This window comes from Methylomonas rapida, assembly GCF_024360925.2.
Taxonomy (GTDB): domain Bacteria; phylum Pseudomonadota; class Gammaproteobacteria; order Methylococcales; family Methylomonadaceae; genus Methylomonas; species Methylomonas rapida.
Window position 1 is genome coordinate 2,125,824 of the sequence record NZ_CP113517.1, and the last position, 115,343, is coordinate 2,241,166.

The following is a 115,343-nucleotide window of genomic DNA, read 5'->3' on the forward strand; positions in this document are numbered from 1 at the left end:
CTTGAGCTTATCCCTTTAAATGTCCGTATTTAATCACGACCCGCCCCAATCCAAATTCGTCGTGAAATCATTCAGTCATTCTTTTTCGTTCGATCCCGGCTACGGCTATAGTCTCCAGCGTTTATTGAGCATTGAGCCGCCCGAGGCGCCACCGGATTTCGCCGATTTCTGGCAACGGCGTTATCGCCAGGCGCTGTCATGCACGGCCAGTTTCACCCTGGGTCAATCCGCAACGCATGCAGGGTTCAAGATATTCGACATTGAGTACCAATCGACCGACGGCTTTACTATCGGCGGTTGGTTGTTGGAACCTGAAAACCAGGTCGTCGAACAGTGCATTCTGGTTGGGCACGGCTATGGCGGCAGAAGCCAGCCGGATTTCCACTTCGATATTCCTAAAACCGCGTATTTGTTTCCATGTTTTCGCGGTTTGTCGCGAAGCTGCTGTCACGGTGTCTCCGATCAGCCGAACGAACATGTCTTGCATGGGATAGACAATCCCGACCGCTATATTTTGGGCGGTTGCGTGGACGATCTGTGGGTAGGCGTGACCGTCATGCAGGCACTTTATCCGTACGCCGCCGATCACATCGCTTACATGGGCATCAGTTTTGGCGGCGGCATTGGCGCGATGGCCGTGCCGTGGGATGCCAGGATAAAACGCGTGCATTTGAATGTGCCGACTTTCGGCCATCAGCCGTTACGATTGAGATTGCCGACCCTAGGCAGTGGGGCGGCTGTCACGAACTATTTTCAGCATCATCCTGGCATTTCCCGCACATTGGCCTATTATGATGCGGCAATAGCGGCCGGCTTCGCGGCGCAACCCCTGCATATGGCCGCGGCCTTGTTCGATCCCATGGTGGCGCCGCCCGGACAGTTTGCGGTTTACAATGTCTGGCCGGCGCCAAAAACCTTGTTTGTATTGGATGCGGGGCATTTCGAATATCCGGCGCAAGCGGAACAAGAACAACAATTATTGCAGGATCTTCGTTTGTTTTTTGGAATCGGTGCAAATACCGCATGAACAGGGAATATCATCATTGGTATAGCGCCGGCCTGGGACGAGACATGGAGTTTTTGGTATTCGGTAATGCGGGGGCCAAGGTCCTTATATTTCCGACTCGTGATGGCCGATTTTATGAATATGAAAACCTCGGCATCGTCGATGTGCTGAAGCCCAAGATCGATGCCGGCCATCTACAGCTGTTTTGTGTCGATAGCATCGATCATGAAAGCTTTTATTGTTTTTGGCGAAAACCGAAAGACCGCATCAATCGGCATATGCTGTTCGAAGACTATGTGCTCAAGGAAGTCATGCCCTTCATGCAGGCCAAAAATCCCCATCCTTGCACCATCGCCCACGGCTGTAGTTTGGGCGCCTATCACGCCGTCAATATTGCGTTGCGGCATCCAGGGCGATTTCAAAAACTGGTGGCATTCTCCGGGCGCTATGATTTGACCTTGGAAGTGGAATATTTCAAGGACTTATTCGACGGCTATTACGATGACGACATTTATTTTCATACGCCCAGTCATTTTTTAGCGAATTTGACCGACAGCGCTCAACTGGCCTTGCTACGTAAAATGGACATCACCTTGGTGATAGGCAGGGATGATCCCTTTTTGCAGAATAATCGCGAGTTCAGCGATTTACTAAGCCGTAAAGGCATCAAACACAAGTTTTATGAATGGGATGAACGGGCACACCAGGGCCAATACTGGCGACAAATGGCCCGTTTATACCTCTGAGGTGTTTGTCGGAGGGTATCATCACGGATTGCGGCACCCTATCAACGCATAACTGTAATGACTCGCCGATAATTCCCTCGTATTTCGTGTTTTTCGTGGACTGCTGATGTTTTTAAGCGGAAGGGAGCCGCCGGTTTCCATGCATGGTTATGCTTTTCGCGGTTCGAATTTAGGCGCTGCCTGGTTTTGATCCGCGAACGGCAATGCTAAATTTTCCAATCTTCGTTGACGCAGATGATCAAGCGCATATTTATTGTCTTATCCTTAACTTTGCTGATTTTGGGGGCCTTGTTCGGATTGAGGTTTTATCAAATCGGTCAAGCCATCAGCCAGATGAAACCTCCGCCGCCAGCCGTCGTGGCGGCTGCTGCAGTGACTTCGGAGCATTGGGGAGGCGCCTTGACGGCGGTGGGCAGCCTGACGGCCGTTGCCGGGGTCGATGTCAGCAATGAAGCGGCGGGAAAGGTCAAGGCCTTGCATTTTGAATCCGGGCAATCGGTCAAAAAAGGGCAGCTACTGATCGAACTGGACGCCGATACCGATGTTGCGGAATTGCAGGGTTTGGAAGCCGAACTCGAATTTGCCCAAGTGCGTTTCGAGCGTAGCGCAAAAATGATCGAGAAAAAATACGTGTCACGCTCCGACTACGACCAGCACAAAGCCATGCTCGATCAGGCCAGCGCCGCCGTTCAGGCGAAAAAGACCCTGATAGCCAAGAAAAGCATACGCGCGCCGTTCAGTGGCGAACTGGGCATACGCCAGGTCGATTTGGGCCAATATCTGGCTGAAGGCAGCGGCATCGTCCGTCTGCAAGCCTTGGAGCCCGTTTATCTGGATTTCAGCTTGCCCGAACGTTACATCGCGCAACTGGCCAGTCAGCAAAATGTCATCGCTACCGTGCAGGCCTATCCCGACAAACGCTTCGTGGGCCAGATAACGGCGATCAGTCCGGCCGTCGAACGCGATACGCGCTCGCTGAAAATCAGGGCAGAAGTGCCAAACCGTGACAGATTGCTGCGGCCTGGGATGTTTGCCCAAGTGCAAATCGAGTCCGGCGTGACGCAGCCGGTGTTGACCTTGCCCGATACGGCGATCAGTTACAATCCGTATGGCGATTCGGTATTTTTGATCGAGCAAACCGGTGACGGCTTGACCGTGCAAAACCGGCAAGTCGTCACCGGCCAGCGTCGCCAGGGTCGGGTCGAAATCGTCAGCGGCCTGCGGGAAGGCGATAAAGTCGTCAGCGCGGGCCAGATCAAGCTGCGTAATGGCATGCAGGTTTCCATCGATAGTCAGCCGGCACCTGGCGAACGGGAGGCGAGCCGGTGAAATTCACGGATCTGTTCATTCATCGGCCGGTACTCGCCAGCGTCGTCAGTCTGTTGATCCTGGTGCTCGGTCTCAGGGCGATTTCGGTGCTGGAACTGCGCCAATATCCAAAAACCGAGAATACCGTGGTGACCATCGCCACCAGTTATCCGGGCGCTAGCAGCGATCTGATCAAGGGCTTCATTACCAATCCGTTGCAACAAGCCATCGCCGAAGCCGACGGCATCGACTACCTGTCGTCCAGCAGTCGGCAAGGCAGTTCCACGATAGAAGCGCACATGCGTTTGAATTACGACCCGAATGCCGCCGTCGCCGAAATTCAGGCCAAGGTCGCCAGCCAACGCAACGTGTTGCCCGCCGAAGCCGAAGATCCCGTGATCACCGCGCAAACGGGCGATGACACCGCGTTGATGTATATCGCCTTGTACAGCGACACGCTGGAGGCGGCCAAACTCAGCGATTACATGCTGCGCGTGGTACAGCCCAAACTGCAGGCCGTGCCGGGCGTGGGCAAGGCGAAAATGCTGGGAAACAAGACATTCGCGATGCGGATCTGGCTGGACCCGCGGCGCATGGCGGCATTGGGCGTGACAGCAAGCGATGTCTACGACGTCTTGCAAGCGAACAATTATCTGTCCGGCGTGGGCGGGACCAAGGGCGATTACGTCAAAATCGATCTGCGCGCGACCACCGATGCCGTCAGCGAGCAGGAGTTTCGCCAGTTGGTAGTCGCCAATCGCAACGGCACGCTGGTGCGCTTGCAGGACATCGCCGATACGCAATTGGGCAGCGAGGACTACGATGTCGTCGATTGGTATAACGGCAAAATGGCCATTTTCATGGGCATAGAACAAGCCCCCGGCGCGAATCCGCTGACGGTGGCCAAGGCGGTAAAAACCTTATTGAAGGACATCGAGCGCGACCTGCCCGACGCGATGCGGATGTTGCTGCCGTATGATGCCAGTGAGTTCATCGAAGATTCGATAGACGAAGTGTTTGACACGCTGATCGAAGCCGTCATCATCGTGTTGATCGTCATTTTTTTATCGATAGGCTCGTTTCGCGCCGCGTTGGTTCCGGCGGTGACGGTGCCGTTATCCCTGATCGGCGGCGCGTTTTTGATGCTGGCCATGGGATTTTCGATCAATCTGTTGACCATGCTGGCCTTGGTGCTGGCGATTGGCCTGGTCGTCGATGATGCCATCGTCATGGTGGAAAACATCCATCGCCATATCGAAGAGGGGCAGCCGCGTTTGCAAGCAGCGTTGCGGGGCGCGCGGGAATTGGGCCTGCCGGTCATCGCGATGACGACCACCCTGGTGGCGGTCTATGCGCCTATCGGTTTCATGGGCGGTCTGGTCGGTACGCTGTTTACCGAGTTTGCCTTTACGCTGGCCGGCGCGGTTTTGATATCGGGCGTCGTGGCGCTGACGTTGTCACCGATGATGAGTTCCAAGGTGTTGAAGGAAGCGGGGCAGCCTGGCCGTTTCGAACGCGCGATAGAGCATTTTTTTCATGGCTTGGCCGCCTATTATCAGCGCCTGCTGCATAAAACCTTGGAGTATCCGTCGAGTATTCTGTTGTTTGCGGGCTTGGTGCTGGCCAGCATTTATTTCATGTTCATGCTGTCGGCCAAGGAACTGGCGCCGATGGAGGATCAAAGCATACTGTTCAGCATCTCCACCGGCCCGCAAACCGCGACGTTGCCCTATAACGAAACCTATGCGCGGGAATTGATCAAGCAATTCGAAACCATCCCGGAATACAGGGAAAGCTTTTTGATCATGGGTTTTGGTGGCGATACCAGCACGGTATTCAGCGGTTTTAAATTGCCTTCCACCTTCGAACGCCAGCGTTCGCAAGCACAAGTACAACAGGAATTACAGGCTAAGGTCGGACAAATCGCCGGCTTTCAGACCGCGGTGATTTCGCCTCCCAGCCTGCCGGGTTCCGGCGGTGGTTTGCCGATGCAGTTCGTGATGGTCACGGACGCCGATTATTCGGCGCTGGATCAAGTGGCCGATCAATTGATCGATACGGCCATGCAAAGCGGCAAGTTTGCCTTCATGAGCAAGGATGTCAGCTTCGACCGGCCGCAAACGACGCTGGTGATCGACAGGGACCGGGCGGCCGATTTGGGTATCGACATGCAGGATATTGGCCGGAATCTGGCGACTTTGCTAGGCGGGCAATATGTCAACCGCTTTAGCCTGCAAGGGCGCAGTTACAAAGTGATTCCGCAGGTCGATGATTTGGCGCGGCTGGATATTGGCAAACTGGATCATTACTATTTGCGCACGGCCTCCGGCGGCCAGGTTCCCTTGTCGTCCCTGCTGAGGCTGGAGCATACGGTAGAGCCCGGCAAACGCACGCAATTCCAGCAGCTCAATAGTTTGACCCTTAGCGGCTTGATGATTCCCGGTGTCGGCTTGGGCGATGCGATGGCGTATCTGGAGCAAACGGCGCGGGAAATTTTTCCGCGCGGCTTTAGCTGGGATTACACCGGGGAATCCAGACAATATCAACAGCAAGGCAACGTGTTGATTCTGACTTTTTTCATGGCCTTGCTGATCATTTATCTGGTGCTGGCGGCCCAATTCGAAAGCTGGCGCGATCCCTTGATCATCCTGATTTCAGTGCCGCTATCCATCGCCAGCGCGCTGGCTTTCATCATGCTGGGTTTCGCCACGATCAACATTTATACCCAAGTCGGCTTGATTACGTTGATAGGCTTGATCGCCAAGAACGGTATCTTGATCGTCGAGTTTGCCAATCAATTGCAAAGCCAAGAAGGCATCGGTAAGTTCAGGGCGGTCGAGCAGGCCGCCACGATACGCCTGCGGCCTATCCTGATGACCACGGTGTCGATGATAGTGGCGATGATACCGTTGTTGCTGGCCACGGGACCAGGCGCCACGAGTCGTTTTGATATTGGTCTGGTGATCGCCAGCGGCCTCGGCATAGGAACCTTGTTTACCTTGTTTGTCGTGCCGGCTTTTTATGTGTTGTTGGCGCGCGAACATAAGCGCGTTGAAGCCTGACGAGCAAGCAGAGGAGCAGCAAACGGCGAGTGGTTTGCGGTAAATATTGATGGGATTTTGAAGCAGGGTAAAACAGGCCGCCGAGATCGCGCGAAGCGGTCAACTGATTGAAATTTTTGCCGATTCCAGAAATCTACGGCCACAAAAACGAAAATCGTCCACGTTGTTAATTGTGCCGGCTTGAAAGTCGGTGTAAAAAGCATTATCAAATCCGGTGTAAATGTGTCGTGATAGACGCCGCGAGTCGACCCGAGCAGGCCGGATGTGTCGTTTCGATGAATGATACGGCGTGCATACCGAAATAATGACAAAGCCTAATGAACTTGTAGGTTCCTTAAGCCTGGTTTTTTCTTACAGAAATTGAAGGTTGTTTTATGAAAAATCAACAAACACTCACCATTGATGGTAACCAGGCCGCGGCAGCTGTCGCGCATAAATTGAACGAAGTCATCGCGATTTATCCCATCACCCCTTCGTCGCCGATGGGCGAGTGGGCGGACGAATGGTCGTCACGCGGGCAGACCAATCTATGGGGCACCGTGCCCCAGGTCATCGAGATGCAGAGCGAGGCCGGCGCCGCCGGCGCGATACATGGCGCGTTGCAGGCCGGCACCATGGCCACCACGTTTACCGCGTCGCAGGGCCTGTTGTTGATGATACCGAATATGTACAAGATCGCCGGCGAATTGAGCCCGACGGTGTTTCATATCGCCGCCCGCTCGCTGGCCGCGCAGGGCTTGTCCATCTTCGGCGACCACAGCGACGTAATGTCGGCGCGTATGACCGGCTTTGCGATGCTGTGCTCCAACTCGCCGCAGGAGGTGCAGGATTTGGCTTTGGTTTCGCATTCCGCCAGTCTGGAAGGGCGCGTGCCGTTCATGCATTTCTTCGACGGTTTCAGAACCTCGCACGAAGTCGCCAAACTGGCGACGATAGACGATGAAATCTTGCATGGCATGATCAAACAAGAATGGGTCAGCGCCTTCCGCGGTCGCGCGTTGACGCCTGACAATCCGGTGTTGCGCGGCACCGCGCAGAATCCCGATGTGTATTTCCAGGCACGTGAAACCGTCAATCCGTTTTATGACGCCTTGCCCGGCATCGTGCAAGGGGCGATGGACAAATTCGCCGCATTGACCGGACGGCAATACCGTTTGTTTGACTATGTCGGGCCGGCGGACGCCGAGCGGGTCATCGTGCTGATGGGCTCCGGCGCCGAAGCCGTGCATGAAACCGTGGATTATCTGAATCGCCAGGGCGAGTCGGTTGGCCTGCTCAAGGTACGTTTGTTCCGGCCGTTTTCGCCGGCGCATCTCTTGGCAGCCTTGCCGGCCCGTTGCCGTAAAATCGCGGTCCTGGATCGCACCAAGGAGCCGGGCGCCGATGGCGAACCGCTGTACAAGGACGTGCTCAGCGCGATTGCCCAGGACCTGCTTGGCGGTAATAGCAAGTTCGCCTCGATGCCGAAAGTGGTCGGTGGCCGTTATGGCTTGTCGTCCAAGGAATTTACCCCCGGCATGATCAAGGCGATCTTCGACGAACTGAAAAACGAACAGCCGAAAAACCAGTTTACGATAGGCATATACGACGACGTCACGAACACCAGTCTGCCTTGGGACGCCAATTTCAGAACCGATGCCCATGCCGGCGCTTTTCAGGCCATGTTTTATGGCTTGGGCAGCGACGGCACGGTCGGCGCCAACAAGAACACCATCAAGATCATCGGCGAGGAAACCGAAGCCTATGCGCAAGGTTATTTCGTCTATGACTCCAAAAAATCCGGCGCGATTACCGTTTCGCATCTGCGTTTTGGCCCCAAACCGATCAAATCGACCTATCTGATCGCCGAGAACGACGCCAATTTCATCGGCTGCCATCAAAGCATCTTCCTGGATCGCTACGACATGCTGGCCAATGCCGCCGCCGACGCGGTGTTTCTGCTCAATACCTCCGCGCCACCCGACCAGGTTTGGGACTGTCTGCCCAAATCCATGCAGCAGCAGATGCTGGCCAAAAACATACGCTTTTACGTGATCGACGGTTATGCCGTCGCCGAGAAATGCGGCATGGGCAAGCGCATCAACACCATCATGCAGACCTGCTTTTTCGCGATTTCCGGCGTGTTGCCGCAAGAGCAGGCCATCGAGGCCATCAAACATGCGGTCGAAAAAACCTACGGCAAGAAAGGCCGGCGCATCGTCGAATTGAACTTCAAGGCCATCGACGACACCCTGGCTGGCTTGCATCAGGTGCCGTTGCCGATCCAAGTCAGCAGCCGTTTCGAGCGCGTCGAACATATTCCAGACGATGCGCCGGACTTCGTCAAACGCGTGACCGCCGAAATCATCGCCGGCCGCGGCGACTTGCTGCCGGTCAGCGCGATGCCGGTGGACGGTACCTTTCCGACTGGCACGACGGCTTACGAAAAACGCAATCTGGCCCTGGAGATCCCGGTCTGGGAAACCGATTTGTGCACGCAGTGCGGCAAATGTCCGATGGTGTGTCCGCATGCGGCGATACGCAGCAAGATCTATCAAACCGAAGTCGCCGATGCGGCGCCCGAAACCTTCAAACACATGGCCATGCTCGGCAAGGATTTTCCAGCCGGGTTGTCGATCACCTATCAAGTCGCACCGGAAGATTGCACCGGCTGCGGCTTGTGCGTGGACATCTGCCCGATACGCGACAAATCCAACGCCAGCCGCAAGGCCCTGAACATGGCACCGCAAGCGCCCTTGCGGGAACCGGAAAGCCAAAACTGGGACTTCTTCCTGTCCTTGCCGGAATACGACCGCAAACTGCTGAAGACCAACACCATCAAGGGGGCGATGGTTCTGCAACCTCTGTTTGAGTTTTCCGGTGCTTGCGTTGGCTGCGGCGAAACACCTTATGTAAAGCTGGCTTCGCAATTGTTCGGTGATCGCATGGTCGTCGCCAATGCCACCGGCTGTTCGTCGATTTATGGCGGTAATCTGCCGACCACGCCGTGGACCAAAAACGCCGAGGGAAGGGGACCGGCCTGGAACAACTCCCTGTTCGAGGACAACGCCGAATTCGGCTTGGGTATGCGGGTGTCGATCGACAAACAGACCGAATTTGCCGCCGAGCTATTGGTCAGCTTGCGCGAGCAATTGGGCGGCGAATGGGTCGATACGATCCTGAACGCCGACCAATCCGACGAGCCGGGCATTTACGAGCAACGCCAGCGCGTCGCCGAATTGAAACAGCGTTTGCAAACGATGACGGAACCCGCCGCAAAAACGCTGCTGGAACTGGCCGATTACTTGTGCAAAAAAAGCGTCTGGATCATCGGCGGCGATGGTTGGGCTTACGACATTGGCTATGGCGGCTTGGATCATGTATTGGCCAGCGGGCGCAATGTGAATATCCTGGTGCTGGATACCGAGGTTTATTCCAATACCGGCGGCCAGACTTCCAAATCCACGCCATTGGGCGCGGTCGCCAAATTCTCGGCCGGCGGCAAGGCCACCGCCAAAAAGGATCTGGGCTTGCTGGCGATGGATTACGGCAACGTCTATGTCGCTCATGTAGCTTATGCCGGCAAGGACATTCAGACCCTGAATGCCTTTCTGGAAGCCGAGGCCCACAACGGCCCATCCATCATCATCGCCTATGCGCCCTGTATCGCTCACGGCGTGGATATGTCCAACAACCACAGGCAGCAAAACCTGGCGGTCAAAAGCGGACACTGGCCGCTGTTCCGTTTCAATCCGAACCGTATCAAGCAAGGCAAGAATCCGATGCAGCTGGATTCGCCGGAACCTTCCGTGCCGTACCGCGACTTCGTCATGAGCGAGACCCGTTTCAGCATGCTATGGCAATCACATCCTGAGTCCGCTGAAGCCTTTTTGAAACAGGCACAGCAGGATGTGAAAAACCGCTACCGCTATTACAAACAACTGTCTGAATTGGAATGGACCGAAGCGACCAGCGTGCCGGTCGCCAAAGCCCAGATCCTCACCGAGACTACCAAGGAGACCCAAAATGGTTGATTTAACGACACACTATTTAGGCCTGGAACTGGCGCATCCCTTGGTGCCTTCGTCATCGCCGCTGACCAAGAATCTGGATAATGCCAAGCAACTGGAAGATGCCGGCGCCTCGGCGATCGTGATGCCGTCCTTGTTCGAGGAAAAAATCGAGGCCGAGCAGCAGAACATGGAGCGGTTTTTTTACGGCCAAGCGATTGGCTATGGCGAAGCCGATTCGTTTCATCCTGTACCGCACGAGATTTTGACCTATCAAGAACAATATCTGGAGCATTTGCATCAGCTGAAACAAAGCCTGAAGATTCCTGTCATCGCCAGTTTGAATGGTACCTCGGTCGGCGGCTGGATGGAATACGGCCGTGCTTTGGAACAGGCCGGCGCCGATGCGCTGGAACTGAACATCTACCATCTGGCGGCCAATTCCGAGGAATCCAGCGCCAGTGTCGAACGCCTGTATCTGGACATCTTGCAGGAACTGAAGTCTCAGGTCGGTATCCCGTTGACCTTGAAACTGTCGCCGCAATTCAGTTCGCCGGTCAATTTTGCCCAACGCCTGCAAGCGGCCGGCGCCGACGGCGTCGTGTTGTTCAACCGCTTCTATCAGCCTGATATCGATCTGGAAACCTTGCAGGTCGTGCCGAAATTGGAACTGTCGACGCCAGCCGAAGCCTTGCTGCGGATACGCTGGACCGCGTTGATGTACGGGCGGGTCAATATGTCCCTGGGTGTGACCGGCGGCTTTCATGAAACCCCGGACGTCATCAAGGCCCTGCTGGCCGGCGCCGATGTCGTGCACTTATGCAGCGTGTTGTTGAAGGATGGAGTAGGGCGCCTGAGCGCAATCCTGTCGGAGATGCAGCAATGGCTGGAGGAGCACGAGTACGAATCGATTGTTCAATTGAAAGGCAGCGTCAGCCAACAACACGCTATCGATCCGAGCGCTTACGAACGTGCCAACTACGTGCAGGTATTGGACAGCTATACTGCGCCCAGCGGAGTGTTGCGTTAGCGTTTTTCAGCATTGCGAAATCTGGCTTGCTGAATGAGTAGTTCGGATTTGAATGATTTGACTCCCGCTCTTGCGGGAGTCCTCGTTTTTATGATTTGACATGTTTTTATTCGAAATAGACAACCCGTCGTGGCGGTGCCGTTAGTGGGTGCAGAAGGTTTTACAGACGCGCAATTCGATGTCGTCATCATCGGCGCCGGCGCCTCGGGCTTGATGTGCGCGATCGAGGCCGCCAAACGCGGGCGCAAGGTGCGCATCATCGACCATGCCAACAAGCCCGGCAAGAAAATCCTGATGTCCGGCGGCGGCCGCTGTAATTTCACCAATTATTCGGTCGAAGCCGACAATTACCTCTCGCATAACCCGCACTTCTGCAAATCGGCCTTGAAGCGTTTCACGCAATGGGATTTTCTGTCGCTGGTGCAGCGCTACAAAATTGCCTATCACGAACGCCTGCACGGCCAGTTGTTTTGCGATGACAGCGCTAGGGATATATTGGACATGTTGCTGGCGGAATGCCGCCGGTACGGCGCAAGCATCAGCCTGCAATGCGCGGTTCAACGTATCGCCCAAGATGCCGGCGGCGGTTTCCAAGTCCATACCAATCAAGGCAAGTTACACTGCCAATCGCTGGTAGTCGCGACCGGCGGCTTGTCGATTCCAAAAATGGGCGCGACGCCGTTGGGCTATCGGATTGCCGAGCAGTTCAATATCAAAGTGTGGCCGACGCGGGCTGGTCTCGTGCCGTTGACGCTGCAACCGCATGACAAAGAGGTGTTTTCGGCGTTGACCGGCATCGCCGTGCCGTGCGAAGTTTCCACTCAGAACCGGTCTTTTCGGGAAAATCTGCTGTTTACCCATCGCGGCCTGAGCGGGCCTGCGATCCTGCAAATCTCGTCTTACTGGCAGCCTGGAGAAGCCCTCGTGATCAATTGCCTGCCGGACCGTGATCTACTGGCCGAATTGAAGCAATTGCGCAAGCAGGGCAGCAAATTCAAGGTTAAAACCTGGCTGGGGGAATTATTGCCCAAGCGCCTGTTGCCGGCCTTGCTGTCTGAAGCGATGCTGGAATGTGCGCTGGTCGATTGCTCCGACAAACAATTTCGGCAAATCAGCGATCATATCCAGGCCTGGCATATCAGGCCGAACGGCTCTGAAGGCTACCGCACGGCTGAAGTCACGATAGGGGGTGTCGACTGCGATGCGCTCTCGTCCAAAACCATGGAATCTTTGAAAGTGAAGAGGCTTTATTTTGTCGGCGAGGTAGTGGATGTCACGGGTTGGCTTGGCGGCTACAATTTTCAATGGGCCTGGTCGTCGGGCTGGTGTGCCGGACAGTATGTATGAGTTTGCTGGCTTTCGCGGCGATATAGACGGAGCCGTTGAGGCGGAAGAACTCGGGGATTCAGCAGAACTGAAAATCCCGTCATAATGCTGGCCTTGCGAAACAATTCGGGCCAACAGGGAAGAAGCCTCGTTAGTCACGTTTAGCGAAGAGCTGTCGGAATTGATCACCCGCTTGGAGAAACAAGCATGGGACAGCCGAAGATGCCGTTGGTGCCATCTTCGGCTTGGTATTGTCCAGTCCTTTTAGCCTTTGCCGGGCAGCATGCCGACGGTGCCGGGCTTGATGCGGCGGCAAGTCACTACCACGTCTTCCTGATGGCATTGCTGTTTGCCGGCTTGGTCGCCGCAAGGCTCGCAAACGGTTTTGCCCGAGGTTTTTACTTCATCCACATGCCAGCCATAGCCTTGGGTCTGGCAGAAACGTTTGACAAAACGGTCTACCGTGTATTTTTTGGATGCACCTTCCTTTGCCTTCGCTTCCACATCGCAATGGGCGGGCAGTGTGTTGGCCATTAAATCCCGATAAATGTATTCAGTCGCTCCCGCCGAGCCGCTCAGGAAAAGAGTCAATAAAAAACCGCTGATAAAATGTTTTTTCATGATGTTCTTAGCCTCGCTCATCGATAACACGAATGTTCATTTGTTTATTTTCTTCTTCTAATTGTTGTTTGATAGGCTCATATTTTTCATTTTCGCTGAGCTTGACCGCCAGGATCACGCCGACCAACGCCACCGTTGCTATCACCATGTACAGCACGAAATTATCTTTTTCTGTTTTTTCACTCATCGTCGAAACCTCTCTCTTTGTTTTTATTATGCTTTTAAATCGGCTATTGCCGCGCCGAAATTGATATGAAATACTTGACCACCCAAGGTAAGCGCTGGGACCGAATTGACGCCAGCCGATTCCGCTTCGCCAATGCGATCTGGCTGCTCGCCAAGATGAACGATTTCCAGGGGGTATTTATCCTGGTTGATTGCGCTGATCAACATCTGCTCGGCACCCAGGCACACTGGGCAGCCGGCATGATAGAAAATAGCTTTTGACATTTGGACTCCTCTATTTTTATTTAATAGCGAGTCGAAACATTAAGGCAAAGATTTGGATTTGTCAAACAAATATCGTGTCGATATTTATGGTGGAACCCGAGTGTTAGGTTTGGCTCGATAAATATTGATTTTTCAAGCGGATATAGTGCTGGTAGGAGTATTCCAAAAAGCTTTTTTCCGAGTCATTCAATGCTCGAACAGGCTTGGCCGGTGCGCCAACATAGAGGTAGCCACTCTCTAACCTTTTACCGGGCGGAACCAAGGCGCCCGCCCCAAGCATGACATAATCTTCCAGCACGGCGCCGTCCATGACGATGGCTCCAATACCGAGCAAGCAGTAATTGCCGATGCTGCAACCATGCACGACCGCGCGATGACCAATCGTCACGCCCAGGCCTATGCTCAATTGATGTCCGGTCGGCGAATAGTCGCCGGCATGCGACACATGCAAGACAGAACCATCCTGCACATTGCTGCCCGCGCCTATGCTGATCGCTTCGACATCCCCCCGGACGACACAAGTCGGCCAGATCGATACGTCGTCGCCTAGCGTGACATCTCCTATGACCACCGCGGTCGGGTCGATATACACTTGATTGCCGATGGATGGCTGTTTGCCGTTAAATGTTCTTACTGCCACAAGGACCCCCGATTTTTGCCATAATTAGCCGAGGATATTACGCAATTGCGTTCGGGTTCACCAGACATTATTGAGGTTACACATGGCATTTATCGATGGCATCAAGCGGCAATTACGTTCGGTTATCGAATGGCAAAATCCTGACCCTGATGCATTGTTGGAGCAATGGACCGAAAACGGCGACGAGATCAAAAACGCCTCCAAACTGATCGTCGGGCCGGGGCAAGGTTGCATTTTTGTCTACCAAGGTCAGGTCAAGGCGATTATCGAGGAACAATGCCTGGTCAACCTGGAAACCGACAATATCCCGTTCTGGACCACGATCAAAAAATTCATGCAGTTTTTCGAGAGCGAACATAAGGTCGGGATTTATTTTTTTCGCAAGACCAAGATACTCGATCAAAAATGGGGCACCACGTCGGTCATAAAATATCAGGACCCGAAATACCATTTCCCCATCGGTTTGAAGGCCTACGGCAACTACAGTTATCAGATCGCCGATGCCAATGCGTTTTTCGTCACCATTGTCGGTAGCCATAATCGCGTCGGCATCGAGGCGTTTCGCAAGATCATCTCGGCGCGGATCATCGAACCCATCAGCGATTATTTGGCCGAGTGTGGCTACAGCTATGCCGACATCGACGCCAATCGCGACGAAATCTCGCGCGGCATTGCCATCAAGCTGGCGATTGCCTTCCGTAAACTCGGCTTCAGTATCAGTGATTTCCGCATCGAAGGTACCGATTTCGACGAGGACACCACGCGTAGAATCAACCGTATCGCCGACCTGACCGCGGAAGCCCAGGCGGCGCAAGCGGTCGGTTTGGATTATGCCAAGGTGCAACAGCTCGACGCGATGCGCGACGCGGCGCGGAATGAAAGCGGCGCGGCCGGTGCCGGCATGGGCCTGGGCGCCGGCGTGGCCTTGGGGCAAAACATGGCGCAAGGTTTGACGGCGCAGGTACAAACCGCAAATACCGGCCTTGAAGATATTACGGCGAAATTGACGCAGTTAAAGCAGTTATATGAAGCGGAACTGATCTCCGAAACCGAATACGCGGCCAAAAAGCAAGAACTACTGGCCAAATTTTAACCATGGCGCGTTGTCATAGCTGTTCGGCGCCGCTACCGGCCAATACCCAATATTGCCGTTATTGCGGCACGCGTAATGATGTCGATCTGCGGGGCAAACACGATTACCACATCATTACCCGCCAATCATCTCGTATCTGCCCTGAATGCAATAAAAATCTGCAAACGATTGCGTTGGATATGCAACCACCACTGCAAATCGAGCGTTGCGAGTCTTGTTTCGGCTTGTTTTTCGATCCGGGCGAAGTGGAAGCGTTACTGGAAAACGTGGTATCGCCGGTATTCGTCATCAATCGGGAACTGATCGGCAACATCAACCAGGATCGGTATCAAAAGAACAAGCCGGTCAAATATCTGGAATGTCCGGTCTGCCTGAACATGATGAACCGGGTTGCGTTTGGCCATCGCAGCGGCGTGGTGGTCGATCAATGCAAGGCACATGGCGTATGGCTGGATGGCGGTGAAATCACCCATTTGCTGGAATGGAAAAAAGCCGGCGGCCAAATCCTGCATCAACAAAAACAAACCGAGCGTCAACGCAAACCACGTGGCCCCGCCGAGATCGAGGCATTGCTGAAAAGCAATGCTCAGCCGGAGAGCGACAGTCATTTGCTGGAAACTGTCGCCGGCCTGATTTTTAGGCTATTCGAATAGCTGATCTTGCAACATCGTCGGCAGAAAAAACTCGCTGACCAACAAGGGTTGCTGGTGTATTGCGTATAATGTGCGCCGGCCCCAAGTGCAGGAAGGCAACTGAAACTGGTTTTGCACTGGCAATGACCAGATTTGCGGGTCGGCTTGGCTGAAATAACGTTGACGTAACTCGAGATCCGGATAAGCAAAAATCACCTCGCCCAAGGGGCGCGTGCCCAAATGCGACAAATTGCGATGCGCGATGCGGATGGTTGCCTCGGGCAGAACCGTGCGTGCCAGCACCAAGGGCGTGTCGCCCATATGCAACAGCACCTCGCGAATCAACTGGTAGCGGTGATGCGGTATATTCAGAACCTTGCATTCCTCGGCAAAGGCCGGTTTCCAGTGATGGAACAGCAGACTGACGGCCAGGCGATTGCCATAAACTCTGCGTAAACGCTTGGTCAATGAGCCAGTCTCGGCCAGCCAGGGTTTTAACACGATAGGCGGTTGCGCATCGGGGCCGCGTAGCTGGGTTTTCCAGAGCGGTGGACGGCTGAATAGATAGCTGTTGTTGGACAAAGGTGGTCGTCGTTTTTGCGTGGATCAAGCCGTCATTGTACCGAACAATGCCGGATTAATTCAGCGGCTGCGCTTGCCGTTGCCGCTGATTGGCCTTCAGGCGTTTGGTCTGCCGTGGTTTGTCTCGTAAAAAGTCGGGCAGGCCTTTTTCCCCATTCAGGGAATAATCAAGCGCCAAAGCCCGACTGGCCGTGTCTTGCGGCACATCCAGCGTTTCGGTCATGGCTTGGTAAACCAATTCAAACAAGCGCTTCAGCGCGATTTTCCAAGTGCTGCCGTCTATCGCAAATAAGGCATCGCTGAGGCTCATAAACCGTGCAAAAGGTTGTTCAGCCAGAATGATGGGTAGCGTGTTATGGAAGCGGCTCGAATTGCCGATCAAATCCCAAAAACGGGCGAAGCGGTTGATGCGCTGCAGGTCGTCAAAGCTCATGTCCCTGCTCTTGATGATCGCATAAGGAGGATTCGGATCGTAGCGCAGTTGGTAGCTTTCGTTATGACGATTGATGGGCGCGCCGCGCAGGCGCTTCAATATGCCGACCTGGATTTCCTGCGGCTTTAACGCGACCAACTCGTCGAAACTGCGGCCAAAGCCATGCAGTGTGTCGCCGGGAAGGCCGGCGATCAGGTCTGCGTGGATATGAGCATGCGAATGTTGTCTGAGCCAGGACAGATTGGCCTTGGTCTTGGCGTTGTCCTGACGGCGGCTGATGCGCTGCTGGATTTCAGGGTCGAAGCTTTGCACGCCGATCTCGAATTGCAAACAGCCGGGCGGAAACTTGGCGATGGCTTGCTGCAATTTGTCCGGGAGGTTGTCCGGGATCACCTCGAAATGCAGGTATAAATCCTCCGGTATTTTGCTCAGGAAAAACTCCAGAATCGCCACGCTGGTGTCGGTTTTCAAGTTGAAGGTGCGGTCTATGAACTTGAAATTACGCGCGCCGCGTTGATAAAGCTGCTCCATGTCGTCCAGGAAGCGTTGCAACGGAAAAGGCTTGGCGGTGACGTCCAGTGACGACAAACAAAACTCGCATTTGAACGGGCAGCCGCGCGAGGCTTCGACATAAACGATGCGTTGGCGTATATCGTTATCGCTGTAAAAAGGGTAGGGCGATGCCAGTTCCGTCAGCGCCGCCGTTTTACCGGGGATGATGTTTTCGGTTGGCGTTTGGCCGGCCAGGATTTGCCGGCATAATTCGGGGAAACTGATTTCGCCATGGCCGGTGACGATAAAATCGGCCAAGTCCGCCACGGCCGGCAAATCAGGCGGATGGCTGACTTCCGGCCCACCCAGCACGATGACGGTTTCCGGCGCGACCAGCTTCAAGATACCGACCAACGCCGTGATCTCGGCGACGTTCCAGATATAGACCCCCAAACCTATGATGCGCGGCTGTTGTTGCAACAATTGCTCGGCCATATCGACAGGCCGCTGCTGAATGCCGAATTCGAGCAGCATTGTTTCCGCTTGCAATTCGCCCATATTGGCGTACAGGTAACGTAGGCCAAAGGCCGTGTGGATGTAACGGGCGTTGAGGGTACAGAGGACGATGCGGGACATGCTGATGGATTAAAAAAGCCGCCAGCATAGCACCGTTGGCCTTTTACAGGCTATGTTAGCGCGGCGGAATACGCGAAGAGGCTCGAATCTCATTCTGCCTAGCAGCGAAAAGCAGGCTGGGCGTCACATGCAACGCCTTGTTGATGTTCCAATCACCACACATAAAAACTTGATTCTTTGTTCATGATGTTGATCCGGAACTGTTCGGAGCTAGGGCCTTGTGCCACGCCGTAACAAACGTGCAGCGGCAGCAGATGCTCTTCTCGCGGATGACAAAAGCGTGCGCCAGGCGCCTCGTCCCAGTGAAGCAACATCTCGGTCCTTTCTGTTTCCCGATATTCACGGCTGGCACATGTTTTCAGCAACCACTCCTCAAATGAATGATTAAGTCGCCTGGATTCTTCATCTTCAGGCGCAAAAAATGCCTTCATGTTATGGAACGAAAAGCCGGAGCCGATGACCAGGACGTTCTGTTGACTCAGCTCTTCGAGGGCACGGCCAATTGCTATATGCCGGGCGGGATCGAGCGTGTTGATCAATGACAACTGCACACACGGGATATTTGCCTCTGGATACATGATCTTCAGCGGCACAAAAACACCGTGATCAAATCCTCTTGATTCATCCAGTCTGGCCTCAATCCCGGAATCGGCCAGCAGCCTTTGTATTTCTGCCGCCAAGAATGGATTACCGATGCATGGATACTGAATTTGGTAGGATTCAGCCGGGAAGCCATAGTAGTCGTAGATCAACGAAGGACGCTGGCCGGAGGTGATTGTGGGAATTTTTTCTTCCCAGTGCGCGCTAACCACCACGAGCGCGTCGGGTTTTGGCATACTCGCAGCCATACTTGCCAGGCATGAAACCATTTCCCGATGTGCTGGATCTCCCAGCAAGGGCAAGGGGCCTCCACCATGGGAAATAAACAAAGCTTTAGCCGTTTTTTTCATTGATTTTCCTTGATGAAGGTGTCGATGTTCGGCGCAACTGGACTCGTTAAAGGGGGCAGATCGACGCTAAATTTAGGCTAAGCCAAGCGGGGCTTTCAGGACTTGCAGGTCGCATTGGCAATAGCGTACGAGAAGGTAAACATTCAGTGCAATCCGTTGGTGATTACACTCTACAGGCTGCGAGGTCTACCTTCCGTCCGCACTGCACAGATGGAAGCTGGCTGTCTGGACGATGCTGGTGAGCGGTCCATCGAGTGCTACGGGGCGCTCAGTGCCCGGCTCGCTGCGTTCGGCGCTCAGAGCACCGAGCTTCTCGCCGGCATTGAACGTCAGGATGACAGGGTCATTGTCATCGCCATAACGGTTCTTGCCGCCATGCTTGATCCACGCCCATATCTGGATGCCGTCATAGTTCATGCCGCCGATGGCTGTGAAGCTTACCGCAATCGGCAGCGAGGCGCGCTGTCCGGCAGCTGTGTCGAGGTGGACGCCCGCCTTGTCCACGATGATGCGCGGCTGCTTCGTGCAATCGCCACCAGGCGCATATCTACCGTAAACCTCGGGGGGAAGCTGCGGGTCGGCAGCATGCGTTGCCGAAGAAACGGAGACCGCGAGAAGGGCTATCGACAATACATTTGCTTGGTATTTACTGTGATTCATGGCATTACCTTTCTTGATACGCTTGCTCCACCTAACATGCAGGCGGCCTGACGTTGAAATTCAGCGGGCCTCAAAAGCGCGGCTTTTGAGGCCCGCTGGAATGATGGGTTGTGAAGGCATATTCGCCTCATCATCTTATGGCTGGTAAGTATGTTTACGTTATTTGCGTTGAACTATGGTCTGGAAAAATCTGAAAAATCTCCGGATAATCGTAAACAGCAGGCAAGAGGCGATAAGTGCGATTAGCCACACCGGTACCATTGATAACCCTATCATCCAAAGTAGTGACCAGATTGCCGGGGAAATCCAATATGCCGTGAGTCCGGCCGCCGCCGCGAACAGCAAGTTCTGCGTCCCCAGAAGGTTCGCGACATTGCCGATATTCTTGATCCCCGCGACAACGAGACCACCCCCTCCAATCAGCGTCATAAATCCACCTATCAGGGAAGCAATGATTCCCATCATAGCTGGTCCTTCCTGGAAGTTTTCGACTAAATAAACTCCGAAGTAAAACAGGGCTATACCTGTAACAAGCATGGCAGCCGAGGTCTTTGCGCCGAAGTCAATACTGCCTCCCCCGACCGGTAAACTGTTACGCTTTTGAGCATCAATAAACGATTGGGCTGCCGACTCCGCAGCATTTTTTGGGGGGCCAAGTGAGTCGCCATAGGTCATACGGCGGTTGAAATCATCCAGTGGGTTGCTCATGGATCTACTCCTTTCTTCAGGGGCACAAGGGGCATAGGGTCAGGTCTTGCAATGTTGCAATTTGTGCCTGGGGTTGATGACTCGGCTAACGGTAGAATAATGGATGCCGAATGCGTTGGCAATTTGCTGCATCGTGTAATCACCGGTTTTGTAAGCTTCTATAATTCCTGCTTTTGCATTGGCGTAATTTTCGACGTAGTGATTTATAGGTTTGGCTATGGGGCGCCGCTGACTTTTGGGTATTTCTTGATCGTCGACAGTCGTGGACGAAATTTGCGTCTGCATAGTGCGGACAAAATTAGCGTCGCCCAAATAGATTTGATTTTGCAGGTCTTTCCAAACAGAAGCGAGTCCCACGCCGGCTCTGACAAAGTCGATATAACGTAGCGTGGCTTTGCATCGATCAGAACCGAATTGCCGTAACAGTCCATTAACCTGCAGCCATTCGGGAGGCACCGTTTTTCCTATTGTTGCCAGATAGTTGCTCCAATACCAATCGGCGGCGTCGTTGACCATTCCGGCTCTGACGGGATTTAAAACCACATATCGGGATAATTCGAGTAAATAGCTGTCTTTGTCGACCAAAATCGCCTTATATCGCCCTTGAAAAACATGGCCCACTCGGTCATGCCGACGATTGAATCGTTGCGTATAAACGCCGTTGAGTTGTCGCATCCCGTGAGACAAATTACCCTCGACTGTTTCGATGACGATATGGTAATGGTTTGTCATCAGGCAATAGGCGTGACAAATCCAGTTAAATCGGACGCAAGTTTCGCCCAATAAATCAAGCCAGTTTTGCCTGTCTTCATCATCGAGGTAAATATCCTGCCTGCCGTTACCCCGCGAGGTCACGTGATACAAACCGCCAGCTAATTCGAGTCGTAAAGGTCTTGCCATGGGTTGAGTCTAGAGGAGCTGTGCGTTATTGCAAGACCTGACCCCGTTGTCTTTATGACCCCGTTGTCTTTAACGTTGTCTGTGACCCCGTTGTCCTCAGGTCTTCCCAAACAGAGGTGGATGCTGAAACCGCATGACCGGTGGTGTGGCAGAGGTGACGGGCAAAAACCCGTCACCCCGAGCCGATCGACCGCGGTGTTTTAGCGCATCTTACCGCGTTATCTTTACGGGATGGTAATCGAGAACGAAGCTGTTCCGCCTTGTGGTATTGTCCCAGTCCGATATGTTGTGCCATTGCTAAATGTCAGCCCGTCGGCGAGTGAAATTTCATAGGTACCAACATTATCCGGCGCGATTACGGCGGTTACCGCTAAAGTCGCGGAGCCGGGACGTAAGTTGCCGACCGCACAGGTATTGGAGGCACCAATTGCAGTTTTGCAGACTATTAAGCTATTTATGGCGACAGTAAACGCATCGTCCGCCAACGAGCCATTGTCGTTTACCGTAACGCTGCCCGTTACGTTTTCGTCGATACAGGGTTCAGGATCAACTTTAGACTTCTTGTCATAAATTTTGCCATTGGGCGCATATTCCACATGGAGATGAGGTCCGCTGGAACCGCCTGAGTTATCAGATAATCCAACAGTGTCGCCTTGTGTAATTGTGTCATTAACCTTTTTTTGCACACTGTTTTTTTGCAGATGTGCGTAGAGGGAACGAGAACCGTCCGAATGTTTTACTACTACATATCGCCCCCATCCTTTTACCATTTTGCCTGACCGGGGATCCGGTACTTGCAATGGTCGTTCATCAAAACCTATTTTTTCAATGACGCCGTCGGCCATTGAGCGTACCGAGGTACCATCCGCTGCGCGGTAATCTGTGCCGTAATGGTTTTTTCCGTTATAAGGTGACGTGACCTCGCCATTTTCAATTGGTGAGCTTAGGCTACTGCCTTGGCAGGCTGTAGCAGCAGCCTTGGATAGACGTGTGAGGGCTCTGATACTAGGTGGTTCGATAATAGCATCTGGCGGTAATGGCTGCGGCTCTTCAACAGCGATGGTCAAAGTTCGATTTTGAAGGAAGTTTATTGGTGCGATAGTTGGTTTTGTCGGAGTAGTGGCAAGCAGAATAATGGCCTCGTAAGTCTGATTTGTATTGCGCCGGTTAGTAAAAGCTTCGGGTGGCAAAGTTACGGTGACAGTATTATTAACGCTAGAATAGGTTGAATCGAATAGTTCAAACTGATCCAACACTTCATCACCACCATCCTGGAAAATTTGTGCGAAGACTTGGATTTCCGATCCAACAGGCACTTGGGCAAGAAAGTCTGCAGGAACATTAATCACTGCTTCAAAGTCAGTTTGTGGCCTAACCGTACCTGAATTGAGCCGAAGTTCGTAACTCGTGCGCACACTCGCATCAAACATTACCTTACTAACTTCGAAATCACTAGCTGTTTCTGGAGATCTCGTGACAGAAAGCTCCACCAGTTGAGTCGTGGAAAAGCTTCCTTTCGGGAAGATGATTGACGCGTAGTTCGATAGCGAGACCTCGCCGCCATCTGATGAGATGAGGGTGCTGGCTCTGGGCACGGAGTTTTCCGATAGCAAATTAAACGATGGAGTGAATCTAAGATTGCCAGGGTTTCGGAACTTGATGCCGAAATTTTTAATCGCTTGACCTGGGGCAAGACCCGACGCGGTGACAGGTAAACTTAACATCGGTTTGCCTTCAGGTGAAAAATTGGTTGCGTTATATACCGAAACACTGTTCGGTAAACCAGAGACCACAAGAAACACAGATGGCTGAAGGGTAGAGCTACCAACATTTCGAACGGTAACCAACCCATCAAAGGTTTGCGTAGTACGATTATAAACAAGTGGGGCACTAACAATTGAAACTTGTGCAGTCACATCTGTGGGGTTTGCTTGGGTAGTCGTTGAAGCTAACCCTAGAAAAGCTAATAACGCTATTAAGAGCCTCATTTGGCGCGTGACGTAATAGCCGATAGTGCCGATAATGAGCAGCAATAATGTATTCGGTTCTGGAACTGAGTTAGGCGATGTCAGCGAGATAGTGAAACCTGATGGAGCGTATACTTCTTTGGTATTCGCACTGAGGACTAATAATGAATCCGCGCCTCTAGGATCAGCTGTCGTGAAGAGTGGCGTGCCGTTAAGGTTAAGAATACTCAGGGTGAGTGCGTCTGGAAAGCCTTGGATACCTGGATCTACAAGGGAAGAGTCAATGATGAAATTAAACCCAGCGTATACGTCAGTCAAATCGAAGAATAATGATGATATGACTTGATTGTCGGTAAACAAATATTCTCCTTGGTTAACCTGGGTCACAGAGCCATCGATGATGGATGGTAGGACGGATAATTCTCGTATAACCACCGAACTCCCAGAAACACCATCGCCATCAATAAAATCCATGACTGCGATTCCCGCCGTTGGTGTACTGGATGTCGTGGCGCTCAAATCTATTTTGATTGGTGCAGCGGATGCATTGGTGATCGAAACCAGACTCAAAAGTCCAAATATGACTCGCATTAAAATGCGCATAATTTACCTCCACATTGTTTTTGTTGACAAAAATCTAACTATTGAGGGGCTTGCAAAATTATGAAATTTTCTGCAAAAACCACTATATCTAGCGGTTTTTTTAAATAAGTCGACTACTAATAGCGGTATTTTGGGCTTCCAACTTTAGCCGGGACAGTGGTGGCGTAAACGTTCGCTGAGCGGTGAAGCCGAAGCGAATGGCTGACTTCGACGTCGTTCAGCCTGCTGACGATACTTTGTCCCGCTTTAATTGATAGCCGTATTTTGCAAGTGCCTCTATAACTTGATATTGGTTGACAATTCAGGCAAAGTGGCCTGCACATTTATAGTCAATATATCTAAGTCGCTATAAAATGATGGCTCAATAATTCTAAATAAACAACGGGTTAAAAACTATTCTGATGGAGCTCTGATCGTTCTGGTGCTCTGTTTATATTGTCGATTAATGCAATGGACTATAAATTGCCACTGACTTTATCAGGTAGTTATTTTATGTCAAGCGCAAAATCGCCAAGCTTGCTGGAGGATGTGCGTCGCATCATGCGGCTCAAACATTATTCCTTGCACACCGAGCGCAGTTACTGCGACTGGATCAAGCAGTTCATCAAGTTTCATCGAATGCAAGATAGACAGACTCTGTTCGAAGAAAGCGAGGGCAAAATCGAGGCTTTTTTGAGTCATCTGGCTATCGAGCGCAAGGTTGCGGCTTCCACTCAGAATCAGGCGATGAATGCGCTGATATTTTTGTATAAACAGGTATTGAGCCAGCCGCTGGAAAAACGCATCGATGCTATCCGCTCCAATACGCACCGGCATATTCCGGTGGTGTTGTCCGTGGAAGAAGTCAAACAGATATTGCCGCGATTGGAGGGCGCGGCGCAATTGGTGGTTAAGTTGTTGTATGGCAGCGGATTGCGGATCAGCGAGGCCGTTCGGCTTCGGGTGCAGGACGTCGATTTTGGCTATAAGCAAATTACCGTGCGGTCCGGCAAGGGCGACAAGGATAGAGTGACGACGTTTGCGGCAACCATGGTCCCGTTGCTACAAAATCATCTGGACACGGTCAAGGCTGTTCACCAGCAGGATTTGGCCGCCGGCTTCGGCGCCGTGTATTTACCGTTCGCATTGGCAAAAAAGTACCCCAATGCCGAATGGGAATGGGGGTGGCAGTATGTGTTTCCGGCTCGTTCACTGTCGGTGGACCCATTGTCCGGCGCGACCCGTCGCCATCATCTCGATCAATCGGTGATCAATAAGGCGATACGGGCGGCGGTGCGGCAGGCCGGCATTAGCAAACGGGTGTCCGCCCATACCTTTCGCCATAGTTTCGCCACGCATTTGCTACAACGTGGCACCGACATTCGCACCATCCTGGCTTTGTTGGGACATAGCGACTTGGAAACCACTATGATTTACACCCACGTACTGAATCAGGGTGGACAGGGCGTGGTCAGTCCGTTGGACGATCTGGCGCTATAGCATCCAGGCAGACGATCGGGTGCAACAGACTTTCGCCGTATTGCACCCAGTCTTTCAAACAGCCTTATTCCGCAACCGTTCCACCGGCAATCACCGCCGCGGGCCGCTGTTCGCCCTTGCCGATTTCCAGCAAGTCCCAGAACAACAGGCCACCGCCAACCGCGGTCATCAAGCCGAACACCATGCGCCAGACCATGGCTTGCATGAACCACGGGTGGTTTTGCGCGGCGAAGTAACCGGCCCAGGTCGAGCCTTCGACGGCGCGTTCGATAAACGATTGCTCGTAACCGGCGATCAATAGCGCCACGGTCATACCCAACACGCCCAGATTTAGCAAAATCGCCGCCGCCTTCCAGCGCCAGCCGTTGATCAAGTCGCCGCCCATCCAGACGTTGCCTCGCGCTTGCTGGGCCGCCAGGTAGAAGAAGGCGATGTTGATGGTCGCATAGGCGCCGAAGAAGGCCAGGTGGCCGTGCGAGGCCGACCATTGCGTGCCGTGGGTGTACAGGTTGATTTGCGGCAGCGTGTGCATGAATCCCCAAACACCGGCACCCAGGAAGTTGCCGAAGGTATGGGCGATGATCCAGGCCAGGGCGGGGTGATTGCTGTTTTTGAATTTATGCACGCCGGAATCGTAAATGGAATGCACGACCATTGCTACCAGCGGAATCGGTTCCAGCGCCGAGAAGAAGCCGCCGATGCTGAACCAGTATTCCGGCGTGCCGATCCAGAAATAGTGATGACCCAGGCCAAGAATGCCGGAGCCGAACATCAGCGCTACCTCGATATACAGCCAGGTCTGCACGACCTGGCGGCGCACGCCCAGCAGCTTCATCAGGCTCCAGGCCATGATGCAGCCAACCAGCACTTCCCAGGTCGCTTCGACCCATAGATGGATCACCCACCACCACCAGTATTGATCGACCGAAATATTGGTGACGTAGAACATGCCGGCCAGATACAGGCCGGCCAGGGCCACCAGATCCAGGGTCAACACGCCGGCAATGCCGGACCATTTGCCTTTGGCGAAGGTGGCGGCGACGTTATAAAAGAAGGTCAATACCACGGCGACGATGCCGATGTCGGCCCAGCGCGGGGCTTCGATGTATTCGCGGCCCTCGTTGATCAGCCACAGCGAGGTGTCGTTGCCGGCGCCGATCTGGATGAACAAATACACCAGCACGACCAGCGCGACCGCACCGGTCAGCACCCAAAACGCCAGTTGCCCCCATTTCAGGCCGACGATCTCGACGCCGCTCTCGTCTTCCAGAAACCAGTATACCGAGCCTAAAAAGCCGTACAGCATCCACACCACCATGGCATTGATGTGCACCATGCGGTTGACGTTGAAATCCAGGATTTCGTATAAAAAACTCGGGAAGATGAATTGCAGGCCGGCCAGCAGGCCGAACAGCAGTTGCGCCATGAACAGCACCATGGCGACGGTGAAGTAATGCACCGCCAGCTTTTGGCCGCCGGTCAAATGCGGATTGGCCATGAAGTCGGCGTGGCGTTGCTTGCAACCTGCCCAGCAGACAGCGGCTTTTTCTTGATAGGCTTGTAGCGTCATTTATTTGTCCTCTTCGCCCAGCGCGATGAAATTATGCGGAAAACCGTTGGTGTCGATGGATGCCATCCATTTCAAAAAGGCGACGATGCCCTCGGCCTCCTGTTGCGTGATGTCCAGATTCGGCATCTTGCGGTTGGAACCGAAGGTGCGGGCGTTTTTCTCGGGATCGAGCAGGAAATTGACCATCATTTGTTCGCGCGACTCCTTGGCGATCCAGCCCTGGTCCAGCCAGGCCTTGGTCAAGTCGGGCGCATAATAAGCGCCATTGCCGAGCAGGGTATGGCAGTTCATGCAGTTCTTGGCCTGCACGGTTTTCTTGCCCAGGTCGACCAGTTTTTCCGCTTCTTCTTCGCTCAGGGTTTTGCCGAACAGCGGCGCTTCGTCGCCGATTACCGGCTGATAGCGTTGTTTTTCCTTGTCGAATCGGTAACTGACGTCTTTGTTGATGACGCTGAAGGCCGGCACCCTGGGGCCGCCAGCGGAAATCTTCGCCAGCGAGTCGAAGGTCAAGATCACCAGCAACACGAACGATCCGCCGGTGACCCAGATCGCGGTTTTTTTCCAGAATGTTTCCGACGCCCAGCGCGGGACTTGCTCAGTCATGACGACCTCCAGGTTGATGTGAATGTTCGGTTTCGTCGCCATGGGTGGCAACGCACAAATGCCAGATCACGTGCGGCATGAAGGCATAGCCGACCGCCATCGTGAAGGACAGCAGCAGCCAGTGACCGCTGAAATGGTTGACGACGCTGAATATGCCAACGCACCCCAGCAAGGTCGCATAGGCAAGCCAGGCACCGATATAAGCCGGGCGCCGTTTGCTGAATTTGGCCCAGGCGAACAGAGCCGCATACAAGGCCGCGGTAAAAATAATCATCGCCGCGCTGAAAAAACTCAGAAAAAAGTCGGATAATGCGACAGGCTCGATCAACATAAGAATTTACCGATTAAGTAATAAGGATTTCGTCAGAAATAACTTCCTCTAATGGTTCCCATGCTCCGCGTGGGAACCTGTTCAAGAACGCTCTAGCGTCTCGAACCGCAGAGCGGTTCAGGCTGCATTCCCACGCGGAGCATGGGAGCGTACGGGAAATTATTTTCAACCAAATCCTAAGCAGCTTTAAAAATTCAAAATGGCCGCTGTCGCTAAGGCGCAAGCCGTTTGAAATCCATAGACTTGAGGTTGGCATGTACAACATAAGGTCAGTTTTTCAAGGAATTCTAATAGGTTAAAAACATGACTCTGATATGCAACTTTTGGCAAAGTGTAGAGCCTAATCAAACTTATTTCAAATACAACTTTTTTATCAAGGAATCATGCAACTGACTGCTCATACGGATTACGCATTGCGCGTGTTGATGTATTTAACCGTTCACTCCCAGCAACTGGTCACCATCAATGAGTTGGCCGAGTTTTTCCATGTCTCTAAAAATCATCTGGTCAAAGTGGTCCATCATCTGGGAACCAAGGGCTTCGTCCGCACGGTGCGCGGCAAGGGCGGCGGGATTTGTCTGGCCAGACCGGCCCAACAGATCAATGTCGGCCATGTGGTAAGAGAAATCGAAGGTCATTTTCAGATTGCCGAATGTTTCAACCCGAAAAAACAAGGTTTATGCGCGATTCATGCGCAATGTGGCTTGGCGGGACTGTTCAATGATGCGGTTGAGCATTTCCTGCAGGTGTTGGATGGGGCGGTATTGGCGGATTTGCTGCCGGCGGGCAGGCTTGCCGAAAACAGTGTGTCGAACGCCAACACGCCGCCACGAAGCGCAAAACTCAAGGAAACAAGGCAAAAGCCCGTTAGTTTTGATTGAGAGGTTGGCGCTGGAGACGGTCGAGCAGGGTATGTAAGGCCAAAGCGGAAATGATGAAACCGGCACCTGCTGCAATTTTCAATGTCAGGGGTTCTTGGTTGACGCTGTAACCCAACACCAGCGAGAACACCGGCGTAATCAATGTAATCAAGGCGACCGTCGTCGCGGCCAGATTGGCCAGCACGAAGTAATACAGCGCAAAGCCTATCGGTGTCGCAATCAATCCCAGATACAGTATCGACCACTGTGTTTGTACGGACAGGGTTTCAGGCAATGCGCCATGATCCAGCCAATACCAGGTCGCCAAATACGCCGGTAACGAGATCAGCATGCCGCCACTGATTTGGGTCAAAGCCGGTAAGCCGGCGCGTATTTGTTTGACCCAAACCGCGCTGGCGGCATGCAGGAAGGTGGCAAGCAACATGGCTATTACGCCTTGCAGCGCTTGTTGGCTAATCTCCAAAGCCGAATCGAACATCACCAGCAAACCGCCTAGGCCCAAGGTATAGGACAGTAATTTACCCCAACCCAGACTGCGTTCGCGCAAAAACACGGCCGCCAGCAAGGCCGTCATGAAGGGACACAAACCGAATATGATCGACACCCAGCCGGATGGGATGAAGCGCGCCCCCCAATAGGTGGCCAGCATGCTGAGATAAAGCTGCAAGGCCACCGCAAGATAGGTCAGAAGCGCTTTTCGATGCAGGCGCAAAGGCTGGCGCATGGCCAGCATCATTAGCAGCAAGCAGACGGCACCCAGCGACATGCGGGCGGTGACGCCGAACACATAGCTGACATCGACCGAACTCCATTTGATTGCCAGCGGTGTCGTGGACCAAAGCGCAACGACGGCAAGATAAGCCAGAAAAATGCGCACGCGCTTATTGTCTGGCGCGTTGGCTCAACAAATCATCGACGACGGCAGGATCGGCCAGCGTCGAGGTATCGCCCAGGTCGTGCACCTCATTGGCGGCGATCTTGCGCAGGATGCGGCGCATGATTTTGCCTGAGCGGGTCTTGGGCAGGCCGGGGGCCCATTGGATGAAGTCGGGCAGCGCGATTGCGCTGATTTCTTCCTTGACCAGCGCCAGGAGTTCCTTTCTCAGGGGTTCCGTCGGCTCGACGCCGACGTTCAGCGTCACATAAGCATAGATGCCCTGGCCCTTGATGGGATGCGGGTAACCGACCACGGCGGCTTCGGCCACGTCGTGATGCAATACCAATGCGCTTTCGATTTCCGCCGTGCCGAGGCGGTGGCCTGAAACGTTGATGACGTCGTCGACCCGGCCGGTGATCCAGTAATAGCCGTCTGCATCGCGGCGGGCGCCGTCGCCGGCAAAATAATAGCCCGGAAATTTCTTGAAATAAGTGTCGATGAAACGCTCATGGTCGCCATAAACCGTGCGAGCCTGACCGGGCCAACAATGGGTCAGCACCAGGATGCCTTCGGCTTCACCTTCCAGCAGATGGCCGTCGTTGTCGACGATCGCCGGCTGCACGCCGAAGAACGGCAAGGTGGCCGATCCGGGTTTCAAGTCGATGGCGCCCGGCAAGGGCGTGATCATGATGCCGCCGGTTTCGGTTTGCCACCAGGTATCGACGATGGGGCAACGGCTATCGCCGACCACGTGGTAATACCATTCCCAGGCTTCAGGATTGATAGGTTCGCCGACGCTGCCGAGTATGCGCAAGGAACTGCGGTCGGTGCGTTTGACAAATTCGTCGCCTTGCGCCATCAGCGCGCGAATCGCGGTCGGCGCGGTGTAAAAGATGTTGACCTGGTGTTTGTCGACCACCTGCCAAAACCGGTCGGCGGCGGGGTAGGTCGGCACGCCCTCGAACATCAAGGTCGTGGCGCCGTTGCACAACGGCCCATACAGCACGTAGGAGTGCCCCGTGATCCAGCCGATGTCGGCGGTACACCAATAAATGTCGCCGTCGTGGTAATCGAAGATGTATTTATGCGTCATCGCCGCATACAGTAAATAACCGCCGGTCGTGTGCATTACGCCCTTGGGTTTGCCGGTGGAGCCGGAGGTATACAGGATGAACAACGGGTCCTCGGCGTCCATCCAGACCGGTGGGCAATCTTCCGTCGCCAATTGCATAGCGGTTTGATAACAGACGTCGCGGCCTTCTGTCCATGGCACTGCATTGGCGAGATGGCGGATGACGATGACGGTATGCAAATTGGGGCATTGCGCGGCGGCCTTGTCGACGTTGACCTTGGTCGGCACGATTTTGCCACCGCGATAACTCTGGTCCACGCAGATCAAAAAATGGCAGTCGGCATCGAGAATGCGGTCGCGCAAGGCATCGGCGGAAAAACCGCCGAACACGATGGAGTGAATCGCGCCAATCCGGGCGCAGGCCAAAATCGCCACCGCGGCTTCCAGAATCATGGGTAGATAGATGCAAACCCGGTCGCCTTTTTTGACGCCTTGCGATATCAGCACATTGGCAAACTTGCAGACTTGGCGGTGCAATTCGCGGTAGGTAATCGTACGGTCGTAGGTTGGATTGTCGCCTTCCCAGATGATCGCGACCTGGTCACCGCGCGTTTCCAGATGTCTGTCCAGGCAGTTGTAGCTGACATTCAGTTTGCCGCCCTGGAACCAATGAACATCGCCTTTGCTGAAGTCGCAGCTCATCACCTGTTGCCAGGGTTGCTGCCAGTGCAGAAAAACTTCGGCTTGTTCCGCCCAAAAACCTTCGGGGTCTGCTATCGATTGCCGATAGAGTTTTTGGTAATTTTCGGCGTTAATATGCGCGTGACGGGCTATGTCCGGTTTGACGGGATAAATGTGGTGCTCTGACATGGTGATTCCTTGGGCCGGCTTCCGGTTTTATTAAGAGTCATGGCGGATCAACTGCATCTCCTGTTCCAAATCCTCGGGTTTCGGCTCGAGCCGAGGCGTCCCGACGATCTCGGCAATCCAAGTCCGCAATGGGTCGGTATTATAGGTCGTCAATCCAGAAAATGGCTTTTTCTATTGCGTCTGTTGGGCGGGGGGGTGCAAGGGCTGAATTAAGCTGATTCAGCAAGCCAATACAGACAGATAGTGCAGGAATCGACGAATCACCGCAAAATAAGTGCCTTTGCGATCCCGTCGCGCCACAAGAAACTCATGGTTAGAGTATGAACTCAGAAAAGACTTTTAAACCCTTAGGCTGTAGTGAATGTAGAAACTTGGACAAGCTCGGCATCGATTTTTCGATGGCGTTTCAACCGATTGTGGATATCAGCGACCATTCCGTTTATGGCTACGAGGCCTTGGTCAGAGGGTTGAATAACGAAGGCGCCATGACGATATTGTCACAACTCAATGACCAAAACAGATACCGATTTGATCAATCCATACGGGTCAAGGCAATCGACTTCGCGCAAAAACTGGATTTACAGGGCGTGTTGAGCATCAATTTCCTGCCCAATGCCGTTTACAATCCGGAAACCTGTATTCGAGCCACCTTGGAAGCGGCGGCCGAAAGGAATTTTCCGCTCGAAAGGATTCAGTTCGAGGTGACTGAAACCGAAGAAGTCAAAGACGACCATTTGAAAAATATTTTTCTGGAATACAAACAACACCGGTTCATTACGGCCATCGACGATTTCGGAGCCGGCTATGCCGGCTTGAACATGCTTGCCGATCTTCATCCCGATGTATTGAAGCTGGACATGGCGATGACCCGTAATATCGATCAAGATCGCGTCAGGCGCTCCTTGGTGTTTGCAATTTTGGCGGCGTGCCGTGAACTGTCGATCAAGGTGATTGCGGAAGGTATCGAAAGCCGCGCGGAATGTCTGACGCTGGCGGATCAAGGGGTGACGCTGTTTCAAGGTTACTGGTTTGCCAAGCCTGGTTTCGAGTCGTTGCCGGAGGTTCCCGCACAGATTTGGGATCAACTACGTTTTCGGCGCATGTCCGATAGAGATAAATGGCAATAATTTCGCCTGCGTGCCTATCCCGGGAGTCCTGACCGGGGCGATTCAATCGCACGTATCCTGCCGAGATTTTGCGGTTGCCAATGCGCGACGGCCCAAGCCAATTGCTCCGGTATCGGGGCGTTTTGTAAAAATGACGGCGGGTTTTGCTTCAGCATGACCAGCAATGTATAAACGGTTGCGCCCGGATGCGCATCATCGACCGGCGCGGCCAGCGTTTGTTTGCTGAGTTTGTTGCCGTGCTCGTCGACGATCAGCGGCAGATGCAGGTAATGCGGTTGCGGATAAGCCAATAAACCTTGCTGATAGATTTGCTTGGGGGTGGAGTCCAATAAATCGGCGCCGCGTACGACATGATTGACCCCTTGCTGCTCATCGTCGACCACGACGGCAAATTGATAGGCGATGATTTGGTCGCGTCGGCGAACGATGAAATCGCCCTGATCGCGAGCCAGATTCTGCCTGACCAGGCCCTGCAAGGCATCGTCGAATTCGATGAATATATCCTGGGTTTTCAGACGCCAGGCCGACGAATCGTCGAACGGGTAGCCGGCCTCCCGGCAAACTCCAGGATACACCGTGGCGGTTCCCAGGGTTTTGCGGCTGCAATGACAGGCGTAGAGCCAATGTTGTTGGCGTAATTGAGACAGGACTTCATCGTAATGGTCCAGCTGCCGGCTTTGATAATACACTTCGCCATCCCAATGCAAGTCAAAGCGTTCCAGGCAGCGCAAAATAGCATCATCGGCGCCTTTGACGTTACGTGGCGTATCCAGATCGTCGATGCGCAGACGCCATAAACCACCATGTGCGCGGGCATCCAGATAACTGGCCAGGGCGGTGTAAAGCGAGCCGAGATGAAGCGGGCCGGTGGGCGAGGGTGCGAACCGGCCGATGTAAACAGAATGGTTATTAGGCAGGATCAACCCATTTGTTTTTCGCGGATTTCATCCAGGGTTTTGCAATCGATGCACAAGGTGGCGGTTGGACGGGCTTCCAATCGACGGATGCCGATTTCGACGCCGCAGGTTTCGCAATAGCCGTAATCGCCGTTTTCGATGTTTTTCAAGGCTTCTTCGATCTTCTTGATCAATTTGCGCTCACGATCGCGGGTACGCAGTTCCAGGCTGAACTCGGATTCCTGGGTGGCTCTATCGTTCGGATCGGGGAAGTTGGCGGCATCATCCTGCATGTGGTGCACGGTGCGATCCACCTCTTCCATCAACTCGGCTTTCCAGTTGTTCAGGATATTGGTGAAATGCTGCAACTGGGCCTCGTTCATGTATTCTTCACCTTCCTTTTCTTCATAAGGTTTGAAGGTAAATTCTGACGTGGAACTATTCATCCATTGACTCCTGACTGACAGTAAAAAAATCGGGGCTTTTTATCAGAATGGTCGGGTACAAGCAAGAAGTTTGTTATGATGCCCGCGCTTTTACCCTACACAACGGACATTATGAAACAGCAAGTCGCAGAGCGCATGCAGGGCATTTCCGCCTTTTATGTCATGGAGTTACTTCAGCGCGCCAAGGAATTGGAGCGCCTGGGCCGGGACATCATCCACATGGAAATTGGCGAGCCCGATTTCCCGACGCCGCAAGGCGTGATCGATGCAGGTAGGGCCTTACTACAGACCGGTGAAGTCAAATACACGGCTGCAGCCGGTTTGCCGGAACTTCGTTCCTGCATCGCCGACTATTACCAACAGCAATACGGTGTCAAACTGGATGCCCGGCGCGTATTCATTACCCCTGGCGCATCGGGAGCGTTTTTGCTGGCTTTCGGCATCAGCCTGAATCCTGGCGAGCAGGTGATGATGTCCGATCCTTGTTATCCGTGTAATGATAATTTCGTGCGCTTGTTCAACGGCAAAACTCATTTCGTCGATGTCGATGCCACTACCGGCTATCAACTGACGGCGGATTTGATCGCCAGGCACTGGCATCAGGCCAGCAAAGGCGTACTGGTGGCGTCACCGTCCAATCCCACCGGCACCTTGCTAGGCGAAGGCGAGTTGCAGCGCGCCATCGATACGGTAAACGATCTGGGCGGCTGTTTTTACTCCGACGAGATTTATCACGGTTTGGTTTACGACCAGTCTGCCGCCAGCGCTTTGCAATTCAGCGACGATGTGTTCGTCATCAACAGCTTTTCCAAATATTTCGGCATGACCGGCTGGCGTATCGGCTGGCTGGTGGTGCCGGATGGTTTCGTCGAAGCCGCCGAAAAACTGGCGCAAAATATTTTCATTTCCACGCCGACGCACTCGCAACATGCGGCGCTGGCCTCGTTCACCCCCGAGAACAAGGCTGAATTGGAGCGACGCCGGCTTGAATTCAAAACGCGTCGGGACTTTTTGTATGAAAATCTACTGAAACTGGGATTCAAAATCGCTTGTAAGCCAGAGGGCGCTTTTTATATTTACGCCGATTGCAGCGCGTTTACCGACAACAGTTTTGAATTCGCGCGTTCACTATTGGAGCAAGAAGGCGTGGCCGTGACGCCGGGGCGGGATTTTGGCCAGCATTTGGCTGATCAACACATCCGTTTTGCATATACCGCGTCTGTCGATAGAATGGCCGCCGCTTTAGAAAGATTGGAACGATTCCTATGCCGATAACACAATGCACCTCGCAACAAATTCAACAACGCCTGCAAGATGGCGATAAACTGATGCTTTTGGATGTGCGTGAGCCCAACGAATATGCCTTTGCCCACATCGAAGGCAGCTTGCACATCCCTCTACGCCAATTGCCGGAACGCGCGGAAGAGTTGGAGAAGGACCTGGATATCGTGGTGCTCTGCCATCATGGCATGCGCAGTCAGCAAGCGTGCTTGTTTTTGGAACAATACGGTTTCAATCGGCTGTATAACTTAAAGGGCGGAATAGACGCCTGGTCTTTAACCTGCGATCCATCAATTCCTCGCTACTAATAATCAATATATGTTTTTAAAACAATTTTACGAGACTCACGACAATAGCATTCGTATTCCGGCTCACCAGGCCAGCACCTTTGCCAAGGAAATCGCCCATGATTTCAATCCATTGCATGATGCCGACGCCAAGCGTTTCTGCGTGCCGGGCGATTTGTTGTTTTCATTGGTGCTGGAGAAATATGGCCTCAGCGAAAACATGCACTTCATTTTTTCCGGCATGGTGGGCGATGGGGTGTTGTTGAATTTCCCGGATACCGATGCCGATCAAATCGATGTGACCGACCATCAAGGCAAAACCTATTTGCAGATACAACGTTCCGGCAGGATCAATCACGACCGCGCGATGTTGGAAACCTTGATTCGCGATTATGTGGCGTTTTCCGGACAAAACTTTCCTTATGTGCTGGTGCCGTTATTGGAGAAGGAAAATGTCATGTTCAATATCGACCGACCGTTGGTGATTTACGAAAGCATGACCTTGAACATGCGCCAGATCGAAATTCGGCAACCGCGCCTGGAAATGCTGGAACCAACGATGGAGGTCAACGGCAAACGCGCCACCGCTTATCTGCATTTTCAAATCAGATCGGGTGATGAGGTGGTCGGTTCGGGTTTCAAGAAGCTGGCGGTCAGCGGTTTGCGCGAATACGAAGCCGAACCCATGCAGGCCTTTGTGGACGGTTATTTGGCGCGTAAACACAGTTATCTGGCTAATCTGGCCGATGCTTGACCCGTATTCGAACGATCGTAGGTCCTGGTAGCGTAGTTTTTATCGGCTGGGTAAGCTCCAGCGTCATGCTGAAACCGGGATTATTCGTGCTTGCGCCGGCAGCGGTTTTGGTTTTCTATCCCGTTGAAGGATGTCGCAAAAGCGACCTCTCCCTGCGGGAGAGGGCAGGGGTGAGGGGGGTATTGGAGAAGGGATCGTATTACCTTTACGACATTCTCTTTTCACAGAAGGGGCAACAATCTTGTGATTCGGAGCAAGCCAAATTCCGGGAAGTCGTTTATGAGCATGCCCTAACCTGAAAAAGCTGAAGCATTTTCACTCCAGAACCTCATCCCGGCGTGCAACAGCTTTAGCCATGGCTTAAAGGGCGTCAATAGTTAGCGCTGTTTTTAGTTTTACGACGCCTTTCATTGAACCTCAGGAAAATCCGATGAAAAGACTCGCTTACCTCGTTGCCGTTGCTGCTTTGCTCAATGCCTGTTCCACCGTCGATTCGGGCCAACCTGCCTTGCATGCCGTGCAAGATCAAGAACTGCGCAGTCTGATGGCCAGAATGAACGGTCTGATGATGGAGCGTTTCATGACCGAGGAGGAAATGGACCGGGAGCGCAGCCGCTATGCGGGGCAGATCGTCAATGCCGCAAAAATCCTGGCGACGACCGCGGCGAGTTTGCAGAACAAGCTTCCGGGCCTGGGATTGAGTGACGACGAACAGGTGTCTTTTCGTGCCTTGGCGAATCAACTAGGCCAGCATGCCAATGACTTGCAGCAGCAAGCCGAGAACAATAGTTTTAACGCGATGTCGAGCACGCTGCGTGACATGAGGAATACCTGCCAAGCCTGCCATGTGCTGTTCAGAAAGTTTTGATTGAGGCTAATGATGAATAGGCGTTTACCGGCTTGGGTGGTTTTCTTTTATGGGCTGCTCGCATCGAATGCCTTCGCTGAAGATGATATGCGCGCGCTGGTCAAGGAACTGGTTACGCAAGTCAAGGCTTTGAAAGAGCAAGTGGCGCAATCCAACGCGCGCATCGATGAGTTGGAGCAAAAACTCCAACAGACGCATCATTCGCAAGCCCAAGCTCAATCAGTGTCTCCGGTCGCGCCAAGCCCGACCCTCGCGGCCGCCAAAGACGTGCAAGCCACGGAGGGCAAGCCGCTAGTGACGGCCGGCGATGTCAAGGACACCATCAAATTCCCCGGCACCGACACGTCGATCGGCATCGGGGGGTTTGTCAAGCTGGATACCTTGTTTAGCAATGTCGGCATGGGCGAGAATAAATTCGGCAATCAGCGTTTGGAAATCGCTCAAATTCCTGTCGGACCGGTACCCAGGGGCGACGACGATCAAATCAGCTTGCATGCCAAGGAAAGCCGGTTCTGGTTCAAGTCGTTCACGCCGACGCAATGGGGTAATATCAATACCTACCTGGAGCTGGATTTTTATGGCGACGCAGGCACCACCAATTATACGCCCAGGCTGCGTCATGCCTATGGTTCGTTGGGTAATTTGCTGGCCGGGCAAACCTGGACCACCTTTTTGAACAGTCAAGCGATTGCCGATACCCTGGACAACGGCAATTCCGTCGGCTCGGTGTTGTTGTTACGCCAACCCTTGCTCCGCTGGACGCAACCGTTTTCGCTCGCGGGGCTGGCCATGGATTGGCAACTAGCGGCGGAAGCGCCGCGCAGCCGGGTGTGGGATGCCGCCACTCAAAACATGCGCAGCGTCAGCAATAGCCATTACCCGGATGGGGTGGCGCGGCTGAATTTTTATCCGCGCTGGGGCAATGTTTCCTTGGCGGCTCTCGGTCGACAGCTCAAGTTTACCCCGGCACTTACTCAAACAGAGCAATCGGTTTGGGGCGGAGCCGTGAGCGTGGCCGGCAAGATCGACACCTTCGACGCGGACAATCTGCGTTTCATGCTGAGTTACGGTAATGTATTGGGACGCTATGCCGCCAACGACTTTTTTGAAGATGGCGTCATCACCGCCGCGGGCGAATTGGAGCCGCTGGTTAGCTACAGTGGCTTGCTGGCCTATCAGCATTGGTGGGACAAGTCCTGGCGCTCGACGCTGGCGCTCGGATTTACCCGCGCCGATCAACCGGGCTTTGCGGCGCTGGCCAATCAGGAAGCCCAGTCGATTCATGCGAATTTGTTATGGAATCCGATCATGCAAACGACGATAGGACTCGAATATATTTATGCCAACCGCGAGTTGACCAATGGGCAAAGCGGCGAGTTGCAACGGGTGCAGTTCTCCACCCGTTTCAACTTTTGATCGCGTCTTGTGCTTCGTTCAAATCCGGGTGTCAAAAGGCTCGACGATGACCATTTGTCCTTCGTCCACGCCGGCGCAATCCTTGTCCAGCACGATAAAGCAATTGGCGAGGCTCGCGACTTTGAGCTGGTGCGAATCCTGTGGGCCTGCCGCTTTTACGCTGAATTCACCCGCTGAGGTTTGCCTGAGAATGCCGCGTTGATACTCCTGCCGGCCCGGTGATTTGCGTAATGCGCTCTCGCAGCGCGCCAGCAGTTGAATGGTTGCATGGGCCGGCGCGCCAGCCAGCTGATCCAGGGCGGGCTTGACGAATTGTGCGAAAGTAACCAGCACGGCCACCGGATTGCCGGGTAAGCCAAAAAACCAGCAATTGCCGATTTTGCCAAAAGTCAGAGGTTTGCCGGGTTTGACGGCAAGTTTCCAGAAATTGACCTCGCCGTATTTTTCCAGGGCCTGGTTGACAAAATCCGCTTCGCCAACCGAAGCGCCCCCGGTTGAAAGCAGCATGTCGAAATTTTTCGCCGCATCGGCCAGCGTTTCTTCCAGTTGTAAACGATCGTCTCGAATCACGCCCAAATCGGTAACCGCGTAGGCAGAGTCGTTCAGCAAGCCCGCCAGTAGATAACGATTGCTGTCGTAAATCTGGCCTGCTTGCAGGGGCGTGCCTATTGGGGTCAATTCGTCGCCGGTGGAAAAAAAACCGATTTTCAATTGGCGGTACACTTCTATCGAGTCGACGCCCGCCGCGGCCAGCAAGCCCAAATCATTGGGTCTCAATTTTTTGCCCGCATCCAGCAAAGTCTCGTGTTTTCTGACATCGCTACCAGCGGCCCGGATGTTTTTTCCTGGTCTGGTGTCGCTAGGGAAGGTGATGTCATGATCCACGACGTACACTTGTTCTTGTGCAATCACGCTATCGGCAAAATCCGGCACTACGGCGCCAGTGAAAATCCGCACGCATTGTTTGCGACCCGCCGTACCTTCAAACGGCTTTCCGGCCCAGGACGTGCCGACCATTTTCAACGTAAAGGCCGTGTTTTCAGCGATATCCGCGCTGGAAAAGGCATAACCATCCATGGCTGCGTTACGTTGCGGCGGAATGTCGATTGGCGACGTCACGGATTTTGCCAATATGCGCCCCAGTGCTTGGCCGAGGTCGATGCGTTGATGGTCATCGATTCCGCTGATCGCTTGGCGAATACGCTGGCGCGCGTCATCCACGGACAGCAGCTTGGCGCTTTTAGGGTAACAAATGTCGGTCACGGGTTTGGCTCGAAAAAATGTTGGAAAATAAAGTCCGCGATGGCGTCAGGATCGTTCAAATCCAGGCGCGGCAGGCAATCCGTACTATCCAGCTGCCTGTCGCTGGCGATGGCAATGATGCTGTCGTCTTCGGGATAGAGTGGTGGTTTGCCCAAACTGGGGCGGTGCAGTTCGATCTTGGCGAAACGTTCATGGCGAAAACCTTCCACCAGAATCAAATCTAGGTCATCCTGAGGAAAATCAGCGAGCTGCGCCTGTAAATCCAGCTCACGTGGAGGATGAAACTCGGTGATCAAGGCGCGGCGGTGCGGTGAAACGATCATGACCGGTGACGCGCCGGCTGCTCTGAGTGTATGGCTATCCTTGCCGGGATGGTCGATTTCAAAATCGTGGTGGCTGTGCTTAATGACGCCGATTTTCAAGCCGCGATGTTTCAAAATCGGTATCAAGCGCGCCAGTAAGGTAGTTTTGCCGGTACCGCTGCGCGCGGCAAAGCCGAGAATGTGTGGCGAATGCATGGGCGGTTTGCATGATGGGAATGGTCAGACATTCTAAGGTATTATGACCGATGTTGTTAGGGCTTTGCGGGGGAAATGGTGATACGCATTCTGTTACTGATGGTGCCGGTGGTGTTGGTTTATCTAGCCATCCGCTGGTTTCGGAAAACGCCGCCCGAGGAAATACGCCGTCGGCTGAAGAAAAATGGCTGGATCATCGCCATAACCGTGTTGTTGGCGTTGGCGACGACTGGCAAGCTCAATGTACTGCTTGCCGCGCTGGGTGTGGCGATCGCGTTCATCGTGCGCCTAATCCCTGTGATCTTGCATTATGCGCCGCAACTGCAACGCTTGTGGATGTTATATGTCAGTGGAAAGCAACAATGGCATGGTCAGCGGCAACAGCATGATCAACAATCCCCCCCCAGGCAACGAAGCGGCAGGATGAGCAAGGCCGAAGCCCTGGAGGTGCTGGGACTCAAGCCCGGAGCCAGCGAGGAAGACATCATCCAGGCGCATCGAAAACTCATTTCCAAACTGCACCCTGATCGCGGCGGCTCCGATTATTTGGCGGCGCAAATCAATTTGGCCAAAAAAACGCTGTTGAACGGGTAGCGAAGCCGGCGATTTTTGACTCTGCAACTGTTTTTATCAAATAAAACAAATATTTGTCTTGTGGTTGTTGTGAGTGGGCAACGGGGTTTTGGCGTCGATTTTATATGGTTTTGTCTTAAAATTTACTAATAAAATCAATTGATAACAAAATTGTTTTAAAGTTATACTGGCACTCGACGAAAAAAGGCGGTATGCTAAATCCGCGATCCTGGCAACGGTTTTGTTGTCAAAAAGGCACGCAATGCCCTATCGGCAAATCAATGGATCGTGTGTCCTGATTTTTTTAAATCCTTGAATAAAGGTAAAGCGGACGAATATTTACCAGCAATGACAGCCCAATAAACCTAAGCCTCAAACCTGGAGAAGAGTCATGATGGATGAAGCCATAAATATAACAAAAGAGCTGGAAATGGACATTCCGGATATCGTATCTTTTGATGACATCGAAGACGATAATCCAGGCATTGATAATTCGGAAGGCTTTAAATTGGTCGAAATTGAAACCGAATCTCCCAGCGAGAATAGCTTCGATGCCACTCGCGCCTATCTCAACGAGCTCAGCAAATCGCAATTGTTGACGGCCGACGAAGAGAAAATCTACGGCAAAAGGGCTTTGCAAGGCGATCCCGAAGCTCGCAAAGTCATGATAGAAAGCAATCTGCGTTTGGTCGTGAAAATTTCTCGGCGCTACCTCAACCGTGGGCTACCCTTGCTGGATTTGATCGAAGAAGGCAATCTGGGCTTGATCCGCGCCGTGGAAAAATTCGATCCGGACCGGGGTTTTCGTTTTTCCACTTATGCTACCTGGTGGATCAGGCAGACCATCGAGCGCGCCATCATGAATCAGACCCGCACGATTCGCTTGCCGATTCATGTCGTCAAGGAAATGAATGTATATTTGAAGGCGCAACGAAATCTGGCTCAGCATTTGGACCACGAACCAACCGCCGACGACATCGCCAAGCACCTCGACAAACCCGTCAAAACCGTCAACAAGATGCTCAAGCTCAACGAGCGGGTTACCTCGGTCGATGTGTCCTATGGCAAGGAATTCGACAAACCCTTGCTGGAAACGATTTCCGAGGAAGAATCCCGGTCGCCGGCCGAAATTCTGCAAGACAATTTAATTCAGACTAATGTGACGCAGTGGGTTTATCAACTGGCCGACAAGCAGCGCGAGGTAATCTGCCGCCGCTATGGTTTGTGCGGTTTCGAAAGTGCCACGCTGGAGCAGGTCGCGCTGGAATTGGGGGTTACCCGCGAGCGCGTCAGGCAAATCCAGATGGATGGCTTGAAACGCCTGAAGGAAATTCTGGAAGATACCGGTTATTCCTTCGAATCGATTTTCAACTAGCTATCCGGTAATAACTCAGGATTTGGTTGAAAATAATTGTGCGCCGTGCAAAGGCGCTGTTTACTCTGTTTCCCACTGTACTCCGTCGGTTTGCGTTCCCACGCGGGAGCGTGGGAACGATGAGCGGTAGTCAATTCTGACGAAAGCTAGGAAAAAAACTTTGGCCCACCACTGCGGGTGGGGTTATTTTTTCTAAATCTCCCAGGGCTCAATCCTGCAGCCAAAGGCAGCTACCGCCGACTTTGGCTATTTTTTGCAAGCGTTGTTGATGAGCGGCCAATTCAACTTCGTCGCAAGCAATGACCTTCAATCTCGGGCGGTCGGCAGACAATCGCACGATGGACTGTCGCTCGCCTTCGCCCATGGCGTCGTTCTCATCCAGTAATGAGGCCTGTCCGCCGGTCATGATCAGATAAACGTCAGCCAGAATTTCTGCGTCGAGCAACGCGCCATGCAAATCGCGGTGGCTGTTGTCTATCCCGTAGCGTTTGCACAAGGCGTCCAAGCTGTTGCGGGCACCCGGATGTTTTTTGCGGGCGTAGGCCAGCGTGTCGAATACCGTGCTGTTGCTCTCGATGGTCCGGCTCCCATTTTCCAACAACGCCAATTCATGATTCAGGAAGCCCACGTCGAACGGCGCGTTGTGGATGATCAATTCCGCGTCCTTGGTAAAGGCCATGAAATCCTCGACCACATCGGCGAAGCGGGGTTTGTCTTGCAAAAATTCGTTGGTGATGCCATGTACCTCGATCGCGCCAGCGTCGATTTCCCGATCGGGGTTCAGATAGACATGAAAGCGATTTTGCGTCAGGCGGCGGTTGATCAATTCCACGCAACCGATTTCGATGATCTTATGGCCTTCCTTGGGATTGATGCCGGTGGTTTCGGTATCGAGCACCACTTGGCGCTGGGATTTTGCTGTTTTCAACATAGGCTAGAGGGCTGGATTGAGTTCAATCAAACGTCGGTTTCGGGACGGATTTCGCTCCTTTCATGAATGGGCCGCGAATTTTTGAGTTATTGGCTCAAGTCCTTCAAGAGTTCGGTTTGCACTTGAAAGACAGGATGATCACCGGGCGTGGCGCGCAGATACTGGCCATTGCTCTGCAGCAACCAAGCCTGGGAGTTGTCCTTCAAATTGGCTTTCAGATCATTAAGAATGCGCTCGCTGATTTTTTTATCGGCGATCGGAAAACACACTTCCACCCGTTTGAACATGTTGCGGTTCATCAGGTCGGCGCTCGATGCGTAAACGGCCCAGTCGCCGCCGTTCATGAAGGCATAGATACGCGCATGTTCCAGAAATCGGCCGACGATGGAGCGGACTTCGATGTTGTCGGACACGCCGGGAACGCCTGGACGCAAACAGCAAATGCCGCGTACTATCAAACTGATTTTTACGCCGGCCTGCGAAGCACGATACAGGGCTTGAATGGCTTGTTCCTCGACCACCGCGTTGACCTTGATGATGATCTTCGCCGGCTTGCCTTTTTTGGCAAATTCGATTTCCCTGTCGATCATTTTCAGCAAGCCATGGTGCAGGGTGAAGGGGGATTGCAACAACTTGTTCAGTTTGCTGACCTTGCCCAGACTGGTCAATTGCATGAACACGCGCCTGACGTCTTCACTGAGTTCTTTTTCACAGGTAAACAGGCCGTAGTCGGTATACAGGCGCGCGGTTTTAGGGTGGTAGTTTCCGGTGCCCAGGTGCACATAGTTACGCAAGGTATTGCCTTCCTTGCGCAATACCATGCACATTTTGGCGTGAGTCTTATAGCCCACCACGCCATATACCACATGCGCGGCAGCTTCCTGTAACTTGGCCGCCAGACCGATATTATCCTTTTCGTCGAAGCGCGCCCGCAGTTCGATGACGACCGTCACTTCCTTGCCCGAGCGTGCGGCTTTGATCAGGGCTGCCACGATGGGCGAATCTACCCCGGTGCGGTATAGAGTTTGCTTGATGGCTAATACATCGGGATCGGCCGCGGCCTGGCGCACGAATTCCACCACGGGCGCGAACGATTCGTACGGATGGTGCAGCAGGATGTCTTGTTTGCGGATACAGGCAAAAATGTCCTTGTTGCGGCCGAAGGCTGAGGGCAGGCTGGGTTTGAATGGCGTAAACTTGAGGTCCGGGCGATCGACCATCGCATAGATGGCTTGCATACGGCTCAGGTTGACCGGGCCATTAGCCAGGAATAGCCGGTCTGGCGTCAATTCGAAACGCGCCAGCAGGAAATTGACGGTTTCTTCCGGGCAATTGGCGTCGATTTCCAGACGCACTTCGTCGCCGTAGTTACGCATCGCCAGTTCGCCTTCCACCGCCAGCAATAAATCGTCGATCGCATCGTCATCGACGAAGAAGTCACTGTTACGGGTGACCCGAAACTGGTAACAGCCTTTGACGGCCATGCCGTTGAAAAGCTCGTTGACAAAGGCGTGAATGATGGACGACAAAAATACGAAATCATAAGGACCGCTATCGGTTTCACTGGTCGGCAACTGCACGATGCGCGGCAGCGCGCGCGGCGCCTGCAATATGGCGCGACCACTGTTGCGGCCGAAAGCATCCTTGCCGGTCAACGAAATGATGAAATTCAAACTCTTGTTCAGAATCCGCGGAAAGGGATGAGCGGAGTCCAGACCCACCGGCGTCAGAATCGGCAGCAATTCTTCATTGAAATACTTTTCCAGCCAGGCCTTTTGCGAATCGCTCCAGTTATCGCGTTTCAAAAAACGGATATTATGCGACTCCAGGTGAGGTATTAGTACATCATTCAATACCCGATATTGTTCGGCGACCAGTTCATGCGCCTTGCCGGAAATTTTTTCGAATTGTTCATGGATGCTCAAGCCGTCCGTGCTGATTGCGGTGGAATCCATTTCCGCCATTTGCAGCAAACTGGCCACCCGGACTTCGTAAAACTCATCCAGATTGGAGCAGGAAATGCACAAGTAATTCAGCCTCTCCAATAATGGCAGGCCCTCATCGAGGGCCTGCGCCAGCACCCTGACGTTGAATTCCAGCAGACTTTGTTCGCGATTGATATAAAGTTCGGTGCTATTCAGGTCGGGGATACTGGTTTTGGGCGTGTCCATGATGATGTCGTCGTGTAAGCTTGGGGGACTGGATTATAGAGCAATTCTGTTTCGGATTTGATGACGGTTTGTTGTCTGGCGACGCGGCAAAAGCCGATTTGTTATAATCGGCCTTTATTTTCTAGCTCGCCATACTCATGAATTTCCCCACGATAGAATCCCAAGTCGGCAATACCCCGCTGGTGCGTTTGCAGCGCCTGCCGGGCGAAACGAGCAACATCATTCTGGTCAAATTGGAAGGCAACAATCCGGCAGGCTCAGTCAAGGACAGGCCGGCGTTGAGCATGATCAAACACGCCGAGGCGCGTGGCGAGATCAAGCCGGGCGACCGTTTGATCGAGGCCACTAGCGGCAACACCGGCATCGCGCTGGCGATGGCCGCGGCGATAAAGGGCTACAAGATGACCTTGATCATGCCGGACAACATGAGCGCCGAACGCATCGCCTCGATGAAGGCCTACGGCGCCGACATCATCCTGACGCCGGCCAAGGGCAGCATGGAAGCGGCCATCGATTTGGCCCGCAGCATGGAAGCCGAAGGCAAGGGCAAGATTCTGGATCAATTCGCCAACCCGGACAATCCGCGTGCGCATTACGAAAGCACGGGCCCGGAAATCTGGCGCGATACCCAAGGCAAAATCACGCATTTCGTCAGCGCAATGGGCACCACCGGCACCATCATGGGCACGTCCCGATTTTTGAAAGAGCAGAATCCCGCTGTACAAATCGTCGGCGTGCAACCCAAGGGTGAATCCAAAATCCCCGGTATTCGGCGCTGGCCTCAGGAATATTTGCCTAAAATTTTCGATGCGACCCGCGTCGACCGCATCATCGAAGTCGAGCAAATCGACGCCGAGGATACCACTAGGGCCTTGGCTGCGCGTGAAGGCATTTTCGCCGGCGTATCGTCGGGCGGCGCGGTGTTCGCTGCCCTGGAACTGTCCAAACAACTGGAAAACGCCATCATCGTCGTGATCATCTGTGACCGCGGCGATCGCTATCTGTCCACCGGCGTGTTTCCAACTTAAGCAAAATTTCCTCTCCCTATTTAGGAGCATGTCGTAAAAGTCAAAACAGTTCCTTCTCCCTTCGGAAGGTTAGGATGAGGGCAATAAATAATACTGAGAGGAACTTGCAAAATACCACTATTAGTGGCCAATTAATTTTAAAAACCACTATATCTAGTGGTTTTTGCGTAAAATTTCATAATTTTGCAAGTACCTCCTGATATTAATGTCCCCTCGCCCCATCCTTTTAGCGCGAGAAGAGGGAGCTTTTACGACAACCTCCGGTGGTAGAGAGTTAACTCATCCATTCCTATTTAGCATGGCCCACAAGAAAAAACTCCCGCAAGACCCGGTTACCGTAACCATTGAATCCCTGTCCCACGACGGCCGTGGCGTCGCCCACGTCGATGGCAAGGTCGTGTTCATCGACGAAGCCCTGCCGGCCGAAACCGTGGATTTTATCTACACCGACAGCCGCAAGGATTACGCCGAAGGCAAACTGGCGGCTTTGCATACCCGTTCCGAGCACCGGGTCGAACCCGCTTGTCCGCATTTTGGCATTTGCGGCGGCTGCAGTTTTCAGCACGTCGATGACGCCGAACAGATTCATTTCAAGGAAGACTTGTTGCAAGAGCAATTCCGCCGCATCGGCAAGGTCGATATCCCGCAAATCTGGGAGGCTTTGAAAGGCCCGCACTGGGGCTACCGGCGCAAGGCCAGAATGGGCGTTAAATGGGTGGCCAAGAAAAACCGGGTGCTGGTCGGTTTTCGCGAGCGGCGCAATCCATTCCTGGCCGAAATCGACAGTTGCAAGGTCATGCATCCTCTGGTCGGCGAAAACCTGATCGCGTTGGCCGAGATGATTGCCGGCTTATCGATCAAGGACAGGATTCCGCAAATCGAAGTGGCCATCGGTGACAACGAATGCATTTTGGCCTTCAGAGTATTGGAGCCGCCGACCGATGCCGACAAGCAGCGCATGCGCGAATTCGGCCATCGATATGGCGTCAGCGTTTGTCTGCAACCCAAGGGCCCGGATACCATAGCGCCGCTGGACGGCGAGCCCGAGGTGATTCCCAGCTATGAACTGGCGGAGCAGGGCGTTAGATTCAATTTCCGCCCGGCCATGTTCACCCAGGTCAATTACGACATCAACCAGAAAATGGTTACACGGGCCTTGGAAGCGTTGGAATTGACCAAAGACGATAGGGTGCTGGACCTGTTCTGCGGCCTGGGCAATTTCACGCTACCGCTGGCGACTAAGGCTGGCCATGTGGTTGGCGTCGAGGGCGACCTGCCGCTGGTCAAACATGCCCGCGAAAACGCCCGCTTGAACAACCTAGAAAACGTCGAATTCCATGTGGCCGATTTGAGCAAGGACGTCAAGGACTTGCCGTGGTGCAAACAAAAATTCAGCAAAGTCTTGCTGGACCCGTCCCGCGCCGGCGCATCGGAAGTCTTGCACAACTTCAAACATTGGCAGCCTGAACGCATCGTCTACGTGTCCTGTAATCCGTCGACCTTGGCCCGTGACGCCGGCATCCTGGTCAACGAGCTGGGTTACAAGCTGGTCAAGGCCGGGGTGATGGATATGTTTCCGCAAACCGCTCACGTCGAATCGATTGCGCTGTTCGTGAAATGATAGAACCCGCCGGCGTTCGTTATCTGGACATATCGATCGGCGAACAGCGCATGAGGTTGTTGGAAAACACCCGTATCCTCGCCGAATATCCGGTATCGACCGCCAAAAACGGCCCCGGCCAGCTCAAAGGCAGCGAGTGCACGCCGACCGGTTGGCATAAGATACGCGCCAAGATAGGCACCGATGCGCCGGTCAACAGCGTGTTCGTGGGCCGCCGGCCAACCGGCGAGATTTACACGCCGCAACTGGCTTTGGCATACCCCGAGCGCGACTGGATACTGAGCCGCATTCTGTGGCTGGGCGGCCTGGAACCTGGATACAATCGCTACGGCAATGTCGATAGCGCCTGGCGTTATATTTACATCCACGGCTGTCCGGACGAACTGATGCAAGGCATACCGGCTTCGCATGGCTGCATCAGGATGCTGAATGCCGACGTCATCGACCTATTCGACCGCGTCGAGCTGGGCTACAGGGTTTTCATCCATGTTTAGTGACTGTTCGGCGTATGTCCGGTTTGTTAAAAAACGCATTTGGAGCAATTATCCGTTAGTTGAAATCCAGGATTTCTTTAACTTATGAATAGCCGTAACTACTCGCGCCCTATCGGGACAGACGTTCTGACCAAGCGGTTTTGGACCATCTGGAAGGAAGAGGATCAAAACGACCAGGAAAAGTATTTGCATCAGCTGGTCAATCAAGTGTTGGCTGAAGACCTTAAAACGCGGCTGTTTGCAGAACGCGATGAGCGACAACGGAACACTTGGAAAAAGCTAACGCTTTTTCACTCCAAAATCACGCGGGGGAGTGCGATAGCTTTAGCCATCGTGCTGAGTGCAACTCTCCCCGGCTTGCTGGTCCGGAGAGTCGCTATTTTTGCCGAAAGATTTTTTCGGGCATCCTGCTAGAAAAAATCGGCAAAAATCACGCGACCGCTTATGCCTTCGGCGCCCCGATTCGTCCGCGTCACCTCGTTCCGACCCAGCAAGGGGTCGGAACTTTGGTTCTCGCATGACTTGACGCCGTTTCGCGATGCCTTGCAGGTTTTCTTCGCTTCGCTGCGAAAACCCGCCCGGCGCTACGGCTATCGGGGACTAAAAATCTTCACTTCGCTAGCGCTCCGTTTCCAAGATTTTCAGCGTTTGCCCCGGTAGGGCTAACTTTCATTGGTAGGGGGCTAGCCTTCATGGACGTTATTGTTATTGTTTTTCGTAATGTGTTGATATTTTTTTATTTTTTTATAGTTTAATGGCGCTTTAAATCTTGTCTATCGAACAATCTTGGAGGTTTCATGCAAACGATAATGGTAACGGGGGCAAACCGAGGACTGGGTCTGGAATTTTGCCGGCAATATGCGCAGGCCGGTTGGCGTGTCATTGCAGCCTGTCGCAATCCCGCTGATGCGGCGGAACTGGTTTTGCTGGCCGAGCGCCTACCCAATATACGCATAGAAGCCTTGGACGTGGCGGACTTCGGGCAAATCGATGCGCTGAGCACCCGTTTGGCGGATGAAGCCATCGACGTGTTGCTGAATAATGCCGGCATATATCCGGATAGGCCGGGAATGGGGTTCGGGTGCCTTGATTATCAGGCCTGGTCCGATGCGTTGAAAATCAATGCGATGGCCGCGGTTAAGCTGGCCGAGACGTTGTTGCCACAGATCGAACGCAGTCAAAGGAAGTTGATCGTCGGCGTGAGCAGCCTGATGGCTAGCATGACCGACAATCAAAGCGGCGGAAGCTTGCTGTACCGTTCAAGCAAAGCAGCCTTGAACGCAGCAATGAAGAGCTTGTCGATCGATTTGCGCGCTCGCTCGGTAGGCGTGTTGATCTTGCACCCAGGCTGGGTCAAAACCGACATGGGCGGCAAGGATGCCTTGATCGACGTGGAGGAGAGCGTCACGGGCATGCGGGAATGCATAGCTGGTTTTACCATGGCGCAATCGGGCGCCTTCTTGAAATATGATGGTAGCGTACTGCCTTGGTAAGCCAGATTGCGGTTGACAGGCGAGATTTAACACGGGCATTCGATTTTGGGGTTATGCACAAATCCATTTTTCTGCCGATGCTAAAAAATGCTTGACAACGCAACTCATTGAAAACCTGTAAAAAACTATAAGTCATTGATTTTAATGAGCGCTTGGATTGAACAAGTTTGATTCAATCTAACGCAACCCTAATGAAATCAGGCCTTAATCGTAGCTTGCGACAATTTATTCACAGAGTTATCCACAGTTTCTGTGGGTAACCCGCGATTTTACATGTCGCAGGTTATTGCGACAGTGCATGAATTCGCGGTCGCCATGAGGGAGGAGTGGTGGTAAATTTACCGCAAGCAAACCCTGGCTGGATTTCAATGTTTGACGGCGTCTTGTCGACCCTGGCCATGCCTTTAGGGTTTTTCCGAGAGGGATGAGGATTATTTCAACCGAGCGAAAATATCGATTATGAGTGAATTTACCTGGAGCGATCGTTACAAAATAGGCAACGATCTTGTCGACTCCCAACACCAGCATATCTTCAAGCTAGCCAACGAGACTGTCAGCGTAAGCGACGATGCCGATATTACGCGCTTATTGATGTTGTTTTATCAGCACGTGCGCGAGCATTTTCAGGCTGAAGAGCGCTTGATGAAGCAAGCCGGTTATCCACGCTATCAAGAGCATGTGGAAGAGCACAATCTGATGCTGGATCGATTGAATGAAATCAGCCTGAACGTACAGAAAAGGCAATGGAATCCCGACGATATCAAGATGTTCGTGCGGCGCTGGATTTCGGTGCATATTGTGCAGGAGGATATGCGGGTTGGCGAATACCTGAAAACGCACGACGCATAGAGCTTTTGCGCCTGCCAGCGATTCTTTTAACGCTCCATACCCTGTTCTTCGGTTGAGAGCCATTGTTCCAATTGCGCCAATTCCTCCAATGACAAGACCTTGTCGATGGCGAGCAGGATGATGAAGACCTCGCCGACGCGGGCCATGGCCTGAATGAAATCGGTGCGGATATCGGCGCCGAAATCGGGGGCGGGCTGGATGTTGGCCTGCGGGATTTCCAGGATTTCCCGGACTTCGTCGACCAGCATCCCGATCAACTGCGCGCCTTCCTGGGTATCCACTTCCACCAGCACGATGCAACTGCGCTTGCTGACTTCGGCGCAGTGATGCTTCAAGCGGGCCGACAGGTCGATGACGGGTACCACGTTGCCGCGCAAATTGATGACGCCGTGGATATACGCGGGCGTCAACGGAACGCGGGTGACATTGGCAATCTCGATGATTTCCTTGACATCGAGAATGTTGATGGCAAAGCTTTCCTTGTCTACCAGAAAGGTCAGATACTGTCCGACCTGTTCCTGGGTCGCCAGGGCCGAGCTTTCGCTCTCTTTACGAATCAGATTGGCCATGGTCTTGTGCCTCCGCGGCTAGAAGCGCTCGAAATCGGCATCGTCGAAATCCAGGGAGGTCCCGGCGCCTTTATGACCGGCCATGATGGGCTTGGCTTTGGGCGTGGTCCGCGCGCCACGGGAAGCGGCCGGCGGCCGGCCTGAGAATGCGGAACGGCCGCTGCTGTTATCCAGCTTGAAGAAGGCGACGGCTTGTTGCAATTGCGCGGCCTGGCCGTTCAATTCCTCGGCGGTGGCGGCCAATTCCTCGGCGCTGGCGGCGTTTTGCTGAGTGGCCTTGTCCAATTGCCGCATGGCATCGTTGATTTGGTTGATGCCGCTGGATTGCTCGACCGAAGCGGCGTTGATTTCCTGGACTAGGTCGGAAGTCTTGACGATGTTGGGCACCACCGTGCTGATCAAGCTGCCGGCTTTTTCGGCGATGGCGACGCTGTTGGTGGCCAGTTCGTTGATTTCCTCGGCGGTGATGCGGCTGCTTTCGGCGAGTTTACGCACTTCGGCGGCCACGACGGCAAAGCCCTTGCCGTGCTCGCCGGCGGAAGCGGCTTCGATGGCGGCATTCAGGGACAACAGATTGGTCTTGTAGGCAATGTCCTCGATCTGGCCGATTTTCTTGGCGATGTTTTTCATGGCCAGCACGGTTTCGTTGACCGCTTCGCCGCCATCGCGGGCTTCGCCGGCGGATTTGGTGGCCATTTGTTCGGTGACGTGGGCATTCTCGGTATTTTGTTGTACCGAGGCATTCAATTGTTCGATCGAGGAGGTGGTTTCTTCGACGCTGGCCGCCTGCTCGGTCGCCATCTGGCTCATCGCCTGCGCCGTCGCGCTCACTTCCTGCGAGGCACTGACCAAGTGGTCTGCCGCGCTTCTGACTTGTTCGACAACTTCTTTCAAGCCATCGGCCATGTTTTTCATGCCGGCCAAAACGCCGGTCATCTGTCCGTTTTCGCCGTCTATTTTGCTGGCCAAATCACCCGCGGCAATGCGATCGGCAACTTCGGAAAGCGTAGCGGGGTCGGCGCCCAATTGGCGCAAAATCCTGCGTACGAGCACGAAGGAGACGATAATGCCCACCAAAATTGCGATGATGGTGATGGCGATAACGAAATATTGCGATTGAGTGCCGTGGTTTTCCATGCTTTTTTGCAGGGTGCTCGCCGCTTCATCGACGGATTTGCGCATGGTGCCCAGCGTTTCCTGTACCGAACGCAAGTTGGGGAGGGTTTCATCGTTATATAAAGTCCTGGCATCGATCTGTTTGCCCTGGGCTTCGACCAACTCCGCCGTGTTGCGCGCCGATTTGATGTGGCTTGCCGACTCGTGCAGTTTGCGATGGGGTTCTTCGATGCTGGCCAAGGCGGATTTCAAGGCCGGAAACAGGGTTTCCGCCTGCCGCCGCTCTTCGCCGTAATACCATCTACCGAATGCGCATTGGGTGTGATCCATTTGCACGTTGAGTTCGTGGACATGATCGTCAAACACGAAGGCATTGAGTTTTGCGGCCCAATTCAAATGATCGACCTCGCGTTCCACCAGCGCGGTGCGCAGGTTATCGGCGGTGACAACTTCCTTGGAATTGGATAATAACTTAGACAGGCTATTTACGCTTAGTCCGGCTGTTATCGACAACAATAACAATATGCCGCCAAAACCCAGCGAAATTTGTGTTTTTAATTTCATGCCCATTACCCAAAATTATTGTGCAATATCCGTATATCGATCTGGTTCAGATATTCGAGCTTTCGAATGACTCCTGTGATTGAGTCAAAGCATTCAATTGCGCCAATTCCTCCAATGACAAGACCTTGTCGATGGCGAGCAGGATGATGAAGACCTCGCCGACGCGGGCCATGGCCTGAATGAAATCGGTGCGGATATCGGCGCCGAAATCGGGGGCGGGCTGGATGTTGGCCTGCGGGATTTCCAGGATTTCCCGGACTTCGTCGACCAGCATCCCGATCAACTGCGCGCCTTCCTGGGTATCCACTTCCACCAGCACGATGCAACTGCGCTTGCTGACTTCGGCGCAGTGATGCTTCAAGCGGGCCGACAGGTCGATGACGGGCACCACGTTGCCGCGCAAATTGATGACGCCGTGGATATACGCGGGCGTCAACGGAACGCGGGTGACATTGGCAATCTCGATGATTTCCTTGACATCGAGAATGTTGATGGCAAAGCTTTCCTTGTCGACCAGAAAGGTCAGATACTGTCCGACCTGTTCCTGGGTCGCCAGGGCCGAGCTTTCGCTCTCTTTACGAATCAGATTGGCCATGGTCTTGTGCCTCCGCGGCTAGAAGCGCTCGAAATCGGCATCGTCGAAATCCAGGGAGGTCCCGGCGCCTTTATGACCGGCCATGATGGGCTTGGCTTTGGGCGTGGTCCGCGCGCCACGGGAAGCGGCCGGCGGCCGGCCTGAGAGCGCGGAACGGCCGCTGCTGTTATCCAGCTTGAAGAAGGCGACGGCTTGTTGCAATTGCGCGGCCTGGCCGTTCAATTCCTCGGCGGTGGCGGCCAATTCCTCGGCGCTGGCGGCGTTTTGCTGAGTGGCCTTGTCCAATTGCCGCATGGCATCGTTGATTTGGTTGATGCCGCTGGATTGCTCGACCGAAGCGGCGTTGATTTCCTGGACTAGGTCGGAAGTCTTGACGATGTTGGGCACCACCGTGCTGATCAAGCTACCGGCTTTTTCGGCGATGGCGACGCTGTTGGTGGCCAGTTCGTTGATTTCCTCGGCGGTGATGCGGCTGCTTTCGGCGAGTTTACGCACTTCGGCGGCCACGACGGCAAAGCCCTTGCCGTGCTCGCCGGCGGAAGCGGCTTCGATGGCGGCATTCAGGGACAACAGATTGGTCTTGTAGGCAATGTCCTCGATCTGGCCGATTTTCTTGGCGATGTTTTTCATGGCCAGCACGGTTTCGTTGACCGCTTCGCCGCCATCGCGGGCTTCGCCGGCGGATTTGGTGGCCATTTGTTCGGTGACGTGGGCATTCTCGGTATTTTGTTGTACCGAGGCATTCAATTGTTCGATCGAGGAGGTGGTTTCTTCGACGCTGGCCGCCTGCTCGGTCGCCATCTGGCTCATCGCCTGCGCCGTCGCGCTCACTTCCTGCGAGGCACTGGACAGGGTATCGGAATTGGCGCGGACTTGTTCCACCACTTGGGCGAGTTGGTCGCGCATGTCGCGCAAGGCCTGCGCCAACTGGCCGATCTCGTCCTTGCCGTTGACATCCAGTTTCGCGGTCAAATCCCCTTCGGCCAGCGACTTGGCGAAGGCGACGCCGACGGTGATGGGCGCGGTAATCAGATTGGCCAGGAACAACGCAATGAGGATGCCCAGGATCAACGCGGCAATGATGGTGCCGACGATGATCTTGTTGGCGTCGCTGACCAATATTTCGGCTTGCGCGCGCGCCACGCCCAATTGAGCATAGCCGGCATCTTCGGCCGTTTGCGCTTGCTTGATGACGTTGCCACCTAGCGCGGCCATTTCGCCAAGGATGGTTTTCAGTTCGTCGTCATTTTTGATCCACGCCTGCGCCGCCTGTTGATATTCTTGGGTGGCTTTGCGCGCATCCGCTATCAAGCGCAAGGCATCTTCGGAGTTGGAGATTTTTTCCAGGTGATCGTACAGGGTCAATAACTCCGGCAACCAAACTTGCATTTTTTTCCAGGCGGTGCGGTCTTTGTAGTTGACCTCTTCCTTCTCCGCCCGCATGATTTCCATGGCTTTGATATAGATATTGGTTGCACCGATATAGCGCTGTACATATTGATCGAGCTCTTGTGCCGACGCGCCTCTTTTCATGGCGTCCTGGTAAAGGCGAACTTGACGGTTCAAAAACTCATCCGCCGCTTTGGCAACGACCCCGCCTTTCATGACCATTTCATCGACGGCTAGTTTGTTCGATTTCAACGCGGCGACGCCGGCTCTGTATTTGTCGGCATATTTAGCCGTGCCTTCACGCGCGGCCCTCGATTGATTCAGCAGTTCGGTGTTGTTGTATTGCTTGGCGACCTGATCGACCTTGTCCAGATATTCATTGAGTTTTTTGACGTTGTCCTCGGCGCGCTGATGAATTTCGTCTTTTTCATGCAGCAGATAATTTTTTTCTTCCATGATGGTGGAAAGCGCCATTCTTTCGACGCCGGTGGCATATTCCACCGATTTGCCATTGTTATCGGTTATGCCAAACAGGGCATCCGCAACGTCGCCAATGTAAATTTTGGACAGCATGCCAAAACCAATGGTAATGGCCACCAGCAGCATTGCCCCCGTCAGGATTTTTGTTTTTATTTTGAGGTCGTTAATGTTCATGATGAATACCCATTGTTGTTTGAGGCCGAGTAAATTCGTTGAGTCATTGCGTGTGTTGCGATGTCAGGTAAGGCGTGGTTCTTGAGCGTTTCTTCATGGCGGCTTGAATCAGACCCTGCACATCCAATATCAACGCAACGTTGCCGTCGCCGAGCACAGTGGCTCCGGTGATGCCTTTCAGTTTTTCAAACATCTTGCCGAGCGGTTTGATGACGGTCTGATGTTCGCCGTGCAACTGGTCGACGACAAAGCCCGCTTTGTTTTGCCCAGCCTTGACGACGACCACGCTTTCCCGGCGTTTTTGCTCGTCCGATTTGCGGCAATTGAAATAATCGCCCAGCCGCAAATAGGGCAGAACTTGTCCGCGCAAATTGATGTAATGCTCGATTTCGTTGATTTCGCACTCTTTCGGGTCCATTTCTATGCATTCGTCCACCATGCTCAACGGAATGATGTAGCGGTCTTGTTCGGCGCCGACCATGAAGCCGTCGATGATGGCCAGCGTCAACGGCAGGTGTATCGTGATGGTGGTACCCTGGCCTTCGATGCTGTCGATGGCGACGGTGCCGCGCAATGCTTCGATGTTCTTTTTGACCACGTCCATGCCCACGCCGCGACCGGACAGGTTGGTGGCTTGTTCCTTGGTGCTGAGGCCGGCGGCGAAGATCAGATTGTAGATTTCCTGTTTCGACAAACCGTGATCGGGCTTGATCAGGCCGTTGGCGATGGCTTTGGCGACGATTTTTTCGCTATTCAGGCCGGCGCCGTCATCGGCAATCTGAATCACGATATGGCCCGATTCGTGATAGGCGTTCAGTTGCACGGTGCCTTGCGCCGGTTTGCCCGCGGCCAAACGCTGTTCGGGGCTTTCGATGCCGTGGTCAAGGGAATTGCGCACCAGATGGGTTAGCGGATCATTGATTTTTTCGACGACGGTTTTATCCAGCTCGGTTTCGCCGCCGCTGATGATCAATTCGATGTTCTTGCCGAGTTCGGCGCTGACGTCGCGCACCACGCGGCGAAAACGATTAAAAGTCTCGCCGATCTGCACCATGCGCAGTTCCAGCGCCGTATCGCGGATGCTGCCCACCAGGGCATTCATGCTGGCGGCGACATCATCGGCGTCGCTCAAGCCATGGCGTTCCACGATGAGGTTCATCGCCGCGCTGGAAATCACCAACTCGCCGACCAGGTTGATCAACTGCCCCAGTTTGGTAGCGTCCACGCGGATATAGTTGGATTCGGAGGCGATTTTTTGCTTGGTTTGATCCTGCTTTTTCAAGGCCTGCTCGACAAGCGGTTGTTGCACCACATGCTGCTCGACCAGGATCTCGCCGAGCGGCTTGACGGCTTCTTCTTCCGTTCCTTCAGCGGCAGTTTGTAATTTCAACGCCTGTTCCACGTCGTTCCGGGTCAGCGCTCCGATTTGCACCAACATCTCGCCAAGCCGGTGCACATGGTTCTCATCTTGCGCGTCCAACAGTCTCATGTATTCTTCGACCTTGGCGTTGGGCGGCAGGATTTTGATGGCGCAATCGTCGGCGGCAAATTCGAATACCCCTTCGATGGTTTGTTTGCTGGCATCGCTCTTGAAGGCGATCTTGAAATGCAGATAGCAGCTTTCAGGGTCCATGGCCTCGCCAGACGGCATGGCCGGCGTGGTGACGAGGATTTCCTTGATTTCGCCCATGGTCTTCAGATAACGGATGAACGATAACGGGTCCATGCCGTTTCGCAACGCATCGGCCTGGAATTCCAGCGAGATCAGCCAGCTGTCATCGACCGTGATTTCGCCGCCGCCTTCGGCTTGCAGCTTGCCGTCGTCGATCGGCGTGGCTTGCATGCCGGTTTCCTGCTTGCCAGACAGGCGTTTGATCAAGCGATCGCTGGCGGCAGCCAGATCGGCGGGGAGGGGGGCGTCGGCATTCACCAGGCAATGATCTATCAAGCGTGCGGTGTGATCCTTGCTGTCCAGCAGCACGGATATCAGGTCGGCGTCAATCGAACGTTCACCATTGCGCACCTTATCCAATACCGATTCGGCTTCATGGGTAAACGCGACGATGGGATTGAATCCGAACAATCCCGAAGAGCCTTTGATGGTATGCATGGCCCTGAACAGACTATTGATGGTTTCGCTGTCCTCGGGATTGGATTCCAGGGATAGCAGGGCGCTTTCCATGTCCAGTAACAACTGCTCGGTTTCCTGGGCAAAGATGGTCAGGGCGGCATCGAATTCGTTGCTCATGATTTTTTCCTGTTTGCGGTCAGGACAATCGGGTCGCCGAAATGCTTGCTCAGATTCAGCAGTTCCAGGACTTCGACCACGGCCTGGCTATGTTGCACCAGACTGAGTTTCATTTGTTGCGCTGAAGTCTCGCGTTTGATGAACAGCAATAGCTGCAGTCCGGCGCTATCGATTTCGCTGACGCCGCTCAGGTCAATCTGCAATTCCTGGCTGGACTTCAAATGCGCGGACAGGGCTTCCTTTTGTTCCAGGGCCGTGTATATCGTCATTTCGCCTTGAATCGCCAGCTGGGTAACGCCGTTTTGTTGTGCTTTTACGTCGATAGTCACGGTTTTCTCCCGGCATCATTGGGACAAATCAGGGCAGAACCAGCTTGGAGACGGCATCGAGCAAGGTGGGCGCCTGAAACGGCTTGGTCAGCCAGGCTTTCGCGCCCGCCGCCTTGCCGGCTTGTTTCTTGTCGTCGGCGGCTTCGGTGGTCAGCATCATCATCGGTGTGAATTTGTAGGCATCGAGTTTTTTGGCTTCCTTGACAAAAGTAATGCCATCCATGACGGGCATATTGACGTCGGTAATGATCAAATTGATCTTTTGTCCGTTTAGTTTACTCAATGCGTCCTTGCCGTCACAGGCTTCAATGACCTCATAACCCGCTCCTTTCAGCGCAATCGTGACCACTTGGCGAATGGACGCGGAGTCGTCAACAATCATGATGGTTTTTGCCATGGTTCAATCCTGTAAAAATTAATTTAGAAAAAAGTCAAATCGTTATCGGAAGAAACGCTTTGCTGGCTACTGCCCGTCACCGAGCCGTGAATCCGTGCCTCTTCCGGCATCGTGTAATTCAGCTCCATGCCGGCCAGGGTTTTGTCCACGTTGATCATGTTGGCGTGACGTTCCGCGCCGGCTTGTTGGTTGCGCTCGATGGTTTGCTGCAAATTGCCCAGGTTTTTTTCGACGTGGGACAGCATTTGACTTACGCGATCCTGGAACTGGAAAGCGGTCAAAACCGAGAATATTTGATCGCGAATCTGCTCGCTGCTGCCGCGCAAGAGCTGCGCGTCATTTTTGAAGACATTCAGAGCGGCTTGTAAATCGTCCAGGGTTTTTTCGATCGATTGCTCGGCTTCGTGTATCACGAGGTCATCGCTGCTGCCAGAGGCTTCCGACATTTTTAAGGTAGATACCATCGCCGCGTTGATGTCTTCGATCGCCGAGCTGATTTTTTCGCCGGTGGATGAGGAAAAACCCGCCAGCTTGCGCACCTCGTCGGCCACCACGGCAAAACCGCGGCCGTTTTCGCCGGCGCGGGCGGCTTCGATCGCCGCGTTCAACGCCAGTAGATTGATTTGCTCGGCGACCTTGCGCACTTCCTTGGCCATCGCATCGAGCTGATGCGTATGCGTCGAGAGTTGACGCACTTCATCGATCACGGCGTGTTCGACGCTTTGTATATGCGTCAAGGCTTTTAAAACCCGCGTCAAGGCCGCGCGGCTTTCAATGAACAAGGCATCGACGCCGCGACCGTCTTCACCATGGCCGGTGCCCGAGATGATCTTGCTGAGCTGATCGGCCATGCCGGCGAAGCGTTCCGTCAACACGGTGATTTCTTCTTCGGTATGCGCGCGCGAGGCCTGTACCTGGCGCATCAAAATCGGCACCACTTGCACGAACAAGCTTTCCAGTTCCTGCACATAGCGGTTGATATCGTTTAATTTACTCTCTTCGTCATGTTGCCAATGCGCGTCATTGGCGATTAAGCGGTTTTGCTGTTTAGCCAGCAGCAGCCAGCCCACGCCCACGCCAGCCAGCACGAATGCCGCGCCTATCCCGGCACTGAGCAGATTAAAGCCTGTTACAAGCGCTAATACCAGACCGCAGCTCAAACCCAGGCCGGCGGGTAGCAAATAGAAACTGCTTTTGTCTGAGCGAATATTGGCGTCGAGGTTATGTGCTGTTCGGGACATGAAAATGGCATTAGTATTGCGGAATAGATGAGCGATACTAGTAGGTTTTGCGCATTCCTTCAACCTGGCGACGGAGTAGGAATTTTACGCGGTGTTTTTCCTAGTACAAATCGCCTTAAAAAAAGACAGGATGATAAGCTCCAAAAATAGCCTGCAAGGAAGCGATGCGCCCACTCTCACTACACTTAATTCTAACGAAAGCTCAACAAACGACGCTGGAAGCCATTATCCGAAGTCGACAACTGTCACATAGTTTGGTGCAGCGGGCGCAGACAGGCTCTGGAACGCATCCATCCGGCGCACCCCATGCAACCCGGACAACCGGAACGGATCGAGTATGAATACCGGCGCCATGGCACTCAAGCGCTGATCGCGAACTTTGAAGTGGCGACAGGCAAAATCATGGCGCCCACTGTTCAGGACACCCGAACCGAGGCGGACTTTGTGGCTCACCTCCAGCAAACGGTCGCCTTAGACCCGGAAGGCCAATGGATTTTTGTCGCCGATCAGTTGAACACCCACAAATCCGCTACGCTGGTGCAATGGATTGCCAAAGCCTTGGGCATTGACGAGGACTTGGGCGTGAAAGGCGAAAGCGAGATCCTGAAAGACATGAACGCCCGGGCAGCCTTTTTACAGAATGAAAGCCATCGGATTCGCTTTGTTTACACGCCCAAGCATTGTTCCTGGCTCAATCAGATCGAAATTTGGTTTGGCATCCTGTCCCGGCGCTTGCTCAAACGCGCAAGCTTCACCTCGACAGACGATCTGAAGCAGCGTATTTTTCAGTTTATCGCGTTTTTCAATGAAACCTTCGCCAAACCTTTTCGCTGGACCTACACCGGAAGACCTCTTGTCGTGTAAGAGTTATTCGGTGGATTTTCGGTGCGGTGTACTAGGTTTATTGGCACCCAAAGCATGGATGGCCCTCCAATGCCACGCTCAGACAAAACTGCCGTAACGCCAAATCAAAAGAGAAGTTTTGGAAATGATCGATAAAGACGGGTTTAACTTCGCCAGAAGGCTGGGGTAAACAACACGATCAGGGTGAAGACTTCAAGCCGTCCCAATAACATGGCAATCGAGCAAATCCAGGTTTGAAAATCGCTGAGGCTGCCATAATTGGTTGCCGGCCCGACTTGGTGCAAGCCGGGACCGGCGTTATTGATGCAGGCAATGATGGCGCTGAGCGCGGAGATGGGATCGAGGCCGGCGAAAATCAGGGAAAACGTCAAGCCCACCACTGAAATGAAGTACAGGAAAATAAAGGCCAGGACCGCGAAAATGATCTTGTTCGCAATCGGTGTGTCGCCGATGCGGATTGGATTGATCGCGCGCGGATGCAGGATGCTGAACAATTCCCTGCCTGCCTGCTTCCACATCAACAGGGTGCGGAACATCTTGATGCCTCCGCCGGTCGAGCCGGTGCAAGCCGTAACGCAACTCAGATACAGCATCCACCATGGCACGAATGGTGGCCATTTATCATAATCGACGCTGGCAAAACCGCAGTCGGTGGCGATGGATACCAGATTAAAGGTAACGTGACGCAAGCCGACGAAGAAATCCGAATAGGTATCGCGGTGCCATAGATAAGCCGAGCAAAACAGGATGCTGCCCGCGATCACCCCCAGCATGGGCAGGGCTTCGGGATCGAAAAAATAAGGTCTTACGCTACGTTGATGCAAAGCGGTGTAATGTGTCGCGAAATTGATCGCCGAAATCAGCATGAATACCGTCAGTATCAGTTCGATGGCGGGTGAATCGAAATATCCCACACTCGCATCGTGTGTGGAAAAGCCACCTAGACCCAGCGTGGCAAAGGCGTGACATATCGCATCGAGCCAATTCATGCCCGCCAGTTTCAGACAAAGTATGCAGGCCAGGGTGATGCCGGCATAGACCAGCCATAGCAATCTCGCGGTTTCCGTGATGCGGGGCGTAATTTTGCTATCCTTGACGGGGCCTGGAATCTCAGCCTTATAAAGCTGCATGCCACCGACGCCGAGCAAGGGCAGAATCGCCACGGCCAGTACGATAATGCCTAACCCTCCTATCCAATTCAATTCGTGTCGCCATATGTTCAACGATGGCGCCAGATTATCGAGCCCTACCAGGATGGTGGCGCCGGTGGTTGTGAAACCCGACATGGTCTCGAAAAAAGCGTCGGTAAACGAAAGGCCGGGAATACCCCAAATCAACGGCAACGTAGCGGCCGATGCCATCAATAACCAGAAAAAGGCCACCAATAGATAGCCATCCCGATTTTTCAGTTCGCCGCGAAAACGCATGGTCAGGCCGGCAAAGATGCCACCGACGCCGATATTCAAAGCCATGCCGTCGACGAAATACGTGATCATGCCGTCGGCGAAGAACAAGGATGTGGCGATCGGCAGAAAATAGGTCAAGCCGAACACCATCAAGATCAGGCCAAGTACAAATACAAGTGTGCAAAATCGCTGCATTAGCGGACTCAATGACCGGTTTAACCGACTCGAACGTAACTGGAATTAGAAAGCACCTTAAAGTCCTGTCTGGGCATTATCCAGGCAGACCGGCCAATTTTCGCAGGGGCCTAAAATTGGGTCATATGATATAGAGAGGGATGTAAAGAAAATGTAAAAATCCGGCTGCGGTTTGTTTGCGCCAAATGGCGTTCCAGGCTGGGCTCGTTACGCAGAAGTTAGCCGGATTTTTGTTCAACAATGGCTTTAGGCGTGACTTTTACCCATTCGATGCGTGGCCCGTTCATCGTCGTTACGGTAATGTCAAAGTTTTCAAAGGCTATGGTTTCGTTTTCCTCGGGGACGTCTTGCAGTTTGACCAAGATCAGGCCGCCGACGGAATCGACATCCTCCAAATCCAGTTCTTCGTTTTCGATGTCTATGTCAAGAACGCGCTCCAATGAAAAAATCGGCAAACTGCCTTTTCCGAGTAAGGAGCCATCTTCCAGCGTTTGCCAACCGGTATCGTTGGGACGGAATTCGTCCTGGATGTCGCCCACCATCGCGGACAGTAAATTATCCAGGGTGATGAAGCCACGTGGCTTTTGTCCTTGCAAACCGATGATCGCAAAATGCGGCGCGCCTCGGGTGAACATGCGAAATAATTCCACCGCAGGCATATGCGACGGTATGAACTGAATCGGGCGCAGATAGCTTTCCAGGTTTTCAATGGCCTTACCATGCTGCAAGCCCAAGAACAAATCCTTCAAATGAATCACGCCCAGTACATCGGTGTTATTGCTATCGAAATAAGGAAAACGGCTAAAGCGGCTTTGCGCGACGATATGCAAATTTTCCTCCACCGTCTTATTCCGATGCAGCGAGGTGATTTCATGAATCGGACGCATCAACTCGGATACTTCCAGTTTGCTGAAGTCCAGCGCCTTTGCCAGTACGTTCCATTCGTCGTCGGTAAATCGACCGCCCGGACGGCTGGATCGCAAAATCAGCTTTAATTCGTCGGTGGAATAATGGCTATCGTGGCCCTTGGGGTAGGACAAACCGGCAATCCGTAGCACCAGATTGGAGCTGCCGTTCAGCAACCAGATCGCCGGATACATGAGCCAATAGAACAGGTAGAGCGGGCCGGCGCTGAACAAACCCACCGCTTCTGGATTGCGTATCGCCATGGATTTTGGCGCTTGTTCGCCGACCACGATATGCAAAAAAGAAATGCTGCAGAATGCGAACGCGAAAGAAATGCTGTGTATCAGTTCCGGTGAGACGATGCCGATTTTGGCAAACAGGGGATCAAGCAAGTCGGCAAAGGCGGGTTCGCCCACCCAGCCCAGGCCCAACGACGCCAGCGTAATGCCGAGTTGGCAGGCGGAAAGATAGGCATCGAGATTGCCGTGAATCTTGGCGAGGGTGCGCCCGCGCCAACCCTGGGTTTCCGCGATGGTTTTAATCCGGGTTTGACGAAGCTTGACCAGGCTGAATTCGAGCGCGACAAAAAAACCGTTCAAAAACACCAGCAACAACGCGCCGGCGACAAGCAAGAGATTATTCATTCAATCATGTTCATTGATGGAAAAATCGAAACGTATGGCTCGGCGTCAATTCGAATCGCTGTCCAGCTTTTCGGCGAGGATTGCCGCATCCTGTTCCCGCTTTTTCTTGCGTTTTTCCTTTTGGGCAATATGTGTCGAACGCCAAAACAACAGCAGGCCGATGACAGCCAGAACCGCTAGAAAATGCATTTCGTAGTGCTTGATTTCACCCAAAATTGCTTCGGCAATGTCGCCGAATTGGTAACCCAGATAGCCCACGGCGATCGCCCAGATCAAGGCCCCCAAAAAATTCAGAACGAAGAATTTCCCGGGATACATGCGACTGGCGCCGATGACGAACGGGGTGACATTGCGCACGCCGTACAGGAATCGAAACCCCAAAACCACCTTGATTTGGTGGCGATGCAATAGATCAAATACCTTGTCGGTTTTGCTGTGCCATAGAGGGCGTTTTTCCAGGAAGGCGATGCCTTTGAATCGACCCAGATAGAAAAAGGTTTGGTCCCCGGCGAATGTGCCGAGAAAGGCGGACAAAATGACCCAATGCAGTTCAAGGTAACCGCTATGGGCCAAAAAACCCGCAATCACGAGGATGGTTTCGCCTTCTAAAAAAGTGCCAATGAACAAGGCTAAATAGCCGTAATCGATAATGAGTTGGTGAAAATCCATTTGTAGTTATTCTTGTAGGTAAAAGTGCATGCCGCTCGCATGGAACATGGCTGGTTAATGCCGAATCTTTGACATTATAAGGATATTTCGGCCAAGTTTATTGTTAAGGATCGATTGCAAGGGGCGGGTAACAGAAATTTTTCCAGCCAAGGGGAAACAGAGAGATTGTCAAATATCACTTCCCGGCATCCAGCATCTTGCAGCCGAATCTTCACACGGCAAGAACGGTACACGAAGGACAAGATCAAAATAACGCCACATTGTCCCATCTCCGCGAGGCGAGGGGACTTTTAGACGCCCCCAGGGGCGAGGGAACAACGTGCGGAAGCAATTTTTGCCGGAATTTTGACTTCAGCTGACGCTGGAGGGCACCGTTCCGACGGAAAACTCTCATTTTCCGGAGTGTTGCGGCATTTTCATGCGCGTTACTTCGGCTGTTCGTCTTGCTTGGTGGAGGATTCTTGTTCTTCGCCTTCCTTGAGCGCCTTACGAAAACCCTTGATCGCACCGCCAAGATCATCCCCTATGTTTTTCAAGCGCTTGGTACCGAATACCAAGATAACAATCACTAACACGACCAATAGATGCTGAATGCTGAAACCCATGTGCGTTTCTCCTGCCTAAAATGAATATTGAATGTCCACGCTACCGATGCCGCAGCGGACAGAAATTTCGTCCGCATTTCAGGAAAAGAGTTTACCTTACACCGAGGTCAAAAATCATGGGTCTATAAAACTTTCCTTATTTATGAACCCTTGCAAAACAGGTGGCGAAATTTAATCAGCGGAAAATTGCGATTCGAGTAAAATGCGCCGTCCATTTCAGGACTGAAAGCCAACGTCCATTGACAGTTCTTGTTGTCCTTACCTTTCTCCAAACACTTTATGCCTTTTTTTCTGCGCCTGTTCGTCATCTTGTTTTGCCTGTTTGCTTCGCCGCCGCCTTATGCCGATGGCGCGAATCCGGGGTTTTTGGTCCTGAATTATCACGACATCTTAGAAGAAGAGGAAAAGGTGCCTCCGTTCGACCGGATTGCGGTCAACAAACAGCATTTGGACGAGCACTTCGCCTGGTTGAAAAAAAATAATTATCACGTCATCGGTATTCAAAGTTTATTGGACGCGATGAGCGGGGAAAAACCGTTGCCGCCAAAGGCCGTGATATTGACGTTCGATGACGGTTATCTGAGTTTTTACACGCGAGCCTTGCCGCTGCTTAAAAAATATCACTATCCGGCGACGCTGGCAGTCGTGGGATCCTGGCTGGAAGGTAAAAATACCGCAGGCGTCAAACCCTTGATGTCTCCAGAGCAAATACGCGAGGCCATGGCTACGGGCTTAGTCGAGATAGCATCACATAGTTATGACTTGCACCATGGCATTGCCGCCAATCCGCAAGGCAATGAACTGAGTGCGGTCACGGGCCGTTTGTATAGCAGCGAATACGAGGAATACGAAAAGGACGAGGATTACCGCAAACGGATTTTTCAGGCCGTTGAAAAAAGCGCGGACCAATTATTCCAGCTTCTCGGCGTCAGGCCGCGGGTGATGGTGTGGCCCTATGGCGAATACAACGCCATTGCCCTGGAGGCCGCCAAAGCCGCCGGCATGCGTTTGACCATGGGCCTGAACGACGGCGCCAATACCTTGGCCGATGTGGGGGCGATGAAGCGCTTGATGATCACCGACGATGTCAATGTCAAGCAATTCGCCGAGATCGTCAAAAATCAGCGCGGCCATTTGCCCTTGCGTGTCGCCCATGTCGATATGGATTACATCTATGACGAAGACGAGGAACAAACGGGGCGCAACCTGAATGCCTTGTTGGAACGCATCAAAGCCAGCGGTGCCAATACCGTTTTCTTGCAGGCCTATGCCGATCCGGACGGCGACGGCAATGCCGACGAACTGTATTTCCCGAATCGGCATTTACCGGTAAGGCGCGATTTATTCAATCACGTGGCCTTGCAACTGCGCACCAAGGCCGGGGTTAAAGTTTATGCCTGGATGCCTATCATGGCTTACAAGGCCGATGTGCCGTTGAAATGGTTCGTCAAGGAATGGCGCGAAGGCGGCCCGAAACCGGCGAGACACATTTATACCCGCTTGTCGCCGTTCAACCCGGAAGCGCGGCAATACATCGGCGAGATTTACGAAGACTTGGCCAAGCATTGCGACTTCAACGGTATTCTGTTCCATGACGACGGCATTTTGTCGGATTTTGAAGATGTGTCGCAACCGGCGCTGGATGTCACGCACAAGGTCTGGGGCTTGCCGGCCGAGTTCGAGGCGATTCATGCTTCCAGCGAACTGCGCCTGCGTTGGGCCCAACACAAGACAGAATGGCTTGGACAATTCACCGATTATCTGACCGACAAGGTTCGTTATTACAGGCCTTATGTCAAAACCGCCCGCAATCTCTACGCCTTGCCTTTGCTGAAGCCTTACAGCGAAGAATGGTATGCGCAGTCCTTTCCGGCATTCCTGAAGCATTACGATTACGTGGCGATCGAGGCGATGCCGTTCATGGAAGAAGCCGACGATCCCAAAAAATGGTTGACGGAACTGGTCAAGAAAACCGCCGAGCACCCGAACGGTTTGGACAAAATGGTGTTCGAACTGCAGGCCGTCGACTGGAAAAAACAGCAGGATATTCCGATGAACGTGTTTACGGAACAGTTCCAGTTATTGAAAAAATTGGGCGCCAAGCATATCGGCTATTACCCGGATAACGTGCATCACGATCAGCCGAAACTGGACGCGCTGAAGAAGTTCTTCCCCGTGGCTAACGTGGATTGATGCGGATGGAAGCCTTGTTTGCTCAACCCTGGGTGCAACATCTGTTCGATTGGTGGTTTCTGACCCAGGAGCGCCTGGAGGAAATGCCGTGGCAGCCGATCGACGAGTGGTTGTCTCGTTTCGTGTTTTATTATCCGCTGTTGATGGCCTATGTCTGGATGATAGGCGGCATCATTTATTATCTGCGCTGGGAGCGAAATCGCGGCAATGTGCTGTCGGATTTGCCGGTGTTGCCGGACTATCCGATGGTCTCGATATTGGTGCCTTGCTATAACGAAGGCGAAAACGTCCGAGAGACCATCGAGTATTTGCTGCAGCAACATTACCCCCATTTCGAAATCATCGCGGTCAACGACGGCAGCAAGGACAATACCCTGGAAATATTGCACGAGCTGGCGGATCGGCATCCGCAAGTCCGCGTGGTCAATTTGGCCAGCAATCAGGGCAAGGCGGTGGGGTTGCGCACGGCGGCGCTGGTCGCGAATAGCGAGATTTTGATTGGTATCGATGGCGATGCACTGCTGGCGCCCAATGCCACGGCCTGGATCGTGCGGCATTTTCTCGACGATCCTCATGTCGGCGCGGTGACCGGGAATCCACGCATACGCAATCGATCAACACTGCTCGGCAAGATCCAGGTCGGCGAGTTCTCGGCCATCGTCGGCATGATCAAGCGCGCCCAGCGTGCTTATGGCCATGTTTTTACCATTTCCGGCGTGATCGCCGGCTTTCGCAAAACCGCGCTGCACGAGGTCGGTTATTGGAGCCCGGACATGGTGACCGAGGATATCGATATCAGCTGGAAGCTGCAATTGGCTGGCTGGAGCATACGTTTCGAACCCAATGCCTTGTGTTGGGTGTTGATGCCCGAGACAATCAAAGGTTTATGGAAGCAACGCAGCCGCTGGGCCCAGGGCGGCGTCGAAGTATTGCTACGTTACTTCAAGCCGCTGCTGCGTTGGCGTTCGCGCGGCATGTGGCCGTTGTATCTGGAATGCTGCATCAGCTTGTGTTGGGCGTTTCTGGTGATTGGCCTGTTGCTGGCCAATCCCTTGCAATGGCTGTTGAGCCAGCAACCGCAAGAGGCCCTGGAGGACTTGTCGCCGCACTGGACCAGCATGCTGCTCTGCATCACCTGTTTGATTCAGTTCGGCGTCAGTCTGAGCATTGATTCGATTTATGAAAAACGCAGCGGCGGCTCGGCGCAGCATTATTACTGGATGATCTGGTATCCGATCGTGTATTGGCTGATCAATGTCGGCACCACGATCAATGGTTTCATCAAGGCCGTGCGTAAAAAACGCGGTCAACGCGCGGTTTGGGTCACGCTGGATAGAGGTTTGAGGCAAAAATGAAGGAAATCATCATCGACCAACCTCATTTGCAAAGCTTGCAACAAAAACTGGGATCACTATTTTTATCGGCGATGAGTTGGCTGTTATGGCTCTATTTTTTGGCCCCTTTGCTGACCTTGGCCGGCTGGCTGATGGGTGCCAAAAGTTTGTCGGATGAAATCCGCTGGTTTGGCGGCTACAAGACCTTGCTGCAACTGCTGCAGATGTACGGTGAAATCATTTTGCTGATTGCAGCGCTCTGGTTGGCCTGGACCTTTTTCATTACATGGCTGCATACCGCGCATCCCGGCAAAACGCCGGAGGCTGTCAGTGACGGCGAACTGGCTCAGCGCTTTGAGTTGCAGGTAAGCCAATTAGCCGAGGCCCGGCAGGCTAAGAAGCTTACGGTTCATTTCGATGAGCATGCTGGGATTGTGGCGATCGAATAATCCGCTGAATGCATAAAGCATTGACTGCTTTCGTGCTTTTCGTGGCCTGCTGATTTTTTTAGGTTGAGCAGGACTTGCTGGTACCGTGACGCCACGATACCAGCAGGCTTGCTTTCGCTGTTTTACTTGTGTTCGACCTGTGATACGTCTCTTACCGCGCCCTTGGCCGCCGATGTGGTCATGGCCGCATAGGCTCTGAGGGCGGCGGAAACGCTGCGTTTGCGGTTGACCGGTTTCCAGGCTTGTGCGCCCTTGGCCTGCATGGCCGCCCGACGGCGCTCGAGCTCTTCCACCGACACGGCCAGATGAATGCGGCGGTTGGGAATGTCGATTTCTATCGTATCGCCTTCTTCCACCAGGCCGATCGCGCCGCCTTCGGCCGCTTCGGGCGAGGCGTGGCCAATGCTCAAGCCGGACGTACCGCCGGAAAAACGGCCGTCGGTGAGCAGGGCGCAGGCCTTGCCTAAGCCTTTGGATTTCAGATAGCTGGTCGGATACAGCATTTCCTGCATGCCCGGGCCGCCTTTGGGGCCTTCGTAACGAATCACCACCACGTCGCCCGGCTGGATTTGATTGCCGAGGATGCCGGCGACCGCGTCATCCTGGCTCTCGAAGATGCGGGCGCGGCCGGTAAATTTCAGGATGCTGTCGTCCACGCCGGCGGTCTTGACGATGCAGCCATCCAGCGCGATGTTGCCGTGCAACACCGCCAAGCCGCCGTCTTGCGAATAGGCGTTGGCCTTGTCGCGGATGCAGCCATGGGCGCGGTCTTCGTCCAATTCGGGGTAGCGTGCCGACTGCGAAAAGGCGACGGTGGTCGGTATGCCGCCCGGCGCGGCGCGGTAAAAGGTTTTGACCGCTTCATCATCGCTGAGCCGAATATCCCACTGTTCGATGGCCGCGCCCAACGTTGGGCTATGAACGGTCGGCACCTCGCGATTGATCACACCGGCGCGATCGAGTTCGCCCAAAATGCCGATCACGCCGCCCGCGCGATGGACGTCTTCCATGTGATATTTCTGCGTGGCCGGCGCTACCTTGGACAGACATGGCACGCGGCGTGAAATCGCGTCGATGTCGGACATCGTGAAGTCTACGCCGGCTTCATGCGCCGCAGCCAATAAGTGTAGTACCGTGTTGGTCGAACCGCCCATCGCCACGTCCAGGCTCATCGCGTTTTGAAAGGCTTCGTAGGTGGCAATGGAGCGGGGCAGCACACTAACGTCGTCTTGTTCGTAATAGCGTTTGGCCAGTTCCACGATCAGGCGGCCGGCGCGCAGGAACAATTGTTCACGGTCCGCGTGAGTGGCGACCAGAGAACCATTGCCGGGCAGGCTCAAGCCCAAGGCTTCGGTCAGACAATTCATCGAGTTGGCAGTGAACATGCCGGAGCAGGAACCGCAGGTAGGGCAGGCGGAACGTTCCACCGCGGCCACCTCTTCGTCACTGACGCGGTCGTCGGCGGCTTCCACCATGGCGTCCACCAAATCCAGCGCGCGGATTTCGCCTTTCCAGTTGACCTTGCCAGCTTCCATCGGCCCGCCCGAGACGAATACCACCGGTATGTTAAGGCGCAGCGAGGCCATCAGCATGCCGGGGGTGATTTTGTCGCAGTTGGAGATGCAGACCAAGGCATCGGCGCAATGGGCGTTGACCATGTATTCCACGCTGTCGGCGATCAGGTCACGGCTGGGCAAGCTGTACAACATGCCGCCATGACCCATCGCGATGCCGTCGTCCACCGCGATGGTGTTGAATTCCTTGGCCACGCCGCCGGCTTTTTCGATTTCTCTGGCAACCAGTTGGCCCATATCCTTCAAATGCACATGGCCGGGCACGAACTGGGTAAAGGAATTGGCGATGGCGATGATGGGTTTGGAGAAGTCCTCATCCTTCATGCCGGTGGCGCGCCATAGCGCTCGTGCGCCTGACATGTTGCGGCCAAAAGTGCTGGTACGGGAACGGTATTGGGGCATAGTGAATCTCGGAGGAATCTAGGGTTTAAAATCAAAGGGCAAGATGATACCCCAATCGATCGCTCATCTCCACCGACTCCGACAGCAAACCGATCTCCAGAAGGAGACCGAGATTTAGCCGCCGATGTCGTGGCTCAGCGCGGGCCAACTAACGACGTGAGAAATGCCCAATTGCGTTTGCAGATGGGCAATGATGTTTTCGACTCTTTCCGGCACATCGTAAAACTCGACGACCAGCGGCAAATCCAGGCTCAGCTCCACCAGATGGCTGGTGCGAATTTCACCGTCCGGACCGAAGCCCATGACGCCATGAAATACGGTGACGCCGGAAACCTTTTCCTGCTCGTGTAAAAACTTGATGACCTTGGCAAGCAGATGTTCGCCTTCCCTGAGATAAATGCGCGCTACCGTAATAGATTGAGTTGCCATAACCAATTTCCAAAAAGTGTACCCAGCCACATCACCAACATGCCGAACAGGTTGGTGGTGATGAAAATGCCCAATATTTCCGATAATTCCAGCTGAAAGTGAAACAGCTTGAATGCCAGCCAGAGCGTCGTAGACATGGCGATTAAACCTAACAGCAGAATCAACGAGATCAAGCGCCACTCGACCGTCAGGTTCAAGCGCTGAAACAAGAATTGCGCCAAAGTCGCCAGCAAGAACGCGGCAAAGATACCGAACGTCATCTGCACATAAGGCAAATGTTCCAGCCAGGGATAGGCTCCGTCGCCGAAGAGGGTGCGTCCCAGCAGCATGCCAAACCAGACCGCCACCAAGCATAGCACCGCGCTTAAAAAGATATTCAATGCGGCCTTGCCGAGATTGCCATCCTCGAATAAATAAAACGATTCCAAGGCGAAGGTCGAAAACGTGGTGTAAGCGCCGAGAAATCCGACCAAAATCGCGGCGCGATATTCAACCGCCACCATCAGGCGTTGCATCAACAATGCCGTCAAAAACCCCATCAAAAACGAACCGGAGACATTGACGAATAAGGTGCCGAACGGAAAGCTGCGACCCAGCCAGGCATAAATGCCGTTGGCCACCCAAAAACGGGCCACAGCACCAAGCGAACCACCCAAAGCGATAGCAATCAACTGATTCATGGCTTAAACAAACGCTTTAAAAGTCAGCATCAGGCCGGACAGCGCCAGAAACGCCGAGAAGATCGAACGGTATTTTTTGCTATCGATTTGAGTATAAAGCGCCTCGTCGGTCAAACCGAACACCAAAACGCCTATCACCAGATAAATCAGGTTTTCGTTCAGCGAAATGTCGATTTGCCCGCGACTGAACAGCCAGAGGGTCAGCATTTGCACGGCCGCGAACGTGCCGTAACAGGCCGCAACCGTTGCCCGCGCCACATCCTTGTCATAGTTTTTATGGTGAACCAAGGCCGTCAGCATCGAGCCACCCAGATTGCTCATGCCATGGATGATGCCCATTGCGACGAAATAGGCTTTTTCGTATTTCATCAGTCCATTAGCCAAATGAGCGATCTTTTCGGAAAATTCCTTCAGTGCGATCAGCAATAAAAACAAGCCCATGAGCAAGCCGATATTGATACGGGCATGCGTCACCAAGAACAGGAAAATCGCCACTGGCGGCAATGTCAACAACAACACGTTGCGGTAAAACGAAAAGTCGATATGCGCGTGGTGTTTGGCGATTTGCATCAAATTAATGCTTAGGGAAATAGGCAGCAGCACAGTCAGCACGTCGACAAAGCCATAGCCCAACAGCAGTAGAATGGGGGTGCCGAACAACAGTACGCCCGCGCCAAACAGGGTTTGGGCGATAGCCGTCGTCGCGACGGTGATTAAAATTTCGGGGGCCATTAGGTTCTCCAGATTGCCTCGATTTCATCGGAAAAATACAACAGAAGCCGCAGTTTATGACTGGTGCCATGATTTGCCAATCATTCTGACGGTGAAAATACATCGCTGGTTTGCAAAACGGGTGATTCTGAAGAAGTCCTTTGCTAGACCTGATCGCCAAAATTGCCAGAATATTCGGCAACATGGCGATCAGGCGAACGGTAATTGCGATCGGTTTATGACAGACCGTACAGCTTGATTTTCAGTTGGCTTATTTCGACTGTCGTTATAATTGACGACAATAAATCCATTACGCATTTCTGGATGCATTAGCGAGATATTTCATGGAAACCGTCAGCCCCCCCGAAAAATACGCCGACTTCATTAGTCAGCTGAAACGCAACGGCAAGTTGTCCGATAGCGACCTGACCAAGGCGCGGCGCATGCAAAAATCCGCGCAAGACGATAGTTTGCCGCAGATGTTGATCAAGTTGGGATTATGCTCGGATGCCGACGTAGCCGATACCTTTGCCCAGACGCGCGCGCTCGATCGCTTGCGGCCGGAACATTATCCGCCGCAATCGCCCTTTCAAGACGAGGTGTCGCTGCGGTTTTTGAAATATCACCATGTGGTCGGCTTGCAAGCCGATGATGAAGCGCTGGATGTCGCTGTGGTAGACCCGGAAGACGATTATCTGCCGCAGGCCTTGAAGCTGGCGACCGGCAAGCAGATCAGGTTGCATGTCGGGCAAATGTCGGAAATAGACGCCGCGCTGGAAGTGCAATACGGCGAAGGCAAATCGCAAATGGACAAATTGGTCGACGGCCTGGTGGTCGAGCAAGAAGATAACGAGGATTTGGAGCATCTGAAAGACTTGGCCAGCGAAGCGCCCATCATTCGGATGGTCAACTTCATCCTGCAAAAAGCCGTCGAAAGCCGCGCATCGGACGTGCATATCGAACCTTTCGAGCAAAGCCTGAAAGTCCGGCTACGCATCGACGGGGTGCTGCAGGACATCGATTCGCCGCCGGTCGCTTCCACCGCCGCCGTGTTGTCGCGTATCAAGATCATGGCGAAACTGAACATCGCCGAGCGCCGTTTGCCGCAGGATGGACGCATCAAGTTGCAGATGGTGGGAAAGGAATTGGATCTAAGGGTTTCGACGGTGCCGACGCTGTACGGTGAGAGCGTGGTGATTCGTTTGCTGGACAAGGAAAACGCGGTGCTGGATTTCAATACCCTGGGATTCGTCGGCAAACAGGCGGAAAATTTCATGCATGTGTTGTCTCAGCCGCACGGCATCATCCTGATCACGGGGCCGACCGGCAGCGGTAAATCCACCAGTCTGTATGCGGCGCTGAAAACCCTGAATACGTCCGAGCGCAAGATCATCACGGTGGAAGATCCGGTCGAATATCAGTTGGAAGGCATCAATCAGATTCAAGCCAAGCCGCAAATCGGCTTGACCTTCGCCTCGGCCTTGCGCTCCATCGTGCGGCAGGACCCGGATGTGATCATGATAGGCGAGATGCGCGACCTGGAAACCGCCCGCATCGCCGTGCAATCCGCGTTGACGGGGCACTTGGTGCTGTCCACGTTGCACACCAACGACGCGGCCGCCGGTATCACGCGGCTGCAGGACATGGGCTTGGAGGAATACCTATTAAGCTCGACCATCAACGGCATCCTGGCCCAGCGCCTGGTCAGGCGGTTATGTCCGGCTTGCAAGGAGGCCTATCCGGCTTCAGATACTTTAATTGAAGAGATGCAACTGCGGCGCTGGCAACCGGAGGGCGAAATATTGCTGTACAAGCCGGTTGGCTGTCCCGCGTGTAACGGCATAGGCTACAAGGGACGTTTGGCCATCATCGAATTCTTGACGATGAGCGATGCGATTCGCAAGCAGATTATGAAACACGAAGAAGCCTATGTGATTCAGCAACAAGCGATCAAGGAAGGCATGCAGACCATGTACGATGATGGCGTCGGCAAGGCCTTGCAAAGTATCACGACGCTGGAAGAAGTCTTGCGGGTGACGACCGAGGCCTAGACTTCAATTTGGTGCGGTAGCTGAAGCTACCGCACCTTTCGGTCAATTTAAAACAAACCGCTGATCACGCCGTCGTCGCTGATGTCGATGCGCTCGGCGGCCGGCACTTTCGGTAGGCCCGGCATCGTCATCATGTCGCCGGCAATCGCGACGATGAAACCGGCACCGTTGGCCAGGCGTACTTCGCTGATTTCGACGTTATGACCGGAAGGCGCGCCCTTGGCGTTCGGGTTGGTCGTGAACGACATCTGGGTCTTGGCCATGCAAATCGGGAAGTCGCCGTAGTTGGCCTGTAGCGCCTTGATTTCGGCCATGACCTTCGGGCTGGCGCTGACGCTGCCGGCACCATACAGCTTGGTGGCGATGGCTTCTATCTTGTTCCACAGCGGCAATTCGCTGTCGTAGACATAGTTGAACGCCGGCTCGCGCTGGTCGACGATGTTCAATACTTCGTGCGCCAAGTCTTCCGCGCCGGCCCCGCCATGGGCCCAGTGCTTGGCGATCACGCATTTGGCGCCCAGGGCTTCGCATTTTTGTTTCAACAGCTCGATTTCGGCGTCGGTATCGAAGCTGAAATGGTTGATGCTGACCACGCACGGCAGGCCGTAATGTTGAGTAATGTTGTGCAGGTGGCGTTCCAGGTTGGCTAAACCTTTTTCCAATGCTTCCAGGTTTTCTTGATTCAATTCGTCCTTGGCGACGCCCCCGTGGAATTTCAGGGCCCGCACGGTCGCGACCAACACCACAGCCGATGGCTTGAGGCCGGACATCCGGCATTTGATGTCCAGGAATTTCTCCGCACCCAAATCGGCGCCGAAGCCGGCTTCGGTCACGGCGTAATCGGCCAGTTTCAATGCGGTTTTGGTCGCCGTAACAGTGTTGCAGCCATGTGCGATGTTCGCGAACGGGCCGCCATGGATGATGGCCAGGTTGTTTTCCAGGGTTTGCACCAAGTTCGGCTTGATCGCGTCTTTCAGGACTGCCGCCATCGCGCCGTGGGCGTTCAGGTCTTTGGCGTAAACCGGCGTGACTTTGTCGGATTTGTAGCCAATGACGATACGGCCCAAGCGTTCCTTCAAGTCGGCGCGGCTGGTGGCCAGACATAGAATTGCCATCACTTCCGAGGCGACGACGATATCGAATCCATCCTCGCGCAAATAGCCGTTGGCAGGGCCGCCCATGCCGACCACGATCTTGCGCAGCGCCCGGTCGTTCATGTCGACCACGCGTTTCCATTGGATGCGGCGCGGGTCGATGTCCAGCTTGTTGCCGTGGTTGATATGGTTGTCGATCAACGCGGACAATAAATTATGCGCGATGCCGATCGCATGGAAGTCGCCGGTGAAATGCAGATTGATGTCTTCCATCGGCACCACCTGGGCATAGCCGCCGCCGGCCGCGCCGCCTTTGACGCCGAAGCACGGGCCTAAAGAGGGTTCGCGCAGGCAGATGATGGTTTTCTTGCCCAGCCGGTTCAGCGCATCGCCCAAACCCACCGTCGTCGTGGTCTTGCCTTCGCCGGCCGGGGTCGGGCTGATCGCGGTGACCAAAATCAATTTGCCGTCGGTTTTGTCGGTCAGGCTGTTGACGTATTCCAGCGAGATCTTGGCCTTGTAATGACCGTAAGGGTCGAGATGTTCGGCCGGTATGCCGAATTTTTCGCCCGCCAAGTCGATGATGGGGCGCATCTTGGCTTGTTGGGCAATTTCGATGTCTGACATGAATGTCTCCTGACAAAAAATATTAAATGCTTAGTTTATAAAGAATAATTAATGGTCGACCGTTTCGGTGGATGTTAGCGCTTCTGATACTCGTCGGGGCCAGGTCTCAGGACACCCAAAGGTCTGTTGAACGTAAAATCATATGGCGTTATGACCAAGCCATTTTTGGCATCGGCAAAAGCTTGGTTGCTGGGATTCAACTCGGCTATTGCCAGCATGGGCGAAATTGCCGCAAAGATCACGCTACCCGCAATTGTCATCGCTAAACCAATAGGACGATAAAGCAAGACATCGGCATAAATATCCGCTAAATCGACACGATCGTTTGCGTTTGTTTGCAATGATAAACTGAGTAGCGAAGCCGATATTAAGGCTTTGATTTTTTTATTCATACGGGCTCCGTAACTCAGGGGAACAGCACGGCTTCATCGTTTTTAGACCAGGGTTGATAAGTATGCATTGCCTGGGCTAATAGGGGCGAATCCAAAAAATTTTGCAGCCAGCCTCGCAACGCCGGATAAGCGGAGCTGGCAAACCAATCGCGGTCGACTGCGGCAAATTGGCGGATGAATGGCGCGATCGCGGCGTCGGCCAAACCGAATCGCGGGCCGCTTAAGCAAGCATTTCGCTCAAGACGCTGTTCCAATTCAGCCAAGAATAATTCGCCATGGGTCCGATAATACTCGATCGGGTGTTCCGGATAACGATCCGCGTATTTGTAACGGTCCAGATAGTATTTAAATTCGCCGTCGTTCCGTCTGATCAAGCTTTGCGCTTGAGATTGCGTTTCCAGCCAATGATCAGGATCGTTGAGTCCCAGCGCCCATGACATGATGTCCAAACTTTCGTCTATGACCTCGCTGCTCGGTAAGACCAAAACCGGCACCGTGCCTTTCGGCGATGCTTCCAGCATGGCCTGGGGTTTGTTCTTAAGTTGCACTTCTCGAAGTTCGACGGCAATGCCGGCATAGGCAATCACCAAACGGGCGCGCATCGCATAGGGACAGCGGCGGAAGCTATACAGTATCGGGAGTCGGTCCAAAGTAAAACGATTGTTCATGCATTAAACGGGTGCAATCTGGCTTGCGCCGATTGCACCCTGCATTCCGCGAAGTTAGATTAGGCCTCCGAATATACCGGAAAGCGTGAACACAACAATTTGACTTTGTCGCGCACCGCCGCGATGACGTTTTCGTCGTCGAGGTTGTCCATCACGTCGCACATCAGGTTGGCGATTTCCCGCACCTGATCTTCCTTGAAGCCGCGAGTGGTCGGGGCCGGGGTGCCGACGCGGATGCCGCTGGTCACGAAGGGTGATTGCGGGTCGTTGGGCACGGCGTTCTTGTTGACGGTGATGTGGGCGCGGCCCAGGGCGGCGTCGGCGGCCTTGCCGGTGATGCCCTTGGCAATCAGCGAAACCAGCATCAAATGGTTGTCGGTGCCGCCGGATACTACGTCGTAACCGCGTTTGATGAAGACTTCGGCCATCGCCCGTGCGTTGTTGACGACTTGCTGCTGATAAGTTTTGAACTCCGGCGTCATGGCTTCCTTGAACGCCACAGCCTTGGCGGCGATCACGTGCATTAGCGGACCACCTTGAATGCCGGGGAAGATATTGGCGTTGAGCTTTTTCTCCAATTCCGGATTGCTCCTGGCCAAAATCAAGCCGCCGCGCGGGCCGCGCAGGGATTTGTGCGTGGTGCTGGTAACGACGTCCGCGATGGGCACTGGATTGGGATAAAGACCGGCGGCCACGAGGCCAGCAACGTGGGCCATGTCCACGACATAATAAGCGCCGACTTTATCGGCGATGTCGCGGAAACGTTGCCAATCCCAGATGCGCGAATAGGCCGAGAAGCCGGCGATGATCATTTTGGGTTTGTGTTCCAAGGCCAAGGCTTCGACTTGGTCGTAATCGATCTCGCCAGTTTCGGGATTCAAGCCGTACTGAATCGCGTTATAAATCTTGCCGGAGAAGTTGGGCTTGGCGCCGTGGGTCAAATGGCCGCCGTCGGCCAGGCTCAGGCCCAGAATGGTGTCGCCGGGCTGCACCAGGGACATGAATACCGCCATGTTGGCCTGTGAGCCGGAGTGCGGCTGCACGTTGGCGTAATCGGCGCCGAACAGTGCCTTGGCGCGGTCTATGGCCAGTTGCTCGACGATGTCGACGTATTCGCAGCCGCCGTAATAGCGTTTTTCCGGGTAACCTTCGGCGTATTTGTTGGTCAGCAAAGTGCCTTGCGCTTCCAGTACGCGCGGGCTGGCGTAATTTTCGGAAGCGATCAGTTCGATGTGGTCTTCCTGACGTTGCCGCTCCTGCTCGATGGCCTGGAATAATTCGTTGTCAAAGCCTTCGATGGTCATCGATTGATTAAACATGGTGATCTCCTGATAGGGTTTTATTCGGTAATAGGGTGCAGCAATAGTATTTGCAAATCGGCGACATTGGTAGAGGTGGCGCCGGTGATGACTAAATCATTCGAGGCTTTCAGCGCTGTATACGCGTCATTGTCAGCAAGCGCCGCTTCAGGGGCTATGCCGGCCGCGCGCATGTGGGTCAATGTTTGGCCATCGACGAGCCCGCCGGCGGCGTCGGTCGGGCCATCGCGGCCATCGGTGCCCGCGCTCAAAAAAGTCCAATGCTGTTTCAAGCCCAGTTTTTCCATGGCCAGTGCAAACGCCAGCGTCATTTCCTGGTTGCGGCCGCCTTTACCTTGGCCCGTCACAGTCACGGTGGTTTCACCGCCTGCGATCAACGCGACGGGTTGTTGGAGTCCGGCGTGGTAGCGTTGCTTGCAATTCACGGCCAATTGGCTGGCGACCTCGCGCGCTTCGCCGCACAAGCTTGAGTGGTACAGTTCTGCTTCATAACCCAGGGTTTGGGCGGCTTTCATCGCGGCGGCGACGCTGAGCGCGTTGCTACCGATCAGTGTGTGGCTCACATGGTGTAACAATGCGGCGTCAGATTTCAGGGTTTCGTCTCGTAGGCCCCGCTTGCCCTGCTCGAGATGCTCTCTAACCCTGACAGGCGTTTGGTTCCAGAGTTGCCGGGTTTGCAAAATCTCGATCGCCTCGGCAAAGGTCGTATCGTCGGCCACGGTCGGGCCGCTGGCGATCACGCTCAAATCGTCGTCCAAGACATCGGATAATATCATGGCATGCAAATCGGCCGGCGCGGATAGTTTCGCCAAGCCGCCGCCCTTGAGTCGAGAGAGATGCTTGCGCACGCAATTAAGCTGATGAATGCTGGCGCCGCTATTCAACAACAATTGGGTCGTGGTGATTTTATCGGCCAGGCAGAGGCCATCAACCGGGCAGGGGAGTAGCGCCGAGCCGCCGCCCGAGATCAATGCCAACACCAATTCGTTTTTTTGCGCCCGTTGCACGCTTGAGGCCATGATTTCAGCGGCGCGCAGGCCGTTTTCGTCCGGCAGCGGATGACCAGCCGCAAGCACCTCAAAGCCTTCGATGGGCCGGGCGTTCTCGTAGGTGGTGACGATGAGGCCGGGGACTGTCAGTAAATCCGATGGTATGGTGGAACGGGTTGCCTCAGCCATTACGCAGGCGGCTTTGCCAAAGGCTATGACTCGAATCCTATGCCAGTCGCCGCTACGAGTCTGGCTGTTGTCGGCATTGAGACCAAGGCAAAAGCGCCCCGCGCGATTGAGCAGATGCTTGGTAACCGCGGTGGCGGGATCGGCGGCGGCTATGCCCGCCTTGAGCAATTCAAGGCAATGCGCGCGCCGTTCGGCTGCTCGATGAACCATGGCCCCTAATTCAGGCCATGTCTTTGGCCAGTTTGAAGATAACCTCGGCGTCAAGCACCTGTTTGTTATCTTCAAAAAGCTTGGCAATGCAGGCCCGGTGCAGGGCTAATTTCAACGCGCCAAAGCCGATCGCGCCCCAAATGATTTTGCCGTGGCGGTCCTTGCCTTTGTCCATGACTTCCGTGCCGCCAATGCCGACTGGCGGGGTAGCATTGGCATCAGCCAATACTTCCAGATTCGGGTTGTTCTGCCAATGTTCCGGTTTCAACAATTCCACCCCCGCAGCGCCGGTGGCGAAGACGATGTGGGCGTCTTGAATCGCGGCTGCCCGCGCATCGAAATCATCAGCCTGGATCGGGGTAATGTCGACGTTAAAACGCTCCTTCATCGCGAAACAAGCCTTTTCCGCGTTGAAAATATGTCTTGAGGTAATGCAGACTTCCGCGCCTTCCAATGCCATCATCGCGGCGGCGCGCTGGCCAACCGGCCCTGTACCCGCCAGTACCACCGCTTTTTTGCCGGCCAGCGCGGTGCTTTGTGCAATTCTTGCCACCGCGGCGGCAGCCGTGGTGTTGCTGCCATTGCTATCCAGCATCACGGACACTTGAAAGCCAGGAAAAAAATGCTTTTGCACCGCGGCCAATAACATTTGGCCGGCCTCCATGTTGCTGCCGCCAACGAAGATGGCGGTATTTTTCTTGTCTTTGGGCGCGCGGGTAAAAATGCAGCCTTCAACCAATGCGCCGACATTTTCCGGAGTAAGTCCGCCATGGCCGATGACATGATCGGCGCCGCCATCGTAAGCCACGACCGTGTCGAAGGCCGAGGGGTGCGTGTCGGTGTCGAACTGGAATAGCAATTTTTTCATTCACTTACCTGAAATATAGGGGGCGTTCGTTTTGAGGCGCGCCATTATACAAGGATATTTACCGGGTCGCCTCACAATCCAATAAGCTTTGACCAAACGCGGAATGTGGTATCGTTTGCGGCAAAAAGAGTGTGGACGCGCGTACCTTGCATTCGGCGCCGTTCGTCATCAACACCCAATAATTAAAAAGGAAGCCATGAAAACACCCGTCGATATTGCCGTGACAGGCGCTGCTGGCCAAATTAGCTACTCATTGTTGTTTCGTCTGGCGGCGGGAGACTTGTTGGGACCCGATCAGCCCATCGTACTGCGCTTGTTGGAAATTACCCCGGCATTGGAGGTGCTGAAAGGGGTAGTCATGGAATTACATGATTGCGCCTTTCCGCTGCTGCACAAGGTCGTCATCACCGATGACCCCAAAGTGGCCTTCGATAACGTCGATTATGCCTTCCTGATTGGCGCCAAGCCGCGCCGACACGGCATGCTCAGGAGCGATTTGCTATCGGAAAACGCCGAAATTTTCATCGTGCAAGGGCGGGCGTTGAACGAAGCCGCCAGTCGCAACGTCAAGGTATTGGTCACCGGCAATCCGGCCAACACCAACGCCTACCTTGCCATCAGTCAGGCACCCGATCTGGCGCCGGAATGTTTCGCGGCGATGACGATGCTGGACCACACGCGCGCAGTCAGTCAATTGGCGCAAAAATGCGGGGTACTGACCAAGGACATCAAAAACATCACGGTGTGGGGCAATCACTCCTGCATGCAGTATCCGGACCTGCATCATGCCCGCGTCAAGGGACAGGAGGCACTGTCGCTGGTTGAGCATGACTGGTTCGTCAACGAATTTTTACCGACCGTCCAGCATCGCGGCACGGAAGTCATCAAGACTCGTGGTCAATCCAGCGCGGGTTCCGCGGCCAATGCGGTGATCAAGCACATGTCTACCTGGATAAACGGCACCGATGACGGCGATTGGGTCAGCATGGCGGTGCCTTCGGATGGTAGTTATGGTATCGAACCGGGCTTGGTGTTTTCGTTTCCGGTGACGGTGACAAACGGCCAGTACAACATCGTAAAAGGCCTGGATTTGAATGAATTCAGCCTGGAAAGACTGCGGCAAAATCAGGCCGAGTTGATCGAAGAGCGGCAAATGGTCAGGCATTTGCTTTAACAGGCTCTTGATTTTATTCGTCTCTGAGGTTTACGGTCTGCTTGTGGGGTTAGACTGGTCTGGACGGTTCGCCGCAGGAACCCATAGGGGCTTGAAAGACAAATACGCATTCCCATGCAGGAGCGCGGGAACGAGGAAAAGCCATCTGTACGGCGGCGGACTTAAAGACTTTCGTCAATTCGCGCCTGGCTGATTTCTAAGCCGCCTGTGCGGCGGCGGACACTCAGCTCGCGTAAACGGTCAATTCACCCTGTTTCTAAGCCGCCTGTGCGGCGGCGGACAACCACTTGCGCTTAGTCGCTTAAATTTAATATTTCTAAGCCGCCTGTGCGGCGGCGGACTTGCCAACGGCGGTAAGCTTGGTACAAATAATTTTCTAAGCCGCCTGTGCGGCGGCGGACTATCGGCCTGTCCACCGACATTTAATTCCTGTTTTCTAAGCCGCCTGTGCGGCGGCGGACGGGGCCGTCAAAGGGTTGGTTGGGCCAAAAATTTTCTAAGCCGCCTGTGCGGCGGCGGACAAAACGAAAAGGCAAGAATGGGAGCCGGAAAATTTCTAAGCCGCCTGTGCGGCGGCGGACCTACGGCAAAGTGATATTCCGCAGCTACGACATTTCTAAGCCGCCTGTGCGGCGGCGGACTCTTAATATAATAAAATGTCAATCCAAGGCTTTTTCTAAGCCGCCTGTGCGGCGGCGGACTTATGACATGACTCAAACCAGTCCAGGTTTTTTTTCTAAGCCGCCTGTGCGGCGGCGGACGGTGATTATCAAAAAGGCAATATTACACATAATTTCTAAGCCGCCTGTGCGGCGGCGGACAGCCCAATGGTAAAGGGCGAACGCTCTATATTTTTCTAAGCCGCCTGTGCGGCGGCGGACATGCCTTTCCGGATTTTGAGCCGGAAATAAAATTTCTAAGCCGCCTGTGCGGCGGCGGACGCATATACGAAAAAGGTCTCCAGCTTGCTAATTTTCTAAGCCGCCTGTGCGGCGGCGGACAGATTTTCGTTATCGCGCGGTTGAGTCTGAACTTTCTAAGCCGCCTGTGCGGCGGCGGACAAGATTTCTCGCTCTTCATCATTAAGAATATCTTTCTAAGCCGCCTGTGCGGCGGCGGACTTGAACAACTCGCGCAACAGATACTTTCTATCTTTCTAAGCCGCCTGTGCGGCGGCGGACCATGGGTTATCCGGGGGGCGTGGAACAATACCTTTCTAAGCCGCCTGTGCGGCGGCGGACATGCGGAGGACTGTTCAAACGACGCGATTTCTTTTCTAAGCCGCCTGTGCGGCGGCGGACGATTGATGAACTCAACAAAGCCACGATTGATTTTTCTAAGCCGCCTGTGCGGCGGCGGACCGCCTTTTGCGCCTGACGTGCCGATGTTTATATTTCTAAGCCGCCTGTGCGGCGGCGGACACACGGAAGTGAGCGATGAACAGGCCGCCGAATTTCTAAGCCGCCTGTGCGGCGGCGGACACGGTTATCGCCATGAGCGGCATTCGTCGAGATTTCTAAGCCGCCTGTGCGGCGGCGGACCCCCACAGCCGGTACCCGTCCTTTTGAATGATTTTCTAAGCCGCCTGTGCGGCGGCGGACAAACTATGCCGCTGGCTGAAAAATATTTGACATTTCTAAGCCGCCTGTGCGGCGGCGGACCAATAATTCTTCTGGTGGTTCTGGAACGTCTTTTTCTAAGCCGCCTGTGCGGCGGCGGACATGCAGCAACAATAAACGATATAACTTATTCATTTCTAAGCCGCCTGTGCGGCGGCGGACCAATAATTCTTCTGGTGGTTCTGGAACGTCTTTTTCTAAGCCGCCTGTGCGGCGGCGGACAAATCTACAAGCAATTCACCGATTTTTTTAAATTTCTAAGCCGCCTGTGCGGCGGCGGACAACAATTTGGCGGGGTTCCTAGCTTACCTTCATTTCTAAGCCGCCTGTGCGGCGGCGGACTGCCGATCAGCATGGCAACGTTTTTTGCTACTTTTCTAAGCCGCCTGTGCGGCGGCGGACGTGCCACTTTGTGGGTGACTAAGCCAACTAGTTTTCTAAGCCGCCTGTGCGGCGGCGGACCTAAAACTCAGTTGGTTACGCTTCAAGAAAATTTTCTAAGCCGCCTGTGCGGCGGCGGACATGGCACAATTGTTATTACCTGGGCCAATTTATTTCTAAGCCGCCTGTGCGGCGGCGGACTTTGAAGTTTTGCCTGATCCTTGTTGCGTTCATTTCTAAGCCGCCTGTGCGGCGGCGGACAACCAGCACGGCCACCGGATTGCCGGGTAAGCTTTCTAAGCCGCCTGTGCGGCGGCGGACATAGCGCGGATAGCCCCTAGCATCGGCCTAAATTTCTAAGCCGCCTGTGCGGCGGCGGACATTTTTCCGTTTCTGGTCGTGGCTGAGTCTCTTTTCTAAGCCGCCTGTGCGGCGGCGGACACGCATTGTTGAGTCAGCCGGCAAACCTGTTTTTTCTAAGCCGCCTGTGCGGCGGCGGACTAGCTAACTAACGAATTAGTTGCAAGACTAACTTTCTAAGCCGCCTGTGCGGCGGCGGACTGATGGGCGAAGGAACATTAGTTACAGCAAATTTTCTAAGCCGCCTGTGCGGCGGCGGACATCCATTGCAATGCATAATCGGCGGTTATATTTTTCTAAGCCGCCTGTGCGGCGGCGGACAAACTATGAAACTATGGCAGATTTGTATTACTTTTCTAAGCCGCCTGTGCGGCGGCGGACTGATTATAAATAAACGGAAAGTCGGTTGCGACAAGGGTTGCGGGCGGTTTGACCTATTTTTACCATCCGCAAAACTGTTATTCGTAACCGGCTGATTTAGTTCAGATTGTTAAAGAGCGGGAAATTTTGGGTCAAAACTCCGGCACGTTGGCGGCACTATTTCAGACCATTGGCGCTGAAACTACCGGCCATCGGCGCAGCGACTTCGGTTTTACTAATCTAATCTACAAACAAAACGCCTGCCCACCGCTCAAGCTTTACAAGCTTATGAACGGCAAGGCCTCGGAAGGCTTGAACTTATCGCAATAGCGAAATGCCAGATGACAATCCTAGTCCGTTAACTTTGTCGGTACAATATCGTCATTAGGAGTAACGCTATGACAATCAAGAACGACAAACTAAAAAATGCCAAAGCAATAGCTTCTGATTTAAGTTTGGCAGAGCGGTAGTCCCCGTTAGACAAAAGCACGCTTTGGCGGCAAACTACATTTACCAATCAGGATTGGAAAATGATTTTCGACATGGAGGCTAACCCGACGGAACCGACCGAACGCATGAAAAAAGCGCTATGGACCTATAATGAAATTACCGGCGACCAAAATTCGATTGACTCCAATTGTTACAGTAGATTATCAAGGAGATGCAATGGCTCGATTAACCCGCAAAAGACAGGTGACCTTACCGAAAGCCGTTTGTAATGCCATTGGGTTTCAGGCAGGAGACTTCGTTGATGTCTTTGCCCACGATGGAATGATACATGTTGTTAAAGTGGACTCTGATAATTTAGCCGCGAAATCTAACGACTCAATCAAATGCAAAGATTTACCGACAATCGACGACATCAAAAACAGCCAGTAAACAACTTTTTCCCATCGCCGATAATCCTAGCCGCAGGCGTATTGAACTCGCTCTACGGCTATTAATTCCTAAAAGCAGTCTAGGTAAATGCCAGCTCACCCAAGACTATTCAAAATTCCGGTACGGTGGCGGCACCGCTTAGGCCGTAAGCGCTAAAACTACCGGCCACTGGTGCGGCGACTTCGGTTTTCGCGATCCACAAACAAAATGTCTGTCCGCCACTCAAGCTTTGCAAGCGAATAAACGGCAAGGCCACCGACGGCACGGGCATGTCGGCATAACGAAAGGTCGTCGAATAACTGGCGTCGCCGGTCGGCGCTTGTAGTTCCACGGTCGTTGTCAGCGCGGTTTCCAGGTCCATGCCGTGGCGTTTGGCGTAACGCCGGGCCAAACGCTCGGGATTGGTCTTGGGCCGTTCGCGCCGGTAAACCGCATAACCCGCCACCTTGGCAGGCACTGGCCGGATGGAAGTGCAATGCACGTAGTCGCTAAGGCGCGCCAAGCGTTGCGGCGCGTTGAAGCGTTCTAGCCTGGCTATGTCGGCGGCGAACAGACGGCATTTACTGCCTAATACGCCGTACTTTTCTCCCATTTTGTATTCCGGTAGCGATAAGCCGATAGGAACGCGCTTTTGATCATCCTGATTTTCCACGAAGCCGAGGTGGAGTTGTTCGAATGCTCGGGACCAAAGTTTGAATAGGCTGAAATCAGGGGCAGGTAATAACGTAATTTCAATGTAATAGTTCATGTTGTTTTCCGGTCAGCGAATAACATCGACATAAGCCAACCCCTTTTTTCCCAAATAGAAGCTGGAAACGCCAGCGGCTTCGATCATTTCTTTGAGTTGTTGGGCTTTGTTTTCTGGAATATCAATGTGAATATCTAGCGTACCGTTGGCTTTGGTTAGTAAGGACACTCCTTCCGTATTGCGCCGATCCAACTTATAGGGATTACCCCAGATTGGCTTTTCACCGCCGGTGACAAAGTTTTTCATGAAATCTCGTGTCCCATTAAATCCTCGCTTAGAATAACCATACACGAAGGTATTAGTCCCTCTTCTGTTACAAGCAGTTGTCATATCATATTTTTTCTTGAGTCGTTCCAATTGAATATATAACGCCGCTGCATAGAGTCTTATTGGTTTTAACTTGTCTGCTTCAATGTACTTTTCTTCAGGAAACACTGTTTTCATTATTGAAACCACATTGATGATAGCTTCATCACATGTCATTGGCTTCATAACGTCGCGTAGATATAGCGATCGTTCCAGAACAGATGACAAGCTAATATCAACAGAACTAGGTAAATCAAATGCAAATGAACTATCAGTTAAAAAAGACTTGAGCTCTTCAAATGACAACCAAAGCACTCCCCAAAACTCTCTGGAGTAATCAGAAATAAATGCAGGATGATTACCCTTAATCATGCCTGAAAATGAGTTCTGGTCGGTATTGCCCTCCATATTCCGTATATAAACCGTCTCGGTGTTAATAGGATTACCCGCATTTTGCTGATCATCAAACGATATATTATCTTCCAGGCCTAAAAAGAAATAATTTGGACAGTTCCTGGACTGATACAGCTTTCTTTGATCGCCAATAAGCCGATTCAAGATACCCATCACCGTATCATGAGTAATTTCCCGCTTAATAAAATTTGGATAATTGCCGTTGCCATCGCGCTTGCCCAAGGTGGTCATTGAGCCGACAAACGGACGGCCGTTTTTGGGCAAAGGTTCGTTATTGGAGCCATCCAAAAATGAGTTTCGCCAAGACGCTTCGTATTTAATAGTAATACGCATGGCACTTCCTTATTTTGCGTAAAAATAAACCGCATAGGGTGCCTTTGCTTCTTCGTTAATTCCGGCCGGGTTGCGTTTTATACGCATCATTTTGTTGCTGTCGTTGTAATCGGCTAGTAGGCTATCAACATACATATAGCCTTTGGCTTGGCGAATACTCAGCTCTTCGATCATGCGCAAGGTTTCCTTGACTAAAATGTCGATGGCTTCGTTATCCAATAAAATACCGACCTCACCTTCTTCGAATATCGTGCCGCCACGCACGTAGTTTTGATGAAATATTGCTTTTGGATTCCGGCTAGGATCGATGGTTTTAATAAACTCTTGTACTGCCTGGGCAACTTTTTCGCCTTCGCCGTCTTTGATAACCATCGCGGCGCGGTCGAATTTTTTATCTAACGAAATAAATTGCAATTGCTCGATACTAATTGAGCCGTAAGCCAAATATTCGGTTTCACCAAATGTGGTTTTGGAGAAAAATGAATTGCTGGCAACATCATCGCCTTTGTCATCCTTATCTTTTTCTTTAGTACCTGAACGTCCCATTTGTTCGAAATTTCCTTTGCCCAATTGATCGACGAAATCTTCCAATAATAGCGGACTAGTGCGTTTACATTGGCTGGAAGGGACTACATATCCGCGAACCAATCCAGTAATTGATTTCAATACAGAAAGTAGATTTTTATCCTTGGCATAATGCAGATCATAAGCTTGGTCCTTGAATAAATGGTGTCGAATGCAGTTTTGACTGATATACATCGGCGTTTCTTTGAAGTCGATGTCCGTGGGCTCTTTTTTGTACTTAAAGCCTTTCTCACTGACTTTTCCTGTCAAATTTGTATAGCCTCGTAATTTAGGCAACGTATGATTATCTAAGTCTTTTGTAGCACCCTCTGGTCTTAGCGCAGTTGGACCATTCCAGTTGACCACTCCATAGCCGTAAGCAACCACTTTAAAATCCACGCTTTTAATACCGGTAATTTTTTGCATACTTAATCCTCATTTGTTGTTAATTGCTTGATTGAAATTGCGCCGATGGGCTGTTTTTCACAGATAGCGTAGTAGATAGCATAACTATGCCGTGAAGATTCTCCGCCTACTCTACTTAAATCATCGGGCGTATAGCTTGTATAAATTGGAAATTCCGGATCTCTGGCAAATCCTTCAATAACTTTATTCCTAAGAGACATTCTATTTTCAGGAATACCTTTAATCGGATGCGTTGGATCAATATTCCCATGTTTTTTGGCCATATAGCTAATCAAGTCCAGATTGTTCAATAGCGTCAAATCATCGGTTAGATTGTCAATTTCCTCAATTTCACGAATAGGCATGGTGTAAGCATATTCATTCAAAAAAATTGGATTTTCAGGATTATTTAAATCGCAGACTGCCATTTGCACAAACCGGTTTTCGCCACGTAACGAATGTTTGCTGATTTTTGCGCGACCTTTCTCCGTGGTTTTCTTCGGCGGGATGGTAATCGGATCGACGACCTTATTTTGAATAAGCTGTACACCTTGTTTAAAGCATGCCAATAAATCCGCTTCCATGGCCTGTTTGGCTTGCGGCATTTCGTGAAAATTTCGGTACAGTTTGTAGAGTTTAGGCAATTGAATGGTTTGGTTTTCAATCTCTTCGGCTTGCAAGAATTGATACCAAGCCTTGGTGGCGGCGAAAGAATATTGTCGGGCTAAGAATCGCGCCGCCGCTCCGGTGCCTTTGCCTTGATGGATTGATTCCGGCACGGCCACGCTGTAAATATTGGCTGTCGAATTGGCGCCGAATCGGTCGAGCCGGCCCAAACGCTGTAGAAAGTTTTCGGCAGTGGTCAATTCAGACACCATGTAGTCGCTGGTGATATTTAACGATGCCTGGACAATCGGGCCGGCGCGCAAGACCTCGAATTTACGGGCTCCGTCTTTCTTGAATGATTCGTAAACTTCGTCGAATAATCTGTGTTTGTCGCTTTTTTTGAACTTGGAATGCAGCAATACCGCGTTTTCGCCGTTTTGGTTGCGAATAAAGCTTTTTTGTGCGGTTTGGGCGGTATTGCTAATCACGATGGTATTGCCGCTTTGGCGCTGATACAACGGATTGCTTATGTCCTGTTGCGTTTCATCGAATACTTTGAATTCAATGCGGTACTCGCTGGGATTGAAACTGGGCATTTCGATGATGTCTTCCGGCTGAATCTCCATGACGGTATTCAGAAAGAAATAATGCGGTGTGGCGGAAACCAACAAGGTATTGGCGCTGCTGCCTTGTGATTTTTTGCATTCGACCAGTTCGGCAAACAGCAGGTTGAACGCTGGCATAGCGACATACTCGTGAAATTCATCGAATACCACATGAGCGTTCAGCACATTTATCAAGGTGTTTACTTTTGTGTGGCTGATGATGGCTCCGAATACTTGATCTATGGTCGTAATCACGACGTCGCCGGAAAAATAATCGTCTTCCAACGTCGCTTTTCCCCATTCCTTTGTGAATTTGAATTCGCCAGTGTTGATTTCGATCTTGGCGTCCGGCAGATATTGCTCGGATGTCAGTTCCAGAAATAAGCCCTGACACACTTGCACACGAGGACAAATCCAAATGATTTGCTGGGCGTTTTTTAATTGCGCCCATTCCAGTGCAATCTTGGTTTTGCCGCATCCCGCTGGCCCGGCCAAAACGGCAACATCGTTTACCTTGCTGAGCTTTACAGCGATTTCATGTTGCTTGTCGGTTCTGTCACCGGAAGGAAATTGTTGCATACAAGTCTGGATTTGCGACCCCAAGTTGCTTTCCAGCAGCAAGGTTTCGTCGACCAAACGGTACAAGGTTTTATGTTTGATATGGTCATGCAAGTCGTCAAAGGACAAGGCGGAAATCAAGCGGTCGGCGGAAATGACGCAAGCCCGCGTCAAGTTATGCACGGCGTTGGCGGTGATGTGCCGGCGATACTCGTCGATGCGATTTTCCAGTTCATAGGTTTTGTAGCTGGGCAGTGGCGTAGTTTTGATAGTTTCCAAAGTATCCAAGTCCACCGTCTCGCTGTAGATTTTGGTAATCAGCGAAGTCTCGGCATTTCGATATTTGCAATCAATTTCGCCGACCTGCTGTAGCAGCCGTTGTGCTTTCTCAACGATTTCCGAAAAAGATAGGGTCGTTAAGTTAGCGTTGAATTTTTTGTAGATTCCGCCAAACGTCGAAAACTCTTGATCCTTCTCTTTGCGAAAGGGTTTGGCATGGTGCCAATAAATAGTGTGTTTAATCGCGTTCTTGTGGCCGGTGCTAATGCCTTTGAACGAAATCGGATCGAGCAATTGATAGAGCAAAACAGAAATTTCGTTGTGCCGAGGATGTTTCTCGAAGCTGAATTTGCTGTCGTCTATGTGCTGGCCGTCTTCCGCCTGAAAGTCTTTTTTCTTCGGGTTTCTGGTCCAATCCTGGAAGGCCGGGTCGATTTTGCCGAGATCGTGTAAACAGCCGGCAACGAAAGTCGCCTCCATTTCATTTTGTTTATCCGGCGTTAAGCGGGCTAGCAACTGTTCCGCGACGTAACCGACGGCGAACAAATGTTCGGCTAGCGCTTGCAAATGGGTATTGGCGTAAAGGAAATTTGGGTTGGGCGCTTGCTTGGGTAAATCCATTATCAGTTCCTTGGTGGTGGTATTGACTGGCACGATGCCTTGCGAATTGAATTGTTCCCGATTCCCTACCACCCAAACCAACTCGCTGCGACTGCGCGACCTGATCCAATGGCAGGCGACGGCGGTATTCTTGGTGGCGGTTTTGCGTAGTAGGGTTTTGACGGCGATCAGGCCTTCTTCGGTGATGACGGTTTGCCAGGTGTTGTCGCCGATGCGGTTGGCGAAGGCGTCGAGGACGCGGCGGGTGCGGGCCAGGGCTTTTTTCTGGCATTGGCTAACGAAGGTGACCATCATGTTGGGAAACCCTCCTATTTATCAATGTCTTGTGGTTTTAGTTCCCCTTCACCCTGGCCCTCGACAAACGCTCCCGGCGTTGTTCTACCTCCTGCATTCTTGCAGTCGTCTCCCTCAGGGAGAGGGGGATTAAGTGCCTGTTGCTTGACCTGCTCGAACATGAAATCCAGTGCCCTGTGTTCAGTGAACTTTTGCAGGATTTGCTGGCGGAATTCCTGTTCGCTCATTTTTTCCTTGGCGCAGACGAAGGCCCAGGGCAGGACGATGGCGTCCTTGACCAGGTCGGCGACATCGAATACCAGCGCGCCGCGCCGGGTCTTGCCGTGCATCACCGCGAAGCCGTGCGGAATGCCCAGTACCCACAAGGTGCTTGCGGCCAGGCCGTAAGCCAGGTAGTTGCCGTGGTTCAGAAAGCCGTTGGCGAGGTCGGTGGCGTCGTGGTCGCGGCTGAAATCGGTGTGTTGGGTGGCTTTTGCGGCATAGCGGTAGAGCTGCTTGGTCAAAAGCGCTTCGCGTTGCAGCAGGTCGCCGACCTTGCCGGCTTGTTCGATTTGCGCGGCGTAGCCATCCAGCGCGGTGGCGATGGCGTTGTCGTCGGCAAAGATGTTTTCGGCTTGCAGTTCGCGGTCTTTGCTCCAGACTTTGCGGATGTAATCAATGCGGGCCTGTTGAAAAGTTTTGGCCACGCTCAAGCGCTGTCCGTCGTCGAACCAGAGTTTTAGCCAGCCTTGCACGTATTCGGTGGGTCGGTATTCGCTTTGCGGCGTCAGCCATTCGATTTCGCAGCCGCTAAACAAGGGCGTGCCTCCGCCGCCGCAAAAGCCGACCAATACCCCGGCGCTGGCCAGCATGCGCATCGCGGCCTGGGTAATCGAGGTGCCGGTGCCGAGCAGGATCACGGTGGTATTGGCGATCGGGATGTTCCAATACAGATTTTCGTCCTTGGCTTCGGTCAGATACAGTACGCGGCCGTCTTTTTGCATCACCCGGCATTTTTCCAGGTAGTAAATGTTGGCGCGTTTGGAATGCAGGATGGCTTTTAAGTCGGTGAGTTGTTCCATAACCTGTTCATAACTCCGTTTAACGAGATGTTTCGTTGCTTGATTTGTCAGGGTAAGTTTTGCGGCTCAAAACTGTCCCCTTTAGAAAAAGGGCTTGAGAAGATTTATTTGCTCCAGTTGTCATTGGTTTCTGGGAACTGGCCGGCCTTCAAAAACCTCTGCCGGAATGGATTTTCAAGATCGCTGCCGCTTGCTGGATGGGCAGACATTCGAACTCTTCCAGACTCACGCCGTAACGGATTTTGAACAAGCTACGCTGTTTACCTTGCGGGTACTTGGCCAATATCTCTTGCAGGCGCTGTTCGATTTGCCGTTTTAACCTGGCCGTTTCCGCATCTTCCGTTTTGTCTGGTTTGGCTGTCTTTGGCACAGGGAAAGCCGGTTCGCATGCCGTTGCTTGTTTGCGCAAGGCTTGCAGGCGGCTGCTGTTGACCAGAGTCAGCTGGCTTGGGCTGGCCGGGGCTTTTTCTGCTTGGTCGTTCATGCGCTTATTCGTGTTCGGATTGATTTTCCACCGCATGATGTCCATGCGCTGGCTCGTGGATCAGGTTGCGTATCACCACCGAGGCGCATACCCCACCGAATGCAGCCGGCAAATAGGAAATGGTGCCATAGGCGGATTTTTTATAATTGCTGCCGTCGGTGAACATCAAGGAATCCTTGTTGACCACTTCCGGCGAAAACACCACCTTGACCCCACGACTAATGCCGTGCTTGCGCAAGCGTATGCGGATGAACTGCGCGAACGGGCAGTTGTAGGTTTTGGAAATATCGACCACTTTCAAATGGGTCGGGTCGAGCTTGCCGCCGGCGCCCATCGAACTGATGATTTTCATTTTGCGGGCCTTGGCGGCGCGGATCAAATGAATTTTCGGCGTCAGGCTGTCGATGGCATCGACGATGTAATCGTAATGCGTGTTCAGCAGTTCGGCGGCGGTGTCCGGCGTGATGAATTCGTGTTTGATGGTCAGCTGTAAATCCGGATTGATTTCCAGCAGGCGCTTGCCCATCACATCGGCTTTCGGTTGGCCGTGCGTGGTCGATAGGGCAGGGAGTTGCCGGTTGCGGTTGCTGGGCTCGACCACGTCGCCATCGACGATGGTCATTTTGCCGACGCCGGCGCGGCAGATGAATTCCGCTGCGTAAGAGCCGACCCCGCCCATGCCGACCACCAATACATGCGATTGTTGCAGTTTGTCGAGTTTGGCTTTGCCAATCAAAAGTTCGGTGCGGGATAGCCAGCTTAAATCAGTCATGCGGAAATACTCTTTCGAAATTTTTAAAAATTTGTTGTTGTAGGGCCAGAATCGGCAAAGCGGTAATTTTAGCCGCGGCGGCATAAACCTCGCCAATCGGCATGTCTTCGGCGGCGTCGGTTTCCAGGAATACGCGTTCCAAAGGTGTTTGCATCAACGCCTTTTGGGCTTGGCTGCGTTCGTTCAGCAAGGCCTTGCCAAAGGATAGATAACAGCCTTGTTTGATTAACTGGGCGGCAACCACCGGATTGGCGTTAAAACCATGAATGATCCAGGGTACTGAAGTCTTGCGCGCTTTTTTGATTTGCAGCAGTTCGTTGAAGGCTTTGACGCAATGAATGATCAGCGGTTTGCCGAGAGCTTCGGCCAGTTCGACTTGCGGGACAAAGACTTGGACTTGCTGCGCCAAGGGTGTTGTGATGCATTTGTCCAAGCCGCATTCGCCAATGGCCAAGGCATTGGATTGGGACAAGACGGTGGTTAGCGTTTGCAAGGCTTCGGCGATATTCTGCCGTTCGATGAACCAGGGATGAATGCCGATGCTGAAATAACCAACCGAGGGTGATACCAAGTCGCCTGATTGGCCATGGGCGGCAAGCTGATGAGTGTCCAGACTCAGTATCTGCAGATGATCGCGCTCGGCATTCTGGTGACAATGAATGTCTATACATCGGGAATTATCAAGTGCTTGCATCCAAGTTTTAGAGTGTTTCCAGGATAATGCGTTTGGAAGACGCTGGCACTAAAGCGAGCGCCGCAGCGTTCGAAAACGCCAAGGCGTTCAGCAAGCTTGTATCAGATATCTGTGTGTAAGATATCTTGACATTCAGGCGGATTTGCGTCGAAAAAAACGAAAGCACAATAGGCCGCCACCCAGTAAAGTCAAAATTTCGGGTTCCGGCACCGCCGTAATTGTGACTTGGATATTATCGATACCAACGGCAGAGCTGCCGTTATTTCGGCCTTCAAATAAGCGAAAATTCAAATGCGTTGGGGCGGAGGCAAGCAAAGCGTATGATAACGAAGTAGTGAATGTCCCCCTGGTAGAGCTGCTTGGTTGGGTAAAGCTCAGCAAATCAACTTTGCTTAAATCCTGCAGTATTAACTCTGCAATGAAGTCGTCCGGGTTACTAGTATTGTTTGTATCAAAAACATAATCAAACTGAATGTCCAGGATCTGTGGATTGCCGATGGTTATTGATGCCAATGCGAACTGAATGTTAAGCGTGGATGACGCCCCAGTATTTGTTCCCCCGTTGGATGAACCAGTTAGATCGCCGCTATTATCTCCAATAACCAGAAATTGATTGGCGCTAGTGCCAAAGAAATTATCAAAAGTTGTGGATGAACTGGCTGATGAGCCGTCAATTGCATTGCCTCCATTTCGTACGTTGAACGAAGCAACTGAGGCATCGCCGTTACCTGCATTGGTGAAACTAACGCTAGGCGAGCCGGACAGTTGGGTAGGATTGTTGGTGACAATGTTGTTAACGGTACGTATTGAACTATTGCTGGTTATTCCACTAACATCTTCAAAATCTTCTTCTAGTAAGGTTTGGAAAGACATCGCTGAAGCGGAAGTATAGAGCAAGGTTCCCGCCAGCAATGCGACAAGTTTATGAATGCGCGAAACATTAGACATGTGAAACTCCTTTTGTTTTTTGTCTTACAGAAAGCAAAAATCCAGCCAAAAATAAACATTTTCAAAAATACAAGATCTTAGGAATGATCTTGTTGCTTTTAGGCGTTATCTAATGAGAGAGGTGTAAAACATTCTGACATCAAAGTCTTACATCGTGATGTCAAAATCTTACTAAATAAGATTGTCGGCGTGATTTTATCTCAGGTTTTTTCCTGGAATATTGACTCTTGCAAAGAATTGCTTTGGATCACCTGTATAAATAAGCAGGTGATCCTTTGGGCTTGATTAAACCGCTTGCTTGATCCGGCTCATCGCGTTTTCCAGATTGGTCATGCTGGTCGCAATCGAGATGCGGATATGGCCGGGGGCGCCGAAGGCTGAACCGGGTACCAGGGCCACGCCGGCCTTTTCGATCAGGAATTCGGCGAATTGCAGATCGTCATTGATGCCGTCCAGTCTTTTGATCAGTTTTTCCACGTTGGGGAACACATAAAACGTACCGTCGGTCGGCAGGCATTCGATGCCGTCTATGGTATTCAATTCGGCAACCACATAGTCGTGACGCTTCTTGAATTCGGTCATCATGATGTCTATGCAGCCTTGATCGCCGGTCAGAGCGACTTCGGCGGCGACTTGCGAAATCGAGGTTGGGTTGGAGGTGCTTTGCGATTGAATGATGCACATCGCGTCGATCAAATCCGCGGGACCCGCGCAATAACCGATACGCCAGCCGGTCATCGAATAAGCCTTGGACACGCCGTTCAGGACGATGGTGCGATCGTAAAAATCGGGACGGGCATTCAGGATGTTGACGAACTGGCCTTTGTTCCACAGGATATGTTCGTACATGTCGTCGGTGGCGATCAACACCTGCGGATAATCCTGCAATACCTCGCCCAGAGCTTTCAGGTCGTCCAGGTTATAGGCCACGCCGGTCGGGTTGGACGGGCTATTGATCACCAGCAACCGGGTTTTATCGGTAATCGCGGCACGCAATTGCGCCGGGGCGATTTTGAAGTTCTGTTCTTGTCCCGCTTCGATGATGACCGGCACGCCATCGGCCAAGAGCACCATGTCGGGATAGGATACCCAGTAAGGCGCCGGGATGATGACTTCGTCGCCGGGGTTCAGAAGGGCTTGAGCCAGGTTGTAAAAGCTTTGTTTGCCGCCGGACGACACCAGAATTTGTTTCAGATCGTAGTCCAGACCGTTGTCGTTCTTGAATTTTTGCTGGATGGCTTTCTTCAGGCTGGGGATGCCGTCGACCGCGGTGTACTTGGTAAAGCCGTTGTCCAGCGCCTTGACGGCGGCGGCTTTGATATGGTCAGGCGTATCGAAGTCGGGTTCCCCTACGCCTAGTCCGATGATGTCCTTGCCGGCGGCACGCATGGCGGCGGCGCGGGCGCTGACGGCTAAAGTCGGTGAAGGCTTGACGGCTTTGACGCGGTTGGACAGTGTGATGCTCATGGTTCCTCGGTCGATTGGGATCAAAATTGGCGGATATTATACGGTAAAAGCTAAAAACGCTGTAGCCGCACTGTATATGCCTTCACAAGTCAAATGGTTGCATTAGGTTGTGTCGGAAGCGACTTTGCCGGCCAGCGCTTGCAGCGCCCAGGCGGCATGTTCGCGCACCAATTCCGCGTCGTGATGCAATTTTCCCTGCAACGCGGCTTTGCTGACTTCGTTGGCTGCGCCGTTACCCAGCGCCACGGCAATGTTCCGCAGCCAACGCTGATGACCGATACGACGAATCGCCGAACCTTCGGTTCGCTGCAGAAATTCTGTTTCAGTCCATTCAAATAGTTCCAACAAGGTGCTGTTGTTCAGTTTGTGACGCGGCTGAAAATCGGCTTCGGCACTTAGTTTGGCGAAGCGATTCCACGGGCAGATCAATTGACAATCGTCGCAGCCATAGATGCGGTTGCCGATCAAGGACCGCAATTCAACGGGAATGGAGCCGTGCAGTTCTATGGTCAGATAGGACACACAGCGGCGGGCATCGACTTGATAGGGGGCGACGATGGCTTGAGTCGGACAAATGTCCAGGCAAGCCTTACATTGACCGCAATGATTGCCGGCAGCTTGGTCGGCGGGCAAGGGCAGGTCGGTATAGATTTCGCCCAGAAAAAACCAGGAGCCAGCCCGGCGATTGATCAGGTTGCTGTGCTTGCCTATCCAGCCCAGGCCTGCCTTTTCGGCGATGGCTTTTTCCAATACCGGCGCGCTATCGACGAAGGCGCGGTAACCGAACGGACCTATCGCTGCGGTTATTTTATCGGCCAGCTTTTGCAGGCGATTGCGCATCAGCTTGTGATAATCGCGGCCCAGCGCATAGCGCGAAACGAAGGCCGCTGCCTGATCTTCAAGGATGGCATGACTGTTTTTAGGGCTTTCCGGCAGATAATCCATTCGCGCGCTGATGATGCTATGCGTGCCTGGCTGGAGCAGGGCGGGGCGGCTGCGTTTCAAGCCGTGCTCTGCCATGTATTGCATGTTTCCGTGCCAGCCATGTTTCAACCACTTTTGTAAATGCCGTTCTGCCTGGCCGAGATCGGTATCGCTGATGCCGATTTGCTGGAATCCCAGCTCCATGCCCCAGGCTTTAATCTGTTCGGCAAGCGGTTGAAAATCGGGCGAAGCGGTTGGGTACATGGCAAGACTGCAATATAATGATCAATCACCTATTTTACCTAAACAAACCCATGCAACCATCATCTCAAGAACTGTATCGGGTAGCTCAAATACGCGAGGCGGAACGGATAGCGATCGAGGAATTGCAAATTCCGGGCATGCAATTGATGCTCAGTGCCGGCCTGGCCGCCTTCAATGCTTTGCAGCAGCGCTGGCCGGATGTCTATCGGTTGAGCGTGTTTTGCGGCGGCGGCAATAATGCCGGCGATGGTTATGTCTTGGCAAAACTGGCTTTGCAGGCGGGGTTTAACGTCGTCGTGTATTCGGTCGCCGATACCGCCGCTCTGAAAGGCGATGCCTTGATGGCATATCAAGACTATGTAAGAACCGGTGGTCGGGTATTGCCTTGCGAACCAGGATTGAAACCTGGCGGTATCGTCGCCGATGCGCTATTGGGTACCGGCCTGAGTCGTGAAGTCAGCGATGAGTATGCAATGGCAATCTCGCTGATCAACGCTTCCGGTTGCCCGGTCCTGGCGCTGGACGTGCCATCGGGCCTGCATGCCGATAGCGGCAGCGTTCTGGGCTGCGCCGTCCAGGCCGGCATCACCGTGACGTTCATTGCGTTGAAATGCGGCTTGTTTACCGGAGAGGCGGCAAACTATTGCGGTGACGTAGTGTGTTCGAGTTTGAATGTGCCGGATTCCGTGCTCGCCAAATTGCCGGTAGCCGCGCGGCTGCTGGATAAAAAACCGTTGCCGCCCCGATTGCGCGCATCGCATAAAGGGCATTTCGGTCATGTGCTGCTGATCGGCGGCAATCACGGTTATTCGGGGGCGATACGCCTCGCCGGCGAGGCGGCCTTGCGCGCTGGCGCGGGCTTGGTCAGCATAGCCACGCGGGCCGCGCACAGTGCCGTTTTGAATTGCAACAGGCCGGAATTGATGTGTCATGCGGTCGAAGAACCGAGCGCATTAAGATCGCTATTGGACAAGGCGACTGCGGTGGTGATTGGCCCGGGCCTGGGGCGCGATGAATGGGCGCGGGCACTGTTTGCCGAGGCGTTGGCAAGCGGAAAACCCTGCGTGCTGGACGCCGATGCCTTGAATTTGTTGGCCGAGCAACCCGCGAGGCGCGATGACTGGATTTTGACGCCGCATCCCGGCGAGGCATCTCGCCTGCTGGCTTGCTCTACCCGAGACATTGGGGGCGACCGCTTTGCGGCGGTAAGGAATTTGCAGCAGCGTTATGGCGGCGTCATTGTGCTGAAAGGCGCGGGTAGCCTGGTTGCCGACGACAAAGATATTTTTGTTGATACCACCGGTAACCCCGGCATGGCCAGCGGCGGCATGGGCGATGTTCTGGCCGGTATGTTGGGAGCCTTGTCGGCACAGGGTCTGGCGTCTGTCGACGCCGCCAAGCTTGCCGTCTATGTACATGGCGAAGCGGCGGACATCATTGCGGAGGAGCATGGTGAGCGGGGTATGTTGGCCAGCGATTTGCTGGCAAAAATCAGAGAGTTGTTGAATTGATGCTGATCGAACTCAAGGATAGCGACGAGACTGAAGCAATGGGGGCTGCGCTCTGGCGTGCATTGCCGCAGAAGTGCCTGCTTTTTTTGTATGGCGATCTGGGAGCCGGTAAAACCACCTTGGTGCGAGGGCTGTTGCGGGAAGCAGGCCATCTGGGAGTCGTGAAAAGCCCAACCTATGGTTTGGTGGAGGAATATCAGCCCTCTGGCAGATTGATATATCATTTCGATTTATATCGGCTAAAAGATCCGGATGAGTTGGAATGGATAGGCATGCATGATTATTTGCGCCAGAAGGCTTTGTGCTGTATCGAGTGGCCGCAAATGGGCATGGACTATCTGCCGCCGGCCGATGTGGAAATAAAACTCCGTTTTCATGGACAACGAAGAACGATTGAAATCAACACATTAGCCGATGCGTTAAAAAATAATCTATCATTTCACTGGAAAAACAAAGACCTGCTGCTATAATCTCCAAACATTGTCACTTCTTTATTTCGGTTGGCTGGCTTATGCAACAGATAATTAAATTTTTCTGGGTATTGGGTTTATCTTTGCTGGCACTATCGGCGCATGCGGCGGCCCAGTTCGAATCACTGAAATTCTCCGGCCAGCAGGCAGGGCTTCTGGAATTTAATTTGAAGGGCTCGCCCCACTATCGCTATTTCACGTTAAAGAATCCAAGCCGGCTAGTCGTCGATCTGGAAGATACCACTCTATCCGGCGGCATTGATCAGCCGCCAGCGGATCATCCGATGGCGGTGGGCGTGCGCTCGGCGCTGCGTAACCAAAACGGTGTGCGGGTCGTGGTCGAATTGAATGCCAACGCAGCAGCCAAGGTGACTGAAATCAGCAAAGGCTCGGACATGCAACTGCGATTCGAGTTGGTCGCGACTGCTGATCCCGATTCCGCTCCCGTAGCGACGCAGGCGGCTGTCGGCAAAGCCAAGCCTGTCAAAGCACTCCAGCCAGTCGGCAATACAAGCCCCGTGGCAACGACGAAACCCAAGCAAAGACCCGCCAAAGCCAAGGGCCGCGACATCATTGTTGCAATTGACGCCGGCCATGGCGGCAAGGACGTTGGCGCGCAAGGGGGGAATGGCACCCAGGAAAAGGACGTGGTGTTCGCCATCGCCAAGCGCCTTGAAAAGCATGTCAACCAACAGCCCGGCATGAAGGCGGTCATGATTCGTAATGGTGATTATTTCGTTAAATTACGCGAACGCGTGAACATCGCGCAAAAAGCCAGAGCCGATCTGTTCGTATCGATACACGCCGATGCCTTCGATGATCCCAGTGCGCATGGTGCGTCGGTCTATACTCTGGCCAACAATGGCGCATCCAGTCATGTGGCGCAATTTCTGGCCAACAGTGAAAACGCCGCTGATATCGCCGGCGGCGCAGGTAGCGACATTCAAGACGATACCTTGGCATCCGTATTGATGGACTTGTCCAACAAGGCCGCCAAGGAAGCCAGTCAGCATGTCGGCAACCGGGTCTTGAAAAGCGTCAAATCCGCCGGGCACTTGCATCGCAGCAATGTGCAAAAAGCCGCTTTCGTGGTACTGAAGTCGCCGATTCCATCCATTTTGGTGGAAACCGCCTTCATTTCCAATCCGGAAGAAGAGCGGCGCTTGAATACCTGGGCTTATCAAGACCAGATGGCTGCCGCCATATTCAACGGCGTCAAGGCGCATTTCAAACAATATGCACCGGCCGATACCTTGTTCGCGCAATTGCAAAAATCCGGCAGGGCAGCCACTCAAATCGCCGCGCGTGAAAAAGTCGTCGAACCTGTCGTAAGCAAAACCGAATTGGCTTCGGCGGATAAAGTGATCGTCACCAGTTCGTCTTCGGCGGCGACCGAGCACGTGATCAGTCGCGGCGAAACGCTATCGGGCATTGCGCAGCAATATGGCGTGTCGATGCGTGAAATTCGCCACGCCAACGGCATGAATGACGGTGAAGTCAAGATCGGCCAAGTGTTGCAAATTCCGCGTAATAGTTAGTTTCTTTCCAGCCTGAGGTGAATCAATTCACTTCAGGCTCGCTGTATCCGTTAAAATACGCCGTTTTATTCGCGGGTTTCGTTGATGCGGATTCATGCCTTACCCACACAATTAGTCAATCAAATCGCCGCCGGCGAGGTCGTCGAGCGGCCGGCTTCGGTGGTCAAGGAATTGGTGGAGAACTGTTTTGATGCGGGCGCCACCCAGATCCATATCGACATCGAACAAGGCGGCATCAAGCAAATCAAGATTCGCGACAACGGTTGCGGCATCGTCAAGGACGATTTGCCCTTGGCCTTATCCCGCCATGCCACCAGCAAAATTGCATCACTGGATGATCTCGAGCATGTGATTAGCATGGGTTTTCGCGGCGAAGCCTTGCCCAGTATCAGTTCGGTGGCGCGGCTGACATTGATTTCCCGCACTGCGGATGCCGATTGCGCCTGGCAAGTCAGCGCCGATGGCACCGAACAAAACTTCGATCCACAGCCTGATCCACATCCACCCGGCACGACCGTCGACGTGCGCGACTTGTTTTACAACACGCCGGCTCGCCGCAAGTTTCTGAAAGCGGAAAAAACCGAATTCGGCCATATCGAAAATCTGATTCAAAAACTGGCGCTGAGCCGCTTCGATGTTGGCTTTCTGTTGCAGCACAATCAACGTGAAGTGTTGAACTTGAAACCCGCCGCCACTGAGCAGGATCAAGAAAAACGTATCGCCGCGATTTGCGGCTCCTCGTTTGTCGACAATGCGATCAAGATCGATTATGCGGCTTCCGGCTTGCATTTGCATGGCTGGGTGGGGTTGCCGACTTTTTCCCGCAGCCAGCAGGATATGCAGTTTTTTTATGTGAACGGCCGTCTGATCAAGGACCGCTTGGTTGCGCATGCGGTCAAGCAAGCCTATCAAGACGTGCTGTATCACGGCCGGCATCCGGTGTTCGTGCTGTATCTTGAACTGGACCCTGCGCTGGTCGATGTCAACGCCCATCCCACCAAGCTGGAAGTGCGTTTCAGGGAAGGGCGCATGGTGCACGATTTCTTGTTTCAGGCTCTGCATCGGTGCCTGGCCGAGCAGCGACCGGGTCGGCAAGCGGCTCATGCTATCGAAGTTCAGCCCGCGTCAGTTCCGGAGTTGCGAAAACCGGCTACCGCAATGAATCCCACCCCGAATGAGCAACTATCCCTGCCGATGAACTTGATCGAAGAGCAAGCTTCCGTAGAGGTTCATACGACAGTGGATACGGTTCAAAAGCCAATGCCGGTAATTTCGAACGTCCAGCCTGGCGGACAGGGTTTTTCCTACGCGCAAAAAGCCGCCATGCGGTCCAATATCGAGGATCAAATTCAAGCCTACGGCAAATTGTTTCCAAAAACGGAAAACAAGCCGACGGATGCCGCGATGCCACCCTTGGGCTTTGCCTTGGCGCATATCCACAACATTTACATCCTGGCCGAGACCGCCAACGGCATCATTTTGGTGGATGCCCACGCCGCGCATGAGCGCGTGACTTACGAACGCTTGAAACAGCATTATCACAATCGCGTCATCGTCTCTCAGCCTTTGTTGTTGCCGATCAAGCTGCAAGTAACTGCTGCCGAAGCCGACTTGGCCGAACAGGAGCATGAGTTTTTCCAAACGCTGGGTTTCGAATTGAACCGCTCGGGCCCCGAGACCGTGATTTTACGCTCGACACCGGCTTTGCTGGCCAAGACCGATGTCGATCAATTGATACGCGATATTCTGGCTGACATGCTGACTCACGGTTTCAGCCACAAGGCTGAACAAGCCATCAACACGATTTTGGCAACCATGGCCTGCCATGGTTCGGTGCGCGCCAAGCGCAAGCTCAGCATCGAGGAAATGAACGCCTTGTTGCGCGACATGGAGCAGACCGAACGCATCGGTCAATGCAATCACGGTCGCCCGACCTGGGTGGCGCTGAGTCATCAAGATCTGGATCGGTTTTTCATGCGTGGGCAATAAATGACTGATGCTAAACCCACCGCCATCTTGTTGATGGGACCGACCGCTTCCGGCAAATCCGCGTTGGCCGTGGCGATGGCGCAAGCCTTGAACGGCGAAATCATCAGCGTCGATTCGGCTTTGGTGTATAGAGGCATGGACATCGGCACCGCCAAACCGACCATGGAAGAGCGCGGCGGCATACCGCATCATTTGATCGACATCCTCGATCCCAGCGAGTCGTTTTCCACCGGCCAATTTCGCAGTCAGGCGCTGGCATTGATGGCGGATATTGTTCATCGCGGGAAAGTGCCGTTGCTGGTTGGCGGTACGATGCTATATTTCAGCTCGCTGACGCAAGGCTTGGCAACGTTACCCGAAGCCGATCCCGAAATCAGGCAGAGGCTGGATCGAGAACTGGCGGAATTGGGTAAGGAGACCTTGTACGCCAGACTGACTCAAATTGACCCCGCCGCCGCCGCGCGGATACACGTCAACGATCCGCAGCGCATCCAACGCGCATTGGAAGTCTTTGAAATCAGCGGGCGGCCCTTGTCCAGTTTTTTCAGCGCCGATCAGCAAACTGAACAAGCTTATCGCTACGTCAAATTGATCGTTGCCCCTGAACAGCGTCAGACCTTGCATGCCAAAATCGCCGAACGTTTCAAGCAAATGTTGGCGCAAGGTTTTTTAAATGAAGTCGAAGCCCTGCGCGCGCGCGGTGATTTGCACGAGAGCATGCCGTCGATTCGCTGTGTCGGTTACCGCCAAGCATGGTCATATTTAAACGGCGAATACGACTACGGCACAATGCAAGAAAAAGCCATCGCCGCGACCCGGCAACTGGCCAAGCGTCAGTTTACCTGGCTACGGAAGGAACAACACGCTGGTCATCTGACCAGCGACGCGACTGATTTATTAGGCCAAGCCATGCGTTATTGCCGGGATCATGGATAAACAGCAGCTGCGCCAATTCGCTTATGCCGCGCGCCATGCACAGCCAGATAAAGACGCCGCCAGTGCCGAAATTTGCCGGCGAGTGTTGAACCAACCCTGGTACGAGCAGGCCGAAACAGTGCTTTGGTATGTACACTGCCGTTCCGAAGTACGGACTTTGCCGGTGCTGTCGGAACAATTGCACGCCGGTAAACGCATCGTCGTGCCGTATTGCACACTGGATGACAATGGCGAAAATGTATTGGGTTTATGGTATTTACAAGCCATCGACGAATTAAAGCCCGGTATGTGGAACATCCTGGAACCGCCGCGCGAACGTTGGCATGAACCGGCAAGGCGCATCGAGCCGCAAGCCCTGGACGCCGTAATCGTGCCCGGCGTGGCCTTCGACAAGCGAGGAGGGCGCTTGGGCAATGGCGCCGGTTATTACGATCGCTTGTTGCAATGGGTTCGTCCCGATACGGTATTGGTCGGCATTGGCTATCAGGCGCAGATTTTTCCCGACCTGGAGATGCTGAGCCACGATGTGTATATGAATGTCGTGGTGACGGAGCAAGCGATTTATCCCGGTCAGCGCAATCGATGATGCAGGCCTTGCTGAAACAACAAATCCAGCACAGCCCGGCGTTTGTGTTGGACATGGATCAAGTGCGAGCCAATCTGCAGCCCTTGCGTTATTTGCAACAAGCGACAGGCTGCAAGGTGTTGTATTCGATGAAAGCACTGCCGCTTGCGTCGTTGCTATCAGCGCTAAAACCCCATGTGGACGGCATCTCGGTCAGCTCGCTGTTCGAAGCGAGACTGGCCAGCGAGTTATTAGGGCAACAGGGTGACCTGCATCTGACCACGCCGGGGTTGCGCGCGGATGAATTCGCCGAAGTTGCCGCGCTTTGCAGTCACATCAGCTTCAATTCCTTGTCGCAATATCAACGATTGGGTGATTTTGCCTCCGGATATTCCAGAGGGCTACGCATCAATCCAAAACTCTCGTTCGCCGCCGACCAGCGCTACGATCCATGCCGCATGCATTCGAAGCTGGGCGTCGATATCGCCTTGCTGACAGAGGAATTGCCGGAGGGCATCGAAGGCCTCCAGTTTCATACCGCATTCAGTCAGACCGAACTTCAGCCGTTGCTGCGAACCCTGAAACGCCTGGAACCCTTACTACATAGACACGCCAAATTGAAGTGGTTGAATCTGGGTGGCGGCTACCTTTATCACAGTATTGCCGACTTACAGGTGCTGCGGGATGCGATACGTCAAATCAAGGCTACGTTTGCCGAGGACGTTTATTTGGAACCCGGTAAGGCGCTGGTCGGCAATGCGGGCTATTTGACCACGACCGTGCTGGATCGATTCGATAGCGACGGTAAACCAGTGTTGGTGCTCGATACGTCGGTCAACCATCATCCAAAGATTTTCGAATATCAACTCAAGCCGGCTTTGCATCAGGAAGTGCCCAATGGCATGTGCAGCGCCATTTTGGCCGGTTCATCCTGCTTGGCCGGCGATGTGTTCGGCGAATACCGCTTCGAACGGATACCGTCAATCGGCGAAAAGCTGTTTTTTAAAGACGTCGGCGCCTATAGCCTGATCAAGGCCAGCCGTTTCAACGGTTATGCCTTGCCCGCCATTTATCTCTGGCGTGACGGACGCCCCGTGCTGTTGAGAGCCGATGATTACCAGGATTATCGGCGGCAGTGGGGCATCTAGGTTTTGGTTAAAATGACTGCCTATTTCCTTCTTGTCCCATGCCGGTTCGACTCGAGGATAGGTAAGTGCCGGTTTCAAGTCTGATCCTTGTCCAGCCACTGCTTGACAACCGGCGGCTGGTAAGCGGCGTAGCGATCCAGCAGCGCATTCGGGTCTGTCTCCACGATCAACATGGCATGATGATGCTTTTTGACGAATTGTTCCGCCAGCACGTGATCCAAAAAGGAGACGAGTGCATCGTAATAGCCCGCAACATTGAGCAGGCCGCACGGTTTGCCATGAAACCCAAGCTGCGCCCAGGTCCAAATTTCGAACAGCTCTTCCAGCGTTCCTATGCCGCCAGGCAACGCAACGAAAGCATCGGAAAGCTCGGCCATCAGCATCTTGCGCTCATGCATGGATTGCGTGACATGCAATGCTGTCAGATTCGCGTGAGCAACTTCCTTATGCGCTAAAGCCTTGGGTATTATGCCGACGGCTTCACCGCCAAGTTCCAACACGCGGTCCGCCACCTTGCCCATGATGCCAATCCCGGCACCGCCATACACCAAGCGAATGTTGCGTTTAACCAGTGACTCGGCCAGGACATGGGCGGCTTCGGTATAGGCATGGATTCGCCCCGGACTGGAACCGCAGTAAACGCATAAGCTTTTTATCATCGCTGTCATCTTTTACAGGCCTCAAAATATAATTTACTCTGAAAGTCACGCGGCAACCCCAAAAACAGACTAACGACATAACAAAGTTGACTTTCATTTGCCGGGGCGATGCCAAGCCTTCATGAGCGTTACTCTGAAAGTCATGATGAACGAAGCGCCGAAGCACTTAGAAAAAGCCAAAGCTTTCTCACTCCAAAATCACGCGGAGGAGTGCGATTGCTTGAGCTATCGCAATGCGTGCAAATCTCCCGCTTGTTCGTTGTGCCCCGGTAGAGGTACTTTCATTTGTCGGGGCGATGCAGAGCTTTCATGAGCGTTAAGTTACAGCTTACAGGAACGCGGGGCATCAAGGTAGTCAATCACTTTAGGAATGTGTGAGAAATAAGCTCGACAATGATAGATGCGAATTCATTCGCACTGTGCAGATAAATCCGCACCTACACCGAATACTTGCATAGATTATTTCATGTTTATTCGTTAGTGATTTTTATGAGTGCTCGTTCCAGCGAGTGTTTTGCGCTTTGTTTGGGCTATCGCAGCCAGCGAAAACCTTGCAATCAGGCTTATGGCTTAAAAAGACTTTTGCGTCTTCATTCAGGCGTTTTGTAAATTCCAACCTTGTATTTTGCCAGGCCACGGTATAATGCGGTTTTATTTTCTGCATTAGAAAAACAATGGCGCATTATATTTATCGTCGTTTTTTGTAAAATTTAAGCCGTTGAAAAAACAGCGTTTTATTTTGCAACTGATTGAATTTAATCAATTTTAGTTTATTTTCTGGCTTGTCGCTTCATTTCATCCGCTTGAATAAACTTCTATTTTCTTCTGATTTTAGCGTAACATTTGGCGTAACTTTAGTTTTATCGGTTTTACGCCAAAAAAAGTTACGCCAATGCAATTCGATGCCCGTGCCGCAAAGGCTTTAGAGCCTGGCAGCCATTTATTATTCAGCGACTATCCCGGCTTACGCCTAACGGCCTCGCGCACCAAGCGCGCGTGGATTTACCGGTATAAAAGCCCGCTTGATGGCAAGATGCGACAAGTGACGCTGGGGGCCTGGCCGGCCATGTCATTTCCTGCGGCCATCGTCGAATGGGAAAGGCTCAGGCGTAACCGCGACGCTGGCATCGATGTCGCGCTGGAAATCAAGACCGCCCGGGCCGAGCAAAAAAATAGTCAGGTACAACAGGCCGAGCGTGTTTATACGGTCAAAATGCTGTGCGACGACTATATCGTCGGCCATATAGACCGGGCCAGAACGAAGCAAAATGCGGCCTACGTGCGCTGGCTGTTCGATGCCAAGCTGCAATCGATTTACGACATGCCGGTCGACGACGTGACGCGCCCGGTTGCGTTCGGTCTCATCGCGGGCATGGCGGCCGATGCGCCGGTGCTGGCAAAAATCTTGCGCTGCGAACTGGGCGCGGCCTGGGATCATGGTATTGACGCCGGCACGCTCTCTGAAAATACGGTCAACTGGTGGCGGCTGATTTTGAAAAACAAGATCAGGTCGAAAGGCCGCACGCGCCTCGGCGAAAATATCGGCGAAGGCAAACGCTTTTTAAGCGATGAAGAGTTGGGGGGGCTGATCAACTGGCTGCCGAATTTTTCGCGGACCGTGGCCGATGTGCTGACGTTGTATTTGTGGACCGGCACCCGGGGTAGCGAAATCGTGGCGATGGCGGGCAGTGAAATTGCGAAAGAGGGCGGCCAGGTTTGGTGGACCATTCCGAAGGCCAAAACTAAAAACGCCCGGCATGGCAACGCCACCGATTTGCGCGTGCCGCTGTTTGGGCGGGCGCTGGCCGTTGCGATCCGGCGCAAAGAGCTTTACGGCGACGGCTGGCTTTTCCCAAACCGAGACCGCAGCGGGCATATCAGCCAGAACGTCATTTCCACCAAGGTCAATATCGCGCAGCCTTATGCGCCGGTGTATGGCCGGGATGTGCCGCGGCTGTCGGTCTCCGGCTGGTCGCCGCACGATCTGAGGCGCTCGGTGCGCACGCTATTGGCTAAGCTGGGGTGTCCGGATAGTGTCGGTGAGGCGATATTGGGGCACATGCCGGCCGGTATTGCCGGCGTGTATAATCGGCATCAATACGATGCGGAACGCGTGGAATGGCTGGGCAAGCTGGATTCACGCCTGGAGATATTGGCGGGGGATTTTGCGGGTAGGGTGGAGTGATGGCGTGTCTGGTTGTAGGGTACGCCGTGCGTACCCTACGGCTTAGCGTCAGGCTTGCAACTTTTGCAAGACTTCGTCTTTTTTGATCACCAGGTAGTCGTTGCGGTTGACCAGGTCGTACCCAATACGGCCCATGTAGCCGAAAAACTCTTTTTTGTCGTAGAACGTGGTAATAGCAATCCTATCGCCGGCATCGACAATGCCGCCTTTGATCACGTAATGTTCTCTTGGCAGCAGTTCGCCTTCTTTGGCTTGGATGGCTTCCTCGATCTTGGCTTGCAGTTCTTTATTGCTGAGGTACAGCATTTCCACGCCTTCGCCCAGGTATTCGGTTTGCCTGGCATCCAGATAAGCCATGGCTTCGTCGTATCGGCTCGCCGGCAAATCCTTGTAGCTGCCAAGCTGGAAATGATTTTGAAACCGGCTCCAGATTTCCGCGCGGATTTTGCCGCTACCGCCGCAAATGGTCACAACGCGGTTGTACAAAACGCCGATTTGGGCTTTGTTGATGGTGGGCGGCTCGGGGAGTTCGACCAGGCCGTTGCGGGGCTGGGTGTGATGTTCAAGAACGTCAAGAACCCATTTACGGAATTCTTTGGCGACTTTTGTTCTGGATAACATGCCCAGCAGGTGGCAACCTCTCAAAGAGAAGATACGCACTTTCTGCTTACCACCTTCGGTTTCCAGCTCAACCAAGGCGGTCATGCTGTCGGTGAATTCGTCGGCGTTGCGGTCGTATAAATTGGCTATGTCAGTCGATGGATTTCTGTAACCCAAGGCACTTGCAATCTGCAAGCCCCTTAGCCAAGGCTGGCCAGAGCGGTCAACGACATTGAATTGGGTGTTTTGGAATGTTAAAGCGATTGCGTTCATGATGAACCTCTTTTTTTGCTAAGTAGAGATTCTCCCGTAAGGGAGGCTATAGGAGCTTAGCATCTGAAAGAACAGACCCCCGGTATTGGGTATTTCCGGGAACTCCTACAGCCATTTATGACATGTTGCCGAAACAAATTTCGGGAACATAAAAACTGTAGGCATAAAAAATCCGCTGTCTATCGGGTGCGGTTTCCGTCTTTAGGGTTGCTAAGCCCTAAAAACAGAATAGCTGTCTCAATTGGTTATGTCAATTCGAAAAATCGCTATTGATGCGAGCAAGCAATTCTGGCGAAATTGGCCGCCGACCGCTGCCTCTCGCTATCGTTAGCGCAGTGTCGCGACAACTTGACATTAGTGTAGGTTTAATTCCACTGAGCAAATTAAGATATTCACTCATATCGCCATCGCGTTTGTAGCTATAAACATCTCCACACCATAATTGACCAAGCCATTCATAAAGCACATCGTCACTAAACCCATGAACATTAGAATTGGCTTTGATAAATTGTATAATTGGTATTCGTTCTTTTTTTGAGAATTTATCACGAGTTGTTTTTGAGAAAAATTTAAGCGCCTTTATCTCTGTCCTAAATCCGTGACTTAAAAGGTCATCCACGGCCGCAACGCAATGATTTAAAACGCTTATTCTGGGATAATACCGCTATTCTTCCATTCACCCGGCGAGTGATTCATGAGGCGGTTTATCCTGGAGCAATCTGAAACTGAATTTTATACCAGCCATTCTGGATTAGCCTTGGTCGGTTTATGTTTGAATCAATATGGCCAGCTCAATCAGGCGCTGGAAAAAGGTATTCCGCTACGGCACGGTATTGCTCACGCCGATATTATCAAAAGCTATATAGGCACCCTTAGCCTGGGCAAAAGCGACTTCGAAGCCATCGAAAACCATCGCGACGACGACTATTTCAAAGCCGCGCTCGCCATTCATCAAGTACCCTCCAGCGCCCGCCTCAGACAGCGGCTGGATGAACACGCCGCCGCCTTATTACCGATCATTTATCAAAGCAACCTCGATTTTCTGGCTCACGCCCAGGTGCCGGTAACGCCGTTAGCCACAGGCCATGTCGCGTTGGATATCGATGTTTACCCCATGAACAACGAAAAAACCTGCAAAGAAGGCGTCTCCCGAACCTACAAAGGTTTTGACGGCTACGCCCCGATTGCCCTCTATCTGGGTAAAGAGGGCTGGTGTATTGGTAATGAACTGCGCGAAGGCAAGCAGCATTGCCAATACGAATTCCGCTATGCGCTGGAGCGCGGACTCGCCGCCGCGAAACGTTTGACGACTTTGCCTTTGTTGGTCCGGCTGGATGGCGGTCACGACGCGCTCGACAATCGCATCGACTTACACGAAGCCGATCAGGTCGATTTCATCATCAAATGGAACCCGCGTAAACAAGATGCCGACGCCTGGCTGGCCTACGCCGAACAACACGGCCAGTGGACCACACCGCGCGAAGGCAAACGCGTGGCCTTGTTCAGTGTCATGGAGCAACACACTCGCAACGGTAAAACCTATACCTGTCGCCGGGTCATGCAAATCACCGAGCGCACCATCACGGCTCAAGGCCAAGCCCTCGTGCTACCGGATATCGAAATCGAAGGCTGGTGGACCAGTCTGCCGGTGGCCGATTACGACGATGCCATGGTTATTGCCCTCTATCGCGACCATGCCACCGCTGAACAATTCCACAGCGAATTCAAGACCGATCTGGATATCGAGCGCCTGCCATCCGGCAAGTTTGCCACCAACGACCTGATCATGAGCCTCAGCGCCTATAGCTACAACATCCTGCGCTGGATAGGCCTGATCGGCTTGCTGGGCGAACAAAGCCCGGTCAGGCATCCTGCCAAGCGGCGGCGTATCAAAACCGTGATCCAGGAACTGATGTATCTGGCCGCGCGACTCATCCGTAGCGGGCACCGGCTGAAGCTGCGCTTTTCACAGAGCTGTCCCGGTTTCATCGCTTTTGAATCCACCTACGCCAAACTCGCCGCCGGCTAGCGACTGATCGCTCTGCCATCGATAGCACAACGCCGCAAATTCACAGTGGCTTGGGAATCCTGCGCCTAAAGTCCATCAAATTGAATCATGCAGGGAAAATATTCCAGATAATACGCTGCATTTCTAGCCGTTAAACTCGATTGCCCGGACCACACTTTTAAATTCAGCGAATTTTGGAAGAGTATGACGAATAAAAGGTCTGGCAATATGTGGAGTCACGGATTCAGGTCTGTTTTAATCTCAAATAACAAAATATCTAAAGTTTCTTCATCCTTCATTAGATCACCACATAAATCAACAACTCTAACTGATTTTCCCGTAGATACGTTGACCATATCGCCAACGATGCGATCAATCGAGAATGTCCGTATCTCGTTGCGCAGGTGGCAAAACGCTTCCAAATAGATACTTTACTGGTAGGTGTCAAACATTGCGCAAAAACAAAACACTTCTGTATCGTTTTATTGACAAACACAACATAAGTGTTATTATTTTACACATGAACTCGAAACAATTCAAAAAATGGCTGGAGCAGCAGGGCGCAACCTTCCAAGAGGGCAAGGGCTCTCATTTGAAAGTATTCCTGAACGGCAAGCAGTCAATCCTACCGATGCACAACTCCGACTTGAAAACAGGCACGGTGGAAGGCATCAAAAAACAACTCGGACTGAAAGGAAAATAACCATGTTTGCTTATCCCGTTATGCTTGAATCGCAGCCTGAAGGCGGTTTTGTTGTCACGTTTCCGGACATTCCAGAAGCTATCACCCAGGGCGAAGATGTGGAAGATGCCTTGAATCATGCGGTTGACGCGCTGGAAACCGCCTTGTCTTTTTACGTGGACGACCGCAAGCCTTTACCAGTACCGTCCACCCGTGATGATTTGCCCACTGTGCGGCCATCTGCTTTGGAAAGCATCAAGCTGGCGATTTACCAGGAAATGCTGAATCAAGGCGTGCGCAAAGCCGAATTGGCCCGCCGCTTGGGCTGGAAAGCGCCGCAAGTGGATAGGCTGTTTGATTTAGGGCACGCTTCGCGACTGGATCAACTGGAGTCTGCAGCCAAGGCATTGGGGCGTCATATTGATGTTAGTCTGGCGTAAGCGGGCTATTTCACTGGCTGAACTGTCTCGCCGATGCGGCGGTAAACTCGCTCGGTGATGGACTTGTCGGTTTCTCGTTCCCACGCTCCAGCGTGGGAATGCATATCGGTCTTCCGCGTCGCATGGATTCCCACGGCGGACCGCTCATCGTTATACACATCTCTGTGCGACAACCTGCTGAGCTTCCAATGCAATGACAAAATCGCGCAAACGCTGCAGTCCGATCCACATGGCTTTGGCACCCGGCGGCCCGTCATGCTTGCGTCCGAGATAACCGCCCAAGCTCGCCACCAAGAGAATCACTTCGCCCAAGCGAGGTGGCGTAAGCGGCGGCGGGCAAAGCTTAACCACAATGTAAGCAGCCCGCCACTCCTGTGGATCGAAGATAATTTCACAATCCATGTCCGGCGTAGTCCGTCCCAACATCAGCGTGAACAATACCCGCCAGGCAATAACCATGTACAACGCTAAACAAGGTAGCAGTCGGTCCTCGGTTTCCAGATGCAGTCGCTTAATCTGGCATCCGCTCTTGAGCACATGGAAGTACACTTCAATGCACCACCGCACGGCGTACCACATGACGATCGTTGCCGCCTGTTCGAAACAATCGATCGGCAAGCTAGTCAACAATAGCCATTCCAAACGTTCCACGCCAGACGGTGGTGCATCTTCGCGTGCCAGCACCGCATTGATGGTGAGTTCCGGTAGCCGATACCCTATCCGCTTAGGCGGTTTGAGGGTCACTGTAATGGCGCGTAACGTGATATGCGCCAGTCGCGCCGTGCGGTTCGGTCGCGGTTTGACGTTCACCTCAGAGTAACCCAATACAGGAGCTTGCTCCACGGCGGCCCACAGGCATTTCGTACCGTTCTCCGGCGAAGCCAACACTCGGTTTTGCGCCGCACGTACGATCCATTGAGCCCGTACCGCAGGTGCGTAGTCATGGTATTCGGCAAACCACTCGTAAATATCGCCCTCCCTGTCGGCAAGATTGATCAGCAGGGTGTCCGGCATTTGCGCCTGTAAAGCGCAACTGTCCTGGTAACTTTCCAGCCAATGGCGACTCTCTTTTTCGTCTACGCCTTTGTGAAGTCGTTCACTCCTTTGGCTTGGGATCTCTCGAGGCCAATACGATGCTTTCACGACACCCAAACAAATACGCGATGGCGTAAAGGCAACTGTCGGATGCAGGCGGCGCAAGTGTTTCTCCACGTCTTTCACTGTGCCAAGTCCCTTCGGCCCCAAGCAAATATTCTTATCGTCCTCGGTGGTGTCCTGTGCCAGCAGCACGATTGGGCTGCTCTTCATGCGCTCGATCGTGGCATCTCGATGCGGCGCCAGTATCTTCTCGAATGTCGTCTTAGCGTTATTGAAGAAGCGATAGGCTCCCATCGTCTCCTTCCAGCCTCCGCAGGCCGCCGGAATACTGAGTTGTGGATGCTCGCCCAATTGCTCCAATAGCAAGGCCAATCTCTTGTTTAGACGTTGATCTTCCAAATTGGCAGTTTGCACTTCTTCTTCGGCCCAGTTGCTCATCGCCTTTCTCCTGTTTCTGTGTCTCCTTGTAGTTTAGTCTTTGAGGGACTTGTGTATAACGATGAGCGGCGGACCGTGGGAACCAGGAAAAATACCGGCGAATCTGTCGACCTTTTTCAGATCGCTCGATCATGCCAAGTTCTTTGGCCATATCTATGGTCAGGTGGTAGTCAATCTTATTATGACCACCACGACCTTTTTGCTT

At 53.1% G+C, this 115,343-nt stretch carries 103 protein-coding genes, 1 pseudogene and 1 CRISPR repeat array (1 of these 105 only partly in view); of the genes and pseudogenes, 43 read left to right on the forward strand and 61 right to left on the reverse strand.

Going from position 1 to position 115,343, the window contains the following annotated elements; all coding sequences use genetic code 11:
* The first annotated feature begins 61 nt into the window (after nucleotides 1-61).
* The 7 genes from NM686_RS09955 (at nucleotide 62) to NM686_RS09985 (ending at nucleotide 12,488) form a co-directional block, all read left to right on the forward strand.
* A complete protein-coding gene (locus NM686_RS09955) occupies nucleotides 62-1,027 on the forward strand; it encodes an acetylxylan esterase (RefSeq protein ID WP_269022820.1) in 966 nt (321 codons plus the stop codon).
* Nucleotides 1,024-1,752, forward strand: a complete 729-nt coding sequence (locus tag NM686_RS09960; RefSeq protein WP_255187722.1) for an esterase family protein — start codon at nucleotides 1,024-1,026, stop codon at nucleotides 1,750-1,752. Before NM686_RS09955 ends, NM686_RS09960 begins: the two co-directional genes overlap by 4 nt.
* 234 nt (nucleotides 1,753-1,986) lie before the next feature.
* Nucleotides 1,987-3,081: an efflux RND transporter periplasmic adaptor subunit gene (locus NM686_RS09965; protein ID WP_255187723.1), complete on the forward strand. Its 1,095-nt coding sequence runs from the start codon at nucleotides 1,987-1,989 to the stop codon at nucleotides 3,079-3,081.
* Nucleotides 3,078-6,122: an efflux RND transporter permease subunit gene (locus NM686_RS09970; protein WP_255187724.1), complete on the forward strand. Its 3,045-nt coding sequence runs from the start codon at nucleotides 3,078-3,080 to the stop codon at nucleotides 6,120-6,122. Before NM686_RS09965 ends, NM686_RS09970 begins: the two co-directional genes overlap by 4 nt.
* 374 nt (nucleotides 6,123-6,496) lie before the next feature.
* Nucleotides 6,497-10,135 (forward strand): pyruvate:ferredoxin (flavodoxin) oxidoreductase, encoded by a 3,639-nt coding sequence (gene nifJ / locus NM686_RS09975; RefSeq protein ID WP_255187725.1) that lies wholly within the window; start codon nucleotides 6,497-6,499, stop codon nucleotides 10,133-10,135.
* Nucleotides 10,128-11,141 carry a dihydroorotate dehydrogenase-like protein gene (locus tag NM686_RS09980; RefSeq protein WP_255187726.1) on the forward strand — a complete coding sequence of 338 codons (1,014 nt, stop codon included), beginning with the start codon at nucleotides 10,128-10,130 and terminating at the stop codon, nucleotides 11,139-11,141. Before nifJ ends, NM686_RS09980 begins: the two co-directional genes overlap by 8 nt.
* Before the next feature lie 129 nt (nucleotides 11,142-11,270).
* The gene (locus tag NM686_RS09985; protein WP_255187727.1) at nucleotides 11,271-12,488 is read left to right on the forward strand and encodes a BaiN/RdsA family NAD(P)/FAD-dependent oxidoreductase; all 1,218 of its coding nucleotides are present in this window, start codon (nucleotides 11,271-11,273) and stop codon (nucleotides 12,486-12,488) included.
* A gap of 243 nt (nucleotides 12,489-12,731) precedes the next feature.
* On the opposite strand, the gene NM686_RS09990 is transcribed toward NM686_RS09985, so the two are convergent.
* The 4 genes from NM686_RS09990 to NM686_RS10005 form a co-directional block, all read right to left on the reverse strand.
* Nucleotides 12,732-13,088 (reverse strand): hypothetical protein, encoded by a 357-nt coding sequence (locus tag NM686_RS09990; RefSeq protein ID WP_255187728.1) that lies wholly within the window; start codon nucleotides 13,086-13,088, stop codon nucleotides 12,732-12,734.
* A 7-nt stretch (nucleotides 13,089-13,095) separates the two neighbouring features.
* Nucleotides 13,096-13,275 (reverse strand): hypothetical protein, encoded by a 180-nt coding sequence (locus NM686_RS09995; protein WP_255187729.1) that lies wholly within the window; start codon nucleotides 13,273-13,275, stop codon nucleotides 13,096-13,098.
* Nucleotides 13,276-13,301: 26 nt separating this feature from the next.
* Nucleotides 13,302-13,538: a thioredoxin gene (locus NM686_RS10000; protein ID WP_255187730.1), complete on the reverse strand. Its 237-nt coding sequence runs from the start codon at nucleotides 13,536-13,538 to the stop codon at nucleotides 13,302-13,304.
* Nucleotides 13,539-13,641: 103 nt separating this feature from the next.
* Nucleotides 13,642-14,178, reverse strand: a complete 537-nt coding sequence (locus NM686_RS10005; protein ID WP_255187731.1) for a gamma carbonic anhydrase family protein — start codon at nucleotides 14,176-14,178, stop codon at nucleotides 13,642-13,644.
* Nucleotides 14,179-14,260: 82 nt separating this feature from the next.
* On the opposite strand from NM686_RS10005, the gene NM686_RS10010 reads away from it, so the two are divergent.
* Nucleotides 14,261-15,271 (forward strand): SPFH domain-containing protein, encoded by a 1,011-nt coding sequence (locus tag NM686_RS10010; RefSeq protein ID WP_255187732.1) that lies wholly within the window; start codon nucleotides 14,261-14,263, stop codon nucleotides 15,269-15,271.
* A 2-nt stretch (nucleotides 15,272-15,273) separates the two neighbouring features.
* Entirely contained in the window at nucleotides 15,274-15,924 is a 651-nt protein-coding gene (locus NM686_RS10015) for a zf-TFIIB domain-containing protein (RefSeq protein WP_255187733.1), read from the forward strand.
* On the opposite strand, the gene NM686_RS10020 is transcribed toward NM686_RS10015, so the two are convergent.
* From NM686_RS10020 to NM686_RS10050, 7 genes are all read right to left on the reverse strand, one after another.
* A complete protein-coding gene (locus tag NM686_RS10020) occupies nucleotides 15,913-16,485 on the reverse strand; it encodes a chorismate--pyruvate lyase family protein (RefSeq protein WP_255187734.1) in 573 nt (190 codons plus the stop codon). The genes NM686_RS10015 and NM686_RS10020 overlap by 12 nt on opposite strands.
* Nucleotides 16,486-16,540: 55 nt before the next feature.
* Entirely contained in the window at nucleotides 16,541-18,046 is a 1,506-nt protein-coding gene (locus NM686_RS10025; RefSeq protein ID WP_255187735.1) for a B12-binding domain-containing radical SAM protein, read from the reverse strand.
* Nucleotides 18,047-18,198: 152 nt separating this feature from the next.
* On the reverse strand, nucleotides 18,199-18,996 hold the full coding sequence (locus tag NM686_RS10030) for a DODA-type extradiol aromatic ring-opening family dioxygenase (RefSeq protein WP_255187736.1): 798 nt from the start codon (nucleotides 18,994-18,996) through the stop codon (nucleotides 18,199-18,201).
* 186 nt (nucleotides 18,997-19,182) lie between these two features.
* A complete protein-coding gene (locus NM686_RS10035) occupies nucleotides 19,183-19,656 on the reverse strand; it encodes a hypothetical protein (protein ID WP_255187737.1) in 474 nt (157 codons plus the stop codon).
* 159 nt (nucleotides 19,657-19,815) lie between these two features.
* Nucleotides 19,816-20,364, reverse strand: coding sequence for a hypothetical protein (locus NM686_RS10040; RefSeq protein ID WP_255187738.1), 549 nt, complete (start codon nucleotides 20,362-20,364; stop codon nucleotides 19,816-19,818).
* 39 nt (nucleotides 20,365-20,403) lie between these two features.
* Nucleotides 20,404-21,264, reverse strand: coding sequence for a transposase (locus tag NM686_RS10045; protein ID WP_255187739.1), 861 nt, complete (start codon nucleotides 21,262-21,264; stop codon nucleotides 20,404-20,406).
* Nucleotides 21,265-21,488: 224 nt separating this feature from the next.
* The gene (locus NM686_RS10050) at nucleotides 21,489-23,834 is read right to left on the reverse strand and encodes a M23 family metallopeptidase (protein WP_269022825.1); all 2,346 of its coding nucleotides are present in this window, start codon (nucleotides 23,832-23,834) and stop codon (nucleotides 21,489-21,491) included.
* A 492-nt stretch (nucleotides 23,835-24,326) separates the two neighbouring features.
* Here NM686_RS10050 and NM686_RS10055 point away from each other — a divergent pair, with 492 nt between their 5' ends.
* On the forward strand, nucleotides 24,327-25,313 hold the full coding sequence (locus NM686_RS10055; protein ID WP_255187742.1) for an integron integrase: 987 nt from the start codon (nucleotides 24,327-24,329) through the stop codon (nucleotides 25,311-25,313).
* A 64-nt stretch (nucleotides 25,314-25,377) separates the two neighbouring features.
* On the opposite strand, the gene NM686_RS10060 is transcribed toward NM686_RS10055, so the two are convergent.
* Genes NM686_RS10060 through NM686_RS10070 form a run of 3 tightly spaced genes read right to left on the reverse strand, consistent with a single transcriptional unit; the run spans nucleotide 25,378 to nucleotide 27,817 of the window.
* Complete coding sequence (locus NM686_RS10060) at nucleotides 25,378-26,883, reverse strand: cbb3-type cytochrome c oxidase subunit I (protein WP_255187743.1); 1,506 nt, start codon at nucleotides 26,881-26,883, stop codon at nucleotides 25,378-25,380.
* Nucleotides 26,884-27,486 carry a c-type cytochrome gene (locus NM686_RS10065; protein WP_255187744.1) on the reverse strand — a complete coding sequence of 201 codons (603 nt, stop codon included), beginning with the start codon at nucleotides 27,484-27,486 and terminating at the stop codon, nucleotides 26,884-26,886.
* The gene (locus tag NM686_RS10070) at nucleotides 27,479-27,817 is read right to left on the reverse strand and encodes a hypothetical protein (RefSeq protein ID WP_255187745.1); all 339 of its coding nucleotides are present in this window, start codon (nucleotides 27,815-27,817) and stop codon (nucleotides 27,479-27,481) included. The genes NM686_RS10065 and NM686_RS10070 overlap by 8 nt, the downstream gene beginning before the upstream one ends.
* Nucleotides 27,818-28,200: 383 nt before the next feature.
* On the opposite strand from NM686_RS10070, the gene NM686_RS10075 reads away from it, so the two are divergent.
* The gene (locus NM686_RS10075) at nucleotides 28,201-28,698 is read left to right on the forward strand and encodes an RrF2 family transcriptional regulator (RefSeq protein ID WP_255187746.1); all 498 of its coding nucleotides are present in this window, start codon (nucleotides 28,201-28,203) and stop codon (nucleotides 28,696-28,698) included.
* On the opposite strand, the gene NM686_RS10080 is transcribed toward NM686_RS10075, so the two are convergent.
* Nucleotides 28,685-29,575: a DMT family transporter gene (locus NM686_RS10080; RefSeq protein WP_255187747.1), complete on the reverse strand. Its 891-nt coding sequence runs from the start codon at nucleotides 29,573-29,575 to the stop codon at nucleotides 28,685-28,687. The two genes, NM686_RS10075 and NM686_RS10080, sit on opposite strands and share 14 nt — an antisense overlap.
* Nucleotides 29,576-29,579: 4 nt before the next feature.
* The gene (acs, locus tag NM686_RS10085; RefSeq protein WP_255187748.1) at nucleotides 29,580-31,517 is read right to left on the reverse strand and encodes an acetate--CoA ligase; all 1,938 of its coding nucleotides are present in this window, start codon (nucleotides 31,515-31,517) and stop codon (nucleotides 29,580-29,582) included.
* 398 nt (nucleotides 31,518-31,915) lie between these two features.
* Between acs and NM686_RS10090 the strand changes: the two genes are divergently transcribed.
* A complete protein-coding gene (locus NM686_RS10090; RefSeq protein ID WP_269022830.1) occupies nucleotides 31,916-32,644 on the forward strand; it encodes an EAL domain-containing protein in 729 nt (242 codons plus the stop codon).
* 14 nt (nucleotides 32,645-32,658) lie between these two features.
* On the opposite strand, the gene gluQRS is transcribed toward NM686_RS10090, so the two are convergent.
* A complete protein-coding gene (gluQRS, locus tag NM686_RS10095; protein WP_255187750.1) occupies nucleotides 32,659-33,567 on the reverse strand; it encodes a tRNA glutamyl-Q(34) synthetase GluQRS in 909 nt (302 codons plus the stop codon).
* Nucleotides 33,564-33,986, reverse strand: coding sequence for an RNA polymerase-binding protein DksA (dksA, locus tag NM686_RS10100; protein WP_255187751.1), 423 nt, complete (start codon nucleotides 33,984-33,986; stop codon nucleotides 33,564-33,566). The genes gluQRS and dksA overlap by 4 nt, the downstream gene beginning before the upstream one ends.
* Nucleotides 33,987-34,097: 111 nt before the next feature.
* On the opposite strand from dksA, the gene NM686_RS10105 reads away from it, so the two are divergent.
* The 5 genes from NM686_RS10105 to NM686_RS10125 all read left to right on the forward strand — a co-directional run bounded on the left by NM686_RS10105 (nucleotide 34,098) and on the right by NM686_RS10125 (nucleotide 38,592).
* Nucleotides 34,098-35,261 carry a pyridoxal phosphate-dependent aminotransferase gene (locus tag NM686_RS10105; protein WP_255187752.1) on the forward strand — a complete coding sequence of 388 codons (1,164 nt, stop codon included), beginning with the start codon at nucleotides 34,098-34,100 and terminating at the stop codon, nucleotides 35,259-35,261.
* Nucleotides 35,252-35,575, forward strand: a complete 324-nt coding sequence (locus NM686_RS10110) for a rhodanese-like domain-containing protein (RefSeq protein ID WP_255187753.1) — start codon at nucleotides 35,252-35,254, stop codon at nucleotides 35,573-35,575. The genes NM686_RS10105 and NM686_RS10110 overlap by 10 nt, the downstream gene beginning before the upstream one ends.
* A 10-nt stretch (nucleotides 35,576-35,585) precedes the next feature.
* Nucleotides 35,586-36,308: a DUF3581 domain-containing protein gene (locus tag NM686_RS10115; RefSeq protein WP_255187754.1), complete on the forward strand. Its 723-nt coding sequence runs from the start codon at nucleotides 35,586-35,588 to the stop codon at nucleotides 36,306-36,308.
* 430 nt (nucleotides 36,309-36,738) lie between these two features.
* Nucleotides 36,739-37,176, forward strand: a complete 438-nt coding sequence (locus tag NM686_RS10120) for a cytochrome c (RefSeq protein ID WP_255187755.1) — start codon at nucleotides 36,739-36,741, stop codon at nucleotides 37,174-37,176.
* A 9-nt stretch (nucleotides 37,177-37,185) separates the two neighbouring features.
* A complete protein-coding gene (locus NM686_RS10125) occupies nucleotides 37,186-38,592 on the forward strand; it encodes a DcaP family trimeric outer membrane transporter (protein ID WP_269022833.1) in 1,407 nt (468 codons plus the stop codon).
* Between the two features lie 18 nt (nucleotides 38,593-38,610).
* Here NM686_RS10125 and moeA read toward each other — a convergent pair whose 3' ends face one another.
* Together moeA and mobB are read right to left on the reverse strand one after the other, a co-directional pair.
* On the reverse strand, nucleotides 38,611-39,855 hold the full coding sequence (moeA, locus tag NM686_RS10130) for a molybdopterin molybdotransferase MoeA (RefSeq protein WP_255187757.1): 1,245 nt from the start codon (nucleotides 39,853-39,855) through the stop codon (nucleotides 38,611-38,613).
* Complete coding sequence (gene mobB, locus NM686_RS10135; RefSeq protein WP_255187758.1) at nucleotides 39,852-40,373, reverse strand: molybdopterin-guanine dinucleotide biosynthesis protein B; 522 nt, start codon at nucleotides 40,371-40,373, stop codon at nucleotides 39,852-39,854. Before mobB ends, moeA begins: the two co-directional genes overlap by 4 nt.
* Nucleotides 40,374-40,448: 75 nt before the next feature.
* Here mobB and NM686_RS10140 point away from each other — a divergent pair, with 75 nt between their 5' ends.
* Together NM686_RS10140 and rpoS are read left to right on the forward strand one after the other, a co-directional pair.
* Nucleotides 40,449-40,967: a DnaJ domain-containing protein gene (locus NM686_RS10140; protein ID WP_255187759.1), complete on the forward strand. Its 519-nt coding sequence runs from the start codon at nucleotides 40,449-40,451 to the stop codon at nucleotides 40,965-40,967.
* A 370-nt stretch (nucleotides 40,968-41,337) separates the two neighbouring features.
* The gene (gene rpoS, locus NM686_RS10145) at nucleotides 41,338-42,321 is read left to right on the forward strand and encodes an RNA polymerase sigma factor RpoS (protein WP_255187760.1); all 984 of its coding nucleotides are present in this window, start codon (nucleotides 41,338-41,340) and stop codon (nucleotides 42,319-42,321) included.
* A 208-nt stretch (nucleotides 42,322-42,529) separates the two neighbouring features.
* Here rpoS and dnaQ read toward each other — a convergent pair whose 3' ends face one another.
* Both dnaQ and ppk1 read right to left on the reverse strand, forming a co-directional pair.
* Nucleotides 42,530-43,252 (reverse strand): DNA polymerase III subunit epsilon, encoded by a 723-nt coding sequence (dnaQ, locus tag NM686_RS10150; protein WP_255187761.1) that lies wholly within the window; start codon nucleotides 43,250-43,252, stop codon nucleotides 42,530-42,532.
* Nucleotides 43,253-43,338: 86 nt separating this feature from the next.
* Nucleotides 43,339-45,423 carry a polyphosphate kinase 1 gene (ppk1, locus tag NM686_RS10155; protein WP_255187762.1) on the reverse strand — a complete coding sequence of 695 codons (2,085 nt, stop codon included), beginning with the start codon at nucleotides 45,421-45,423 and terminating at the stop codon, nucleotides 43,339-43,341.
* A 137-nt stretch (nucleotides 45,424-45,560) separates the two neighbouring features.
* On the opposite strand from ppk1, the gene cysM reads away from it, so the two are divergent.
* The 6 genes from cysM to NM686_RS10185 all read left to right on the forward strand — a co-directional run bounded on the left by cysM (nucleotide 45,561) and on the right by NM686_RS10185 (nucleotide 50,908).
* Nucleotides 45,561-46,451: a cysteine synthase CysM gene (gene cysM / locus NM686_RS10160; RefSeq protein ID WP_255187763.1), complete on the forward strand. Its 891-nt coding sequence runs from the start codon at nucleotides 45,561-45,563 to the stop codon at nucleotides 46,449-46,451.
* A 298-nt stretch (nucleotides 46,452-46,749) separates the two neighbouring features.
* A complete protein-coding gene (gene rlmD / locus NM686_RS10165) occupies nucleotides 46,750-48,072 on the forward strand; it encodes a 23S rRNA (uracil(1939)-C(5))-methyltransferase RlmD (RefSeq protein WP_255187764.1) in 1,323 nt (440 codons plus the stop codon).
* Nucleotides 48,069-48,566 carry a L,D-transpeptidase gene (locus tag NM686_RS10170; RefSeq protein WP_255187765.1) on the forward strand — a complete coding sequence of 166 codons (498 nt, stop codon included), beginning with the start codon at nucleotides 48,069-48,071 and terminating at the stop codon, nucleotides 48,564-48,566. The genes rlmD and NM686_RS10170 overlap by 4 nt, the downstream gene beginning before the upstream one ends.
* A gap of 84 nt (nucleotides 48,567-48,650) precedes the next feature.
* Nucleotides 48,651-48,980, forward strand: a complete 330-nt coding sequence (locus NM686_RS10175; RefSeq protein WP_255187766.1) for a hypothetical protein — start codon at nucleotides 48,651-48,653, stop codon at nucleotides 48,978-48,980.
* A 383-nt stretch (nucleotides 48,981-49,363) separates the two neighbouring features.
* The gene (locus tag NM686_RS10180) at nucleotides 49,364-50,059 is read left to right on the forward strand and encodes an SDR family oxidoreductase (RefSeq protein WP_255187767.1); all 696 of its coding nucleotides are present in this window, start codon (nucleotides 49,364-49,366) and stop codon (nucleotides 50,057-50,059) included.
* Nucleotides 50,060-50,518: 459 nt separating this feature from the next.
* Nucleotides 50,519-50,908: a bacteriohemerythrin gene (locus NM686_RS10185; RefSeq protein WP_255187768.1), complete on the forward strand. Its 390-nt coding sequence runs from the start codon at nucleotides 50,519-50,521 to the stop codon at nucleotides 50,906-50,908.
* Nucleotides 50,909-50,934: 26 nt separating this feature from the next.
* Here NM686_RS10185 and NM686_RS10190 read toward each other — a convergent pair whose 3' ends face one another.
* From NM686_RS10190 to NM686_RS10225, 8 genes are read right to left on the reverse strand one after another with little or no spacing between them, the layout of a single operon-like run.
* Nucleotides 50,935-51,477 (reverse strand): chemotaxis protein CheW, encoded by a 543-nt coding sequence (locus NM686_RS10190; protein ID WP_255187769.1) that lies wholly within the window; start codon nucleotides 51,475-51,477, stop codon nucleotides 50,935-50,937.
* A gap of 18 nt (nucleotides 51,478-51,495) precedes the next feature.
* Nucleotides 51,496-53,157 (reverse strand): methyl-accepting chemotaxis protein, encoded by a 1,662-nt coding sequence (locus NM686_RS10195; RefSeq protein ID WP_255187770.1) that lies wholly within the window; start codon nucleotides 53,155-53,157, stop codon nucleotides 51,496-51,498.
* 46 nt (nucleotides 53,158-53,203) lie between these two features.
* Nucleotides 53,204-53,752 (reverse strand): chemotaxis protein CheW, encoded by a 549-nt coding sequence (locus NM686_RS10200; RefSeq protein ID WP_255187771.1) that lies wholly within the window; start codon nucleotides 53,750-53,752, stop codon nucleotides 53,204-53,206.
* Nucleotides 53,753-53,770: 18 nt separating this feature from the next.
* Nucleotides 53,771-55,795 carry a methyl-accepting chemotaxis protein gene (locus tag NM686_RS10205; protein ID WP_255187772.1) on the reverse strand — a complete coding sequence of 675 codons (2,025 nt, stop codon included), beginning with the start codon at nucleotides 55,793-55,795 and terminating at the stop codon, nucleotides 53,771-53,773.
* 43 nt (nucleotides 55,796-55,838) lie between these two features.
* The gene (locus tag NM686_RS10210; RefSeq protein WP_255187773.1) at nucleotides 55,839-58,043 is read right to left on the reverse strand and encodes a chemotaxis protein CheA; all 2,205 of its coding nucleotides are present in this window, start codon (nucleotides 58,041-58,043) and stop codon (nucleotides 55,839-55,841) included.
* On the reverse strand, nucleotides 58,040-58,372 hold the full coding sequence (locus tag NM686_RS10215) for an STAS domain-containing protein (RefSeq protein ID WP_255187774.1): 333 nt from the start codon (nucleotides 58,370-58,372) through the stop codon (nucleotides 58,040-58,042). Before NM686_RS10215 ends, NM686_RS10210 begins: the two co-directional genes overlap by 4 nt.
* Before the next feature lie 28 nt (nucleotides 58,373-58,400).
* Nucleotides 58,401-58,769 carry a response regulator gene (locus NM686_RS10220; protein ID WP_255187775.1) on the reverse strand — a complete coding sequence of 123 codons (369 nt, stop codon included), beginning with the start codon at nucleotides 58,767-58,769 and terminating at the stop codon, nucleotides 58,401-58,403.
* A 23-nt stretch (nucleotides 58,770-58,792) separates the two neighbouring features.
* On the reverse strand, nucleotides 58,793-60,010 hold the full coding sequence (locus NM686_RS10225) for a methyl-accepting chemotaxis protein (RefSeq protein WP_255187776.1): 1,218 nt from the start codon (nucleotides 60,008-60,010) through the stop codon (nucleotides 58,793-58,795).
* A gap of 288 nt (nucleotides 60,011-60,298) precedes the next feature.
* Here NM686_RS10225 and NM686_RS10230 point away from each other — a divergent pair, with 288 nt between their 5' ends.
* On the forward strand, nucleotides 60,299-60,874 hold the full coding sequence (locus NM686_RS10230) for a transposase (RefSeq protein ID WP_255188595.1): 576 nt from the start codon (nucleotides 60,299-60,301) through the stop codon (nucleotides 60,872-60,874).
* Nucleotides 60,875-61,017: 143 nt separating this feature from the next.
* On the opposite strand, the gene NM686_RS10235 is transcribed toward NM686_RS10230, so the two are convergent.
* From NM686_RS10235 to tatA, 4 genes are all read right to left on the reverse strand, one after another.
* Nucleotides 61,018-62,475 (reverse strand): TrkH family potassium uptake protein, encoded by a 1,458-nt coding sequence (locus tag NM686_RS10235; protein ID WP_255187777.1) that lies wholly within the window; start codon nucleotides 62,473-62,475, stop codon nucleotides 61,018-61,020.
* Between the two features lie 218 nt (nucleotides 62,476-62,693).
* The gene (locus NM686_RS10240; protein ID WP_255187778.1) at nucleotides 62,694-64,025 is read right to left on the reverse strand and encodes a hemolysin family protein; all 1,332 of its coding nucleotides are present in this window, start codon (nucleotides 64,023-64,025) and stop codon (nucleotides 62,694-62,696) included.
* 45 nt (nucleotides 64,026-64,070) lie between these two features.
* Nucleotides 64,071-64,694 carry a DedA family protein gene (locus tag NM686_RS10245; protein WP_255187779.1) on the reverse strand — a complete coding sequence of 208 codons (624 nt, stop codon included), beginning with the start codon at nucleotides 64,692-64,694 and terminating at the stop codon, nucleotides 64,071-64,073.
* 425 nt (nucleotides 64,695-65,119) lie between these two features.
* Nucleotides 65,120-65,299, reverse strand: coding sequence for a Sec-independent protein translocase subunit TatA (gene tatA, locus NM686_RS10250; protein WP_255187780.1), 180 nt, complete (start codon nucleotides 65,297-65,299; stop codon nucleotides 65,120-65,122).
* A gap of 279 nt (nucleotides 65,300-65,578) precedes the next feature.
* Here tatA and pgaB point away from each other — a divergent pair, with 279 nt between their 5' ends.
* Genes pgaB through pgaD form a run of 3 tightly spaced genes read left to right on the forward strand, consistent with a single transcriptional unit; the run spans nucleotide 65,579 to nucleotide 69,275 of the window.
* Complete coding sequence (gene pgaB, locus NM686_RS10255) at nucleotides 65,579-67,492, forward strand: poly-beta-1,6-N-acetyl-D-glucosamine N-deacetylase PgaB (protein WP_255187781.1); 1,914 nt, start codon at nucleotides 65,579-65,581, stop codon at nucleotides 67,490-67,492.
* 5 nt (nucleotides 67,493-67,497) lie between these two features.
* Complete coding sequence (pgaC, locus tag NM686_RS10260; protein WP_255187782.1) at nucleotides 67,498-68,847, forward strand: poly-beta-1,6-N-acetyl-D-glucosamine synthase; 1,350 nt, start codon at nucleotides 67,498-67,500, stop codon at nucleotides 68,845-68,847.
* Nucleotides 68,844-69,275: a poly-beta-1,6-N-acetyl-D-glucosamine biosynthesis protein PgaD gene (gene pgaD, locus NM686_RS10265; RefSeq protein WP_255187783.1), complete on the forward strand. Its 432-nt coding sequence runs from the start codon at nucleotides 68,844-68,846 to the stop codon at nucleotides 69,273-69,275. The genes pgaC and pgaD overlap by 4 nt, the downstream gene beginning before the upstream one ends.
* A gap of 122 nt (nucleotides 69,276-69,397) precedes the next feature.
* On the opposite strand, the gene ilvD is transcribed toward pgaD, so the two are convergent.
* The 4 genes from ilvD to NM686_RS10285 all read right to left on the reverse strand — a co-directional run bounded on the left by ilvD (nucleotide 69,398) and on the right by NM686_RS10285 (nucleotide 73,092).
* On the reverse strand, nucleotides 69,398-71,251 hold the full coding sequence (gene ilvD / locus NM686_RS10270) for a dihydroxy-acid dehydratase (protein ID WP_255187784.1): 1,854 nt from the start codon (nucleotides 71,249-71,251) through the stop codon (nucleotides 69,398-69,400).
* A 114-nt stretch (nucleotides 71,252-71,365) separates the two neighbouring features.
* Nucleotides 71,366-71,680, reverse strand: a complete 315-nt coding sequence (locus tag NM686_RS10275; RefSeq protein ID WP_255187785.1) for a DUF190 domain-containing protein — start codon at nucleotides 71,678-71,680, stop codon at nucleotides 71,366-71,368.
* Nucleotides 71,656-72,360, reverse strand: a complete 705-nt coding sequence (gene crcB / locus NM686_RS10280) for a fluoride efflux transporter CrcB (protein ID WP_255187786.1) — start codon at nucleotides 72,358-72,360, stop codon at nucleotides 71,656-71,658. The genes NM686_RS10275 and crcB overlap by 25 nt, the downstream gene beginning before the upstream one ends.
* Nucleotides 72,361-72,363: 3 nt before the next feature.
* Nucleotides 72,364-73,092, reverse strand: a complete 729-nt coding sequence (locus NM686_RS10285) for a hypothetical protein (protein ID WP_255187787.1) — start codon at nucleotides 73,090-73,092, stop codon at nucleotides 72,364-72,366.
* 323 nt (nucleotides 73,093-73,415) lie between these two features.
* Here NM686_RS10285 and gspE point away from each other — a divergent pair, with 323 nt between their 5' ends.
* Nucleotides 73,416-75,122, forward strand: coding sequence for a type II secretion system ATPase GspE (gene gspE, locus NM686_RS10290; RefSeq protein WP_255187788.1), 1,707 nt, complete (start codon nucleotides 73,416-73,418; stop codon nucleotides 75,120-75,122).
* A 47-nt stretch (nucleotides 75,123-75,169) separates the two neighbouring features.
* Here the strand turns inward: gspE and NM686_RS10295 are convergent, their stop codons facing one another.
* From NM686_RS10295 to NM686_RS10320, 6 genes are all read right to left on the reverse strand, one after another.
* A complete protein-coding gene (locus NM686_RS10295; protein ID WP_255187789.1) occupies nucleotides 75,170-76,843 on the reverse strand; it encodes a formate--tetrahydrofolate ligase in 1,674 nt (557 codons plus the stop codon).
* A 74-nt stretch (nucleotides 76,844-76,917) separates the two neighbouring features.
* Nucleotides 76,918-77,235 (reverse strand): hypothetical protein, encoded by a 318-nt coding sequence (locus NM686_RS10300; protein ID WP_255187790.1) that lies wholly within the window; start codon nucleotides 77,233-77,235, stop codon nucleotides 76,918-76,920.
* Between the two features lie 14 nt (nucleotides 77,236-77,249).
* The gene (locus NM686_RS10305; RefSeq protein WP_255187791.1) at nucleotides 77,250-77,903 is read right to left on the reverse strand and encodes a glutathione S-transferase; all 654 of its coding nucleotides are present in this window, start codon (nucleotides 77,901-77,903) and stop codon (nucleotides 77,250-77,252) included.
* A gap of 59 nt (nucleotides 77,904-77,962) precedes the next feature.
* Complete coding sequence (gene glyA, locus NM686_RS10310; RefSeq protein WP_255187792.1) at nucleotides 77,963-79,222, reverse strand: serine hydroxymethyltransferase; 1,260 nt, start codon at nucleotides 79,220-79,222, stop codon at nucleotides 77,963-77,965.
* Between the two features lie 20 nt (nucleotides 79,223-79,242).
* On the reverse strand, nucleotides 79,243-80,610 hold the full coding sequence (locus NM686_RS10315; protein ID WP_255187793.1) for a glycerate kinase type-2 family protein: 1,368 nt from the start codon (nucleotides 80,608-80,610) through the stop codon (nucleotides 79,243-79,245).
* 10 nt (nucleotides 80,611-80,620) lie between these two features.
* Nucleotides 80,621-81,478, reverse strand: a complete 858-nt coding sequence (locus NM686_RS10320) for an NADP-dependent methylenetetrahydromethanopterin/methylenetetrahydrofolate dehydrogenase (RefSeq protein ID WP_255187794.1) — start codon at nucleotides 81,476-81,478, stop codon at nucleotides 80,621-80,623.
* Between the two features lie 196 nt (nucleotides 81,479-81,674).
* Here NM686_RS10320 and NM686_RS10325 point away from each other — a divergent pair, with 196 nt between their 5' ends.
* Both NM686_RS10325 and NM686_RS10330 read left to right on the forward strand, forming a co-directional pair.
* A complete protein-coding gene (locus NM686_RS10325) occupies nucleotides 81,675-82,652 on the forward strand; it encodes a malate dehydrogenase (RefSeq protein WP_255187795.1) in 978 nt (325 codons plus the stop codon).
* A gap of 193 nt (nucleotides 82,653-82,845) precedes the next feature.
* Nucleotides 82,846-85,393: a CRISPR direct-repeat array (repeat unit 28 nt; unit sequence TTTCTAAGCCGCCTGTGCGGCGGCGGAC).
* 579 nt (nucleotides 85,394-85,972) lie between these two features.
* The gene (locus tag NM686_RS10330; RefSeq protein ID WP_255187796.1) at nucleotides 85,973-86,251 is read left to right on the forward strand and encodes an AbrB/MazE/SpoVT family DNA-binding domain-containing protein; all 279 of its coding nucleotides are present in this window, start codon (nucleotides 85,973-85,975) and stop codon (nucleotides 86,249-86,251) included.
* Between the two features lie 109 nt (nucleotides 86,252-86,360).
* Here the strand turns inward: NM686_RS10330 and cas6f are convergent, their stop codons facing one another.
* The 11 genes from cas6f to queG all read right to left on the reverse strand — a co-directional run bounded on the left by cas6f (nucleotide 86,361) and on the right by queG (nucleotide 98,598).
* Nucleotides 86,361-86,999 carry a type I-F CRISPR-associated endoribonuclease Cas6/Csy4 gene (cas6f, locus tag NM686_RS10335; RefSeq protein ID WP_255187797.1) on the reverse strand — a complete coding sequence of 213 codons (639 nt, stop codon included), beginning with the start codon at nucleotides 86,997-86,999 and terminating at the stop codon, nucleotides 86,361-86,363.
* Between the two features lie 12 nt (nucleotides 87,000-87,011).
* Nucleotides 87,012-88,052: a type I-Fv CRISPR-associated protein Cas5fv gene (gene cas5fv, locus NM686_RS10340; RefSeq protein ID WP_255187798.1), complete on the reverse strand. Its 1,041-nt coding sequence runs from the start codon at nucleotides 88,050-88,052 to the stop codon at nucleotides 87,012-87,014.
* Nucleotides 88,053-88,061: 9 nt separating this feature from the next.
* Complete coding sequence (gene cas7fv, locus NM686_RS10345; protein WP_255187799.1) at nucleotides 88,062-89,042, reverse strand: type I-Fv CRISPR-associated protein Cas7fv; 981 nt, start codon at nucleotides 89,040-89,042, stop codon at nucleotides 88,062-88,064.
* Between the two features lie 2 nt (nucleotides 89,043-89,044).
* Nucleotides 89,045-91,984 (reverse strand): CRISPR-associated helicase Cas3', encoded by a 2,940-nt coding sequence (cas3, locus tag NM686_RS10350; protein ID WP_255187800.1) that lies wholly within the window; start codon nucleotides 91,982-91,984, stop codon nucleotides 89,045-89,047.
* Nucleotides 91,985-91,998: 14 nt separating this feature from the next.
* On the reverse strand, nucleotides 91,999-93,045 hold the full coding sequence (cas1f, locus tag NM686_RS10355) for a type I-F CRISPR-associated endonuclease Cas1f (RefSeq protein ID WP_255187801.1): 1,047 nt from the start codon (nucleotides 93,043-93,045) through the stop codon (nucleotides 91,999-92,001).
* Between the two features lie 148 nt (nucleotides 93,046-93,193).
* Entirely contained in the window at nucleotides 93,194-93,529 is a 336-nt protein-coding gene (locus NM686_RS10360) for a hypothetical protein (RefSeq protein ID WP_255187802.1), read from the reverse strand.
* 4 nt (nucleotides 93,530-93,533) lie between these two features.
* A complete protein-coding gene (locus NM686_RS10365; protein ID WP_255187803.1) occupies nucleotides 93,534-94,301 on the reverse strand; it encodes a tRNA threonylcarbamoyladenosine dehydratase in 768 nt (255 codons plus the stop codon).
* Nucleotides 94,294-94,995: a TatD family hydrolase gene (locus NM686_RS10370; protein ID WP_255187804.1), complete on the reverse strand. Its 702-nt coding sequence runs from the start codon at nucleotides 94,993-94,995 to the stop codon at nucleotides 94,294-94,296. Before NM686_RS10370 ends, NM686_RS10365 begins: the two co-directional genes overlap by 8 nt.
* A 132-nt stretch (nucleotides 94,996-95,127) precedes the next feature.
* On the reverse strand, nucleotides 95,128-95,943 hold the full coding sequence (locus tag NM686_RS10375) for a PEP-CTERM sorting domain-containing protein (RefSeq protein ID WP_255187805.1): 816 nt from the start codon (nucleotides 95,941-95,943) through the stop codon (nucleotides 95,128-95,130).
* A gap of 285 nt (nucleotides 95,944-96,228) precedes the next feature.
* Nucleotides 96,229-97,410, reverse strand: coding sequence for a pyridoxal phosphate-dependent aminotransferase (locus NM686_RS10380; protein WP_255187806.1), 1,182 nt, complete (start codon nucleotides 97,408-97,410; stop codon nucleotides 96,229-96,231).
* Nucleotides 97,411-97,512: 102 nt separating this feature from the next.
* Entirely contained in the window at nucleotides 97,513-98,598 is a 1,086-nt protein-coding gene (gene queG / locus NM686_RS10385; RefSeq protein WP_255187807.1) for a tRNA epoxyqueuosine(34) reductase QueG, read from the reverse strand.
* A gap of 50 nt (nucleotides 98,599-98,648) precedes the next feature.
* On the opposite strand from queG, the gene NM686_RS10390 reads away from it, so the two are divergent.
* The 7 genes from NM686_RS10390 (at nucleotide 98,649) to NM686_RS10420 (ending at nucleotide 106,755) form a co-directional block, all read left to right on the forward strand.
* Nucleotides 98,649-100,109, forward strand: coding sequence for an NAD(P)H-hydrate dehydratase (locus NM686_RS10390; protein WP_255187808.1), 1,461 nt, complete (start codon nucleotides 98,649-98,651; stop codon nucleotides 100,107-100,109).
* The gene (tsaE, locus tag NM686_RS10395) at nucleotides 100,109-100,579 is read left to right on the forward strand and encodes a tRNA (adenosine(37)-N6)-threonylcarbamoyltransferase complex ATPase subunit type 1 TsaE (RefSeq protein WP_255187809.1); all 471 of its coding nucleotides are present in this window, start codon (nucleotides 100,109-100,111) and stop codon (nucleotides 100,577-100,579) included. The genes NM686_RS10390 and tsaE overlap by 1 nt, the downstream gene beginning before the upstream one ends.
* Before the next feature lie 41 nt (nucleotides 100,580-100,620).
* Entirely contained in the window at nucleotides 100,621-102,117 is a 1,497-nt protein-coding gene (locus tag NM686_RS10400) for an N-acetylmuramoyl-L-alanine amidase (protein WP_255187810.1), read from the forward strand.
* Nucleotides 102,118-102,201: 84 nt separating this feature from the next.
* Entirely contained in the window at nucleotides 102,202-104,106 is a 1,905-nt protein-coding gene (gene mutL / locus NM686_RS10405; protein WP_255187811.1) for a DNA mismatch repair endonuclease MutL, read from the forward strand.
* Nucleotides 104,107-105,042 carry a tRNA (adenosine(37)-N6)-dimethylallyltransferase MiaA gene (miaA, locus tag NM686_RS10410; RefSeq protein WP_255187812.1) on the forward strand — a complete coding sequence of 312 codons (936 nt, stop codon included), beginning with the start codon at nucleotides 104,107-104,109 and terminating at the stop codon, nucleotides 105,040-105,042.
* Nucleotides 105,035-105,628 (forward strand): 5-formyltetrahydrofolate cyclo-ligase, encoded by a 594-nt coding sequence (locus tag NM686_RS10415; RefSeq protein ID WP_255187813.1) that lies wholly within the window; start codon nucleotides 105,035-105,037, stop codon nucleotides 105,626-105,628. The genes miaA and NM686_RS10415 overlap by 8 nt, the downstream gene beginning before the upstream one ends.
* The gene (locus NM686_RS10420) at nucleotides 105,628-106,755 is read left to right on the forward strand and encodes a type III PLP-dependent enzyme domain-containing protein (protein WP_269022956.1); all 1,128 of its coding nucleotides are present in this window, start codon (nucleotides 105,628-105,630) and stop codon (nucleotides 106,753-106,755) included. Before NM686_RS10415 ends, NM686_RS10420 begins: the two co-directional genes overlap by 1 nt.
* Before the next feature lie 74 nt (nucleotides 106,756-106,829).
* Here NM686_RS10420 and NM686_RS10425 read toward each other — a convergent pair whose 3' ends face one another.
* On the reverse strand, nucleotides 106,830-107,414 hold the full coding sequence (locus NM686_RS10425) for an LOG family protein (protein ID WP_255187815.1): 585 nt from the start codon (nucleotides 107,412-107,414) through the stop codon (nucleotides 106,830-106,832).
* 892 nt (nucleotides 107,415-108,306) lie between these two features.
* Between NM686_RS10425 and NM686_RS10430 the strand changes: the two genes are divergently transcribed.
* Nucleotides 108,307-109,599 carry a tyrosine-type recombinase/integrase gene (locus NM686_RS10430; protein WP_255187816.1) on the forward strand — a complete coding sequence of 431 codons (1,293 nt, stop codon included), beginning with the start codon at nucleotides 108,307-108,309 and terminating at the stop codon, nucleotides 109,597-109,599.
* Between the two features lie 48 nt (nucleotides 109,600-109,647).
* Here the strand turns inward: NM686_RS10430 and NM686_RS10435 are convergent, their stop codons facing one another.
* Nucleotides 109,648-110,472 carry a BRO family protein gene (locus tag NM686_RS10435; RefSeq protein WP_255187817.1) on the reverse strand — a complete coding sequence of 275 codons (825 nt, stop codon included), beginning with the start codon at nucleotides 110,470-110,472 and terminating at the stop codon, nucleotides 109,648-109,650.
* 250 nt (nucleotides 110,473-110,722) lie between these two features.
* A complete protein-coding gene (locus tag NM686_RS10440; protein ID WP_255187818.1) occupies nucleotides 110,723-111,091 on the reverse strand; it encodes a hypothetical protein in 369 nt (122 codons plus the stop codon).
* 75 nt (nucleotides 111,092-111,166) lie between these two features.
* On the opposite strand from NM686_RS10440, the gene NM686_RS10445 reads away from it, so the two are divergent.
* Nucleotides 111,167-112,501: an IS1380 family transposase gene (locus tag NM686_RS10445; RefSeq protein ID WP_269022855.1), complete on the forward strand. Its 1,335-nt coding sequence runs from the start codon at nucleotides 111,167-111,169 to the stop codon at nucleotides 112,499-112,501.
* A 215-nt stretch (nucleotides 112,502-112,716) separates the two neighbouring features.
* Here NM686_RS10445 and NM686_RS21875 read toward each other — a convergent pair whose 3' ends face one another.
* Nucleotides 112,717-112,908 carry a WYL domain-containing protein gene (locus NM686_RS21875; RefSeq protein ID WP_456238248.1) on the reverse strand — a complete coding sequence of 64 codons (192 nt, stop codon included), beginning with the start codon at nucleotides 112,906-112,908 and terminating at the stop codon, nucleotides 112,717-112,719.
* Nucleotides 112,909-112,931: 23 nt separating this feature from the next.
* Between NM686_RS21875 and NM686_RS10450 the strand changes: the two genes are divergently transcribed.
* Complete coding sequence (locus tag NM686_RS10450; protein ID WP_255187819.1) at nucleotides 112,932-113,183, forward strand: type II toxin-antitoxin system HicA family toxin; 252 nt, start codon at nucleotides 112,932-112,934, stop codon at nucleotides 113,181-113,183.
* A 2-nt stretch (nucleotides 113,184-113,185) separates the two neighbouring features.
* Nucleotides 113,186-113,602: a type II toxin-antitoxin system HicB family antitoxin gene (locus NM686_RS10455; protein WP_255187820.1), complete on the forward strand. Its 417-nt coding sequence runs from the start codon at nucleotides 113,186-113,188 to the stop codon at nucleotides 113,600-113,602.
* 150 nt (nucleotides 113,603-113,752) lie between these two features.
* Here NM686_RS10455 and NM686_RS10460 read toward each other — a convergent pair whose 3' ends face one another.
* Together NM686_RS10460 and NM686_RS21785 are read right to left on the reverse strand one after the other, a co-directional pair.
* On the reverse strand, nucleotides 113,753-115,138 hold the full coding sequence (locus tag NM686_RS10460; RefSeq protein ID WP_255187523.1) for an IS4 family transposase: 1,386 nt from the start codon (nucleotides 115,136-115,138) through the stop codon (nucleotides 113,753-113,755).
* Between the two features lie 130 nt (nucleotides 115,139-115,268).
* A pseudogene (locus tag NM686_RS21785) lies at nucleotides 115,269-115,343 on the reverse strand (antA/AntB antirepressor family protein); its annotated part runs 213 nt beyond the window's last position; the annotation flags it as partial.

Coding starts and splice junctions, on each gene's coding strand:
- NM686_RS09960 (WP_255187722.1), top strand. CDS start 1,024: ATGAACAGGGAATATCATCATTGGTATAGCGCCGGCCTGGGACGAGAC.
- NM686_RS09965 (WP_255187723.1), top strand. CDS start 1,987: ATGATCAAGCGCATATTTATTGTCTTATCCTTAACTTTGCTGATTTTG.
- nifJ (WP_255187725.1), top strand. CDS start 6,497: ATGAAAAATCAACAAACACTCACCATTGATGGTAACCAGGCCGCGGCA.
- NM686_RS09980 (WP_255187726.1), top strand. CDS start 10,128: ATGGTTGATTTAACGACACACTATTTAGGCCTGGAACTGGCGCATCCC.
- NM686_RS09990 (WP_255187728.1), bottom strand. CDS start 13,088: ATGAAAAAACATTTTATCAGCGGTTTTTTATTGACTCTTTTCCTGAGC.
- NM686_RS09995 (WP_255187729.1), bottom strand. CDS start 13,275: ATGAGTGAAAAAACAGAAAAAGATAATTTCGTGCTGTACATGGTGATA.
- NM686_RS10000 (WP_255187730.1), bottom strand. CDS start 13,538: ATGTCAAAAGCTATTTTCTATCATGCCGGCTGCCCAGTGTGCCTGGGT.
- NM686_RS10010 (WP_255187732.1), top strand. CDS start 14,261: ATGGCATTTATCGATGGCATCAAGCGGCAATTACGTTCGGTTATCGAA.
- NM686_RS10015 (WP_255187733.1), top strand. CDS start 15,274: ATGGCGCGTTGTCATAGCTGTTCGGCGCCGCTACCGGCCAATACCCAA.
- NM686_RS10025 (WP_255187735.1), bottom strand. CDS start 18,046: ATGTCCCGCATCGTCCTCTGTACCCTCAACGCCCGTTACATCCACACG.
- NM686_RS10030 (WP_255187736.1), bottom strand. CDS start 18,996: ATGAAAAAAACGGCTAAAGCTTTGTTTATTTCCCATGGTGGAGGCCCC.
- NM686_RS10035 (WP_255187737.1), bottom strand. CDS start 19,656: ATGAATCACAGTAAATACCAAGCAAATGTATTGTCGATAGCCCTTCTC.
- NM686_RS10040 (WP_255187738.1), bottom strand. CDS start 20,364: ATGAGCAACCCACTGGATGATTTCAACCGCCGTATGACCTATGGCGAC.
- NM686_RS10045 (WP_255187739.1), bottom strand. CDS start 21,264: ATGGCAAGACCTTTACGACTCGAATTAGCTGGCGGTTTGTATCACGTG.
- NM686_RS10050 (WP_269022825.1), bottom strand. CDS start 23,834: ATGCGCATTTTAATGCGAGTCATATTTGGACTTTTGAGTCTGGTTTCG.
- NM686_RS10055 (WP_255187742.1), top strand. CDS start 24,327: ATGTCAAGCGCAAAATCGCCAAGCTTGCTGGAGGATGTGCGTCGCATC.
- NM686_RS10060 (WP_255187743.1), bottom strand. CDS start 26,883: ATGACGCTACAAGCCTATCAAGAAAAAGCCGCTGTCTGCTGGGCAGGT.
- NM686_RS10065 (WP_255187744.1), bottom strand. CDS start 27,486: ATGACTGAGCAAGTCCCGCGCTGGGCGTCGGAAACATTCTGGAAAAAA.
- NM686_RS10070 (WP_255187745.1), bottom strand. CDS start 27,817: ATGTTGATCGAGCCTGTCGCATTATCCGACTTTTTTCTGAGTTTTTTC.
- NM686_RS10075 (WP_255187746.1), top strand. CDS start 28,201: ATGCAACTGACTGCTCATACGGATTACGCATTGCGCGTGTTGATGTAT.
- acs (WP_255187748.1), bottom strand. CDS start 31,517: ATGTCAGAGCACCACATTTATCCCGTCAAACCGGACATAGCCCGTCAC.
- NM686_RS10090 (WP_269022830.1), top strand. CDS start 31,916: ATGGCGTTTCAACCGATTGTGGATATCAGCGACCATTCCGTTTATGGC.
- dksA (WP_255187751.1), bottom strand. CDS start 33,986: ATGAATAGTTCCACGTCAGAATTTACCTTCAAACCTTATGAAGAAAAG.
- NM686_RS10105 (WP_255187752.1), top strand. CDS start 34,098: ATGAAACAGCAAGTCGCAGAGCGCATGCAGGGCATTTCCGCCTTTTAT.
- NM686_RS10110 (WP_255187753.1), top strand. CDS start 35,252: ATGCCGATAACACAATGCACCTCGCAACAAATTCAACAACGCCTGCAA.
- NM686_RS10115 (WP_255187754.1), top strand. CDS start 35,586: ATGTTTTTAAAACAATTTTACGAGACTCACGACAATAGCATTCGTATT.
- NM686_RS10120 (WP_255187755.1), top strand. CDS start 36,739: ATGAAAAGACTCGCTTACCTCGTTGCCGTTGCTGCTTTGCTCAATGCC.
- NM686_RS10125 (WP_269022833.1), top strand. CDS start 37,186: ATGATGAATAGGCGTTTACCGGCTTGGGTGGTTTTCTTTTATGGGCTG.
- mobB (WP_255187758.1), bottom strand. CDS start 40,373: ATGCATTCGCCACACATTCTCGGCTTTGCCGCGCGCAGCGGTACCGGC.
- NM686_RS10140 (WP_255187759.1), top strand. CDS start 40,449: ATGGTGATACGCATTCTGTTACTGATGGTGCCGGTGGTGTTGGTTTAT.
- rpoS (WP_255187760.1), top strand. CDS start 41,338: ATGATGGATGAAGCCATAAATATAACAAAAGAGCTGGAAATGGACATT.
- dnaQ (WP_255187761.1), bottom strand. CDS start 43,252: ATGTTGAAAACAGCAAAATCCCAGCGCCAAGTGGTGCTCGATACCGAA.
- ppk1 (WP_255187762.1), bottom strand. CDS start 45,423: ATGGACACGCCCAAAACCAGTATCCCCGACCTGAATAGCACCGAACTT.
- cysM (WP_255187763.1), top strand. CDS start 45,561: ATGAATTTCCCCACGATAGAATCCCAAGTCGGCAATACCCCGCTGGTG.
- rlmD (WP_255187764.1), top strand. CDS start 46,750: ATGGCCCACAAGAAAAAACTCCCGCAAGACCCGGTTACCGTAACCATT.
- NM686_RS10170 (WP_255187765.1), top strand. CDS start 48,069: ATGATAGAACCCGCCGGCGTTCGTTATCTGGACATATCGATCGGCGAA.
- NM686_RS10175 (WP_255187766.1), top strand. CDS start 48,651: ATGAATAGCCGTAACTACTCGCGCCCTATCGGGACAGACGTTCTGACC.
- NM686_RS10180 (WP_255187767.1), top strand. CDS start 49,364: ATGCAAACGATAATGGTAACGGGGGCAAACCGAGGACTGGGTCTGGAA.
- NM686_RS10185 (WP_255187768.1), top strand. CDS start 50,519: ATGAGTGAATTTACCTGGAGCGATCGTTACAAAATAGGCAACGATCTT.
- NM686_RS10190 (WP_255187769.1), bottom strand. CDS start 51,477: ATGGCCAATCTGATTCGTAAAGAGAGCGAAAGCTCGGCCCTGGCGACC.
- NM686_RS10195 (WP_255187770.1), bottom strand. CDS start 53,157: ATGAAATTAAAAACACAAATTTCGCTGGGTTTTGGCGGCATATTGTTA.
- NM686_RS10200 (WP_255187771.1), bottom strand. CDS start 53,752: ATGGCCAATCTGATTCGTAAAGAGAGCGAAAGCTCGGCCCTGGCGACC.
- NM686_RS10205 (WP_255187772.1), bottom strand. CDS start 55,795: ATGAACATTAACGACCTCAAAATAAAAACAAAAATCCTGACGGGGGCA.
- NM686_RS10210 (WP_255187773.1), bottom strand. CDS start 58,043: ATGAGCAACGAATTCGATGCCGCCCTGACCATCTTTGCCCAGGAAACC.
- NM686_RS10220 (WP_255187775.1), bottom strand. CDS start 58,769: ATGGCAAAAACCATCATGATTGTTGACGACTCCGCGTCCATTCGCCAA.
- NM686_RS10225 (WP_255187776.1), bottom strand. CDS start 60,010: ATGTCCCGAACAGCACATAACCTCGACGCCAATATTCGCTCAGACAAA.
- NM686_RS10235 (WP_255187777.1), bottom strand. CDS start 62,475: ATGCAGCGATTTTGCACACTTGTATTTGTACTTGGCCTGATCTTGATG.
- NM686_RS10240 (WP_255187778.1), bottom strand. CDS start 64,025: ATGAATAATCTCTTGCTTGTCGCCGGCGCGTTGTTGCTGGTGTTTTTG.
- NM686_RS10245 (WP_255187779.1), bottom strand. CDS start 64,694: ATGGATTTTCACCAACTCATTATCGATTACGGCTATTTAGCCTTGTTC.
- tatA (WP_255187780.1), bottom strand. CDS start 65,299: ATGGGTTTCAGCATTCAGCATCTATTGGTCGTGTTAGTGATTGTTATC.
- pgaB (WP_255187781.1), top strand. CDS start 65,579: ATGCCTTTTTTTCTGCGCCTGTTCGTCATCTTGTTTTGCCTGTTTGCT.
- pgaC (WP_255187782.1), top strand. CDS start 67,498: ATGGAAGCCTTGTTTGCTCAACCCTGGGTGCAACATCTGTTCGATTGG.
- pgaD (WP_255187783.1), top strand. CDS start 68,844: ATGAAGGAAATCATCATCGACCAACCTCATTTGCAAAGCTTGCAACAA.
- ilvD (WP_255187784.1), bottom strand. CDS start 71,251: ATGCCCCAATACCGTTCCCGTACCAGCACTTTTGGCCGCAACATGTCA.
- NM686_RS10275 (WP_255187785.1), bottom strand. CDS start 71,680: ATGGCAACTCAATCTATTACGGTAGCGCGCATTTATCTCAGGGAAGGC.
- crcB (WP_255187786.1), bottom strand. CDS start 72,360: ATGAATCAGTTGATTGCTATCGCTTTGGGTGGTTCGCTTGGTGCTGTG.
- NM686_RS10285 (WP_255187787.1), bottom strand. CDS start 73,092: ATGGCCCCCGAAATTTTAATCACCGTCGCGACGACGGCTATCGCCCAA.
- gspE (WP_255187788.1), top strand. CDS start 73,416: ATGGAAACCGTCAGCCCCCCCGAAAAATACGCCGACTTCATTAGTCAG.
- NM686_RS10295 (WP_255187789.1), bottom strand. CDS start 76,843: ATGTCAGACATCGAAATTGCCCAACAAGCCAAGATGCGCCCCATCATC.
- NM686_RS10300 (WP_255187790.1), bottom strand. CDS start 77,235: ATGAATAAAAAAATCAAAGCCTTAATATCGGCTTCGCTACTCAGTTTA.
- NM686_RS10305 (WP_255187791.1), bottom strand. CDS start 77,903: ATGAACAATCGTTTTACTTTGGACCGACTCCCGATACTGTATAGCTTC.
- glyA (WP_255187792.1), bottom strand. CDS start 79,222: ATGTTTAATCAATCGATGACCATCGAAGGCTTTGACAACGAATTATTC.
- NM686_RS10315 (WP_255187793.1), bottom strand. CDS start 80,610: ATGGTTCATCGAGCAGCCGAACGGCGCGCGCATTGCCTTGAATTGCTC.
- NM686_RS10320 (WP_255187794.1), bottom strand. CDS start 81,478: ATGAAAAAATTGCTATTCCAGTTCGACACCGACACGCACCCCTCGGCC.
- NM686_RS10325 (WP_255187795.1), top strand. CDS start 81,675: ATGAAAACACCCGTCGATATTGCCGTGACAGGCGCTGCTGGCCAAATT.
- NM686_RS10330 (WP_255187796.1), top strand. CDS start 85,973: ATGAAATTACCGGCGACCAAAATTCGATTGACTCCAATTGTTACAGTA.
- cas6f (WP_255187797.1), bottom strand. CDS start 86,999: ATGAACTATTACATTGAAATTACGTTATTACCTGCCCCTGATTTCAGC.
- cas5fv (WP_255187798.1), bottom strand. CDS start 88,052: ATGCGTATTACTATTAAATACGAAGCGTCTTGGCGAAACTCATTTTTG.
- cas7fv (WP_255187799.1), bottom strand. CDS start 89,042: ATGCAAAAAATTACCGGTATTAAAAGCGTGGATTTTAAAGTGGTTGCT.
- cas3 (WP_255187800.1), bottom strand. CDS start 91,984: ATGATGGTCACCTTCGTTAGCCAATGCCAGAAAAAAGCCCTGGCCCGC.
- cas1f (WP_255187801.1), bottom strand. CDS start 93,045: ATGGAACAACTCACCGACTTAAAAGCCATCCTGCATTCCAAACGCGCC.
- NM686_RS10360 (WP_255187802.1), bottom strand. CDS start 93,529: ATGAACGACCAAGCAGAAAAAGCCCCGGCCAGCCCAAGCCAGCTGACT.
- NM686_RS10365 (WP_255187803.1), bottom strand. CDS start 94,301: ATGACTGATTTAAGCTGGCTATCCCGCACCGAACTTTTGATTGGCAAA.
- NM686_RS10370 (WP_255187804.1), bottom strand. CDS start 94,995: ATGCAAGCACTTGATAATTCCCGATGTATAGACATTCATTGTCACCAG.
- NM686_RS10375 (WP_255187805.1), bottom strand. CDS start 95,943: ATGTCTAATGTTTCGCGCATTCATAAACTTGTCGCATTGCTGGCGGGA.
- NM686_RS10380 (WP_255187806.1), bottom strand. CDS start 97,410: ATGAGCATCACACTGTCCAACCGCGTCAAAGCCGTCAAGCCTTCACCG.
- queG (WP_255187807.1), bottom strand. CDS start 98,598: ATGTACCCAACCGCTTCGCCCGATTTTCAACCGCTTGCCGAACAGATT.
- NM686_RS10390 (WP_255187808.1), top strand. CDS start 98,649: ATGCAACCATCATCTCAAGAACTGTATCGGGTAGCTCAAATACGCGAG.
- tsaE (WP_255187809.1), top strand. CDS start 100,109: ATGCTGATCGAACTCAAGGATAGCGACGAGACTGAAGCAATGGGGGCT.
- NM686_RS10400 (WP_255187810.1), top strand. CDS start 100,621: ATGCAACAGATAATTAAATTTTTCTGGGTATTGGGTTTATCTTTGCTG.
- mutL (WP_255187811.1), top strand. CDS start 102,202: ATGCGGATTCATGCCTTACCCACACAATTAGTCAATCAAATCGCCGCC.
- miaA (WP_255187812.1), top strand. CDS start 104,107: ATGACTGATGCTAAACCCACCGCCATCTTGTTGATGGGACCGACCGCT.
- NM686_RS10415 (WP_255187813.1), top strand. CDS start 105,035: ATGGATAAACAGCAGCTGCGCCAATTCGCTTATGCCGCGCGCCATGCA.
- NM686_RS10420 (WP_269022956.1), top strand. CDS start 105,628: ATGCAGGCCTTGCTGAAACAACAAATCCAGCACAGCCCGGCGTTTGTG.
- NM686_RS10425 (WP_255187815.1), bottom strand. CDS start 107,414: ATGATAAAAAGCTTATGCGTTTACTGCGGTTCCAGTCCGGGGCGAATC.
- NM686_RS10430 (WP_255187816.1), top strand. CDS start 108,307: ATGCAATTCGATGCCCGTGCCGCAAAGGCTTTAGAGCCTGGCAGCCAT.
- NM686_RS10435 (WP_255187817.1), bottom strand. CDS start 110,472: ATGAACGCAATCGCTTTAACATTCCAAAACACCCAATTCAATGTCGTT.
- NM686_RS10445 (WP_269022855.1), top strand. CDS start 111,167: ATGAGGCGGTTTATCCTGGAGCAATCTGAAACTGAATTTTATACCAGC.
- NM686_RS10455 (WP_255187820.1), top strand. CDS start 113,186: ATGTTTGCTTATCCCGTTATGCTTGAATCGCAGCCTGAAGGCGGTTTT.
- NM686_RS10460 (WP_255187523.1), bottom strand. CDS start 115,138: ATGAGCAACTGGGCCGAAGAAGAAGTGCAAACTGCCAATTTGGAAGAT.